The 115,343-nt window shown below is 70.0% G+C and carries 87 protein-coding genes and 3 pseudogenes (2 of these 90 running past the window's edge); 46 read left to right on the forward strand and 44 right to left on the reverse strand.

Annotation, left to right across the window (positions count from 1 at the left end):
* The 4 genes from ACFV1J_RS00830 to ACFV1J_RS00845 form a co-directional block, all read right to left on the reverse strand.
* On the reverse strand, window positions 1–76 hold the start of the coding sequence (locus tag ACFV1J_RS00830; protein ID WP_385855031.1) for a MupA/Atu3671 family FMN-dependent luciferase-like monooxygenase. The gene continues 1,055 nt to the left of window position 1, outside the view; the window shows 76 of its 1,131 coding nt (coding positions 1–76); the start codon lies at window positions 74–76; the stop codon falls past the left edge of the window.
* Window positions 73–3,063 (reverse strand): type I polyketide synthase, encoded by a 2,991-nt coding sequence (locus ACFV1J_RS00835; protein ID WP_385855032.1) that lies wholly within the window; start codon window positions 3,061–3,063, stop codon window positions 73–75. The genes ACFV1J_RS00830 and ACFV1J_RS00835 overlap by 4 nt, the downstream gene beginning before the upstream one ends.
* A 70-nt stretch (window positions 3,064–3,133) precedes the next feature.
* Window positions 3,134–6,235 carry an amino acid adenylation domain-containing protein gene (locus ACFV1J_RS00840; protein WP_385855033.1) on the reverse strand — a complete coding sequence of 1,034 codons (3,102 nt, stop codon included), beginning with the start codon at window positions 6,233–6,235 and terminating at the stop codon, window positions 3,134–3,136.
* Window position 6,236: 1 nt separating this feature from the next.
* Window positions 6,237–6,449 carry a phosphopantetheine-binding protein gene (locus tag ACFV1J_RS00845; RefSeq protein WP_385855034.1) on the reverse strand — a complete coding sequence of 71 codons (213 nt, stop codon included), beginning with the start codon at window positions 6,447–6,449 and terminating at the stop codon, window positions 6,237–6,239.
* Window positions 6,450–6,825: 376 nt separating this feature from the next.
* On the opposite strand from ACFV1J_RS00845, the gene ACFV1J_RS00850 reads away from it, so the two are divergent.
* The 3 genes from ACFV1J_RS00850 (at window position 6,826) to ACFV1J_RS00860 (ending at window position 18,375) form a co-directional block, all read left to right on the forward strand.
* Window positions 6,826–9,978, forward strand: a complete 3,153-nt coding sequence (locus ACFV1J_RS00850; RefSeq protein WP_385855035.1) for an amino acid adenylation domain-containing protein — start codon at window positions 6,826–6,828, stop codon at window positions 9,976–9,978.
* A gap of 29 nt (window positions 9,979–10,007) precedes the next feature.
* Window positions 10,008–17,096: an amino acid adenylation domain-containing protein gene (locus ACFV1J_RS00855; RefSeq protein ID WP_385855036.1), complete on the forward strand. Its 7,089-nt coding sequence runs from the start codon at window positions 10,008–10,010 to the stop codon at window positions 17,094–17,096.
* A 64-nt stretch (window positions 17,097–17,160) separates the two neighbouring features.
* Complete coding sequence (locus tag ACFV1J_RS00860; RefSeq protein WP_385855037.1) at window positions 17,161–18,375, forward strand: cytochrome P450; 1,215 nt, start codon at window positions 17,161–17,163, stop codon at window positions 18,373–18,375.
* 17 nt (window positions 18,376–18,392) lie between these two features.
* Here the strand turns inward: ACFV1J_RS00860 and ACFV1J_RS00865 are convergent, their stop codons facing one another.
* Window positions 18,393–20,867: an amino acid adenylation domain-containing protein gene (locus tag ACFV1J_RS00865; protein ID WP_385855038.1), complete on the reverse strand. Its 2,475-nt coding sequence runs from the start codon at window positions 20,865–20,867 to the stop codon at window positions 18,393–18,395.
* A gap of 357 nt (window positions 20,868–21,224) precedes the next feature.
* On the opposite strand from ACFV1J_RS00865, the gene ACFV1J_RS00870 reads away from it, so the two are divergent.
* The 3 genes from ACFV1J_RS00870 (at window position 21,225) to leuA (ending at window position 26,438) form a co-directional block, all read left to right on the forward strand.
* A complete protein-coding gene (locus ACFV1J_RS00870; RefSeq protein ID WP_385855039.1) occupies window positions 21,225–22,421 on the forward strand; it encodes a MalY/PatB family protein in 1,197 nt (398 codons plus the stop codon).
* A 278-nt stretch (window positions 22,422–22,699) separates the two neighbouring features.
* Complete coding sequence (locus ACFV1J_RS00875; protein WP_385855040.1) at window positions 22,700–24,637, forward strand: B12-binding domain-containing radical SAM protein; 1,938 nt, start codon at window positions 22,700–22,702, stop codon at window positions 24,635–24,637.
* Window positions 24,597–26,438, forward strand: a complete 1,842-nt coding sequence (gene leuA / locus ACFV1J_RS00880) for a 2-isopropylmalate synthase (RefSeq protein WP_385855041.1) — start codon at window positions 24,597–24,599, stop codon at window positions 26,436–26,438. Before ACFV1J_RS00875 ends, leuA begins: the two co-directional genes overlap by 41 nt.
* On the opposite strand, the gene polX is transcribed toward leuA, so the two are convergent.
* Window positions 26,377–28,110, reverse strand: coding sequence for a DNA polymerase/3'-5' exonuclease PolX (polX, locus tag ACFV1J_RS00885; RefSeq protein WP_385855042.1), 1,734 nt, complete (start codon window positions 28,108–28,110; stop codon window positions 26,377–26,379). The two genes, leuA and polX, sit on opposite strands and share 62 nt — an antisense overlap.
* A gap of 292 nt (window positions 28,111–28,402) precedes the next feature.
* On the opposite strand from polX, the gene ACFV1J_RS00890 reads away from it, so the two are divergent.
* The 6 genes from ACFV1J_RS00890 (at window position 28,403) to ACFV1J_RS00915 (ending at window position 34,858) form a co-directional block, all read left to right on the forward strand.
* Window positions 28,403–29,392, forward strand: coding sequence for an ornithine cyclodeaminase family protein (locus ACFV1J_RS00890; RefSeq protein WP_385855043.1), 990 nt, complete (start codon window positions 28,403–28,405; stop codon window positions 29,390–29,392).
* Window positions 29,393–29,457: 65 nt separating this feature from the next.
* Complete coding sequence (locus tag ACFV1J_RS00895; RefSeq protein ID WP_385855044.1) at window positions 29,458–30,330, forward strand: class I SAM-dependent methyltransferase; 873 nt, start codon at window positions 29,458–29,460, stop codon at window positions 30,328–30,330.
* 331 nt (window positions 30,331–30,661) lie between these two features.
* Window positions 30,662–31,372 carry a response regulator transcription factor gene (locus tag ACFV1J_RS00900; RefSeq protein WP_385855045.1) on the forward strand — a complete coding sequence of 237 codons (711 nt, stop codon included), beginning with the start codon at window positions 30,662–30,664 and terminating at the stop codon, window positions 31,370–31,372.
* Window positions 31,369–33,225: a sensor histidine kinase gene (locus tag ACFV1J_RS00905; protein WP_385855046.1), complete on the forward strand. Its 1,857-nt coding sequence runs from the start codon at window positions 31,369–31,371 to the stop codon at window positions 33,223–33,225. Before ACFV1J_RS00900 ends, ACFV1J_RS00905 begins: the two co-directional genes overlap by 4 nt.
* Window positions 33,226–34,094: 869 nt before the next feature.
* Window positions 34,095–34,559, forward strand: a complete 465-nt coding sequence (locus tag ACFV1J_RS00910) for a hypothetical protein (protein WP_385855047.1) — start codon at window positions 34,095–34,097, stop codon at window positions 34,557–34,559.
* Window positions 34,556–34,858, forward strand: coding sequence for a hypothetical protein (locus ACFV1J_RS00915; protein WP_385855048.1), 303 nt, complete (start codon window positions 34,556–34,558; stop codon window positions 34,856–34,858). Before ACFV1J_RS00910 ends, ACFV1J_RS00915 begins: the two co-directional genes overlap by 4 nt.
* 201 nt (window positions 34,859–35,059) lie before the next feature.
* Here ACFV1J_RS00915 and ACFV1J_RS00920 read toward each other — a convergent pair whose 3' ends face one another.
* The 12 genes and pseudogenes from ACFV1J_RS00920 to ACFV1J_RS00975 form a co-directional block, all read right to left on the reverse strand.
* Window positions 35,060–35,560, reverse strand: a complete 501-nt coding sequence (locus ACFV1J_RS00920) for a hypothetical protein (protein WP_385855049.1) — start codon at window positions 35,558–35,560, stop codon at window positions 35,060–35,062.
* A gap of 344 nt (window positions 35,561–35,904) precedes the next feature.
* A complete protein-coding gene (locus ACFV1J_RS00925) occupies window positions 35,905–37,425 on the reverse strand; it encodes an alpha/beta hydrolase (protein WP_385855050.1) in 1,521 nt (506 codons plus the stop codon).
* 194 nt (window positions 37,426–37,619) lie between these two features.
* Entirely contained in the window at window positions 37,620–39,275 is a 1,656-nt protein-coding gene (locus ACFV1J_RS00930; RefSeq protein ID WP_385855051.1) for a PKD domain-containing protein, read from the reverse strand.
* A 413-nt stretch (window positions 39,276–39,688) separates the two neighbouring features.
* Entirely contained in the window at window positions 39,689–40,921 is a 1,233-nt protein-coding gene (locus ACFV1J_RS00935; protein ID WP_385855052.1) for an erythromycin esterase family protein, read from the reverse strand.
* A complete protein-coding gene (locus ACFV1J_RS00940; RefSeq protein ID WP_385855053.1) occupies window positions 40,922–41,047 on the reverse strand; it encodes a hypothetical protein in 126 nt (41 codons plus the stop codon).
* 84 nt (window positions 41,048–41,131) lie between these two features.
* Entirely contained in the window at window positions 41,132–42,982 is a 1,851-nt protein-coding gene (locus ACFV1J_RS00945) for a beta-galactosidase family protein (protein WP_385855054.1), read from the reverse strand.
* Window positions 42,983–43,724: 742 nt separating this feature from the next.
* Entirely contained in the window at window positions 43,725–44,261 is a 537-nt protein-coding gene (locus ACFV1J_RS00950) for a hypothetical protein (protein ID WP_385855055.1), read from the reverse strand.
* 105 nt (window positions 44,262–44,366) lie between these two features.
* Window positions 44,367–46,016, reverse strand: a complete 1,650-nt coding sequence (locus ACFV1J_RS00955) for a glycoside hydrolase family 13 protein (protein WP_385855056.1) — start codon at window positions 46,014–46,016, stop codon at window positions 44,367–44,369.
* 52 nt (window positions 46,017–46,068) lie between these two features.
* Complete coding sequence (locus tag ACFV1J_RS00960; RefSeq protein WP_385855057.1) at window positions 46,069–46,905, reverse strand: carbohydrate ABC transporter permease; 837 nt, start codon at window positions 46,903–46,905, stop codon at window positions 46,069–46,071.
* On the reverse strand, window positions 46,902–47,915 hold the full coding sequence (locus tag ACFV1J_RS00965) for a carbohydrate ABC transporter permease (protein WP_385855058.1): 1,014 nt from the start codon (window positions 47,913–47,915) through the stop codon (window positions 46,902–46,904). The genes ACFV1J_RS00960 and ACFV1J_RS00965 overlap by 4 nt, the downstream gene beginning before the upstream one ends.
* Window positions 47,916–47,925: 10 nt before the next feature.
* On the reverse strand, window positions 47,926–49,230 hold the full coding sequence (locus ACFV1J_RS00970) for an ABC transporter substrate-binding protein (protein WP_385855059.1): 1,305 nt from the start codon (window positions 49,228–49,230) through the stop codon (window positions 47,926–47,928).
* A gap of 100 nt (window positions 49,231–49,330) precedes the next feature.
* Window positions 49,331–49,447 (reverse strand): annotated as a pseudogene (locus ACFV1J_RS00975) (sugar ABC transporter ATP-binding protein); the annotation flags it as partial.
* 344 nt (window positions 49,448–49,791) lie between these two features.
* Here ACFV1J_RS00975 and ACFV1J_RS00980 point away from each other — a divergent pair.
* The 6 genes from ACFV1J_RS00980 (at window position 49,792) to ACFV1J_RS01005 (ending at window position 56,386) form a co-directional block, all read left to right on the forward strand.
* On the forward strand, window positions 49,792–50,886 hold the full coding sequence (locus ACFV1J_RS00980) for a LacI family DNA-binding transcriptional regulator (RefSeq protein ID WP_385855060.1): 1,095 nt from the start codon (window positions 49,792–49,794) through the stop codon (window positions 50,884–50,886).
* Between the two features lie 280 nt (window positions 50,887–51,166).
* Window positions 51,167–51,562, forward strand: a complete 396-nt coding sequence (locus ACFV1J_RS00985) for a hypothetical protein (RefSeq protein ID WP_385855061.1) — start codon at window positions 51,167–51,169, stop codon at window positions 51,560–51,562.
* Between the two features lie 198 nt (window positions 51,563–51,760).
* The gene (locus ACFV1J_RS00990) at window positions 51,761–53,635 is read left to right on the forward strand and encodes a peroxidase family protein (protein WP_385855062.1); all 1,875 of its coding nucleotides are present in this window, start codon (window positions 51,761–51,763) and stop codon (window positions 53,633–53,635) included.
* A gap of 3 nt (window positions 53,636–53,638) precedes the next feature.
* Window positions 53,639–54,745, forward strand: coding sequence for an endonuclease/exonuclease/phosphatase family protein (locus ACFV1J_RS00995; RefSeq protein WP_385855063.1), 1,107 nt, complete (start codon window positions 53,639–53,641; stop codon window positions 54,743–54,745).
* A gap of 162 nt (window positions 54,746–54,907) precedes the next feature.
* Entirely contained in the window at window positions 54,908–55,471 is a 564-nt protein-coding gene (locus tag ACFV1J_RS01000) for a hypothetical protein (RefSeq protein ID WP_385855064.1), read from the forward strand.
* Between the two features lie 114 nt (window positions 55,472–55,585).
* Entirely contained in the window at window positions 55,586–56,386 is an 801-nt protein-coding gene (locus ACFV1J_RS01005; RefSeq protein ID WP_385855065.1) for an alpha/beta hydrolase, read from the forward strand.
* Between the two features lie 90 nt (window positions 56,387–56,476).
* Here ACFV1J_RS01005 and ACFV1J_RS01010 read toward each other — a convergent pair whose 3' ends face one another.
* From ACFV1J_RS01010 to ACFV1J_RS01035, 6 genes are all read right to left on the reverse strand, one after another.
* Window positions 56,477–57,220 (reverse strand): hypothetical protein, encoded by a 744-nt coding sequence (locus ACFV1J_RS01010; protein ID WP_385855066.1) that lies wholly within the window; start codon window positions 57,218–57,220, stop codon window positions 56,477–56,479.
* A gap of 16 nt (window positions 57,221–57,236) precedes the next feature.
* A complete protein-coding gene (locus tag ACFV1J_RS01015; RefSeq protein WP_385855067.1) occupies window positions 57,237–57,983 on the reverse strand; it encodes a hypothetical protein in 747 nt (248 codons plus the stop codon).
* Between the two features lie 290 nt (window positions 57,984–58,273).
* Complete coding sequence (locus ACFV1J_RS01020) at window positions 58,274–58,618, reverse strand: hypothetical protein (protein ID WP_385855068.1); 345 nt, start codon at window positions 58,616–58,618, stop codon at window positions 58,274–58,276.
* A gap of 34 nt (window positions 58,619–58,652) precedes the next feature.
* Window positions 58,653–62,561: a DUF6531 domain-containing protein gene (locus tag ACFV1J_RS01025; protein ID WP_385855069.1), complete on the reverse strand. Its 3,909-nt coding sequence runs from the start codon at window positions 62,559–62,561 to the stop codon at window positions 58,653–58,655.
* Entirely contained in the window at window positions 62,558–63,277 is a 720-nt protein-coding gene (locus ACFV1J_RS01030; RefSeq protein ID WP_385855070.1) for a WXG100 family type VII secretion target, read from the reverse strand. Before ACFV1J_RS01030 ends, ACFV1J_RS01025 begins: the two co-directional genes overlap by 4 nt.
* A 291-nt stretch (window positions 63,278–63,568) precedes the next feature.
* Entirely contained in the window at window positions 63,569–64,126 is a 558-nt protein-coding gene (locus ACFV1J_RS01035; protein ID WP_385855071.1) for a DUF6924 domain-containing protein, read from the reverse strand.
* Between the two features lie 341 nt (window positions 64,127–64,467).
* On the opposite strand from ACFV1J_RS01035, the gene ACFV1J_RS01040 reads away from it, so the two are divergent.
* Window positions 64,468–65,196, forward strand: coding sequence for a dienelactone hydrolase family protein (locus tag ACFV1J_RS01040; RefSeq protein ID WP_385855072.1), 729 nt, complete (start codon window positions 64,468–64,470; stop codon window positions 65,194–65,196).
* A gap of 106 nt (window positions 65,197–65,302) precedes the next feature.
* Here ACFV1J_RS01040 and ACFV1J_RS01045 read toward each other — a convergent pair whose 3' ends face one another.
* Window positions 65,303–65,740, reverse strand: a complete 438-nt coding sequence (locus ACFV1J_RS01045; protein ID WP_385855073.1) for a hypothetical protein — start codon at window positions 65,738–65,740, stop codon at window positions 65,303–65,305.
* Window positions 65,741–66,277: 537 nt separating this feature from the next.
* On the opposite strand from ACFV1J_RS01045, the gene ACFV1J_RS01050 reads away from it, so the two are divergent.
* Window positions 66,278–66,631, forward strand: a complete 354-nt coding sequence (locus tag ACFV1J_RS01050; RefSeq protein WP_385855074.1) for a hypothetical protein — start codon at window positions 66,278–66,280, stop codon at window positions 66,629–66,631.
* Between the two features lie 86 nt (window positions 66,632–66,717).
* A complete protein-coding gene (locus ACFV1J_RS01055) occupies window positions 66,718–67,278 on the forward strand; it encodes a hypothetical protein (RefSeq protein WP_385855075.1) in 561 nt (186 codons plus the stop codon).
* A 327-nt stretch (window positions 67,279–67,605) separates the two neighbouring features.
* Here ACFV1J_RS01055 and ACFV1J_RS01060 read toward each other — a convergent pair whose 3' ends face one another.
* Window positions 67,606–68,715: a WD40 repeat domain-containing protein gene (locus ACFV1J_RS01060; protein WP_385855076.1), complete on the reverse strand. Its 1,110-nt coding sequence runs from the start codon at window positions 68,713–68,715 to the stop codon at window positions 67,606–67,608.
* 452 nt (window positions 68,716–69,167) lie between these two features.
* Here ACFV1J_RS01060 and ACFV1J_RS01065 point away from each other — a divergent pair, with 452 nt between their 5' ends.
* Window positions 69,168–70,934 carry a GAF domain-containing protein gene (locus ACFV1J_RS01065; protein WP_385855420.1) on the forward strand — a complete coding sequence of 589 codons (1,767 nt, stop codon included), beginning with the start codon at window positions 69,168–69,170 and terminating at the stop codon, window positions 70,932–70,934.
* Between the two features lie 192 nt (window positions 70,935–71,126).
* On the opposite strand, the gene ACFV1J_RS01070 is transcribed toward ACFV1J_RS01065, so the two are convergent.
* A complete protein-coding gene (locus ACFV1J_RS01070; protein WP_385855077.1) occupies window positions 71,127–71,903 on the reverse strand; it encodes a response regulator in 777 nt (258 codons plus the stop codon).
* A 240-nt stretch (window positions 71,904–72,143) separates the two neighbouring features.
* Between ACFV1J_RS01070 and ACFV1J_RS01075 the strand changes: the two genes are divergently transcribed.
* Both ACFV1J_RS01075 and ACFV1J_RS01080 read left to right on the forward strand, forming a co-directional pair.
* The gene (locus ACFV1J_RS01075) at window positions 72,144–73,514 is read left to right on the forward strand and encodes a globin domain-containing protein (RefSeq protein WP_385855421.1); all 1,371 of its coding nucleotides are present in this window, start codon (window positions 72,144–72,146) and stop codon (window positions 73,512–73,514) included.
* Between the two features lie 353 nt (window positions 73,515–73,867).
* A pseudogene (locus tag ACFV1J_RS01080) lies at window positions 73,868–74,320 on the forward strand (pyridoxamine 5'-phosphate oxidase family protein); the annotation flags it as partial.
* A gap of 247 nt (window positions 74,321–74,567) precedes the next feature.
* Here ACFV1J_RS01080 and ACFV1J_RS01085 read toward each other — a convergent pair.
* From ACFV1J_RS01085 to ACFV1J_RS01110, 6 genes and pseudogenes are all read right to left on the reverse strand, one after another.
* Window positions 74,568–75,029, reverse strand: coding sequence for a hypothetical protein (locus ACFV1J_RS01085; RefSeq protein ID WP_385855078.1), 462 nt, complete (start codon window positions 75,027–75,029; stop codon window positions 74,568–74,570).
* A gap of 883 nt (window positions 75,030–75,912) precedes the next feature.
* Window positions 75,913–76,038: pseudogene (locus ACFV1J_RS01090) on the reverse strand (aminoglycoside phosphotransferase); the annotation flags it as partial.
* Between the two features lie 325 nt (window positions 76,039–76,363).
* Window positions 76,364–77,173: a (2Fe-2S)-binding protein gene (locus ACFV1J_RS01095; protein ID WP_385855079.1), complete on the reverse strand. Its 810-nt coding sequence runs from the start codon at window positions 77,171–77,173 to the stop codon at window positions 76,364–76,366.
* A gap of 200 nt (window positions 77,174–77,373) precedes the next feature.
* A complete protein-coding gene (locus tag ACFV1J_RS01100; RefSeq protein WP_385855080.1) occupies window positions 77,374–78,666 on the reverse strand; it encodes an ATP-binding protein in 1,293 nt (430 codons plus the stop codon).
* On the reverse strand, window positions 78,663–79,406 hold the full coding sequence (locus ACFV1J_RS01105) for a hypothetical protein (RefSeq protein ID WP_385855081.1): 744 nt from the start codon (window positions 79,404–79,406) through the stop codon (window positions 78,663–78,665). Before ACFV1J_RS01105 ends, ACFV1J_RS01100 begins: the two co-directional genes overlap by 4 nt.
* 268 nt (window positions 79,407–79,674) lie before the next feature.
* Window positions 79,675–80,115, reverse strand: a complete 441-nt coding sequence (locus ACFV1J_RS01110) for a nuclear transport factor 2 family protein (RefSeq protein WP_385855082.1) — start codon at window positions 80,113–80,115, stop codon at window positions 79,675–79,677.
* 513 nt (window positions 80,116–80,628) lie between these two features.
* Here ACFV1J_RS01110 and ACFV1J_RS01115 point away from each other — a divergent pair.
* Window positions 80,629–80,838 (forward strand): hypothetical protein, encoded by a 210-nt coding sequence (locus tag ACFV1J_RS01115; RefSeq protein ID WP_385855083.1) that lies wholly within the window; start codon window positions 80,629–80,631, stop codon window positions 80,836–80,838.
* Between the two features lie 297 nt (window positions 80,839–81,135).
* On the opposite strand, the gene ACFV1J_RS01120 is transcribed toward ACFV1J_RS01115, so the two are convergent.
* Window positions 81,136–81,531 carry a VOC family protein gene (locus tag ACFV1J_RS01120; protein ID WP_385855084.1) on the reverse strand — a complete coding sequence of 132 codons (396 nt, stop codon included), beginning with the start codon at window positions 81,529–81,531 and terminating at the stop codon, window positions 81,136–81,138.
* Window positions 81,532–81,848: 317 nt separating this feature from the next.
* Window positions 81,849–82,553: a TetR/AcrR family transcriptional regulator gene (locus ACFV1J_RS01125; protein ID WP_385855085.1), complete on the reverse strand. Its 705-nt coding sequence runs from the start codon at window positions 82,551–82,553 to the stop codon at window positions 81,849–81,851.
* Window positions 82,554–82,655: 102 nt separating this feature from the next.
* On the opposite strand from ACFV1J_RS01125, the gene ACFV1J_RS01130 reads away from it, so the two are divergent.
* From ACFV1J_RS01130 to ACFV1J_RS01140, 3 genes are all read left to right on the forward strand, one after another.
* On the forward strand, window positions 82,656–84,032 hold the full coding sequence (locus ACFV1J_RS01130) for a serine hydrolase domain-containing protein (RefSeq protein WP_385855086.1): 1,377 nt from the start codon (window positions 82,656–82,658) through the stop codon (window positions 84,030–84,032).
* A gap of 229 nt (window positions 84,033–84,261) precedes the next feature.
* Window positions 84,262–84,864: a hypothetical protein gene (locus ACFV1J_RS01135; RefSeq protein ID WP_385855087.1), complete on the forward strand. Its 603-nt coding sequence runs from the start codon at window positions 84,262–84,264 to the stop codon at window positions 84,862–84,864.
* 336 nt (window positions 84,865–85,200) lie between these two features.
* On the forward strand, window positions 85,201–85,527 hold the full coding sequence (locus ACFV1J_RS01140; RefSeq protein WP_385855088.1) for a hypothetical protein: 327 nt from the start codon (window positions 85,201–85,203) through the stop codon (window positions 85,525–85,527).
* A 787-nt stretch (window positions 85,528–86,314) separates the two neighbouring features.
* Here ACFV1J_RS01140 and ACFV1J_RS01145 read toward each other — a convergent pair.
* A complete protein-coding gene (locus tag ACFV1J_RS01145; protein ID WP_385855089.1) occupies window positions 86,315–86,887 on the reverse strand; it encodes a CGNR zinc finger domain-containing protein in 573 nt (190 codons plus the stop codon).
* An 82-nt stretch (window positions 86,888–86,969) separates the two neighbouring features.
* Between ACFV1J_RS01145 and ACFV1J_RS01150 the strand changes: the two genes are divergently transcribed.
* A complete protein-coding gene (locus ACFV1J_RS01150) occupies window positions 86,970–87,674 on the forward strand; it encodes a haloacid dehalogenase type II (protein ID WP_385855090.1) in 705 nt (234 codons plus the stop codon).
* Between the two features lie 108 nt (window positions 87,675–87,782).
* On the opposite strand, the gene ACFV1J_RS01155 is transcribed toward ACFV1J_RS01150, so the two are convergent.
* The 4 genes from ACFV1J_RS01155 to ACFV1J_RS01170 form a co-directional block, all read right to left on the reverse strand.
* Window positions 87,783–88,835, reverse strand: coding sequence for a BtrH N-terminal domain-containing protein (locus tag ACFV1J_RS01155; protein ID WP_385855091.1), 1,053 nt, complete (start codon window positions 88,833–88,835; stop codon window positions 87,783–87,785).
* Window positions 88,832–89,638, reverse strand: a complete 807-nt coding sequence (locus ACFV1J_RS01160) for a MerR family transcriptional regulator (RefSeq protein WP_385855092.1) — start codon at window positions 89,636–89,638, stop codon at window positions 88,832–88,834. Before ACFV1J_RS01160 ends, ACFV1J_RS01155 begins: the two co-directional genes overlap by 4 nt.
* A gap of 179 nt (window positions 89,639–89,817) precedes the next feature.
* Entirely contained in the window at window positions 89,818–90,312 is a 495-nt protein-coding gene (locus ACFV1J_RS01165; protein ID WP_385855093.1) for a GNAT family N-acetyltransferase, read from the reverse strand.
* Between the two features lie 109 nt (window positions 90,313–90,421).
* Window positions 90,422–91,522, reverse strand: coding sequence for a helix-turn-helix domain-containing protein (locus ACFV1J_RS01170; protein WP_385855094.1), 1,101 nt, complete (start codon window positions 91,520–91,522; stop codon window positions 90,422–90,424).
* A gap of 101 nt (window positions 91,523–91,623) precedes the next feature.
* Between ACFV1J_RS01170 and ACFV1J_RS01175 the strand changes: the two genes are divergently transcribed.
* The 4 genes from ACFV1J_RS01175 (at window position 91,624) to ACFV1J_RS01190 (ending at window position 95,856) form a co-directional block, all read left to right on the forward strand.
* Window positions 91,624–92,667 carry a saccharopine dehydrogenase family protein gene (locus ACFV1J_RS01175; protein WP_385855095.1) on the forward strand — a complete coding sequence of 348 codons (1,044 nt, stop codon included), beginning with the start codon at window positions 91,624–91,626 and terminating at the stop codon, window positions 92,665–92,667.
* A 204-nt stretch (window positions 92,668–92,871) separates the two neighbouring features.
* A complete protein-coding gene (locus ACFV1J_RS01180) occupies window positions 92,872–94,008 on the forward strand; it encodes a DUF4185 domain-containing protein (RefSeq protein WP_385855096.1) in 1,137 nt (378 codons plus the stop codon).
* Between the two features lie 145 nt (window positions 94,009–94,153).
* Window positions 94,154–94,780, forward strand: a complete 627-nt coding sequence (locus tag ACFV1J_RS01185) for a TetR/AcrR family transcriptional regulator (protein WP_385855097.1) — start codon at window positions 94,154–94,156, stop codon at window positions 94,778–94,780.
* Window positions 94,777–95,856: a DMT family transporter gene (locus ACFV1J_RS01190; protein ID WP_385855098.1), complete on the forward strand. Its 1,080-nt coding sequence runs from the start codon at window positions 94,777–94,779 to the stop codon at window positions 95,854–95,856. Before ACFV1J_RS01185 ends, ACFV1J_RS01190 begins: the two co-directional genes overlap by 4 nt.
* On the opposite strand, the gene ACFV1J_RS01195 is transcribed toward ACFV1J_RS01190, so the two are convergent.
* Window positions 95,828–96,730, reverse strand: coding sequence for an alpha/beta fold hydrolase (locus ACFV1J_RS01195; RefSeq protein ID WP_385855099.1), 903 nt, complete (start codon window positions 96,728–96,730; stop codon window positions 95,828–95,830). The two genes, ACFV1J_RS01190 and ACFV1J_RS01195, sit on opposite strands and share 29 nt — an antisense overlap.
* A gap of 122 nt (window positions 96,731–96,852) precedes the next feature.
* On the opposite strand from ACFV1J_RS01195, the gene ACFV1J_RS01200 reads away from it, so the two are divergent.
* The 6 genes from ACFV1J_RS01200 (at window position 96,853) to ACFV1J_RS01225 (ending at window position 101,651) form a co-directional block, all read left to right on the forward strand.
* Window positions 96,853–97,404, forward strand: a complete 552-nt coding sequence (locus tag ACFV1J_RS01200) for a helix-turn-helix domain-containing protein (protein ID WP_385855100.1) — start codon at window positions 96,853–96,855, stop codon at window positions 97,402–97,404.
* A 265-nt stretch (window positions 97,405–97,669) separates the two neighbouring features.
* On the forward strand, window positions 97,670–99,409 hold the full coding sequence (gene ctaD / locus ACFV1J_RS01205) for a cytochrome c oxidase subunit I (protein WP_385855101.1): 1,740 nt from the start codon (window positions 97,670–97,672) through the stop codon (window positions 99,407–99,409).
* Window positions 99,406–99,786 carry a hypothetical protein gene (locus tag ACFV1J_RS01210; RefSeq protein ID WP_385855102.1) on the forward strand — a complete coding sequence of 127 codons (381 nt, stop codon included), beginning with the start codon at window positions 99,406–99,408 and terminating at the stop codon, window positions 99,784–99,786. Before ctaD ends, ACFV1J_RS01210 begins: the two co-directional genes overlap by 4 nt.
* Window positions 99,787–100,025: 239 nt before the next feature.
* Window positions 100,026–100,190, forward strand: coding sequence for a hypothetical protein (locus ACFV1J_RS01215; protein ID WP_385855103.1), 165 nt, complete (start codon window positions 100,026–100,028; stop codon window positions 100,188–100,190).
* 176 nt (window positions 100,191–100,366) lie between these two features.
* Window positions 100,367–100,999, forward strand: coding sequence for a glyoxalase (locus ACFV1J_RS01220; RefSeq protein ID WP_385855104.1), 633 nt, complete (start codon window positions 100,367–100,369; stop codon window positions 100,997–100,999).
* Window positions 101,000–101,147: 148 nt separating this feature from the next.
* Window positions 101,148–101,651, forward strand: coding sequence for an iron chaperone (locus ACFV1J_RS01225; RefSeq protein ID WP_385855105.1), 504 nt, complete (start codon window positions 101,148–101,150; stop codon window positions 101,649–101,651).
* 46 nt (window positions 101,652–101,697) lie between these two features.
* On the opposite strand, the gene ACFV1J_RS01230 is transcribed toward ACFV1J_RS01225, so the two are convergent.
* On the reverse strand, window positions 101,698–102,696 hold the full coding sequence (locus tag ACFV1J_RS01230) for an ArsR/SmtB family transcription factor (RefSeq protein WP_385855106.1): 999 nt from the start codon (window positions 102,694–102,696) through the stop codon (window positions 101,698–101,700).
* Between the two features lie 66 nt (window positions 102,697–102,762).
* On the opposite strand from ACFV1J_RS01230, the gene ACFV1J_RS01235 reads away from it, so the two are divergent.
* The 5 genes from ACFV1J_RS01235 (at window position 102,763) to ACFV1J_RS01255 (ending at window position 107,707) form a co-directional block, all read left to right on the forward strand.
* Window positions 102,763–103,671, forward strand: coding sequence for an oxidoreductase (locus ACFV1J_RS01235; protein ID WP_385855107.1), 909 nt, complete (start codon window positions 102,763–102,765; stop codon window positions 103,669–103,671).
* Window positions 103,672–104,222: 551 nt separating this feature from the next.
* Window positions 104,223–104,729 carry a helix-turn-helix domain-containing protein gene (locus ACFV1J_RS01240; RefSeq protein WP_385855108.1) on the forward strand — a complete coding sequence of 169 codons (507 nt, stop codon included), beginning with the start codon at window positions 104,223–104,225 and terminating at the stop codon, window positions 104,727–104,729.
* 5 nt (window positions 104,730–104,734) lie between these two features.
* Window positions 104,735–105,301: a hypothetical protein gene (locus ACFV1J_RS01245; protein WP_385855109.1), complete on the forward strand. Its 567-nt coding sequence runs from the start codon at window positions 104,735–104,737 to the stop codon at window positions 105,299–105,301.
* Window positions 105,294–106,484, forward strand: a complete 1,191-nt coding sequence (locus tag ACFV1J_RS01250; protein ID WP_385855110.1) for an MAB_1171c family putative transporter — start codon at window positions 105,294–105,296, stop codon at window positions 106,482–106,484. The genes ACFV1J_RS01245 and ACFV1J_RS01250 overlap by 8 nt, the downstream gene beginning before the upstream one ends.
* On the forward strand, window positions 106,481–107,707 hold the full coding sequence (locus ACFV1J_RS01255) for a cytochrome P450 (protein WP_385855111.1): 1,227 nt from the start codon (window positions 106,481–106,483) through the stop codon (window positions 107,705–107,707). Before ACFV1J_RS01250 ends, ACFV1J_RS01255 begins: the two co-directional genes overlap by 4 nt.
* A 144-nt stretch (window positions 107,708–107,851) precedes the next feature.
* Here the strand turns inward: ACFV1J_RS01255 and ACFV1J_RS01260 are convergent, their stop codons facing one another.
* The gene (locus ACFV1J_RS01260) at window positions 107,852–108,796 is read right to left on the reverse strand and encodes a hypothetical protein (protein ID WP_385855112.1); all 945 of its coding nucleotides are present in this window, start codon (window positions 108,794–108,796) and stop codon (window positions 107,852–107,854) included.
* 429 nt (window positions 108,797–109,225) lie between these two features.
* Here ACFV1J_RS01260 and ACFV1J_RS01265 point away from each other — a divergent pair, with 429 nt between their 5' ends.
* Both ACFV1J_RS01265 and ACFV1J_RS01270 read left to right on the forward strand, forming a co-directional pair.
* Window positions 109,226–110,080, forward strand: coding sequence for a DUF4132 domain-containing protein (locus ACFV1J_RS01265; protein ID WP_385855113.1), 855 nt, complete (start codon window positions 109,226–109,228; stop codon window positions 110,078–110,080).
* The gene (locus ACFV1J_RS01270) at window positions 110,070–113,768 is read left to right on the forward strand and encodes a hypothetical protein (RefSeq protein WP_385855114.1); all 3,699 of its coding nucleotides are present in this window, start codon (window positions 110,070–110,072) and stop codon (window positions 113,766–113,768) included. The genes ACFV1J_RS01265 and ACFV1J_RS01270 overlap by 11 nt, the downstream gene beginning before the upstream one ends.
* A 386-nt stretch (window positions 113,769–114,154) precedes the next feature.
* On the opposite strand, the gene ACFV1J_RS01275 is transcribed toward ACFV1J_RS01270, so the two are convergent.
* Window positions 114,155–115,343 carry the 3' portion of an acyltransferase family protein gene (locus ACFV1J_RS01275; RefSeq protein WP_385855115.1) on the reverse strand. It continues 65 nt past the right edge of the window, so only the last 1,189 of its 1,254 coding nucleotides appear in the window; the start codon falls outside the window, past its right edge; its stop codon occupies window positions 114,155–114,157.

The following is a 115,343-nucleotide window of genomic DNA, read 5'->3' on the forward strand; positions in this document are numbered from 1 at the left end:
GGCGCCGCATCTCCTGGCCGAGGACGCGGCGCTGTTCGGGCGTCAGGGCCGCCAGCCGCTGGGAGAGGTCGCTCACTGGACACCCTCGATCTCGTCGAGCAGCCGCAGGAGTTCGGCGTCGTCCCGTGCCGCGGCGAGCTCCTCGGCCCGGCGGATGAAGGAGCCGAGGTCGGAGTGCTCGTAGAGGTCGCCGAGCGCGACACCGAGCAGCAGCGTGTCGTTGACCACCGTGAGCAGCTGCGCGGCCTGCAGCGACGTACCGCCGAGGGTGAAGAAGTTGTCCGACGGGCCGAGCGGTTCGCCGCCGAACGCCTCCTGCCAGATGGCGGTGATCGCGGCGGCGAAGTCGCTGCCGGTCTCCTCGGTGTCGTCCGCCGGGGGCGACGGTTCCTGCGGCGGTGCCGGCTCGCGGAGGACCGCGGCGGCGGTGGCGGGCCGTTCGTGGGGCAGCGCCCCCGGTGTCGCCTCGATCCAGTGCCGGGTGTCCGCGAACGGGTACCGCGGCAGCGGAACGGGGGAGGTGACATGTGGCAGGTCGAAGTCGACCGGGCAGCCGGCCGCCCAGAGACGCGCCAGCGCGTCCTCGTGGGCCTGCGACGCATCCGCCTCGGAAGGGCCGAGCAGCTCGATGATCTGCGGCGGGTGCACCATGCCCAGCAGCCGGGCGGTCTGCCGTACCGGGTTGGTCAGCGCCCGGCCGCCGTGGATGCCGACGACCGCGGCGGGCCGGCCCGCCAGCAGCGTCCGGACCCCGTCGGCCAGCCGCACGGTCCCGCGCAACTGCCCTGCCCAGTAGGCGGGGTCGGTGGCCTGCTCGGCGGTCAGCTCCGCGCCGGTGAGGTTGGAGAGGACGGTCAGCCGGGGCGCCGACAGCGGCACGGTGGCGAGGAACTCCCCGAACCGGGCGGCGGCCTCCTCCATCGCTCGGGAGTGGAAGGCGTGCGCGGTCTCCAGCCGTCGCGCGGTGAGCCCGCGCCCGGCGCAGCGCCGCTCCAGCTCGGTGACCGTGTCCGGGGCGCCGCCGAGCACCGTCGTCTCCGGGCCGTTGACGCCGCAGACGTCGGCGGGCAGCCCGGCGGCGAGGTCGCGGGCGGCCTCCTCGTCCAGCGGAACGGCGAGCATCGCCCCGGCCGGGGCCCGGCCCATCAGCTCCCCGCGCCGCACGACGGCCGCCGCGGCGTCCTCGATGCCGAACACCCCGGCGTACGCGGCCGCGGTCAACTCGCCGACGCTGTGGCCGAGCAGCGTGCCCGGCCGTACGCCCCGGCGTTCCAGCCGCCACAGGTGCGCCAGGCCGACGACGAAGAGCAGCGGCTGCACCACCGAGGTGTCCAGCAGCCGCGGGTCGTCGCCGGGCCATGTGTCGAAGCCGCGCAGATCGGGACCGCCGGCCCGCAGCACGGCCGCGGACAACCGTTCCAGGTCCGCACCGAAGCGGGGATCGTCGGCGGCCGACGCACCGGTACCCGTCAGGCGGATGCCCTGGCCGGGCAGCATCACGGCCACCGGTGCGTCCGCCACGGCCGGTGGCGTGTCGGCCCGTTGGGCGGTCTCCAGCAGCCACTGCCGCAGCCGTTCGCGGGCGGCGGCCGGATCGGTGGGCAGGGCGACGGCGGCCCGGTGGGCGAGTTGTCGCCGGCCGTGCCACAGGGTGCCGAGCACGCCGGGGAGGGCGGCCCGCGCACCGGGGCCGTCGAGCCAGTCGGCCAGGTCCCGGGCCTTGTCGCGCAGGGCCTGCGGGGTCGCGGCCGAGAGCACGGCGACCGGCGTCCGGACGTCCTGGGCGGCGGGTTCCGGGACGGGGTCGGCGGGGGCGAGGATCACATGTGCGTTGGTGCCGCCGAAGCCGAAGGAGCTGACCGCGGCCCGGCGCGGGACCTCGGTGCTCCAGGTCGCGGCCGCTCGCGGCAGGAAGAACCGGGCCGCGCCGAGGTCCGCGTCCGGGCCGTCGCCCGGCTGGGAGGCGACCGGCAGGAGCAGGTCGTGCTGGAGCGCCAGCACGGTCTTGATCAGGCCGAGGACCCCGGCCGCGCTGTCGGTGTGGCCGATGTTCGGTTTCACCGTGCCGATGGCGCAGCGGGGGGCGGCGGTGCCGGTGCCGTAGACCTCGGCCAGCGCCGCCAGTTCGACCTGGTCGCCGAGGACGGTCCCGGTGCCGTGCGCCTCGATGTAGCCGATGTCCGCGGGGGAGAGGCCGGAGACCTCCAGGGCCTCGCGGAGCACCTCGGCCTGGCCGCGCGGACTGGGCGCGGTCATGCCCATCCGGTCGGCGCCGTCGTTGTTGACCGCGCTGCCGAGGATGTGCGCACGGGCCCGGCCGGGGCCGTCGGCGAGGTCGGCCGACCGGCGCAGCACCACGATCCCCGCGCCGCTCGACGGGACCGTCCCCCGGCTGCCCACGGTGAAGCTGCGGCAGCGGCCGTCGGGCGCGTAGATGCCGCCCTCGGGCCCGTCGTGCTCGGGGCGTTCGACCGGGAAGACGGTGATTCCGCCCGCGATCGCCACATCGCATTCGTAGGTGAGCAGGCTGCGCACCGCCTGATGGACGGCGACCAGGGAGGTGGAGCAGGCCGTCTGCACGGTCATGCTCGGGCCGGTGAAGCCGAGCCGGTAGGAGAGCGCGGTGGCGAGGAAGTCCCGCGAGTTGCCGAGCATGATCTGCTCGGTGCCGTGGGCCCGTACGGTCCGCTCGTCCGGCAGGACGTTGCGGTGCAGATAGATGTCGGGGCCGCCGCCGATGAAGACGCCGACCCGGTTGCCGGCGCGCTGGGTGTCGAGGCAGGCGTCCTCCATCGCCTCCCAAACCAGCTCGGCGATCACCCGGTGCTGGGGGTCCGTCAGCGCCGCGTGGGCGGGTGCCATGCCGAACAGCTCGGCGTCGAACTCGGCGAACCGGTCGATCTGCCCGCTGAGCAGTCTGCCGTTGCCGGCCTGTTCCCCCCTGGCCGCCGGCAGCGCGACCTCGCCCCGGGAGAGTCGGGACAGGAAGGTCTCCGGATCCGATGCGCCGGGGGCCCGCAGGGACAGACCCACCACGGCCACGGCATTGTCCAGCTCCGTCATGCCGGTTCTCCTTCCAGTGCGTACGAGCTGTTCGGTTGCGGTCCGCCCGGCGGGGACGGCAGCGGCGGCGTCATGCGTCCGTCCGCGGGGCGAGCGCGGCCGCCAGCCGGCGGGGGGTGGAGTTGCGGAAGATGTCCCGCAACCGGATCGCGGGGTAGTTCTCCTCGCGCAGGGCGGTGGCCAGCAGGACCGCTTGTACGGACGTGCCGCCGAGGTCGAAGAAGTTGTCGTCGGGGGCGACGGGCACCTCCAGGACCCGCTGCCAGAGGGCGGCCATGGCGGCCTCGGCACCCATGGGCGCGGCGGGCTCGGGTGCCGTGGGACGCTCCGCGGGGCGTGGGTCGGGGAGCCGTGCGGTGTCGAGCTTCCCGTTGGCGGTGAGGGGGAGTTCGGGCACCGCGGTCAGGGTGGCGGGCAGCAGATAGCCGGGCAGCCGCTCGGCGAGCCGCTGCCGGATGTCCGCCAGCACCCCGGCGGCGTCGGTGTCGGTGTCGGTGTCGAGGACCACGTAGGCGTCGATCCGCGCGGTCGCCGGACCGTCGGGGGCCCGGACCAGGGAGGCGGCCGCCCGGACCCGGTCGTCCTCCAGGAGGGCGTGCCGGATCTCGCCGAGCTCGATGCGGTGCCCGCGGATCTTGACCTGGTCGTCGCGCCGGCCGAGGTACTCGATCTGCCCGTCGGGCAGGAACCGGCCGAGGTCGCCGCTGCGGTAGAGGCGGGCGCCGGGCGTTCCGGTCAGATGGTCCTCGGTGAAGCGTTCGGCGTTCAGGTCCGGGCGGTCGAGGTAGCCCTGGGTGACCCCGGCGCCGCCGACCCAGATCTCGCCGGGCACGCCGGGTGCCGCCGGCCGCCCCCGGTCGTCGAGGACGTACAGGTCCCAGCCGGGGATCGGCCGCCCGATCGAGCGGCTGCCGCGCAGCGCCTCGGCGCGGTCGACGGGGTGCCAGGTGCAGAACACCGTGGTCTCGGTGATCCCGTACATGTTGACGGGCCGGCAGACGTCCTCGGGGTAGCGGGCGAACCACGGCACCAGGACGCCCCGGTCGAGCGCCTCGCCGCCGAAGATGACCAGGCGCACCGCGAGGCCGCCGGCAGCGAACGCCTCGGCGTTCACCAACTGGGCGAACGCCGAAGGGGTTTGGTTGAGGACCGTCACGCCCTCGGCGCGCAGCAGCTCGTGGAAGGCCTCCGCGTCGCGGGAGACGTCGTAGGGGACGACGACCAGCCGGCCGCCGGTGAGCAGGCACCCCCAGATCTCCCAGACGGAGAAGTCGAAGGCGAGCGAGTGGAAGTACGACCAGACGTCGTCGGGGCCCGGTGCGTACTCCTCGCGGGTCGCCTCGAGCAGGGCGGCCACGTTGCGGTGGCTGACCAGGACCCCCTTCGGGCGGCCGGTCGAGCCGGAGGTGTGGATGACGTACGCGGTGGACTCCGGGTTCACGGCCGGCAGGGGTGCCCCGGGGTCCTCGGGTGCGGCGTCCGGCGCGATCCGGTGCAGCCCGGGGGTGTCCGCGAGCAGTTCGCCCTCGGTGATGACGGTCCGCAGGCCGGTGTCCTCGATGACGAAGGCCAGCCGCTGCGGTGGGTAGTCGGGGTCGAGGGGGACGTAGGCGGCGCCGGCCCGGAGCACCGCGAGCACGGCGGCGATCTGCCCGATGCCCCGGTCCAGGCAGACCCCGACCCGGTCACCGGGGCGGACCCCGGACTCCACCAGTGCGCTCGCCAACTGCCGGGAGCGGTCGTCGAGTTCGCGGTAGCTGGCGTGTTCCCCCTGGCAGACCACGGCGGTGCGGTCGGCTGCCTCGCGTGCCTGGCGGGCGAACAGCTCGGTCAGTGCCACCGGTGGGCCCGTGAGCGGTGTGCCCCGTTCGGTGGCGAGCAGGGCGGTGAGCTCCTCGGCGGGGAGGGTGTCCACCTCGTCCAGGCGCCCATCGGGCCGTTCGGTGAAGTGGGCGAGCACAGCGATCAGTTGGCGGAAGAAGAGGGCGGCGGCCGCCTCGGTGACCAGGGCCCGCTGGTGGCGCAGCAGCATCCGGATCCCGTCCGTGCGCCCGTGCTCCTGGTACAGGCCGAGGGTCAGCGGGAAGTGGGCGGTGCCCAGGCCCTGGTCCTCGTGCGGGACCGCGCGCCGGTCGCCTTCGCGCAGCTCGGGCAGGGTGTCGATGGCCGACACCACCAGCTGGGGCGCGGTGAGGCCGGTCCCCGGCAGTACCGAGGACAGCGGCAGGTCGGCATCGCGGTACGCCTGCACCCCGCGCTGGTGCACCTCGCGCAGGAAGTCCGCCACCGTGGTCCGCCCGTCGAGGAGGACCGGGACGGGTGCGGTGTTGTTGAAGTACCCGACGGTGTCGGCCTGCGCCGGTGAACGTCGCGAGACGGTGGTGCCGATGACCGGGCGGGTGGCGCCGGAGTTGCGGCCGAGGACCAGGGCGGCCGCGGCGAGGACGGCCGAGTAGGGGGTGACCCCCAGGTCGGTGCCGAGGTCGCGGAGGCTCCGGTGCAGCTCGGCGGGGAGGAACGCTTCGGCGACGCCGCCGGTGGTGGGGTGCGCGTCGCCGGAGCCGGGCGCGTCGCCGGCGGGGCCCGCCCACTCCAGGGAGGGGACGACATCGGCCGCGGTCAGCTCGGCCCGGATCTCGGCCGCGCGGCCGGCCCGTTGCGGCAGCCGGTCGCGGGCCGCGGCCGCCCAGTCGGCGTAGGAGGTGGTGGGCTCGGCGGCCCGGTCCGTCAGGAGGGCGCGGGCGAGCAGTTCCATGGACCGGCCGTCGACCACGAGGTGGTGGGCGACGAGGACGAGGTCGGCGGTGTCCGGCGCGTACCGCAGCAGGACGGCGCGGCACAGCGGGCCCTTGGCGAGGTCCAGGGGCCGGGTCAGCTCCTCGCGCACCCGCAGGCGGGCGCCGGCGCCGTCCGGTTCCTCCGTGACGCGTACGGACTGCAGCTGCGGCGGGTTCGGCGCGGTCTCCAGGAGCCACGCTCCGTCGTCCTCCACCACGCGGGAGGCGAGCACCGGGTAGGTCTCGGTCAGCCGCGCGAAGCGCTCGGCGAGCAGCGGTCCGTCGGCCGGCCCGGTGATCCGGTAGACGCAGTTGACGAGATAGGTCGAGGGGTCGTCGGCGGCCTGGTCGGCGGTGTAGAGGTCGATCTGATTCGGGGCCAGTTCCCAGCGCACGTCAGCTCCCGGTGCCGTCGGCCGTGAGCAGGCGGGCGATCGCACCGGCGCCGTCGGCCTCCAGGACGTCGAGGTACTCGACCTCGCGGCCGGTCAGCTCGTAGAGGCGACTGGTCAGCAGGACCGCGCGGAAGGAGTCCCCGCCGTTCTCCAGGAATCCTTTGCCGAGATCAGCGCCAGCCCCGAGGATTTCCCTCCAGAGATTCTCCGCCACATCAGCCGAATTATCGGAAGAGGGCAGGGAGGGGTCAGCATTGAATTCCATTGAACAGCCCCCGAATTCTATGAGTCCGAATTCCCCGCTTCTGCGCCACGTTGCGTCACGGGGCGTGTCACTGGGGGGTGGTCGGCTCCATCCAGTTTTCACGGCCGCAGGGCTCAATTACCCGCCTCAACGGTTTGGTTGACGCTACAGCGCCATCGGGAAGTTGATCAATGTGAGGTAGATCACAATGTCGTCTCAGGCATTCTTGTTGAATTCCCGCGCGCGGTGTGCGGTGGCCCCGAGAATTCTTCTTGACAAGGCCAAACCGCCTCCATAACCTGGCTCGACCAATTTCCGGTACGGATTTCAGTCGGGGGGCTGTTCGGTGACCAGCGATGACGATGCCGGGAATGCGTTCAGGCCGGCCGATGCGGCGCAGACCCGGTTCTTCCTGCTCGACCAGCAGGGCGGCAGAGCGACCACACTCCTGCAGCACATCCGGGTCGACGGCCCCGTGGACCAGGAGCGGATGACCGCGGCCGCGCGGGCGGTCTGCCGGGCCCAGCCGGCGCTGCGGACGTCCCTGCACCCGACGGCCGAGGGACTGCTCCAACGCACCCACCCCGTCTCCGAGGTCGACATCAGGACCGGACGGGCGGACGACGAGAACGCCCTCGACGGATGGATCGCCGAGGCCCGCGCACCGCTCCCGCACGGCGCCGGGCCGTTGTGCCGGATCCGGATCGTCGGTACGCCCTGGCACACGCACCTCCTCGTGGGCGTCCACCACGCCGTGTTCGACGAGGACTCCGCGGCCGTCCTGCTGCGCCAGCTCGCCCGCGCGTACGCCGACGGCCCCGAGGCACTCACCGCCGCCGACCTCCACCGGCCCCCGCCGCGGCCCGCACGCCTCGCGGCCCTCCACACCTTCTGGTCCGGCCACCTCGCCGGCGCGCCCGCGGACACCGCCCTGCCGCACCTCGCGACCACCCCCGGGGCCGGCACCGGACACGACGTGGTGTCCCTGCCGCTGGACGCCGAACTCGCCGCCGCGCTGCGCGAACGGACCCGGGAAACCGGGGCCACCCCCTTCGCGCAGGTCCTGGCGGCCGTCGCGGTGGTCGTCGGCTGGTACGGCGACACCGAGGACATCGTGCTCGCCACCGTCGCCACCACCCGCACCGCGGCGGACACCGAGGTGATCGGCTGTCTGCAGAACACCCTGCCGGTACGCCTGCCGCTGCACGGCGCCGACACCGCCTCCGTGCTCGACCGGACCACCGACGCGCTGCTCGACGCCCTCGACCACTGCGATCTGCCGATCGAGGACATCCTCACCGTCTCGGGGGCCACCCGCCGTCCCGGCCGGACACCGCTCACCAGGATCATCTGCACCCAGGCCACCGCACCGGCCCCGCTTACCACCGGCGACCTGCGGTGGCAGCTCGTCCCGGCCGAGGACGTGCGCAGCGAGTACGGCCTGGCCGTGACGCTCCACCAGGAAACCGGGGGCGGCCTTACCTTGGCGGTCGGTTACGACCGGGCCGCACTGCCCGCCGCGTCGGCGCGCCTCTTCGTCGAGCACCTGGCCGGCGCGCTCGCCGCCTTCGGCACCGCACCGGCGGCCCCGCTCACCGCACTGCGCCTGTTCACCCCCGAGCCGCCACCACCCGCCACCCCGGCCGCCGCGGCCGGCCCGGCGGTGCCCGAGCTGATCGCCGGGCACGCCCGGCGCACACCCGGGGCCACCGCCCTGATCGCCGGCTCCGAGCGCCTCTCCTACGCCGAACTCGACCACCGGATACGGGAATTCGCCGCCGCGCTGATCGAGGCCGGCGTACGGCCCGGCGACCGGGTCGGCGTATGCCTGCCGAGGACGGCGGACCTGCTCGTCGCCCTGGTCGCCACATGGCGGGCGGGTGCGGCCTACCTGCCGCTCGACCCCGGGTACCCGGCGGGCCGGCTCCGGATGATGGTGGAGGACGCCCGGCCGGCCGTGGTCGTCGGCGACGCGGCGGCCGCGCGGGCCCTGGCGTCCACCGGCGTCGCACTGGTCGGCCCCGACGCGGTCGCCGGTCGCGCGCCGGAGCAGTGGCCGGTGCTCGCGCCGCAGGACCCCGCCTACGTCATCCACACCTCCGGCTCGACCGGCCGGCCCAAGGGCGTGATCGTCCGGCACGACAACCTGGCCGCGCTGTTCTCGGCCTTCGCGCAGATCCTTCCCGACCCGCCCCAGGTGTCGGTCGCCGGCGCCAGTGTCTCCTTCGACATCAGTGTGCTGGAACTGTTCTGGCCGCTCGCCACCGGGCGCACGGTGCTGCTGACCAGTCACCAGCAGGTGGCCGACGCCGAGGTGCCGCGCGGCGCGCTCTACCAGTGCACCCCCACCATGGCCCGGATCCTCGCCGACGACCCGGCCGGCCGACGACTGCTCGGCGGTCTCGCGGTCCTCTTCGTCGGCGGCGAACCACTCGCCCGCGACCTGGCCGACCGGCTGACCGACCTCGTGCCGGGCCCGGTGTTCAACTGCTACGGCCCGACCGAGACCACCGTCTGGTCGACGGTGTGGCGGGTCGAGCCGCAGGTGCCCGTGCACATCGGCCGTCCGCTGGCGGGGGAGGAGTGCCGGGTGGTCGACGCCCACGGTCGCCCGCTGCCGCCCGGAGTCCCGGGACGACTGCTGATCCTCGGGGCGGGCGTGGGATCGGGCTACTGGGAGCGGCCGGAGCTGACCGCCGAGCGCTTCGCCGAGTACGACGGGCGCCGCGGCTACGACACCGGGGACCTGGCCGTCCTCGACCCCGCGCACGGGCTGCGCTTCCTCGGTCGGGCCGACACCCAGGTCAAGGTCCTCGGGCAGCGGATCGAACTCGCCGAGATCGAGAGCGTGTTGCGCGCCCACCCCGCCGTCCAGGAGGCCGTCGCCACCGTCAGCGGCGACGGCGCCGCGGTCACCGCCTGCCTGCTCCCCACCGACCCGTCGAACCCGGCCGGCGACGGACACCCGCGTCCCGCGCCCGCCGAACTCGTCGACGAGCTCCGGCGGCACGCGGCCGTCTCGCTCGTGCCCGCGATGGTTCCGGCCGCCTGGCTGCTCGTCGAGGCGCTGCCCCAACTGCCCAACGGCAAACTGGACCGCGCCGCGGTGGCCGACTGGGCTGCCGGGGCGCCCACGGCGGCCCCCGCACCGGAGGAGCCGTCGACGGGGCCCCTCCCCGGGCAGGCCACCGAGGTGGTCCGGAGCGCCTGGGAGCACGTACTCGGCGCCCCCGTCCGGGGCCTGGACACCCACTTCTTCGACCTCGGCGGCACCTCCGGACAGATCGTGCGGGTGCTCGCCCTCCTGCAGCGCCCGTACCCGAACCTCACCACGGCCGACCTCTTCCGCTACACCACCGTCCGCGCCATCGCCCGCCATGTCGACGCGGCCGGCGGCGAGGGCGGGGGAGCCCCGGAACGGTCCCGGCCCGCGGTGCGCGCTGCCGCCCGGACCCAGGCCCTGCACGGCTGGCGCCGGCGAACCGAACGATCCCGATAGCACACCGGTGACAGAAGGGCCGATGACCAGTGACCACGCATCAGGCGGACCGGGCGGCCGCACCGGAAGAAGCGCGTCCGGCCCGTACGGTCGCGGCGACGCCACAGCAGCAGGAGCGCTACCTCGCGCACGCCCTGACCGAGGACCACGCCCGCCACCACCTGGTGATCGACCTCGGCCTCGACGGCGTGCCCGACACCGCGGCACTCCGCGCCGCACTGGAGGACGTGGTCCGCCACCACGAAGCCCTGCGCACCCGCTTCGTCTTCGAGGGCACGACCCTGATGCAGTCGGTCGCCGACCATCTGCCGCCCCAGTGGGAGACCCTGACCGAGGACGCCGAAGCCCCCGGGCCGGAGCGCCCGTTCGACCTCGAAGCCGGCCCACTGCTGCGGGCCCGGGCACAGCGCATCGCCGACACCGGACTCCGGCTGCGCCTCACCCTCCACCGCATCATCGCCGACGACCGGTCCGCCACCCTCCTGGTGGACGACCTCCTCGCCGCCTACCGCGCGCGGCTGGACCCGGACGGCCCACAATTCCGGTTTCCTGACGGCCAGTTCGCCGACTTGGCCGTGCTACCGGCCGGTGAGCCGACCCGGATCCCCGCTCCGGACCGGGAGCTCTCCACCGGCGAACTGCCCCTGAGCACCGGCCGCACCACCGGCCGGACCCACCGGACGGCACTGCCCGACGGCACCCTCTCCGCGCTGGAAACCCTCTGCGCCACCGCCGGCGTCACACTCACCGACGGACTGCTCGCGGCCCTCGCCGTCCTGCTGAACCGCTACACCGACGCCGACGACATCCTGATCGCCGCCGACGGCCCCGACCCGCGCGGGCCCGAACACGCCCGTACCCTCGGCCCGTTCACCGCCCGGACGACCGTGCACGCCGCGCTCTCGGCGAACCCCGGATTCCGCGCACTGGCCGGGCAGCTGCGGCGACTGGCCGAGCCTGACCCGCTGGCCGACTGGACCGCACAGGAACAGCCCCCGCTCCCGGTGGGCTTCGCCCTGCACACCCCGCACCCCACCCACTGGGACCTCCCCGGCGGCATCACCGTCACCCGGCACCCGGCCCCCGCAGCGCACGGCCACGCCCTGCGCCTGGTCGTGACCACCGACGGCACGGTGCACATCGAAGGCGCCTGGCCGGACTGGCTGACCGAGCAATTCGCCGCGCACTACGGGCAGTTGGTCACCGAGATCGTCCGCCACCCGGACCGGCCGGTGCACGAGCTGGCACCGGACCTCGCCGAGGACCCGGACCGCCGCACCACGCCCCTCGACACCACCGGCACCCTGCCCGAGGCCACCACCGTCCTGGAGCGCTTCGCCCGGCACGCCGCGCAGCGGCCCGACGCCATCGCCGTCAGCCACGGCGGCCGGCACCTCACCTACGGCGAGCTCGACCGCCGCGCCAACCAGCTCGCCCGCCACCTCCAGGCCCACGGCGTCGGCCCCGAAACCCTCGTCGGCCTCGCCGCCGACCGCTCGCCGGACCTCGTCGTCGCCCTCCTCGGCATCCAGAAGGCCGGCGGCGCCTACGTACCGCTGGACCCGGCGTACCCCGACGCCCGGCTCGGCTACATCCTGCGGGACGCCGCGCTGGCCCACGTCGTCGTCCAGGGCCGGCCCGGTGGCTGGCTGGACGGCTTCACCGGCGCCCTGGTCTCCCTCGACGACGACGCCGCGGCGATCGCCGCCCACCCGGACGGGCCGCTCGCCTCCCTCGTCGCCCCCGACGACCTCGCCTACGTCATCTACACCTCGGGCTCCACGGGAGAACCCAAGGGCACCCTCGTCCCGCACCGCAACGTCGCCCGGCTGTTCACCGCCACCGAGCCCTGGTTCGGCTTCGGCCAGGACGACGTCTGGACGCTGTTCCACTCGTACGCCTTCGACTTCTCCGTCTGGGAGTTGTGGGGCGCACTGGCCCACGGCGGGCGCCTCGTCATCGTTCCGCACGAGGTCAGCCGGGCCCCCGAGGACTTCCTGGCACTGCTGCGCACCGAAGGCGTCACCGTCCTCAACCAGACCCCCTCCGCGTTCGCGCTGCTCCAACGGGAGGCCCTGCGGGCCGTGGACGCACCGCCCGGCGCCGACGCGCGACTCGCCCTGCGCTATGTGATCTTCGGTGGCGAGGCCCTGGACCCGCGCGCGCTCCGCCCGTGGCTGGAGCGGCACCCCGACGGGCCGCAGCTGGTGAACATGTACGGCATCACCGAAACCACCGTCCACGTCACCTACCGGCCGATCCGCAAGGAGGACACCGACGGCGACGGCAGCCTGATCGGCGTGCCGATCCCGGACCTGAGCCTGGACCTGCTCGACCGCAGGGGCCGGCCGGTCCCGCAGGGCGTCACCGGCGAACTGTACGTACGGGGCGCCGGGCTCGCGCGCGGCTACCTGGGGCGCCCCGAACTCGACGCGGCCCGTTTCGTCACGCTCCCCGGCGGACGCGCCTACCGCACCGGCGACCTGGCCCGCCGACTGCCGGGCGGCGAGTGGGAGTACCGCGGCCGGATCGACGACCAGGTGAAGATCCGCGGCTTCCGGATCGAACCCGGCGAGATCGAGGCCGCGCTGGCCGGCCACCCGGACGTCACCGAGGCCCTGGTGACCGCCGAACCCGACCGGACGGGGGAGCGGCGCCTGGTGGGCTACGCGGTCTCCGGCCGCACCGATCTGGGCGCCGCCGACCTACGCGCCCACCTGGCCGACCTGCTGCCCGCCCATATGATCCCCGCCGCCTTCGTCGTGCTGGACCGCTTCCCGCTGACCGTCAACGGCAAGGTCGACCGGCGGCGGCTGCCCGCCCCGGAACGCCCCGCCGGCGCCCCGGCCACCGCCTCCGCCAACCGCGCCGAGGAGATCCTCGTCCAGGTCTGGAGCGAGGTGCTCGGCCAGGACAACGTGGGCACCGACGAGAACTACTTCCTGCTCGGCGGCGACTCGATCCGTACCATCGCCCTCCTCGGCCGGGCCCGCGAACTCGGCCTGGAATTCCAGCTCCAGGACCTGCTGCGGCACCAGACCATCCAGGAACTGGCCCCGCACACCACGCCCGTCACCCCCGGCACCGCCCGGCCGCCCTACCGGCCGCTGTCCCTGCTCGGCGACGCGGACCGGGCCCTGCTGCCGGCCGACGTCGAGGACGCCTATCCGCTCTCCCGCCTCCAGGCCGGGATGCTGTACCACAGCGGCCTCAACGCGGCCGAGCGGATCTACCACAACGTCGCCGGCTACCACCTCAGGGCCGGCTGGTCCGAGGCCGCCTGGCGGTTGGCCCTTACGTCGCTGCTCGCCGACCACCCGGTCCTGCGGACCTCCTTCGACCTGGAGACCTACGGCGAACCGCTCCAACTGGTGCACCGCCGGGTCGACGCGCCGATCACCTTCGAGGACCTGCGGCAGCTCTCCGCCGCCGAGCAGCGGACCGCCATGGACCGGCGGTTCGAGGACGAGAAGCGCCGCGAGTTCGCCTGGGACCGCGCCCCGCTGATCCGCTTCCACCTCCAGCGGCTCACCGACGACACCTTCGAGATGTGGGTCACCGAACACCACGTCATCCTGGACGGCTGGAGCGAACGCTCCCTGATCACCGAGCTGTTCGAGCGCTACCTCAGCCTGCTCGACGGCACCGGCACTCCGTTCCGGGAGCCGCCCCGCGCCCACTTCGGTGCCTTCATCGCCGAGGAACGGGCGGCCATCGCCGCCGAGGAACACCGCACCTTCTGGGCCGGCGAACTGGCCGGCAGCGACCTCGGCACCCTGCCCCGCCTGGTCCCGCCCGCCGAGCGGCCCGACATGCGCCTCACCCCCGTACCGCTGCCGGCCGAGGTCTCCGAGGGCGTGGCCCGCTGCGCCCGCCGGGTCGGCGTCCCCGTACGCACCGTGCTGCTCGCCGCCCACGCCCACGTCGTCGGCATGCTGACCGGCACCACCGACGTCGTCACCGGCGTGGTCCACAACGGCCGCACCGAGGACCGGGACGGCGACCGGGTCCTCGGCATGTTCCTCAACACCCTGCCGTTCCGCGCCCGGCTGACCGGCGGAAGCTGGGACGACCTGGTCGCGGCGGTGGGCCGCACCGACATCGACATCCAGCGCCACCGCCGCTACCCGATGCCCGAGATCCGCCGCCTCCTCGGCGGCCGGGAGCTGTTCGAGACCTTCTTCAACTTCACCCGCTTCCGCGTCTACCAATCCGTCCTGGAACGCTCCGACGAACTGGAGGTGCTCGACGAGCGGCGGATCACCAACACCAGCATCCCGTTCGGTGCCGAGTTCGCCCAGGACCTCACCTCGTCCGAGGTCAACCTCCATCTGCGGTACGACGCCGCCCAGTTCACCGAGGAACAGCTGCGGCTGATCGGCGGCTACTACCGCCGCGCACTGACCGCCCTGGCCACCACCCCGCACCGGCGCCACGACCGGACCGTCCTGCTCTCCACCGAGGAGCTGCGCCAACTCGACCGCTGGCACGGCGAGTCCCGGCCCCGCAGCGCCGACCGCCTCTTCCCGCTGCAGCTGGAGGAACGGGCCGCGGCACAGCCGGCCGCCCCCGCCGTCATCAGCGGCCGCACCGTCCTGGACTACGCCGAGCTCAACGCCCGGGCCAACCGCCTGGCCCGGGAACTCCTCGCGCACGGCGTGGAAACCGGCCGGATCGTGGCCCTCTCCGCACCCCGCTCCGCCGACCTGCTGGTCGCCATGGTCGCCGTCCTCAAGGCCGGCGCCGCCTACCTGCCCATCGACCCCAACTACCCCGCGGAACGGATCGCCCTGCTGCTCGGCGACGCCGCGCCCGCCCTGCTGCTGACCACCCGCGACACGGCCGGCGCCCTGCCCGCCGACGACACCCCGCGACTGGTCCTCGACGACCCGGCGACCGTGCGGCGGGTCGCCGACCGGTCCGGCGCCGACCTCACCGACGACGAGCGCACCCGTCCGCTGCACCCCGAGGACCCGGCCTACCTCATCTACACCTCCGGCTCCACCGGCCGCCCCAAGGGCGTGATCGTCTCGCACGCCAACATGGCCGATCTGATGGCCTGGATCGCCGGATTCCTCGGCCCGGACGGACTGGCCCAGGTGCAGGCCACCACCTCGGTCAGCTTCGACGTCTCCGTCTTCGAGCTCTTCGGACCGCTCGCCGCCGGCGGCACCGTACGGATCCACCGCGATCTGCTGGCGCTGGGCGAACCGGAAGCCCTGGCAGCCGGCCCGATCACCGCACCCGCCCTGGTCAGCGGCGTCCCGTCGGTCTTCGCCGGACTCCTGCCGCGGCTCGACCCACAGCTGACCGCCGGCACCGTCGTGCTCGCGGGCGAAGCGCTCAGCGCCCCGATGGCCAACGAGATCGCGGCGGCCTTCCCCGGCGCCCGGATCGCCAACATCTACGGCCCCAGCGAGGCACCGGTGTACGCCACCGCCTGGCTCGGCACCGGCCCCTTCGACACCGCCCCGCCCATCGGCCGGCCCTCCTGGAACACCCGCGGCTACGTCCTCGACCACGCCCTGCGCCCGGTGCCGCCCGGTGTCCCCGGTGAGCTCTACCTCGGCGGCCCCGGCCTGGCCACCGGCTATCTGGGCCGCCCGGCGCTGACCGCCGCACGCTTCGTCGCCGACCCGTTCGGCGCGCCCGGCGCGCGGATGTACCGCACCGGAGACCTGGTGCGCCGACGCCCCGACGGCGACCTGGAGTTCCTCGGCCGCCTCGACGACCAGGTCAAGCTCCGCGGCTTCCGGATCGAGCTGGGCGAGGTGGAGGCCGCGCTCCGCGACCACCCGCAGGTCGACCGGGCCGCCGTCGTCGTACGGGAGGACCGCCCCGACGACCAGCGGCTGGTCGGCTACGCCGTCCGCACCCCCGGCGGCACCGCCGACGCCCTCGACCTGCGCCGCCACGTCGAACGCCGGCTGCCCCGCCACATGGTGCCGGTGGTGGTCGTGCTGGACGCCCTCCCGCTCACCCCCAACGGCAAACTCGACCGGCGGGCCCTGCCCGCACCGGAACCCGAGGCCGCCGCCCCCGGACGCACGAGCCGCGCCCCGCGCACGCCCCTGGAAGCCCAGCTGCTCGCCCTGTTCGCCGAGGTCCTGGGCATCGACGACCGAGGTCCCGATGCCGGCGCGCTGGGCATCGACGACAGCTTCTTCGAACGCGGCGGGCACTCCCTGCTCGCCTTCCGCCTGGCCGGCCGGGTGCGCGCCACCCTCGGCGCCGACCTGGGCATCGCCACGCTCTTCCGCACGCCCACCGTCGCCGGCATCGCCGAACTGCTCGCGGACCCGGACCGGCCCACCGGGCCGAACGACGCGCTGGACGTCCTCGTACCGCTGCGCCCGCAGGGCACCCGCGAGCCGCTGTTCTGCGTCCACCCCGGCGTCGGCATCGGCTGGGTCTACTCCGGGCTGCTGCGGCACCTGGACCCCGACCGCCCGGTGTACGCCCTGCAGTCCCGCGGCATCGACGGCACCCGGCCGCCGGCCGAAGACCTGTCGGAGATGGCCCGCGACTACGTGGCACGGCTGCGCACCGTGCAGCCGCACGGCCCCTACCACCTCCTCGGCTGGTCCATGGGCGGGATCGTCGCCCACGAAATGGCCCGGCTGCTGCGCGCGGACGGCGAACGGGTCGCGCTGCTGGCCCTGCTCGACGCCTACCCCCGGCTGCCCGACGCCCGCCCGGTGGACTACGACGAACCGCGGGCGCTGGCCGAGGTCCTGCACTCGCTCGGCCTGCCACAGCCCGAAGGGACCTCCCTCACCCCGGCATCGGCACTGCGGCTCCTCAAGGAACACGGCAGCGCACTGGCCACCCTCGGGCCCGGCCGGCTGTCCGCGGTCGCCACCGTCTTCACCCACAACGTCAACGCCCAACGCCGCCACCACTCCCGGCCGCTCGACGCGGACCTGCTGTTCTTCGAGGCGACCGAGGACAAGGGCCCGGACCCCGAACGGCCGGCCAACTGGGCGCCGTACATCAGCGGGCGGATCGAGAACCACCACGTCGCCTGCCGGCACGGCGACATGCTCGCCCCCGAGCCGCTGGCCGAGATCGGTGCCGTCCTCGCCGCACGCCTGCGGACGCTGCCCCGCCCCGAGTGACGGGCCGTGCCGCCGACCACCCCACAGGAGCCCATGTGACCAGCAACCCGGACGGGGAACCCGCATGACCGCACCGCGCCACACCATCCCGTTCGCCCTCATCGACCCCGCGGTCCACCCCGACCCCGACGCCTGCGACGCCTGGCGCACCCTGCGGGACGCCCACCCGGTCGCCTGGTGCGAGGCCGACGGCGACCGCCCCGGCTTCTGGGTGATCACCCGCTACCAGGACCTCGCCGCGGTCTACCGCGACACCGTCCGGCTCAGCTCCGAACAGGGCAACATGCTCGGCACCCTGCTCACCGGGGGCGACTCGGCCGGCGGCCGGATGCTGGTGGTCACCGACCCGCCCCGGCACTCCGCGGTGCGCAAGGTGCTGCAGGGCGCGTTCTCCGCCCGGGCCATGGCCCGGATCGCCGACAGCGTCCGGGCGGCCACGAAGGGCCTGGTGGCGGCCCTCGTGGACGCGGGCGGCGGCGACTTCGTCGCCGATGTCGCCGCGCAGATCCCGCTGATGGCCATCTGCGAACTGCTCGACGTACCGCCCGCCGACCGCACCCTGATGCTCGATCTGACGATGGCGGCGATGGGCGACGACGGCACCCCCGAGGCCGCCGAGGCCGCGGCCGACGCGCAGGAGGACATCCTGCTCTACTACGCCGGACTGCTGCCCGCCCGGCGGGAGTTCCCGGGCGAGGACGTGGTCAGCCTGCTGGCCAACGGCGAGGCCGGCGGCAAGCCGCTGAGCGACGCCGAAGTACTGCTGAACTGCTACAACATCATCATCGGCGGCGACGAGACCACCCGGCTGTCCTCCGCCGGCGCGGTGCTGGCCCTGATCGAGCACCCCGAGCAGTGGCAGCGTCTGCGCCAGGACGAGGGCCTGCTCGACTCCGCCGTCGAGGAGGTGCTGCGCTGGACCACACCGGTCACCCACCTCGGCCGGACCGCCACCACGGACCTCACGCTGCGCGGCTGCGCCATCGAGGCGGGCGACATCGTCACCCTCTGGAACACCTCCGCCAACCGCGACGAGGACGTCTTCCCGGACCCCTACCGCTTCGACGTGGCCCGCACCCCCAACCGGCACCTCACCCTCGGCCACGGCCCGCACTTCTGCCTCGGCGGCCCGCTGGCCAGGGTCGAACTCCGGGTCATGCTGGAGGAGTTGCGCCACCAGGTGGGCGAACTGGAGCTGTCCGGTCCGGTCGAACGGCTCCGGTCCAGCTTCCTGACCGGGGTCAGCCGGCTGCCGGTGCGCTGCACGGCCGCCGGCTGACCCACGAAGGACTCCCGCTACTCCGCGGCGTCGGGCCCGGGTGACCGCTCCGCGGCCCCGGGCGCACCGGCCGTGGCCTGGAGATGGGCGGCCAGCAGCCGCAGCGTCGAATGGCGGTAGAGGTCCACCAAGGTGATCTCGGGGACCTGCGTCATGCTGCGCAAGGCCTTCATCGAGTCGCCGCCCAGCCGGAAGAAGTCGTCGTCCCGCCCGATCGCCTCGACCCCCAGCACCTCGCGCCAGGCCGCGGCGATGCGCTCCTCCCAGGGGCCGCGCGGGGCCGCGTCCGCCGGTACGGCGCCGTCCCGGCCCCCGTCGTGCGGTGCCGGTGCCGCCGGCAGCGCCTTGCGGTCCAGCTTGCCGTTCGGGCTCAGCGGCATGGCGGGCAGCACCAGGACCGTGCCGGGGACCATATGGGCCGGCAGCCGGGCCGCCAGACGGTCCCGTATCTCCTCCGGATCGAGGACCTCGCCCTCGCGCGGGACGACGTAGCCGACCAGGACCGGTGCGCCGGTGGCGTCGGGCTGCGCCGCCACCGCCGCTTCCTTGACCCCGGGATGGTCGCGCAGCACGGACTCGATCTCCGTCAGCTCCACCCGCAGTCCGTGGATCTTGACCTGGAGGTCGGTGCGGCCGAGCAGCTCGATCAGCCCGTCGGCGTCGCACCGGGCCAGGTCGCCGGTGCGGTACAGCCGCTCGCCGGACACCGGACCGTAGGACCAGTGCAGGAACCGTTCGGCGGTGAGCTCCGGCAGGTCCAGATAGCCCACGGCCAGACCGTCGCCCGCCAGGTACAACTCACCGGTCACCCCCGGCGGAACGGGCTGCAGCGCCTCGTCCAGGACGTAGGTCCGCTGATTCGCCATCGGCCGCCCGTACGGAATGCTGGTCCAGCCGGGGTCGGTGGCCTCGACCTCGTAGAGCGTCGAATAGATCGAGGCCTCGGTGGCCCCGCCGAGCGAGACGAACCGGGCGTCCGGCGCGAACTCCCGTGTGCGGTCGGGCATCTTCACCGGGATCCAGTCCCCGGCGAGCATGATCAGCCGCAGCGAGCCCAGCGGTGCCGGGCGGTCCGTAGCGGTCGCGTCGAGGTGGTCCAGGACCAGTTCCAGCAGGGCCGGGGCGGTGTTCCAGACGGTCACGCCGTGCTCCGCGGCCAGTTCGGCCCAGTGCGCGGGCTCCTTGGCGCGGCCCGGCGCCGGGAGCACGAGGGTGCCGCCGGCCGCGGTCATGCCGAGGAACTCGTAGACCGACATGTCGAAGCTCGGCGAGGACAGCCCCAGCACGCTGTCACCGGGCCCCACACCGAAGCGGGTGTTGAGGTCCGCGATGTTGTTGAGCACACCGCGGTGGCGCAGCGCGATCGGCTTGGGCCGCCCCGTGGAGCCCGAGGTGTGGATGACGTAGCAGAGGTTGTCCGGGCCGGCCACGGGCTCCAGGTCGTCCGCCGGCCGGCCGGACAGGGCCGCCCCGTCGCGGTCCAGCAGGATCAAGTGACCCTGCGCCACGGGGACTTGGTCGTCGCCCAGCGCGTCGGCGAGCGCGGTCCGGCTGATCAGGGCCACGCACGACGCACCGGAGACCATGGTGCGGACCCTGGCCCGCGGATACCCCGGATCCAGCGGCACATAGGCCCCACCGGCCTTGAGCACCCCCAGCATGGCCACGAGCAGATCGGGCGAGTGGTCGAGATAGAGGCCGACGCGGTCGTCCGGGCCGACACCCAGCTCCCGCAGATGGCGGGCCAGCTGATTGGCCGCGGCATCGATCTCCCGGAACGTCCGGCGGACCGTGCCCTGGACCACGGCGACGGCCTCGGGCGCCTGCCGGGCCCGCTCCTCGAACACCTCGTGCAGACAGGCACCCGCATGGGGCAGCGACACGGCGGTGTCGTTCCACTCCAGCAGGACGCGCCGCTGCTCGGCCTCGGTGAGCAGGGTGAGCCGCTCCAGCGGCCGGTCCGGGTGGTGCACGCCGTCGGTGAGCAGCTGCCCGTAGTGGTGGAGCATCCGCTGTGCCGTCGCGGGGGCGAAGAGCCGGTCGTCGAAGTGGAGGGCGGCCCACCGGGACCCCGCGTCCGCCGTCGGCAGGGCGAGTTCGGCCTCGTACGGCCGGGGGGCGCCGTCCGCCGGGGGTGCGCCGATGCGTACGGCGATAGCGGCCGGCTCCGCCCCGGGGTGCGCCACCGCGCCGGCCTCACCCGCCAGCCCGCGCAGGGTGCTCCCGCCGGTGACGGAGAAGCGCAGCAACGCCTCCTTGCCGCCTTCCCGGCCGACCCGGAACTCGACCTGGTTCTGCCCGGAATAGCGGTGGACCAGGGCGGCGAATCCGGCGAGGAGCACATTCTCCGGGGTGGTCGCGCACGAGGCGGCCAGCGCGCCGACCGCGTCGTCGTACAGCCCGGGAATCTCCTGGCGCACCACTGCCGTACCCGCCGGCGCATCGACGCCACGAGGCCGGTCCGTGGGGAGTTGGGCGGCATGGAAGGACAATTACCGTCTCCTGTCTCGGAGTTTCTCGACTTCGCAGGTAAATTTCGGCGGCGGGCAATCGGTGGGGCGCAGCTGCGCACCGATGCCGGGTCGGGAACCTCCGAGTCCGGGAACTGTCCCCGCTCAGTGGCCAATCCGGGCTGCGCGCCCGGCTGTTGGCGACATTAACCGGCCACGCTGACCGCCACAATGTGGCGGGCGTCACATACCCCGGTCCGTGCCTGCTGCATAATCATGTACTCCCCAAGGGGGCCTCGACGAGGACGTACTCGGGGAAATCCGTCGCCGTCTCCCTGTCGCGCGGCAACCGACCGGCCGCACGACGCCGTGTCGTCCGACCGCAGGGGGATCAGCCGTATGAGCACCGACATTTCGCCGGCCGCGCTCGACGCCGTCGAGCTGCACCACCTCGCCCAACGGGACGGCGAGAAATGGGCCACCGCCGGCGAGGGCATGCTGTCCTCCTGGGTCGCCGACATGGACTTCCCCGTAGCGCCCGCCATCCGCGAGGCACTGATCCGCCGCGCGGACGGCGATCTCGGCTACCCGACGTGGTTCGACGAGAGCCACGGCGGCCCGCTCGGGGAGGTGTTCGCCGCCCGGACGCACCGCAGGTACGGCCACCGGCCCGAACCGACCCACGCACGGATGTTCACCGACATCAACCAGGCCATGCTGGCGACACTGCAGGTCGCCACCGATCCGGGCGACGCCGTGCTGCTGCACACCCCGGCCTGTCCGCCGTTCGTCGACGTCATCGAGAAGATCGGCCGCCGACCGCTGACCGTGCCCGTCGAAGAGGGCCCGGACGGCTGGGCGTTCGACCAGGCACGCATGGAACACGCCGCCGCGGACGGGGACTTGGGGCGCTGCCGGGTGCTCTTCCTGGTGAACCCGCACAACCCCACCGGCCGGGTCTTCCGCCGGGACGAACTGGAGGCGCTCGCCGAGCTGGTCCTCCGGCGCGATCTGCTGGTCATCTCCGACGAGGTGCACGCGGACCTGACCCACGCCCCGCACCGGCACCTCCCCTTCGCTTCGCTCGGGCCGGAGATCGCCGCCCGCACCGTCACCCTCACCTCGGGCAGCAAGGCGTTCAACCTCGCCGGGATCCGCTGCGCACTGGCCCACATCGGGCCGCGGGCCGTGCGCGAGGCCGTCGACGCCCGGCGCGGGCTGCTCTTCGGTCAGGTGGGGGTGCTGGCGGTCGAGGCGCTGAAGGCCGCCTGGACGGCGGGTGACGACTGGCTGGACGACGTGCTGGCCGTCCTGGACCGCAACCGCCGGCGGCTGGCCGAGCGGCTGCCCCACGGGGTCCGCTGCCGCACCCCGGAGGCCACCTTCCTGGCCTGGCTCGACTGCCGGCAACTCGGGCTCGGCGCCGACCCGATGCCGTTCTTCCGCGACCGGGCCAAGGTGCTGCTCTTCTCCGGGCCGGCCTTCGGATCCGACGGCGAGGGATTCGTCCGGCTCAATTTCGGCACGTCAGCGCAGATCCTCGAAGAGACCCTGGAGCGCATGGACACCGCGCTGCGCCGGCATCACCGGGAATGAAACTCCGGACCGGGGCGCCCGGGCCGAAAACGACAATGTGGACAGTTTTTCTTTGTCGTTGACGCGCGCCGGGCCGGGACTAGTAGAGTTCGGAAAGATCACGGGGGACAAAGTCGGGGGACTTTCCCGGGAGTTCGAGCGGTCCACGCGAAGAACGTCCCGGCCACCATCGCCATAATGCCACCTGCTCTTTCTGTGGCGTCCCACCGGATCCCTTGCGTCACCGATGTCCGCGTTCCGGGCCGAGACCCGGAAGAAATCGGCAATCCGGAGGGCTGATGGCCACGCACGCCATGGAAAAGGTGTATTCCGGGAACGGCACCGTACGGCTGCACCGGGCCGGGGACGTGACCGACCCCGATGCCTTCCAGGAACGACGGCGCACCCGCAGAAAACGCCTGGCCGAGTATCTGGCCGACGGCCGGGCGGAAACCCGCTATTTCCCGGTGCTGTCCGTACTCGCACCCGTCATGACCCAGTCCGAAGGTGAAATCACCTACCCGGGCGACCCGATGTGCCTCTATACGGCACTGAGCCTCGCGGTGCACCGGGCGGTGGCCGATGCCGGCCCGCTGGCGGACGCCGTGCACTACACCGATCTCGCACCCGAGTGGACCCGGTTCCCCTCCAGGAAATACCGGCTCTCCGCCGGCGACGACGGATACCGCGCCTACGGGACGGCCCCGAACACCGACCGGACCGTGTTCGACCCCCGGGTGTGGGACGACACGGCCCGCGCCCTCTGGGTGCGGCTGCTGCGCGAGGTCCGGCCCCGGGTCGTCCTCATCAGCGCCGTGTCACCCGCCCACCGCTACGCGCTGCAGATCGCGGAACTGGCCAAGCGCGAGGTCCCGGACACCTTCGTGATCCTCGGCGGCCGGCACGTCGACGAGACCACCACCGCCACCCCCGACGGCCAGGCGCTGCTGCTCAAACCCAGTAGCCCGCTGGCCGTCATGCAGGAGGGGAAGGTGCCCCGGGTGGTCGACGCGGTGATCAGCGGCGAGGCGTACCACGCCGTTGACCTGCTGATGCGGGCCCTCGCGCTGGCCACCGACCTCGACCGGCGCCGGGTCGACCGCGACCAGGTGCTGCCCTGTCTGCAGGGACTGCTCGCCGAGGAGGGGCCCGGAGCCGGCAGCTCCCTCGTCGTCCTGGCCGAGGGCGACACCCTCGACGCGGTACCCCTGCGCGGCGGGGCGCTCGACCTGGCCACCCTCCCGTCGCCGTACGAGGCCTTCGCCATCCGCTCCCGCTTCCCGATCTTCACCCACCCGGACACCGGTGAAGTGCTGCGCACCGCCCACTTCATGGTGTCCAACGCCTGCCCCTACCGCTGCAACTTCTGCTCCGAATCGGCCCAGTTGAGCAACGGCCTGAAACGCTTCAAGGCGGATGCGGTCGGCACGGCGGTCCAGCGGGTCTGCGAATACGTCGGCTACGGCGCCGAATCGCTCTTCTTCGACGACTCGGTCTTCTGGAGCGGCCGCTACCGCGACATCGGCGATTTCTGCGAAGAGCTCAGCCGGATACGCCGCACCCCGCCCACCGAACTCGACGCCCGTTACCGACACTTCCTCACCCACGACGACGACGTCGAGCGGCTGCAGGGCCTCCAATGGGGCGCACAGCTGACCGTCGACACCCTCGTCGCCCTCCATTCCGCGGAGGAATCCCACACCATCCTGCGGAAGATGAAGGAAGCCGGCTGCAGTTACGTCTACATCGGCATCGAAAGCATGTCGACACAGGTCATGACCCATATCCACAAGAACCTCCGCCGGGACGAGCGCAAACCCTGGCGGGAAAAGGTCAGGGAGGCCGCCGCGCTGGTCAAGGCGCACGGCCTGCAATTGGGCACCTCCGTCCTCTTCGGCCTGGACGGCGAAACCCGGTCGAGCATCGACGAGACCATCCACGAGGTCGGCCGGCTCATCGACGACAAGCTGATCGACCTGGCCAGCCCCAACATCCTCACCTATCACCCCGCGACACCCGTCACCCGGGCCCACGGCATGCAGGACCGGCTCGACTACCACTCCCCGCGCATCGACAACCGAAAGCCCTACATCTATTTCGAGGAAGCCTTTCCCGACGTCGTCTCCGTCCTGCTGACCGAGGACGACATCTGGCACATCCACCACGAGACCGGGCACCGCTGGGGCGGCGCCCGTAATGACGCGGCCCCGGTCCCCGTCGAGGCCGGCTCGGAATGAGGAGAATCTGATGCCTGCTTCCCTCCCTGTCTCCGGTCAGCCCCGGCAACAGCCCTCGGGCATGCCCACGGAGAGATACACCGCATATCCGCGGGTCGACCTCCCGGACCGGACCTGGCCCGCCGCGTCCCTCACCCGGGCCCCGCAATGGTGTGCGGTGGACCTACGGGACGGCAATCAGGCGCTGGCCGTCCCCATGGACCTCGCCCGCAAGCGGAAACTCTTCGAACTTCAAGTACGTATGGGATTCAAGGAGATCGAGGTCGGATTCCCGGCGGCCAGCAAGACCGACTTCGACTTCATCCGGCTGCTGATCGAAGAGGACCTGATACCGGACGATGTCGCGATCCAGGTCATCATGCCGGCCCGCGAGGAACTCATCCACCGCACCTTCGCGTCCCTGGCCGGCGCCCGCCACGCGATAGCCCATCTCTACAACTCCACTTCCTGCCTGCAGCGGGAGGTGGTGTTCGGGATGGACCGCGCCCAGATCAAGGACCTGGCGGTACGCAGCACCCGGCTCTGCAAGAAGCTCACCGAGGACCTGGGAAACCCCGGCATCCGCTACGAATACACACCGGAGTCCTTCACCGGCACCGAGCTGGACTTCGCACTGGAGATCAGCCACGCGGTCGCCGACGTATGGGACCCGAGCCCGGATCACCCGATGATCCTCAACCTCCCCGCCACCGTCGAGATGTCGACCCCGAACATCTACGCCGACCAGATCGAATGGATGCACCGGCACCTCGACCGGCGGGATTCCCTCATCCTCTCCATCCACCCGCACAATGACCGCGGCACCGCCGTCGCCGCCGCCGAACTCGCCTGTATGGCCGGTGCGGAACGCATCGAGGGCTGCCTCTTCGGCAATGGCGAGCGCACCGGAAACGTCGATCTCGTCACCCTCGGACTCAACCTCTTCACCCAAGGCGTCGACCCGATGATCGACTACTCGGACCTCGCCGAGATCGCCGCCACGGTCGAATACTGCAACCGGCTGCCGGTGCACCCCCGCCACCCGTACGGCGGTGAACTCGTCCACACCGCCTTCTCCGGCTCCCACCAGGACGCCATCAAGAAGGGCTTCGAGGCCCTGGAACGCCGGGCCGCCACCACCGGCACCCCCCTCGACCGGCTGTCCTGGGCCGTGCCGTACCTCCCGATCGACCCCAAGGACATCGGCCGTGATTACGAAGCGGTGATCCGGGTCAATTCCCAGTCCGGAAAGGCCGGTTCGGCCTACCTGCTGAAAACCGCGTACCACCTGGACCTGCCGCGCCCGCTCCAGGCGGAATTCGCCCACATCATCCAGGAGCACACCGACGGAACGGAGGGGGAGCTGTCCGCCGACGAAGTCTGGTCGGCGTTCCGCCGCACCTACCTGGAAGCCACCCGACCCCTCGCACTCCTGGACCACTCCGCGCAGCGCTCCGACGACGGCGCGACCCGGTCGCTCACCTGCACCCTGCTGACCGACACCGACGACACATGGACGCTGCACGGCACCGGCACGGCACTGGCCGACGCACTCCTCCACGGCCTCACCACCGTCCCGCACCCGGCGGCCCTCGACCCCACCGCCCTCGTACTCGGGGACCTCGCCCAGCACCCCCTCCCACCGGACGGCGACCAGGCCCCACGGTTCGCCGCCTACGCCCGCCTCGACCACCACCAGCGCTCCGCCTGGGGCGCCGCGGTCGCTCCCGATTCCGCCACCGCCACCCTGCAGGCCGTCCTCAGCGCGGTGAACCGCCTTTCCGCAGAAAGCGCCGGAGCTTCGTCAGCGGCCAGGTGTTGATGACGTCGTCCTTCGTGAGCCAGCCGCGCTGCGCCGTGCCCACCCCGTACCGCAGATACGGCAGATGCGTGGTGGAGTGCGCATCCGAATTCACCGCGAACTTCACGCCGTGGCGTTTGGCGCGCAGGATGTCCTCGTCGCACAGGTCGAGGCGTTCGGGATGGGCATTGATCTCCAGTGCGGTGCCCGTCCTGGCGCAGGCCGCGAAGACCGCGTCGAAATCGGCGTCGATTCCCGGGCGTTTACCGATCCGACGCGTCGTGGGGTGACCGATCACCGCCACATACGGATTCTCACAGGCCCGGATCAGACGCCGGGTGAGGGCCTGCCGGCTCTGGTTGAAGTGCGAGTGGACGGAGGCCACACAGAGGTCGAAACCGGCCAGGAATTCGTCCGGCCAGTCGACCTCGCCCTCCGGGCCGATATTGAGTTCGGTGCCGTGCAGCAGTCGCATACCGTGGTACCGGCGGTCCAGCGCACGCACCTCCTCCCGCTGCGCAAGCATCTTCTCGTCCGTCATGCGCTGCATATAGAGATTCGGGGCGTGATCGGTGATGGCGTAATAGGCATAACCGCGTTCGGCGGCCGCTTCGACCATGTCGTCCAGGGAAGAGAGCCCGTCGGTGAGGTCGGTATGGGTGTGCAGATCGCCCCGGATGTCCCGCTCGGTGACGAGGTCGGGCAGCTCTCCCCGCAGTCCGGCCGCGACCTCGCCGCGGTCCTCCCGCAGCGTCGGCGGGATCCACGGCAGCCCCAGCCGGTCGTAGATCCCCTCCTCCGTCTCCGAGGTGATCATCTCGCCGCTCTTGGCGTGGAACAGCCCGTACTCGGACAACTTGAGCTTGTGGCGCACCGCGATCGCCCGGGTGCGGATGTTGTGCGCCTTGGACCCGGTGAAGTACTGCAGCCCCGCACCCCAGGACACCGGCGGCAAGACCCGCAGGTCCACCTGCAGCCCCTTGGTGGTGCGGATGGACGTCTTCTTCTCCCCGTGGGCGATCACCTCGGCCGTGTACGGAAGCTCGGTGAGCGCCGCCATGAACGGCGCGGAGCGCTCCGCCGCCACCAGGATGTCGATGTCCCCGATCGTCTCCCTCATCCGGCGCAGCGACCCCGCGTACGTGCACCGCTTGCACCCACGGATCCCTGACAGCTCGGCGACGATCTGCTCCGCCAGCTCCATGGCGGCGCCCAGCAGGATCCGGCCCTCCCCGGCCTTCTGCATCAGCGAGATGCCGTGCAGGATGTTCTCCTCGGTCTTCTCACCGAACCCCTTCAGCTCCCGCAGCCGCTCCTCATGGACGGCGTCGAGCAGCTGGTCCACCGAGGTGATGCCCAGCACCTCGTAGAGGACCATCGCCTTCCGCGGCCCCAGGGTGGGGATACTGATCAACTCCCGCACACCGGCCGGGACCGACGCCCGGGTCTCCTCGATGGTCGCCACCCGCCCGGACCGCAGATACTCGACGATCTTCTCGGCGATCGAGGCGCCGACGTGCGGAATCTCCCGCAGCCCCGGCACATCGAGCTGGGTGACGTCGACGGGGTAGCCGCCGACGGCGCGGGCCGCCTTCTCGTAGGCACGGGCCTTGAAGGCGTCGCCACCACTGATCGCGATGAGGTCGGCGTACTCCTGCAGCAGCGCCTCGACCTCCTCATTGGCGCGGACCATATCTCCAGGGTGCGCCCGTCTGCGCGCCTCGGCACGGCCGGCCGTCACCGTCCGCGCACGAACGTCACCGACCGTCCTCCGCCGCCCGTGAGCAACGTCCCCTGCCGCCTGTCACCGACCGCCCCGCTCCACCGGTCACACCACGGCGGACTGCGCGGCCCTGCGCACTGGGGATGGCGGGGCGCGCGGCCCGCCCTCCCGCAGCCGGCGCTACGGTCGAACTCCGCGACCGGTGCCGTGCCGGCCGACGGGGTGATACCTGCTCATACGTCGTGATCGGAGGTCGAACCGGATGCTGGTGGTGGGGCGTACGGACGTGGAGACGCTGCTCGACATGGAGGCGCTGATCGAGGCGCTGGCGTCGGCGATGACCGACCTCAGCGCCGGCCGGGCCTCCGCACCGGACCGGGTGGCGGTGACGGTTCCGGAGCGCGCGGGCTTCGTCGCCGCGATGCCGGGCTATGTGCCCTCCGCCGGGGCGCTGACCAGCAAACTGGTCTCCGTCTTCCCACGCAACGCCGGTACGCCGTTGCCGACCCACCAGGCGCTCATCGTCGCCTTCGACCCGGACACCGGCGAGCCCACTGCCCTGCTGGACGGTACGGCGATCACCGCCGCGCGGACCGCCGCCTGCTCGGCACTCTCGGCGCGACTGCTCGCCCGTGAGGACGCATCGGTGCTCGCCGTATTGGGCACCGGAGCCCAGGCCCGGTCCCACGCCCGGGCGATGTGCCGGGTCCGCCCCATCCGCCGCATCCGGGTGGCCGGCCGTAGCCAGGCCCACGCCACCGCCCTCGCCGCCGCACTGTCGGCCGAACTCGGCATCCCCGCCGAGGCGGTGGCCACCTACGCGCAGGCGCTCGACGGTGCGGACATCGCCGCGGCCACCACCCACGCCGGCGACCCCGTCGTCCGCCGCCCCTGGCTGACCCCGGGCGTGCACATCACCTCGGTCGGCTTCAACCCCGCAGGCCGCGAGGTCGACGACGCCACCATCGCCGAAGCCCTGGTCTGCGTCGAATCGCGGCAGGCGGCCCTGGCCCCGTTCCCCGCCGGCAGCAACGACCTGCTCCACCCGATCCGCGACGGCGTCATCACCGCAGACCATGTGCACGCCGAACTCGGCGAACTCCTCACCGGAAGCCGACCCGGCCGCACCGCCCCCGACCAGATCACGCTCTACAAGTCCGTCGGCGTGGCCGTCCAGGACGCCGCAGCCGCGGCCCTCGTCGTCCAAGCCGCCCGGGAACGGTCCGTCGGGACGCACATCGACCTGGGGTGATATGCACCGCCGCACCGCGATTCCCCCGTAAAAGCGCAACCGTTCACCCATGGCATGATCGGCCCATGGACCAGGAGCAGGACCAGGACCAGGACCAGGCGCAGGGGCAGGGGCAGGACCAAGTGCAGGCTCAGGCTCAGGATCAGGGCAAGGGGTACCTCCTGGACAACCGTCAGGCCGAGGCGGGTACCCGATTCGACGCACTGGCGGCCCTCTTCGACGCCTCGACGTTCCGGCACTTCGAGACGGTCGGGATCGACGAGGGGTGGCGGTGCTGGGAGGTCGGCGCCGGTGGGCCGACCGTCTCCGCCTGGCTCGCCGAGCGCGTCGGACCCCGGGGTCGCGTACTGGCCACCGACATCGACGTCTCCTGGACCAAGACGGCCGCCGAGGGCGTCGCGGGCGTCGAGGTGCTCCGTCACGATGTCGCCCGCGACGAACCCCCGGCCGGTCCCTTCGACCTGATCCACGCCCGCCTCGTCCTCGTCCATGTCCCCGACCGCGATGCCGCGCTGCGCGCCATGTTCCGGGCCCTGCGTCCCGGCGGATGGCTGCTGATCGAGGACGCCGATCCCACGCTGCAGCCGCTGATCTGCCCCGACGCATACGGCCCCGAGCAGGAGCTGGCCAACCGGCTGCGCCGCGGCTTCCGTGAGCTCCTGCAGCAGCGCGGCGCCGACCTCGCCTACGGACGCAAGCTGCCGCGGCTGCTCCGCGAGGCCGGCCTCGTCGATGTCGAGGCCGATGCCTACTTCCCGATCGCCTCGCCCGCGTGCGACGTCCTTGAGGCGGCCACCGTCCACCAGGTGCGGGACAAGCTCATCGCCGCCGGCCTCGCCACGGACGAGGAGATCGAGCGCCACCTCGCCAACATCGCCGCGGGTCGCCTCGATCTCGCCACCTCCCCGATGATCTCCGCCTGGGGTCGCCGGCCCTAGACCCCGTGGTGCTTCGGACGACTCCGTGGCACTTCAAGCGGGCGACGGCAATCCTCGTGGCCCCGCCGCCGTTGAGTGGGTTCCACAGGAAACCCACAAGTTTGCGCCCTACCTTCTCCCTTCGCGATGCGGCTACCTTGCACGGATGCCGCCGCTGGTGGGAGCGGGGAACCGGAACGGCGTGGACAGTGAACTGCACACGATGCGGCGGCGCGGTGGTCCAGGGGCCGGACGGCCAATGGTGCTGCGGCAATTGCGGCGCGAGCGGATGAGCCGAGCCGCCCGACGATGCCCGATGAGATGAGCCCGATGAGATGAGAGTGGAGCCTGCATGTGCGCGGCCAAGCGCCTCGACCGAGTCCTGGTCGTCGACGACGACGCGATGATCCTGCGGTCCCTCGGGCGCGGCCTGCGGCTGAACGGCTTCGCCGTCGCGCTGGCCGAGGACGGTCCCGGCGCGCTCGCCGAACTGGCGGAGACACCACCGGACGTGATCGTCCTCGATGTGTCCCTGCCGGGGACCAGCGGCATCGAGGTGTGCCGGACGCTGCGGGCCGACGGGGACGAGGTGCCGGTGCTGATGCTGTCCGCACTGGACGAGGTGGCCGACCGGGTAGCCGGCCTCCAGGCCGGGGCCGATGACTACCTCGTCAAACCCTTCGCCCTGAAGGAACTGGTCCTGCGGCTGCAGGCCCTGCTCCGTCGCCGCCCGTCCGCAGACAGGGACGTCGTACGAGTCGGTGACCTGGTCCTCGACACGGCCGCACGCGAGGTGACGTACGGGGGAGTGGCGGTCGGGCTCACCCGGCGGGAGTTCGAGCTGCTGGAGGTGCTCGCCCGCAACGCGGGCGTCGTGCTCACCCGCGACCAGCTCCTGGACCGGGTCTGGGGCTATGACTTCGACGTGCGCACCGACGCCGTCGACACGTTCGTCAGCTACCTCCGGCGCAAGACGGAAGCTGGCGGCCGACCGCGCCTCGTCCACACGGTCCGCGGAGTCGGTTTCGTCCTGCGGGCATCCGGAACGGACACCGCGCGATGAGGCTCACCACCCGGATCGCCCTGGTCATGGGCCTCGCCATGCCCCTGCTGGTGCTGGGCTCCGGGGCACTGTTGCTGCGCCTGGTGGCCCGCGACGTGCATGCCGAGCAGGACGCCCATCTACGCGAACGGGCCGCCGTGATGCTCCCGTTGGCCAGGGGACTGCTGCGGATCGAGGACAGCGGACAGCCACGGAAGGCGGCGAACCGGGAACGACAGCTGCTCGACGCGGGCCTCGATGTCGGGGTACGTCTCCTCGCGGCAGGAGGCGGGTCGACGGCGGCCGGGGGCGGGTCGACGGCGGCCGGGAGCGGATCGGCGCCGACCGGGAGCGGATCGGCAACGGGCGAGAGCGGATCGGCAATAGGCGGGAGCGGCGGGGGCGATGCGACCGTGCCCGGCCGCAACGAGATCACGGACGGCCGGCAGGAGTACCGGGTGGTGGCCGAGGCCGGTCCCCGTCCGACCGCCTTCGCGTCGTTGCCGGCCGCCGCACCCGACCCGGTGACCGTACGGGCCCGCGGCCACGCCTGGCGGGCGCTGTCGGTGGAGGTGGGCGGCGCGAACGCCCGAAAGGGCCCGTACGGCACCCTGTGGGTGTTCTCCCGCGGATCGGCCGCCACCGCGGAGGTCGCCGCCGTACAGCGCCGCATCCTGGTGGTGGCGCTGATCGCCGCCCCGCTGGCCGGGTTGCTCTCCTGGGCCATCGCCGAACGCGCCACTCGCCCGCTGCGCCGGCTGCAGCGCCGGGCCGGCGGCCTGGATCCCGGCACCAGCGCGGCGCGCCTGGACCACGCCCCGTCGCGGATCGCCGAGGTGGACGACCTGGCGCGCACCCTGCAGACCGTGCTGTCCCGGTACGACGAGCAGGCGGCGCGGACCCAGGAGGCACTGGCGACCGCCCGGGCCTTCGCCGCGACCGCGTCCCATGAACTGCGCACCCCGCTGATGGGCATGCAGACCAATCTGGACGTCCTCACCGACCACCCCGACCTCGATCCGGTGGACCGCGCCGAGGTCCTGGACGATCTGCGCTCCGGACAGCAGCGGCTGATGGACACGCTGATCGCGCTGAGGGCACTGGCCCGGGGCGACCTGGTCGAGGCCGACGCCTTCGCCGTCGTGGATCTCTCGGAGCTGGTGGCCGCGGCGGTGGCCGATCTGGAACGGCACCACCCCGGCGTCCGACTGACCTTCCGCCTCACGCCCGGACTGGTACTGAGCGCCTGGGAACCAGGGCTGCGGATGGCGGTCGACAACCTGCTCCGCAACGCGGTGGTGCACGGAAGCCGGGCGGGTCGGCCGGCACGGATCGAGGTGGCACTACGGCCGGGCGGTCGGCCGGCGGACCCGGTGGCCGTGCTCACCGTGGACGACGACGGTCCGGGCATCGCACCCGAAGAGCGTCAGCAGGTCTTCCAACGGTTCCACCGGCGGGCCGACAGCCCCGGCTCGGGCCTGGGGCTGACCCTCGTGGCCCAACAGATCGCCCTGCATCGCGGCACCGTACGCATCCTGGATCGCCCGCCGCGGGCTGACCGTCCACTGGGCGCTGACCATCCACCGGAAGCCGACCGACCGACGGAAGCCGACCGACCGACGGAAGCCGACCGACCGACGGAAGCCGACCGCCCGATGGGAACCGACCGACCGATGGGAACCGGCGTCCGCTTCGAGATCCACCTGCCACGGCACGGCGACGCGGCGGCCGACACCCGCACCCTCCAACTGCCGTTGCGCAGGGCGTGGTTGAGCGAAGTCCAGGCCGAGGGCCGACCCGAGGCCGATGCCCCTCACGAGGCCGTGATGTCTCGCCAGGCCATGACGTCTCACGAGCTGGAGACCGGAGCCTGACCCGTCACCCCGCACGAGGCGGGGTCTCCTTGACCACCCGCGTGGTCGCCCGGAGCGCCCCAGCGGAGCACCTCACCGACCGGAACCGGCCACCGACCTCGGCCACCCAGAAGGCATCGGCCACCGTAAGCGCCTGAACGCACCGGCTGCGCCGCCACCCCCGGAACTGTGCCTCGACGACATCGGCACCGGGTGGCAACTGCCCCCACGCCAGTGTCCAGTGCGTCCCCGCCCGTCCGCCGTACCGGCCACCCCGGAGCAGGGAGACACAGAGCCTGCTCACGACGGACACATCGATCAGTCCGGCCCCGCTGTGCACCTCCAGTGCCGGCCGCCCCTCGGAGCCGCGCCCGACGCGCAACAGCCAGCCGCTCAGCGGCAGTCGCACGTCACGGGGCCCAAGGGGCGTAAGGAGGGAGGTGCTGCCCGGAGGGGAGGGCTCGTCCGGCACGAGGAAACCACCGCAGTCCACTGTCTCTCCCGGGTTCGAGGTTCGGTGCACAGTTCGAGGTCGGTGGACATGGCCGTCGCTGACGTCCATGTCCACCCTCACTGAGCTCAACTGACCCCGACCGTAAGGACAATCCTTGTGGATTCCCTGTGCCCACGACGTCCCGTCCCCTCTCCGTACGGACGGAGAACGTCCAACGCACCGTGCGGCGGCGGCTCACAAGCTCCCCACAAAAAACGCTTCTACGTTCTGCGACACGGCCACCCGCCTCCTACGAGGCCGGAGCGGCCAGGTCCATCCACACCAGACATTCCGAGGCGTTCCGAAGCATTCCGAGACGCGCCCAGGCACGCCCAGGCAGGCCCAGGCACGCCGAGACACATCCAGAAACCCCTTCCATCCCTGGAGGAGCACCACCATGCACCGTCCCAAGCTCGCCCGCCCCAAGACCGCCCTGGCAGCAACCCTGTCCACCCTCGCGCTCACCGGTTGTCTGCTGAGCGCAACAGCGTCGGCCAACGCTGCGGACTCCGGCAGCCCGTCGTCCTCCGAGGCCTCGGTAACCGCCCCGCACAACGACGACAAGGGCACCGGCCACGGCAAGGGCATCTGCCACCGAGTGCCCAAGCTGGAGCAGCGCATCGACAAGGCACTCGACCGACTCAACGGCGATGCCCACACCCGTGGTTCGATCGCGCGCCTGGAGCAGCGGGTGAAGAACGCCCGCGCCAAGCACCACGACGCGGTCGCCACGTTCCTTCAGGACCGGCTCACCCACCGCAAGGAACTCAAGCCTTACCTCACGCGCGAGCGCACCGACCTCAAGGCCGTCGCTGCCTGGTGCGCGAAGAAGGACGGTGACAAGGCGGGCACCGCCTCATGAGGCCAGGTCCCCGGCGCGTCGCGCTGCTGCTGACCGCGGCGGTCGCGGTACCGATCCTGACGGCCACCGGCTGTTCGCAAGCCTCCGGCCAGCAGGCATCTCCAGGAGGCACGGCGGGAAGCGGCACACCCTCGCCGTCCCACACACCACCCGCCGGCACCTCATCCGGTGCATCCGCGGGTTCATCCGCCGGTTCATCCACGGCCGAGGAACAGGAGATGGCGAAGAAGGTCCAACAAGCCGAGAAGGCAGCGGACGAGGCCGACGCCGACGCCAACGTGCCCGAGGACCCGCAGTAATCGGCCGGTCATAGAGGGGGCAGGGGCCCGGTGACTGGCTCCTTCCCCAGCGGGGGACTTGCGCCCCGGACGGATCCACGCAGCCAGAAGCCGCGTGGATCCGTCAGCTGTTCGGCCACAGCTCTTCGGCCGCCGCTGATGGGCTACAGCCGATCGACCGTTGCTGATCGACCGTTGCTGATCGGCTGCTGATCGACCGCGTCAGTCGAGGTCCTTCGAGTAGTCGGTGGTGGAGCAGCCGTCCACCTCAGCGTCGTCGGCGGTCTTGCCCTCGGGCGCGTGGAAGCCGGGGGTGCAGTTGAGGAACAGCAGCCCGGCATCGAGCAGCTTCCGCCGCTGGTCGTCGCTGCCGGGGTCGACGGCGAAGTCGTCCCCGACCATCAGGTCGTCCTGTTCGTCCTCGTCCCCCTTGACGGCGGTCTGGAACGCCTCCATGTCCTCGATGGTGAGGAAGTCGGCGTCACCGCCGCCGTCCGCCGGCTCATCACACTCGCCGCCGCCGTTGATGCCCTTCATGCCCATGGCCTCGACCCGCGCCACCTCCGGGGGCGTGGCGATGTCGACCTTCTCGCAGTGCAGGGTCGACCTGAGGAGTTCCCCGGTCTCCTGGGGCGACCCACCGGAGGGCAGGCTGCTACAAGCGGAAACCGATGCCAGGGCGACGACGACTCCGGCCGTGGCAAGTACTCGATGGAAACGCATGACGTCCTTTTGCAGTGGTGGCTTCGAGACGAGCACCGAACGGCTGTGACGGGGCATCAGCCGCCACAAGGCACGGCAAGCCATCCGCACTTCCCCCGTTCCCCCGCTCTGATCATTTGACCGGAACATGGTAAACCCAAGCCACACCAGAGACGTCGCGGCGGCCGAGTGGGGAGAACGCGGGAAGTCGACTCCGGGCAGATGTTCCCCATGGGCCGAAGGTTCGCTCGGCGGCGATGGCGAGGGTCTCCCAGAACGTGAGCGGAAGCGGATGGAAGGCAAGCTCCCGGCCGGAATCGTCCGGCCGGGAGTTCCAGGTGGTGGGTCGCCCGGGGGCGGCAGTACTACCTCGCCTGTGCTCCGGCCGGGACGGGTAGCGGGTCGGCGGCACAGGTGGTGTCGTGCTTCGGTGCCTCGCCGGTCAGCAGGTAGTGGGTGACGATGCCGTCCACGCATGCGTTCCCGTTGCGGTACTGACCGTGGTCACCGCCGCCGCTGACGGTGACCAGACGGGAGCCGCGCAGGGCCCGGTGGTCCCGGAGGGCGGCCTCGTAGTAGGTCGCAGGGTCGTGCACCGAGTTGAGCATCAGTGTCGTGGGCAGTCCGGCCCCGGTGACCTTCACCTTCGGCGCGGTCGCCGTGGGCCAGTACGCACACACGGAAGAGAAGGCCAACTCGCGCGCGCCTGCCAGTGGTTGTTTCGCGGCGTCCTTCGCGCTGCGCCTGGTCCAGTAGCCGACACCGCGGTTCCAGGCGGTGTCGTTGCAGGTGACCGAGAAGAACTCGGCCAGGAAGGCCGGGCTCAGGTACGAGCCGAAGACCTTTTCCATGAGCTGCCGCTCCGTGGCCCCCGCGCCGTCCCCGTGGTCGAGCGCGACGAGCGCCGACGCCAGTGCGGGGAAGCCCTCCTTGGCGTTGTAGACGGCTTGGATCGTGCCGTTGTCCAGTTGGTTCGGGCCGATGACGGCCCGGCCGACGGTCAGCGGGTGGGCCGCGAGCGCCCGTCGGCGCGCCTCCCACCTGGCCTTGGCCGCCTGAACCGTCCGCCCGTAGTGGTAGACGGTGTCGTACTTCGCCAGCCAGGGCAGGAAGTCCTGCTCGAAGCGGCGCTGGAAGCTCTTCGGCTGGCCCGTCTCGAACTCCTCCCACGAGCCCGCCCAGCCCACATTGCTGTCCAGCACTGCCCGCTCGACGCGCCGCGGGTACAGCGTCGCGTAGTAGGCGCCGAGCATCGTGGCGTAGGAGGGCCCGTAGTACGAGATCTTCCGCGCTCCGAGCAGTGAGCGGAACAGGTCCATATCGCGGACGGTCTGCTCGGTGGTCAGGTACGGCAGTAGCCCACCGCTGCGTGCCTGGCAGTCCTGCGCCAGCTTGCGTGACCGCGCCAGCACGCCCTGGATGGCGGCGGGGGAGCGGTCCCGGAAGTCGTGTGCGAAGAACTCCCGGAACTCGGCGTCCGTCTGGCACACCGGATGGGTGCTGCGGCCGACGCCGCGCTGGTCGAAGCTGACCACGTCGTACGCGGCGCCCACCGCCGGCTCGTCCTCGACGAAGCCCGCCGGCCGGTTCAGCCCCGAGGCCCCCGGCCCGCCCGCGGCCATCATCAGCACCCCGCGCCGTCCGGCGGGGCTGCTCGCACGGTGCCGGGAAACCGCCACGGTGAGGTCCGCACCGGCATCCGGACGGTGCCAATCGCGCGGCACCGTCATGCTCGCGCACTCCAGCGACGAACTCCCCTCGCAGGGCCGCCAGTTCAGCCGCTGCTGCGCATACCGCGCGGGCACCCGCACTCCCGCGGGGCCGGCCTGCGCCCCGTCCGCCGGCAGCACCGCCGCGGCCACGACCGCCGCGCCCACGCCCGCCACGGCGTACGCGCCCCACCGTCGCCTACGCGGCCCCCGCCACAAAACCCGCAACCCCGCCATCGAACCCTCCCGAACGTGTCCTTGATCTGCGGTAACCGATCCTTCCGCCGGACACGCGCCCCCTCGATCCCACCAGCATCCGTCTTGGGGGTGGCACTGGCACCACTACCGAACCCGCACCTGCACCCGCACCGTTAGTCCGCGGTGATGGTGAGGCCCCGGGTGGCGTCCACCAGGGCTTTTCCTCCGTCAGGGCCGGTGATCACGAGCCGTGGCAGCCAGGGGCCCGTGCGGTCGTAGGCGTGGCTGACTGTGGGCTCGTCGGTCTCCTGCTGGGTGCCGTCGCCGAAGTACCAGTGGTAGCGGTACCCGGCGGCGGGTGGCTTTCCAGTCAGCGTCACCGACAGGTGCACCTCGCTGCCGACATGCCCGTGCTTCGGGACGTTCAGCCGTGCGTGGGGACCCTGTTGGGGGAGGTGGAACCACATGCGGAGGCGTGGGTTGAGGAGGAAGGCATCGGCGTACTGCCGCGCGCCCTCGATGTCGGGGTGGCCGACGGCCGCACTCAGGCACTGCAGAGGAGTCCCGCTCAGTTCGGGGCAGGCCCTCGTACGCAGCGGGAACGCCGGGTCGGTCACCGGAGTGTTCCACACCTTGGAGTCCGGGCTGAGCAGGGCATTGTCCACGGTGAACAGTCCATCGGCCGCGACCGCGTACGGGCCGTCCGCGGACGCCTTGTTGGCGGCGGCCGCTGCCTGGTGGTAGGCGGCATTGGCCAGCTGTGTGTACTGCTCATAGCGATCGGACACCCCGCCGAGGGCGCCCTTGCAGAAGGCCAGCCGTGCCCCGGACACTCCGGGGACCGAACAGGTCTTCACCGGGATCGGCGAACTGCTGCGACTCAGCGCGTAGTAGAAGTCGACGACGAGCACCTTCGGACGGCCCGGCAGGGAATGGGCCTTCTCGATCGCCGCCTGCATCCCACGTCCGCCGTAACCGACCTTCGCGCCGCTGAAGTAGGGCACGTCCTTGGCCGGGTTCTCGGCTGCCGCGCCGATGCCGGAACACTCCCGCTTCACCGCCTTGGGCAGGTTCTCCGATCCGGGGGTGATGCCGACGCCGATGCCGAAGAAGGGATCGAGGTCGTTGATGCACCCGTTGATCACGACCAGATCGAGACCATAGCCACCCGACCGTGCCTGTGCGCCGGCCCTCTCCAACTGGCAGAAGACATCCGGCATTTGCTGGGTGACCTCACCGAACTCCATCTCCCCGTCGCCGTCCGGATCCTGCTTCTCCGTCGTGCGCAGACAGGCCGCGTCGTTGTTGCCCGCGGGCAGCTCGGGTGCGTCGAGCACCGCGCCGGATATCGAATAGTCCTTGAGCTGAAAACCCCGGCCGGTCCCGCGGCCGAGCAACTGCCCGGTCAGATAAGGGAACTTCTGGTCATGGTCCAGTCCCTGGCCCCAGACCACCGAGTCCCCCACGGACGCCACCCGCACCGGGTGGCACCCGCGGCGCAGCGTGTCCCGCCAGACCTTTCCGTAGCGACCGGGTGCCTGGCCGTCGGACGAGGCGGCGATGCGGGCGTCGACCTGTACGGCGGTCTCGGTCGAGGGCACCCGGGCGAAGGGGATGTGGAAGTTGGCCGTCCCGACATTCCCGGCGCTCATGTCGAGGCGCCCGCCGGCCAGTTGCTTCTCACCGGCGCGTACCCGCCACTCCACGGTGGCTCCGGCCTTCGCCGCGGCGGGGTCATAGATCTCCACCCGGCCGCGTACGGGTCCACTGCAGACCGGATTCGGCGTCAGGTCCACGTCGAGGACGAGGGGGAACGCCGATCCCGGCAAGACTCCGGTCTGCGCGGCAGCGGGAAGCCCGCCGAGGAGCTGGCCCAAGAACACGGTGACCGCGCCGACCGCCGCGAAAAGCCTCGCCGCCGATGAACGACGGGGCACCTCAGGTCCGCTCGGCACGGAACCTAAGGGGCTGCTGCCCGACCCCGACCCCGACCCTGATGCCGACCGCGGCCCCGACCTCGACCGCCTCCGTTCAACCCACCGCGACCATGACCACGTCCACGACCCCGACCACGACCACACCACTCTCACACCAACACCCCTGTCTCTGCCGCCATTTGGGTTGGTGCGGATCCCACTGAGTGCCGCATTGCCGGCACCGAATCCGCACCGGTAGGGATCATGGCAGTCAGGGCATCGGTGTGGGCTGCGCGCGGCGTCCCGTACGGAGTGAAACTGATCACTTACCTGTAGTTACCTGCGCCTGCGCCTGCATCTGCCCCCTCGCCCGAGCCCGGTGTCACGTCCAGGTCGGCGAGGTCGGCGGTGAGCGTGGTGCTCGGCACGCTGATCACCGCGTCGTAGGCATCGAGGGCCGGTACGGGGAGGAAACCGTTGTCCATGCGGATGCGGGCCGGTTCGGGCAGGTCGTGCTGCCGGGCATGGGCCCGCAGCGCGCGGGTGTCCACCAGGGCCGGCGCTTCCGGCACGCCGGCGAACAGCGCCTCCACGCTGTCGGGCGTCGCCGGGGGCGCCTGGGTTGCGGACTGGCGCATCCCGGCGGGGTGCGTCGGGTCGGGCACGTTCGCCACGGTCCGGCCGCCGCCGCTGGTGAGCGCCATGGACACATAGTCCGTCCCGAGTTCCTGGGCGAGCGCATGACCCATGGGCGTGCGGGCGAGCGGGCTGCCTGGGGGGTTGGCGGTGCGCTGGATGTGGGCGTTGTGCGCGACGAGCACCATGCGGGTGCCGGGTGCCGACCGGTCGAGGAGTCCCAACAAGCTGTCGGCCAGGTAGCGGTCACGGGCGGCGAGGTCGGCGGCATCCGGTGTGCCGCCGAGGAGTTCGGACATCGCGCGCTGCATCTGGTCGGTGCGCCAGGCCGCCCAGACATCCGCGAGGGCATTCTCGTATGCCTGGCGGCCGCCGTGCTCCAGGTAGATCTCGCGCATGACGGTGACACGGTTGAGGAGTCGGCCGAGCGTGGCGGAGAGCCGGTCCTGGACGGCGGGGTCCAGGCTGAGACGGGCGTGGGCAGGGACCAGGCCCGAGCCGCCTGCCAGCGGCTCCGCCAGGTCCAGGGCAGTACGGACATAGCGCACCGCGCCGGGATCGACATCGGCCAGATAGGCGGCGACCGGCTCCAGTGCGGGGGCCAGTGAGCCGCCGGCGGCGGGGACGTCGAGCCCGGCGAAGTGGACCGGAGGGGACGCGGTGGCGTTGTGGGCGCGCAGCCATCGGAGCGTGTCGCGGCCCTCGGCGGACTGCCCCGGGTACCCGTCGGCGCGGGGCGTCAGCAGCGCGTCGAGGTCGCCTTCGCCGCCCCGTATCCAGGCATCGACGGCACGGCCGGAGGCGGCCCCGAACTCCGCGGCGTACACGGTGAATCCACATTCCACGACGAGAAAGCGCACCATCCGGTCGCGCAGCAGCCCGAACTCGCGTACCTGGTGGGAGTTTTCGCCGAGCGCGACCACTCACGCATCGCCGACAAGGCGGCCCAGCGGCTCCAGGTCACCAAGCGCGACGTGAGGGTCGGCCGCGAGACGGACGGCGTTGCGGACGGTCCACTCGGCAAGGGTGAGCGGGTGCGACAGACTCATACGCGCGACCCTAACAACGGGTCCAAGACAACGGGTCCGAACAAGGGGTCCGAAACACGGGGTCCGAAACAAGGCCTCGGATGCCTAACCGATGTCGGGCTCGGAGCGTAGGTCGATCCGGTCTCCCCTCCGTTCCATCTCCAGTACGACGAGCTCGTTGCGGCCCTTCCGCCACAGGTGACTGGGCGCGTACAGGGTGACCTGCGGTCCGAGGGACCAGTACCGGCCGAGTGCGAATCCGTTGAGCCAGACCATGCCCTTGTCCCAGCCCGGGAAGGCGAGGAAGCCGTCCGCCGGGGTGTCGACATGGACCCGGGCCCGGTGGAACGCGGGGCCGGTCGGGGCGTTTTCGCTGCCGAATTTCAGGGCCGAGAGGTTGTCCAGGGGGAGTCGGCGGATTTCCCAGTCGCGGAGTTCTTCGTCGCCGAGGAGGACCTTGCCGCTGATTCCCTTGGGGTCGTTGAGGCCCTGGCCGAAGTTGACCCGCCCGGTGGGATCCACCAGGAGGTCGAGGGTGCTGGAGGTGTCGGTCACGGGGACGTCGACGGTGTGGAGCGGCTGGTTGCGGTCGAAGGTGCCGATCCGCCTGCCGTCGCAGAACACCAGCGCACGGTCGCCCAGCCCGGTGATCCGCAGGCCCTTGGTGCCCTGCGGCCCGCGCACCCGAGTGCGGTAGTGGACCAGTCCGTACGACTGTCCCAGGGCCTCCATATGGACGGGGGTGGTACGCCGCACGCGACTGCTCAGCACGTCCAGGGCGTCCAACAGCTGTACCGACTCGCGGACGGCGACCTTCTGGGCCGGCATCCGGCGCGGTGTGGCCGGCAGGGGTGTGTGCGGCAGCGTGGTGTATCGCGCGAGCACGTCGCGCACCTTGTGGAACTTCTCGGTGAGTTCACCGGATTCGCTGATGGGTGCGTCGTAGTCGTAGCTGGTGACCGTGGGTTGATAGGCGCTGCCGCTCAGATTGGCTCCCGCGTACCAGCCGAAGTTCGTTCCGCCCACCGCCATATAGAAATTGATCGACGCTCCGGCTGCGAGGATCTTCTCCACGTCGGCGGCGGTCTGCGCGGGGTCGGAGGTGTGGTGCCGTTCTCCCCAGTGGTCGAACCAGCCGTCCCAGAACTCCGTGCAGAAGAGGGGCTTGTCCGGCTGGAACGCGCGGAGTTCGGCGAAGGGTCCGGTGGGGTCCCCGGCGAAGTTGACGGTGGAGAGGAGATCGGGAAGGCTGCCGGCCTTCAACGCTTCCTGAGTGGCGCCGTTGGAGCAGAACAGCAGGCTGTCGATGCCCTGCGCCCGCATGGTGTCCCGCAGATGTTCCAGGTAGGCGTGGTCGTCGCCGTAACTGCCGTATTCGTTCTCGACCTGCATGGCGATGATGGGGCCACCGCGCGTGGCCTGCAGATCGACGAACCGGGGCAGCAGTTCGGCGAACCAGGTGTCCACCGCTTTCTCGTACGCGGGGTCGGAACGGCGCAGGGGGGCGTCCTTGTCCTTCAGGAGCCAGGCGGGCAGGCCGCCGAAATCCCATTCCGCGCAGATGTACGGTCCGGGGCGCACGATCACCTTCAGCCCCACCTCGTCCGCGGTGCGGACAAAGGCGGCGACGTCGCGCCAACCGGTGAAGTCGGCTTTCCGCTCGGAGGGTTGGTGGAAATTCCAGGCGACGTAGGTCTCCACCGTGTTCAGGCCCATGGCCCGCATCCGGGTCAACCGGTCACGCCAGTCCTTGGGGTGCGTTCTGAAGTAGTGGAAGGCGCCCGAGAGGATCCGGAACGGCTTGCCGTCCAGCAGGAATTCCTTCCCGCGGATGGTCAGTCCCCTCGGGCTCTCGGCCTGCGCGAGGGTCGTACGGCTGCCGCCCAGGGCGAAGCCCATGGCCGCGGTACCCACCATGGCTGTGCTCAGGAATCTACGTCGGCTGAACTGCGTCATGTCTGTTCTCCTCGACTCGACCGATCGTCGTCCAGGGCCCGAACATGTTCAGTAGTGCGCGGTTCTGTGTGTCCAGAGTGTTGTATAGAACAGAAACAAGCACAAGGGTTCGTGGCGGGACACTGTGAACCGGGTGGGGTCGCGCATCCGAACTGGCCGTTGAGGCAAGGGAGTTGGATGCATTGACGTACGAGTCTGCTGCTGAGCCTGCGGTAGCGCCGGGCCGCGAGGCCCCAGCACGTGCCGAAGAGCAGCCAGTACGGCGACCACAGCACCAGGTCCCAGTGTGCCTGGAAGCGCGCAAGGTCGGCGTGCACGGGCGGAACGGCAACCCAGCCGGCCAGCACCCGCAGGTCACCGGCGAATCCATAGCCCAGGAGGCCGACGGCCCGGGTCACCATGAACGCGCACCCTGCCCAGGAGCCGGCGAGCAGCATTCCACGGCGGAACCTCCCGTGGGGTCCGAACCGGCCGGACAGATGGAGCGCGGCCGCCATGCCGACCAACGCCAGCGCGACGGACGCCCAGCTCCCGGCAACCGCTCCCGGAGCGGCGTTCAACAAAGCGTCCCGGGCGCCCGCCGGCAGCGGAGTCTGACGCATCAACAAGTGCCCGCCCAGCGCCCAGTCGAGCTTCATCGCCCCATAGGCGAAGGCACACCAGAACGCGATCCGGGCGGAGGCCGCGGTCGGGTCACGTCCAGGAGGGTTGGTGGAAGAACCGGTCCGAGCATTCCGAACGGTCACGGGTGCGCCTCCGCCACGGCAGCGGAGCGAGGGCGGCTGCGCAGGAAGTACGACACCGTCACCACGATCCAGGCGGCGATCCCGACGCTGCCCGTGACGGCCTCGTAAACGGGGCCCCAGCCGAGGTGCGCCAGGTCGAAGTCCGCGCGCTGGAGGGTGATCACCGCTCCCAGCGACTGCAGCACCGCGGTGAGTGCCAGGGCGCACAGCAGCACCCAGCGCGGGATGCGCTCACCCCAGCGCGCGATGGTCGCCCAGGCCACCCACACCGCGAGGAGACCGAGCGAGGCGTTGCCTGCTTGGGCCCATCCCGGGTGTGCGAACTGTGCCTGGACATGGGCGGGCGCGGGGTGACCGGGCATTCCGACCTCCCCGCGCGCCGCCATGTACGCCTTCTGTCCCACGTACACCAGGGAGCCGGCCACCGTCAGCCATACCGCGACCCGGACGCGGCCCCCAGCGGGCGCCGGCCGGGCCGGGCGGAGCAGTATGCGGCGGATCGCGGCCATGCGGGCGACTGCGTCAACTCTCATGGATTCCAGGGTGGTCCGGGGCCCGCGCCGCCCACTTCATGCCCGGGAACCACCCGCTCCGCCGGGCGGGCGAACGGCGCGTCCCTCCGGAGGACGAGCGGGCCGCTACCGCTCCATCGCCAGCCACACCGCCTGGTCCGGGCCCAGACGACCACCCTCGACCGGGCCGCTCGCCAGGAGCACCGCCTCGTGTGCGGGCAGCTCGTACGGCTCGGAGGAGAGGTTGACGAGGCAGAGGAAGCCCGGTTCGCGCCGGTACGCGAGGACGCCGGCCGGGGCGTCGAGCCAGGTCAGGTCGCCCTCGCCGAGGGCCGGGTGGTCCCGGCGCAGGTGCAGGGCGCGTCGGTAGAGCTCCAGCATGGAGGCCGGGTCGTCGGTCTGGGCCGCGACGCTGAGGTCCTTCCAGTGCGCGGGCTGCGGCAGCCAGGGCCGGCCGGTGGCGTCCTCCGGGCTGAAGCCGTACGGGGCGCTCTGCCCGGACCACGGGATCGGTACCCGGCAGCCGTCGCGTCCGGGATCGGTGTGGCCGGAGCGCTCCCAGATGGGGTCCTGCAGTACGTCCTCGGGGAGGTCCTCGACCTCCGCGAGGCCCAGCTCCTCGCCCTGGTAGACGTACGCGCCGCCCGGGAGCGAGAGCATCAGCAGGGCGGCCGCGCGCGCCCGCCGGACACCGAGTTCCAGGTCGAGGGGGCCTTCGGGCCGGTAGGGCGCGTTGGCGACCCACTTCTTCGCCACCCTGCGGCCGAAGCGGCTGGGGTGGCGTACCACGTCGTGGTTGGAGAGCACCCAGGTGGCCGGGGCACCCACCGAGCCGAGCGTGCTCAGCGAGCGGTCGATGACCTCGCGCAGCGCGGTGGCGTCCCAACTCGTCATCAGGAAATCGAAGTTGAAGGCGGTGTGCAGCGCGTCCGGCCGCACGTAGGCGGCGAGCCGCTCGGGAGTGTCGGCCCAGGCCTCGGCGACGAACGACCGGTCGCCGGGGAACTCATCGGCGACCCGGCGCCATGACTGGTAGATCGCATGGACCTCGTCGCGGTTCCAGTACGGGTGGTCGGTGTGCTCCCCGGGCGCCGGTGCGTCCGCTGCGCCGGGCGTCGGCAGGTCGGGCAGTTCCGGGTCCTTGACCAGGCCGTGTGCCACGTCGATGCGGAAACCGTCGACGCCGCGGCGGAACCAGAACCGCAGGACGTCCTCGAACTCCGCCCGGACGTCGCGGTGTTGCCAGTTGAGGTCCGGCTGTTCGGGGGCGAAGAGGTGGAGGTACCACTGCCCGTCGGGAAGCCGGGTCCAGGCCGGGCCGCCGAACACGGACCGCCAGTTGTTGGGCGGCTCGGACCCGTCGGGCCCACGGCCGTCGCGGAAGTGGTAACGCTCCCGCTCCGGGCTGCCGGGTCCCGCGGCCAGCGCCGCCCGGAACCAGGCGTGCTGGTCGGAGGTGTGGTTGGGCACGATGTCGGGGATGACGCGGATGCCGTGCCGGTGGGCGTCCTCGATCAGCGCCTCGGCGTCGGCCAGGGTGCCGAAGAGCGGGTCGATCGCGCGGTAGTCCGCCACGTCATAACCGTGGTCGGCCATCGGTGACTTGTACCACGGATTGATCCAGATGGCATCGATCCCCAGGGACTTCAGGTACGGCAACCGGGAGCGGATGCCGGCGATGTCGCCGACTCCGTCACCGTTCCCGTCGGCGAAGCTGCGGACGTAGACCTGGTAGATGACGGCGCTGCGCCACCAGGGTGCGGGGTTGCTGGGCATGCTGCGGCGTGCTCCTCGGGGATCTCGGGGCATCGGTGTGCGGTGGGTGGGACTACTTCGCCGCACCGGCGGTGAGGCCGGCGACGATCCGGCGCTGGAAGATCAGCACCATGATCACGAGCGGGATGGTGACCAGTACGCCCGCCGCCATCTGACTGCCGAACGGGGTCTCGAACTGGCTCGCTCCGGAGAACTTGGAGATGGCCACGGGGGCCGTCTGCATCTCCGGCTTGTTCGTCATCGACAGGGCGATGAGGAATTCGTTCCAGGCGGCGATGAAGGTGATGATCGCGGTGGTGAACATGCCCGGCGCGGCGAGCGGAATGATGATCCTGCGGAACGCCTGGCCGCGGGTACAGCCGTCGACCATGGCGGCGTGCTCCAGCTCCTGCGGCATCTGCCGGAAGAAGGCGGTCAGATTCCACACCGCGAGCGGCAGCGTGAAGGACATGCTGGGCACGATCATCGCCTGGTAGCTGTTGATCCAGCCGAAGTCGACGAACATCTTCAGCAGCGGGACCACGATCGACACCACGGGGAACATGGAGGTGGCGATGATCAGGGTGAGCACCACCCGCTTGAGCCGGAACTCCAGCCGCGCCATCGCGTAGGCGGTGAAGGTGGCCAGGACCAGCGCCACGGCGGTGGTGATGCCGGCCACCACGACGCTGTTGAGCAGCGCCCGGGTGAAGGACTCGGACGGGTCGAGGACCGCGAGGTAGTTCTCGAACGAAAGCCGGGTCGGAAAGGGGGAGTTGGCGAAGATGTCGGAGGTCCGCCGCAGACTGGAGACCAGCATCCAGTAGAACGGTGCCAGGCAGTAGGCGACGACCGCGGCGACCCCCGCGTACAGCAGTCCCTTGCGCAGTCTCGGGGAGAGGGTGTTCATGCCGCCACCTCCGTGCGTCGGCGCGAGCGCCACCGGCGGCGCAGGGGGGACGGGCCCTCGTCACCGACGACATCGGCGCCCAGCAGCCGGACGAAGGCCAGCGCGATCAGGAAGACATAGACGAAGAGGATCACCGCATAGGCCGCGGCGGGACCGAACCGCACGTTCGCCGCCTGGTCCTGGGCGAGCATGGACAGCGTCTCCACCGAGGTCTTCTGCGCGCCGATGAGGATGTACGGCAGGTCGAACATCCGCAGCGCGTCCAGCGTCCGGAACAGGACGGCCACCAGGAGTGCGGGCTTCACCAGCGGCAGGGTGATGTTCCAGAACTGGCGCAGCGCGCCCGCCCCGTCGATCTTGGCGGCCTCGTAGACCTCTTTGTCGATCACCTGCAATCCCGCCAGGACGAGCAGGCCGATGAAGGGTGCGGTCTTCCAGACATCGGCGATGATGACCGCGAGCTTGGCGTGGAACCCCTCGGTGGTCCACAGGATGTGCTGTCCGGTAAGGGCGTTGGCCACCCCGTCGCTGTTGAAGATCCAACGCCAGAGCAGACCGCTCACCGCGGTGGGGATGGCCCACGGCACCAGGATGCTGGCGCGGACCAGGGCGCGTCCCTGGAACGCACGGTGCATGATCAGCGCCATGGCGATGCCGATGACCGTTTCCAGCGCGACCGTGGTGACGGTCAGGAACGTGGTGTTCCAGAACGCGTTCCAGAAGCGTGCGCCGGCCGCGCCGAAGATCGCGCCGTAGTTCTGCAGCCCGACGAACGGGTCGGTCTCGTTGACGAATCCGGTCTTCGGGTTGAGGCCGGGAGTGCCGTACAGCGAGTCCTTGAGCGCCACGATCGTCGGGTAGAGCACCACGATCGTCAGCACCAGCAGCGTGGGGGAGACCAGCAGGGCCGCGAGCCGGCCGGAACCGGAGGTGGCCCGGGGCCGCCGCCGCGGGGGCCTGGCCGGTACGGACAGCGCGCGTGGCGCCGCCGGGTTCTGCGTTGTCACCATGGTGTGCTCCTCACTCCCCCGCAGACTGCTGCCGAAGGGTCTGCTGAAGGTCCTTCAGCGCCTGCGCGCTGCTCGTGCTGCCGGTCAGGGCCGCGTACGCCTGCTGCTGGATCGCCGCCGTGACATCGCCGTACCGGAAGACCCGGGGCCGCGGGACGGCGTGCAGGATCGACTGCTTGAGGGTGGGGAGGTACGGATACTGTTTGACCAGCTTCGGGTCCTTGTAGAGCGCGTCGTAGGTCGGCGCGCCCGGTGCGCGGGAGAGCGTGAACCGCTGGATCTCCTGGCTGGCGAAGAACTTCATGAAGTCGATCGCGGTCGCCTTGTTCTCCGCCGAGGCCGACAGGGCGACGTTGTGGCCGCCCAGGCTGGAGGCGCCGGGGCCGTTCAGACCGGGCAGCGGTGCGGCACGGAAGTGGCCGGCGACCTTGCTGGCGCCGTCCTTCTGCGCCATCAGGGGATACGCGTAGGGCCAGTTGCGCAGGAAGATCAGTTTTCCGGCCTGGAAGTCGCGGCGGCCGTCCTCCTCCTGGTAGGTGACGGCGTCCTTCGGGATCGTGCCGTCCCTGAACGAGTTGACCAGGAAATCCAGGCCCCGCTTCGCCTGCGGGGTGTCCACGTGCGGGGTGCCCTTGGCGTCGGTGACGACACCGCCCGCGGAGTTCACGGCCTCGGCGAAGTTGACCGTCAGGCCCTCGTACTTCTGGAACTGCCCCGCGTAACAGGACATCCCGCGCGCCTGGGGCAGTCGTTTCACCTTGGCGCAGTCCGCCTTCATCTCCGCCCAGGTGGCCGGCGGCCCGGCGATCCCGGCCTTCTTGAGGAGGTCGGTGCGGTAGTAGAGCATGCCGCCGTCCGAGCTCATCGGCAGCGCGTACAGACCGCCGCGGTACTTCCCGGTCTCGACGATCGGCTTGAGCATCTGCCGCAGCGGGAACCGCTCCTCCGGCAGCCGGTCGACCCAGCGGTGCGCGGCGAACTCCGAGGTCCACACGGCGTCGAGCGCCAGTACCGTATAGGCGTCGGACTTCGTCTGGGCGTTCTGGATCATCTGCTGGCGCTGGGCGTCGGGGTCCGTGGGCAGCTGGATGAAGGTGACCTTCTCCTTGGGGTGCCGCTTGTTCCAGCGGTCGATCACCGCCTGGACGGACCCGGAGGCGTCCTTGCCGGCGACGTAGGTGATGGGGCCGCGCCCCTCGAACGTGGGCCGTCCGCCGGCCTCGACGGTCCCGTTCGCGCCGCAGGCGGCGAGGGCGGCGAGCCCCACGAAGGCCGCGCCCGCGCTCCGCAGCGCTCTGGTGGTCCTGATCTTCACTGTCTCTCCTGGGGGTGCGAACCGGGGCGGTGGCCGGTCACTCGCTGAGAAGCCGCTCGCCGGGCCCGCCCGGCGCGACGGTCTCCAGCGCCTCGGGCAAAGGGCCGACCAGGACCAGGAACTCGCCGTCGGCGAGGTCCCGATGGAGCGCGTCGACCGCGGGCCGGTCGGCACCCGGATGGCACCGGGTGACCTCTTCGAAACTCACTGTGGTCATGCGGAAGCTCGTCCCTTCCCGGCAGCGGCAGCCGGATGGCATGGAGAGGCCTGCAGAGCGTTACTGATTACGCTGTCTCCGTCATCAAGTGGATGAACGGGCAGGTCAAGGAGGATGGAGGGTCGCTCCGAGCGGATATCGGTGACACCGCCGAGACAGCGCTTTCAAGCTAAGAGCGCCCTCAGGGGAAGTCAATGCGTTACGCCCAGGTAATGCGCTGGTCATTCGGCTGTACCGTGCAGCTTCCCGCAGGGAAAAACCGCCGAAATCCACCGTCTACGGTGGCCGTGACAGCGCTGTCATGAATACCCGGGGACTCGTGCTCACCGTGCTACCTTCCGTGCATGTCACCAGCTCAACGGCACCCCACGATGGCGGACGTGGCCGAACGCGCCGGCGTCTCCGCCTCCACCGTCTCGCGCGCCCTGCGTGGCTACGCCTCCGTCTCGGCCGAGGTCCGCGAGCGGGTCGAGCGCGCGGCCCGAGAGCTGAACTTCGCCATCTCCCGGCAGGCGGCCAGCCTGGTCACCGGCAAGACCGGGGTGGTGGCCGTGCTCGTACCGATACTGAAGTCCTGGTTCGTCGGCTCGGCGCTGGAAGGACTCGGGCCGGTGCTGCGCGCGGCCGGCCTGGAGCTGGTGGTCTACTACGTGCCCGACATGGCCGCGCGGGCCGACTTCTTCGAGCGCCTGCCCGCCCGCCGGAACGCCGACGCCCTGCTGGTGTTCTCCTTCGACCTCACCGAGGAGGAGAGCGCCCGCCTGGACGACCTGCAGATGCCGGTCATATACGTCAGCCAGCACGCCGAGGGCCGGGCGAGCGTGTACGTCGACGATGTGGCCGGGGCGCTCGCCGGAACCCGGCACCTGCTCAATCTGGGACACCGCCGGATCGCCTTCCTACGGGCGATCGGCGTCAGCGGCTTCACCTTCAGTTCCAACGAACGGCTGACCGGCTACCGCCAGGCACTCACCGAGGCGGGCATCCCGCCGGACGACGATCTGGTGGTCGGCGCCGTCCTGGGGCAGGACCGCACCGTCGTCGAGGCGGTCGGCCGGCTGCTCAGCCTGCAGCACCCGCCGACCGCCCTCTTCGTCGAGCAGGACGAGCTCGCCGTCGCGGTCCTGTCGACCCTGCGCAACAGCGGCTTCGACGTCCCCGAACGACTGTCCGTGCTCGGCTTCGACGACCACGACATCGCCCGCTGGGCGGGGCTCTCCACCATCGCCCAGTCACCCACGGACATCGGCCGCGCCGCCGGCGAGCTGGCCTGTGCGCTCATCGAAACCCCCGACGCCGACCGCACACGGCACATCGTCCTGCCCACGCATCTGATCCCCCGGGCGAGCACGGCCCCGCTCATGCCACCGTCCGCGGGGGACGAAGGGGCGCGAGGAGAAGCGCCTGCGGACGGGTCCGGTACCGCACCGGGGGCGTGAGCGACGAGGCCCTGGTCAACCGCTGCCGCTCGGGGAGGCGCACTCAGGTGGCGGCCCTACCGACGTCGTTCGAACCGGAATCAACTTCCTTGCCCAGCCTTCGAGGTGCGCGCAAATGACCGCCCCCATACGCTGGCATTAACGGCACATCGAGGCGCATGTCGCTGTCGTTTCATGTCGCTGTCGTTTCGATGTGTATGACCGGATGCTGAGTGTGGCTCCGTTGCCGACTCGTGCAAGGCAGTCGTCGAAGCCACGGCGTCCCCCAGGGAGATCGACCATGGCCAAGCGACCGGCCAACCGTCCGGCTTCGGTGTACGCACTGGCCGGAATCCGGCTCTTCAACGGCGTCACCGGCTTGCTGGCGCCGTCCTTGCTCATCCGACGCCTCGACCCTGACCACGAGCCCAGTCCGGCGGCCGTCTACGCCTTCCGGCTCTTCGGGATCCGGACGATCCTGCTCGGGATCGCCCTGCTGACCCACGACGGCGCCCGGCTGCGCCAGGACCTGCGCGAGGGCGTCCTCATCCACGGCAGTGACACCGCGACGGCCGCGATGCTCGGGATCCGCGGCCAGGTACCTCCGCGCACCGCCGCCCTGACCACCCTCATCTCGGCCACCAACACGGTACTGGCCGCCACCGGCCAGGACGCCGGGAACAGGCAGCGGAAGTGACCCGGGAGCCTGGTGCCCGCCCGGCCGAGCGGACCGCCGATGCCTTGATCTTCCCCCGTAATTCCGGCCTCTCGGTTGCCACAACGATCCACCGGAGCAACGCGCGGGCGAGCGAAGTGACCCTCCGCGATGCGGCGCGCAACCGGGACGAGACGCGACGAAAGCCACCCGACCAGGACTGAGCTAAGGAGCACCGCGATGGGCACGCAACGACGCACCACCCCCCGGCGGCCGCCCGCCGGCTACCGTACGTCCCTCCCGTGGCGGATCGTCACCGGCATATCCACCGCCGTCGACCGGCGCATCGGCTGGGACAAACTCCCGGTACTTCCGGGCCTGTTGACCCTCTTCGGCCTGCGCGTCAGGCTCCGGCAGAAGAACCTCCACGACACCACCGCACTGCCGTCCGTCAACCGTCCCGATCCCGCTCCGCCCTCACCGAGCCACCGGGTCAACCGCACCGCCGACGGCAGTCACAACGACCTCGGCGCACCCCGCATGGGCATGGCGGGAAGCCGCTTCGGCCGCAACATCCCACTGGACCGCATCGTTCCGGGCACCGCCGAGTCCATCCTGTCCCGGCCGAACCCGCGAGAGGTCAGCCGGGCGCTCCTCACCCGCAACGAGATGATCGCCGCCGAGTCGGTCAACTCCCTGGTCTCCGCCTGGCTCCAGTTCATGATCCGTGACTGGTTCAGCCACGGTACGAGCCCGACCGAACGCCCCTGGGAAGTCCCGCTCGTCGTCGACGACCCCTGGCCGGAGCGCCCGATGCGGATCATGCGGACACCCGACGACCCGACCCGGGACCCGCAGGCCCCCGCCGGGACACCCGACACCCGCGTCAACGTCAACTCCCACTGGTGGGACGCCTCGCAGATCTACGGGTCCACCGAGGAGGAGCAACGCCGGCTCAGGACGGGCGAGTTGGGCAAGCTCCACCTCTGGAACAACGGGAAGTCCCCGGCTTCCCAGGACCCGGCCACCGACCCGTCGCTCGTGCCGGGCTTCTGGCTGGGCCTCGCGATGATGCAGAACCTGTTCTCCCACGAGCACAACGCGATCTGCGACCATCTGCACGCCGCCTATCCGTCGTGGGGTGACGAGGAACTCTTCCAGCGCGCGCGGCTCGTCAATGCCGCACTGCTCGCCAAGATCCACACCGTGGAATGGACACCTGCCGTCATCAGCCACCCCACCACCGTCAAGGCACTGCGGGCGAACTGGTGGGGCATCGCGGGCGAGCGGGTCCACGACCTCTTCGGCCGGATCAGCGAGAGCGAGGTCATCAGCGGCATCCCCGGCGGCCGGGCCGACCACTACGGCATCCCGTACGCGCTCACCGAGGAGTTCGTGGCCGTCTACCGTATGCACCCCCTCGTCCGGGACGACTGGCATCTGCGGTCCGCCGCGGACGACGCCACACTGGGCGAGCGGACCTTCCGGGAGATCGCCGGCCCGGAGGCGCTGAAGGTCCTGGAAACCGTGCCCATGGCCGATCTCCTCTACAGCTTCGGAACCCTCCACCCAGGCCTCGTGACCCTGCACAATTTCCCGAAGTTCCTGCAGGAATACGAGCGTCCCGACGGCCATCTGCAGGACCTGGCCGCCACCGACATCCTGCGCAGCCGCGAACTCGGCGTCCCCCGCTACAACGAATTCCGCCGACTGCTGAGGCTGAAGCCCGCGCAGAGCTTCGAGGAACTGACGGACAATCCGGCATGGGCACGGGAGATCCAACAGCTCTACGGTGACGACATCGAAAAGGTCGACCTGACGGTCGGCATGTACGCGGAGAAGCTCCCCAAGGGATTCGCCTTCAGCGACACGGCATTCCGCATCTTCATCCTGATGGCCTCCCGCCGGCTGAACAGCGACCGCTTCTTCAACGAGTACTACACGCCCGAGGTGTACTCCAAGGCCGGTATGGCCTGGATCGACGACAACTCCATGGTCACCGTCCTGCTGCGCCACCACCCCGAGCTGCGTACCGCCCTCGCAGGCCTGAACAACGCGTTCGTGCCCTGGCACACCGCCCAGGCGACACGACGGGAGGAAGGACGGGAGGAATAGCCCATGACCATCCGCATCGCCACGTTCAACACCGAAAACCTCTTCCAACGACCCCGGGCCCTCGCCCTCGCCGACGAAGAAGAACGACGCAAGACCCTGGAGGACTTCGCCGCGCTGGTCGCCCTCCTCGATCACCCGACGTACTCGTCCGAGGACAAGCAGGCCATCGTCGAAATCCTCGAGAAATACGATGTCGCCGATTCCCAGTCGAAGACCCGGCCGTTCCTGGTGAACGAGACCCGCGGCGGCGCCAAGCTCTTCGTGGTGAGACAGGGCGGGGCACTCGACATCGTCGCCGACGGCCGGGCTGAATGGGTAGGTTGGGCCGAGCTCATTCGCGATGACATCCAACGCGAGACCGTCGAGAACACCGGCCGGGTGATCGCCGAGGTCGACCCCGACGTCCTGCTCACGGTCGAGGTCGAGGACCGGCTCACCCTCCAGCGTTTCAACGAGCAGGTGCTGGCCGATCTGATGGGCAACAAACGGTATCCGTTCAACATGTTGATCGACGGCAACGACAGCCGCGGTATCGACGTCGGACTGTTCAGCCGATTCCCCATCGTCTCCCTCCGGTCGCACCTGTTCGACACCACCCCCGACGGCCGGCCCGTCTTCAGCCGGGACTGCCCGGAGTTCGAGATCGAATTCAAGGACGGCAAGACGCTGTGGATCCTGGGCAACCACTTCAAGAGCAAGGGATTCGGCAATCCCACCGACACCGCCAACAAGCGCAAGGCCCAGGCCGAGCGGGTCACCCAGCTCTACGATGCGGCGCTCCAGCGCTCCCCACGCGTCGTGGTCGCCGGAGACCTCAATGACTCCCCGGACAGTGCACCGCTCCAGTCACTCCTGGCCACGAACCTGAAGGACGCGATGTCCCACAGCAGCTACGCGGGCGCACCAGGCACCTTCGGAACCGGCCAGTCCCCCAAGCAGAAGATCGACTACCTGATGTTCTCGCCCGAACTGTGGGACCAGGTCCAGGCAGTGGACGTGGAACGCCGCGGAATCTTCGCGCCCCACACCTTCAAGTCGTTCCCCACCGTGACCTCCAAGGAGACCGAGGCCTCCGACCACGGTGCGCTCTACGCGGACCTCGACATATGAGGAGCCGGACGGCGCCTGCTTGAACTGCGGGCGACCCGCGGACCGCATGGTGTGTGTCCGTACCGGGCGTTGCCCACGTCCGGTACGGACAGCACTGTCAGACCCCGTCGATACGCTCATGGCGTCGCATCCACCCATCGGACCGCCGCCCGCGGAGACGTCATGAGCAGCAGCGCCTATTCCCCCATACCGGAACTCAACCGCCTCAAGGAGTTCGAGGAGCGTGTGGAAGGCGAGCCCTTCTCCGACGGATTTGAGCTCTTCCCCTACGGCAGGGTCGCCAGCCTGGGCCCGAACCCACCCGCCGAAATGCGGGCCCGTCTCATCCCGTTCGCCCAGGCCACCCACTCCGGCTCCTTCTACGCCCTGTGGACGTGCGACGACCGGGCGGACCTCGCCACCCTGCCGGTGATCTTCTGCGGGGACGAGGGCGACCTGTTCATCGCCGCGCGCAATGTGCGGGAACTCTTCCGTCTGCTCGCCGCCGACGATGCCGATGACCCGGACGACGTGCCCGCCCGGGACGCCTATGTCAGCTGGCTCAAGGACACCTTCGACTTGACGCCTGCCGAGGACCCCGGCGCTGTGTACGACGCAGCCCTCTCGGAGTACGGCCGCGCCTTCTGTGACTGGTGGCTGACGTTCGACGACGAGGACGGCATCATCGCCGACCTGCTGGAGGAAGTGGCGGAAGGGGAGGACTCCCACCAGGACACCGCGCTGTGAGACCCATGAACGAGGTATCCGAATGGGTGCTCCTCCTCTTCGTCACGGCCGGGCGATGGACATAGGTGTCGCCGGGAGCGCCCCGACAACAAGGCACTCCCGAATGGCAACACCATGCACTCACTGCACTCACTGCACTCCCCGCACCCTCCGCACACTCTTCGGTTCACCGCCGAGTCGTCCTCCAACGGCATGATCGAACGCGACTTCACCATGGGTGACGTGCCCGGCGTTCTCTGGTCGCCGGCTTCCGGTGCCGTTGGCGCACCGCTGGTCCTCATGGGCCATGGCGGCGGCAACCACAAGAAGCATCCGGCGATGGCCGGCCGCGCCCACCTCCTCGTGACCGGCTGCGGCTTCCATGTCGCCGTCATCGACGCGCCCGGTCACGGCGACCGGCCGCGCACAGCACACGACGAGCAGGAGATCGCCGCGCTGTTCCAGGCGAGGGCGGCGGGCGAGCCGGAAGGCCCGATCGTCGTGCGCTACAACGCCCACCTGGCGGAGCGCGCCGTGCCCGAGTGGCAGGCAACCCTGGACGCCCTCCAGGCACTTCCGGAGATCGGCGCCGACGAGCCGGTCGGCTACTTCGGCATCAACATGGGCACCGTGATCGGAGTACCGCTTGTGGCAAGCGAACCCAGGATCACCGCCGCGGTCCTCGGCCAGCACTGGCCCGATGCCCTGGCCGAGAAGGCGAGGCAGATCACCATCCCGATCGAGTTCGACCTGCAGTGGGACGACGAGTACATCCCCCGCGAGGCCGGTCTTGCGCTGTTCGACGCCTTCGCCTCGAAGGAGAAGACGCTGCACGCCAACGCGGGCAGGCACAAGGAACTGCCCAGGTTCGAGGCCGACAGCGCGGTCCGCTTCTTCGCCCGGCACCTCGGCCGGACCGTCACCTCGTCGGACTGAAGCCGAACTGAGCTGACGTGACGTGAGGGGTATCGGCGTCCGGTTTGCCGGTCGGGCGCCGATACCGCTGCACCGGGTGCGCAGAGTGGCTCATCGGCGTGCCGCTCCATGCACCCAGCGCGGAGAGAACACCACATGGAACTCATCCTGCGACTGCGGATGCAGTCCCTGCCGCGCGGAGAAGTCCCGGCAGACGTGGTAGTTGCAACCGGGCCCCGGAAGGTACAGCTCGGTCGCCGCAGCGGGCGGGCCCTCCTTCGTCACGGCGAAGAAGGGTGGAGCCGATTCCCGGAACGCCCTGGTCGTGCCGGTCAGGAACAGCGTCTCGGCGTGGAGGTGCCAGCGCAGCAGGTTCCCGTTCCGCTGGTCGCCCGCGGCGCCCGGGGTCGCGTGACCGGTCTTCCGGTCGGGCAGCACATCACTCTCCGGGACGCCGGCGGTCCGTAGTTCGCGGGGAGCGTTTCCCGCGCTGATGCACTGGCGCAGCCGCTTCCAGCGGGACGGCCGGAACTGCAACGACCGGTGGGCCAGTACGAGATCGAGTGGCCTCTCATCCCGCCAGCCGGTTCCGGGCGCGGTCGGGGTGGCGCGCATCGGCAGATGGACCAACGACCGCGGGGACCGCGCCGCGAGCAGCCACAACGTGCCGATGCGTCGACCATCCGTCCGGTCCACATATATCTCGTACCGGTGACCGGTCTCGTACAGGGCCGCATTGTTCAGGGGTGCCACTGGGCGGATCACCCGGAATTCCTCGCCACCCAGCCGCACCCGCTGCACAGCGATCTTGACCCGCAGGCCGTCCCGTCCGATTGCGGCCCTCGACGCAGTCACCCTGCTGTGCCTGGAGTCAGACTGCCGCGTACGTGCCCCGCCCGGGACGGGTCACCAGCTTCTGCTGCTTCGCCACACGGTCGAGGGTGTTGCGCACGGACTCGATCTGCCCCGGCGTGGCCTCCCGGCCCAGGGCCGCGTTGATTTCACGGGCGCGCATCGGCGCGCCGGCGTTCCTGAGCACGGTGAGCGCAGCATCGATGAGCTTGCCCGCGCCCTCGTCGGCCGGCCGGTCGGCAGCGGCCCGCTTCGAAGCAGCCTTCTTCGCCTTCGGCCGCACAGTCGCAGCAGTCTTCTTGGTCGCCTTCGCCGCCACCTTCTTCGCCGCCGCCTTCTTGGCATTGCGCTTCTTGGCGGTGCTGGACGTCGCGGTGCCGGACTTGGCGCGCGAAGACGACGCGGCACGTGGCTGGGGCACGGCAGAGGCTGCACGCACCGGCTCTTCGGCCGCCTCCGGCGTGACAGTTGCGAGGGGCTCTGCGGCGTCCTGGCCGGCGCCGTCTGCCGGTTCGCTCGCGCCGTCTTCCTCGGGTGCCGCGTCCGGTACGGCAGGGGCGGGCGAAGACTGGCCGGCAGGAGCAGCGGCGCCGGTCAGAACGCGCAGGTGCTCCAGGGCCTCGCGGGTGGACCGCACCCGTTGGACCACCCCTTCGAGCTGCTCCCGCAACCGCCTTTCCCGCTCCTCAAGTTCCGGCAGCGTGCTGGTGAGACTTTCGATGGTCTGGAGGAGAACCGAGTCAGTCATGCGAACGGAGTCAGTCATGCGCTTCCTAACCTCACAGCGATGAGCGTGATCGCAAGTCACCGTACCGTCCCAACAGCCACAAAGCACGTGGTGAGGTGGTGCCCCTTTCGAGTGGGCGGTGCGGCGAGCGGTGTCGTCAACTGATCCGCAGCACATGCGTACGTAATCGATGACTGCGCACGGAGGCGATGCCTGTCCCCGGGGGCGATGCCTGCGCCGCGACCGAAGCGCACCCTCCGCCCGCCAGTCATGCCGGGCGGAGAACGTCTGGTCCGGGGGCGGCGCGGGCAAGCGATGGGTCCGCCCCGCTACTGTTCCTCCCAGGTGTATTCGTGCATCAGGGAATCAATATCGGGGGCCCGCAACAGGACTTCCAGGCCCAACTCCCGGGGGAGGATATGGCCCTCCGGCCACAGGGAAGTGTCACCGGAAACCTGGATTTCCCGCAATTCGTCACTGGTGGAGACCGCGAGGTTGTAGAAGGTATCGTCCTTCATCAGGGTCGCCGTGGAATAATCCGCACCGACCGTGACGATCAGGACTTCGTCGCCGAGGTCGTTCCAAGTGAAGGTCGGGGAGGCGAGTTCCTTGGCCTCTCGATAGACGCGTGGCAGGTCTTCCCGCTCGACGATGCGCGTCTCGTGCGTGGGCACCCAGGTCTCGTATTTTACGTGCATGTGGATCCACCTATGCCAAGACGTATTTGCCGCCCCTAGTATAGGTCCCGTGTAGTCCGTTCGGGCCGTATACGTGCAAGGCGTCAAGGTCCAGCCAGCGCCCGTACCCCGCCATGCTGTTGCGGCAGAAGTTGCATGGGTCGCGGTCGAGGTAGAGCCGTGCCGTCCCTCCGGTTTGCCCCCGGGCCATGGCCTGCGAGAACACGTCTCCTTCGGCATGGTCCTCGAACGACAGACGGGAAATTCCGTTTCCCGCACCGGGATAGGGAACAGGGCGCGGTATTCGGCCATTTTGGCCATACAGGGGATCGTGCCCATCCATGTCCAGCCGGCCCAGAGTACTCATCGGTTTCTGGGTGTCGTTGGCGATGGCCGGCATGTTCATATCGGCTCGCAGCTTCGCCAGGTCCGCCTGTGCGGCCGTGTTGCAGGGACTGAGGCCCAACGGGTCGACGGCGGTGTGCGGGTTCGCCACATACGTGGAAGGGTTCGGGGCGGGTTCGAGTCCGAGTGGATCGGTGGACAGATAACGCCCGGTCTCCGGATCGTAATGCCGGAAGTAGTTGTAGTGCAGGGCGGTTTCGGCATCGAAGTACTGACCGGGGAACCGTAAGGGCGTGTAGGCGGAGGCGTGGCGATTCCACGTGGTGGTGCCCCAGAGGGTGGTACGGGTGTGCCAGGCGATCTCGCCCGATTCCGATACGAGTTCCGTGGGAGCGCCCACCAGATCGGTGACGATGGCGAAGAAGCGCTCGTCGATCACGGATTGCGGAGCGGCCGCCAGCGAGGAGTGCCCGGTCGGACCGACAGCCGGGTCTTCGCCCGGAGCGGGGACCTTGCGTTCTGTCTGTGCCACAGGTACGAGACCGTTGTGGTCCCATGTGAGGGCGGTAGCGGTGGGCGTTTCGGAGGTGCGCGTGACCTGCTCGACGAGAACCGAACCGTCCCAGGTGAATTCGGTGCGCTCGACCGGCGTCGCGTTGTCCTGGGCCAGTCGCTCCTTGGCGATGCGCCGGCCCAGCGGATCGTAGACATAGCGCCACTGCGTACCGTCCGGGGTGGTGACGGACGCGAGACGGTCTTCCACGTCCCAGGAGTAGCGCCAGGTAGCGGGCTTGCGGGACAGCCGGGTGCGCTGGCGGAGGGTGACGCGGCCGAGGGCGTCGTGCTCGTAGCGCACCGATCCGGCACGGGCGAGGCGGGTGCCGTCGTAGGTCCGTTCGCCGCGCGCCGCGGAGCCTGGATGCCGGTCGGGCCATTCGGCGTGTGTCTGGTTGCCGGCTTCGTCGTAGGCGTAGGACTCCGACCAGTCGACCGCCCGAACGGTGACCACGCGGCCGGCCGCGTCATGTGTGAACCGCCGTGTGCTGTCGGCCAGTTGGTCGTGGCAGGTGTGGAGGGTGCCGTCGGCCTGGTAGGCGTAGGCGCGTCGTTGCAGTGGTGTGGTGTGGCGGGCCCCGGTCAGTGTCTGGCTGGTGAGCCGGCCGGCGGGATCCCAGTCGCTGGCCAGTGTGACGATGTCGTCCAGTTGCCGGAGGCTCTCCCGCCCGGACGGGTCGTGGGTGAAGGTGAGGGAGTGGCCGGCGGCGTCGAGGACGGTGCGGTTGCCTGCGGCGTCGTAGCGGTAGGTCGTGGTGGCGCCGATGGGAGTGGTGCGGCGGACCGGACGTCCCAGGAGGTCGTAGGCGGTCGACACCGTGCGGCCGTTGACGGTCTCCGAGGTGACGAGGCCCAGGGCATCGCGCTCGTACGTGACGGTGGCATCGGGCCCTGCGGCCAGGAGCAGGGCACCGGCCGCATCGTAGGTGTACGTGGTGCTGCGCCCGGCGGTGTCCTTACGGGTGATACGGCCACAGGCATCACGGTGGTAGGCGGTGGTGACACCCAAGGCGTTGGTGCGGGTCGCGAGAAGGCCGTTGTGGTCGTGGGTGTACGTCACGACACGGCCGTCGAAGTCGCTCTCGGAGACCAGACGTCCGGCCGCGTCGTATGTGTAGTCCCAGGTCAGGCCCTGAGGGTTGGTCACCTGGGTAAGTCGGAGACGAGCGTCGTGGGTGAAGGTGTACCGAGCGCCGTCGGGATCCGTGCGGACGGCCAAGAGGTCGAAGTGGGTGTAGGCGAAGCGGGTGAGGCGACCTGAGGCGTCGGTGTGGGTGAGGCAGTTGCCTTCGCCGTCGTAGGTCCACTCCTGGGTGGCGCCCGTGGGATCCGTGCAGGTGGCGAGGTGGCCGGTAGCGGTCCAGGTGTAGTGGGTGGTGGCCCCCAGCGGGTCGGTGACGGCGATGACGCGGCCGAAGCCGTCACGGCGGTACCGGCTGACCGCACCGAGAGGATCGGTGACGGCCTGCGGCAGGCCGGTCGGATCGCAGCTGACGTGGATGGTCCGGCCGAGGGCGTCGGTGACGGCGCTGAGCCCGCCGCGCTCGTCGTAGGCATAGCGAGTGGCGGCGCCGGCAGGGTCGATACGGGCGGTGCGGTTGCCACGGGCGTCATACTCCTGACGCCAGACGCTCCCGTCCGGCCCGGTCAGCGTGACGGGCAGACCGAGGTCGTTGTAGGACGCGGTGGTGTGCGTGCCATCGGGATGGGTGACCGAGACGAGGTGGCCGTAGTCGTCGTAGGCGTACCGTGTGGTGTTCCCGAGCGGGTCGATGACCGCCGTCGCACGGTCCGCGGCGTCGCGTTCGGTCCGGGTGGTGTTGCCGAGCGGGTCGGTGATCGCGATGACTTGGAGCCGCTCATTGACGACGTACCGGGTGACGGCGCCCTGGACATCGGTGAGCGTGGTGGTGCGGTGGCCGCGCTCCGCATCGGGCTCGCTGTAGGTGAACCGGTTGGCCAGGTGGCCGTCCGCCCCGGACTGGGTGAGGCAGCGGTGGTGGCGGTCGTAGGTGTACTCGTAGCGTGAGGCGTGGGAGTCGACCCAGGCGGTCATCCGGTGCTCGGTGTCGTACTCGAAATGTGTCACCGCACCGGCGGAGTTGGTGACGGTGGTGAGGTCGCCGGACTCGTCGTAGCCGTAGGACTTCACGAGCTGGTCCGCGCCGTCCTCGGCCGCGCCCACCAGGTGAAGTGCGGTGAGGCGCCCCTCCTCGTCGCAGGTCAGTTTCAGCTCGTAGCCGGCACTGTGCCGGATCGCGTACGGGATTCCGGTCTCATCGGCGTAGTCGAAGGTGATCCGGTTGCCGTTGCGGTCCGTGATCTCGTCGGGCAGGGCGATTCCGGGGGCATGCGAGGCGTCGCTGAAGTAGCGGGTGTGCCCCGTTTCCGGATCGTTGACCGCCCAGTCACCCTGGGGTGTGCGCATCAGCGGCCATCGCGGACCGTCCTTCGGCCACACCCGCTCACCGGTCTCCGGAAGCGGATACTGCAGCAGCATCCCGGTCTCGGTGACGAAGACGACGCCGGCGTCGTCCACCTCCAGCCGTTGGTCGACGCTGGAGGACCACGACGGGCCGAAGTGCCGGCCGATCCGGGTCGAGGACTCGTATTTCCGGGTGAAGTTCAGCGGGAGAACACCAGGCAGGGCGATATCGGTCTGGGACAGGAAGACCTTCCCCGAAGCCAGGTCGACCGGATCGGTGCCGTCGGTGCATTTGCCGGCGTCGCTCCGGGTTTTGTCCTGGGGATGGCCGGCTTCGGCTTCGCTCCGGGCGCCGCCTGAGCCGGCGCCCCTGCCGGCACGGCCGCCGCCTGTCGAATGCGGGGCGTGCGGCATGTCTTCCTTGCCGCCCTTGAGGATCTTCTCGAGTTCCGCGGCGTGCTTGGCGTCGTTCTCGGCATGGTTGGTGGCGACCTTCTTCAGCCGGTCACCCGCGCCGTGGTACAGGTCCTGCACGGCCTTGCTGGCGTCCTTGGCCAGAGTCTTGCCGAGCTTTTCGGCGCCGTCTTCGAGCGCCTTGACGATCCGGTTGCTCATTCGAAGCTCACCCCCGCGGCCTTGGCCTCGAAATCGGCGGCATGCGACGCGACCGTGCGTGCATGGCCGCGGAGCAATTCGGCGCGCGAGTGCAACTCCTCGGGATGAATGGAAAAGCTCTCCCCGGCGCCACCGCCACCGCCACCGCCCCCTTCCCCGGCGGAGACACCGAGTGCCGACTCCGCGGCCTGGAAGACCATCCCGCCCACCGCTTTGCCTACCACCTCCACCAAGGGGTCGATGGCAGCCTCGATGACCTGGCCGATGATGTACTGCTCGAGTTGCTGCTCCAGGAAATTCACGAGTTTCCTGGCCGCCGCCACGACCAGCGCCTCGGCTGCCTCCGCGGCCCCGAGGGTGACCGCTGCGGCCGCCTGGTCGGCGATGAAAGTGATCGCCAGCGCGATGAGTTCGCCGATCGCCGCCACCTTCATCGCCACGATGGTGTCCGCCGCGAGGTCCAATGCGGTCGCCACTGTGTGACAGGCGGTGACCAGCTCCGACATGTGGCTGTCGGACAATTGCCCCCACTTGGCCAGCAGCGCCTCGTACGACCTGCCCTGGTACACCTCGCCCAGCTGGTTGATCGTCGTGGTCGAGTCCTTGTGGGTGTCGTCCACCTTCTGCGCGAAGTCCCGTACATGAGACGCGAACTCGCGGACCTTGTCCTCATTGACGTTCGGCCAGTTCACCCCGATGAACTGCAGGAACGACACCACCGCATCAGGTAGCTCAATAGCCATACCGACCCCCCGCAGCAGTATCCGGACCAGCGCGCCGGAGGACTCTCAAGGTGACGCAAGAGAGCGGCAAAGGCTCGATCTGGTGAGCGTCAGGAACAGGTCTGGGCCGGGGGATGCGGGTGCTGGCGCCGGGACGTACGACGGGTGGACCGCCCGCGGTGATCGTGCGCCCGCCAACCGCCGCTGGGGGCCGGCGGTCAGCCCGGCGGTCACCCCCTCGTTCCATCCCATACAGCCGTCATTCAGCCGTCAGGCAGTCGTCATTCAGTCGTCATCCTCCGCCTCCTCCCGATCCATCCGACGGAACTCCTCGTACACAGCCGTCCCCGGCTTCGCCACGTATATGTCGAAGTCCGACCAGTCGGAGTCGTGGTACTCGCGAAAGAACAGGTTGGCGATGCTGTCGTTGATCTCGATGCCGACCACATGGAGGGCCGGTATCCGGAACGGCTTTTCACGAGGCCAAGGCTCATCGCCCTCGTCGTCCAGATGGATGTCGATGCCGAGCAGCGGAAGGTCGTCGGAGGCGAAGGTTTCGGCGTCGGCCAGATAGAGGTGGTCATAGGGCAGGTCATGGCCGGTGTAGGGAGCCGCCGCTAGCACCATGTCGGCGATCAGGCCCCGGTACTTTTCCTTACTGACTGGGGCGACGTACGAGATGGCACGGTCATAGTCGAAGAAGTCCTCCGAGCCTTCCTCATGGGCGACGGGCGTCTCCAGCGCCTGCACCAGCCGATCCCAGCCGGCCGGGTCGGTGAAGTCGGTCCGGAGGACGGGAGCGGCGTCCATGCGGGGCAGCTTCGGCCTTTGATCACGGTTCATGTCTCGGACCATAGCGGTGGGCACTGACAACACAGTTGGCGCGCGAGGAGGCCCGGCACGACGGCGGGAACGGCGCAGGAACCCGCCCGTGCGAGTGCGAAAGCTCTCCCCGAGACGAGACGAGTCGGGATGAGGCGAGTCGGGATGAGGCGAGACGAGACCAGACGAAGACCAGACGAGGCGAGGCGCGAGCGATGATCTTCGTGATACCTTCTGCGTCGCCGTGCACCACTGCACATTCAAGGAGGTGAGACCCATCAACACTGTCACAGGTCGGGACTCCCTCCGTTGCATGGCCTAGGGAGCGCCCGCACAGGCATCCCGAAAGGCTTGCATCGCTGATGCGCTTCACCTCCCAGACGTCCTCCGACGGCGTCACCGAACAGTTCTTCACCCTCGACGAGATCCCCGGCGTGCTCTGGACGCCGGAAGCCGCCCGCGGCACTCGTCCCCTGATTCTGCTGGGCCACGGGGGAAGGCAGCACAAGACCGCCCCCAACATCCTCTCCCGCGCACGCCGTTACGCCGCCAAGGGTTTCGCGGTCGTCGCCATCGACGCGCCCTACCACGGCGACCGCCCCCAGGACGAGGAGTTCGGCCGGTGCGCCGCCCGGATGCGGGCCGGTATGGCCGCCGGCGAGAATCCGGGTGCCCTGGTCGCCGGCATGCACAGCTATCTGGCCGGTCAGGCCGTCGCGGACTGGCGGGCGGTCCTGACCGCCGTCCAGCGCCTCGACCATGTCGGCGCCGGCCCGGTGGGCTACTGCGGCATGTCGATGGGCTGCGGACTCGGCATTCCCCTCATCGCCGCAGAACCCCGGATACGCGCCGCGGTCCTCGGCCTGCTCGGCGTCCACGGTCTGGCGCAGGACGCCGCGCGGGTCACCGTACCCGTGCAGTTCCTGGTGCAGTGGGACGACCACATGGTTCCGCGGGAGCAGAGCCTGGCGCTGTTCGACGCCCTGGCCTCGACGGAGAAGACACTGCACGCCAACCCCGGCAAGCACGGGGAGGTTCCGGCGTTCGAAGTGGACAGCTCGCTGCGGTTCTTCACCCGGCACCTGAGCTGACCTCCGCTCGTAGATCACCGTGGTCGACGCGCTGGCCGGAGCTCCTCCCGGCCGGCCGGCGCGTTCGGTCCTAAGGCCTGTTCGATGGGTCCGGGTCGGAAAGGAACTAGTAGGCGCCGCCCCGAAAGTACGCGCTCCCGCGCAGACGCGGCCGGTCGTCTCTACGATGTGCGGCGTCGGAGCGGTCATCCGGTGCTGAGTGCTCGGCGAGATCCCGCAACTTGCCCAGGCCGGCCAGGACTTCGGCGCGGTCGTCGGCCCGCTTCATCCACACGGGAAGCCGCGGGAACATCGCCATCGTCGGTGAAGCGACATGGTGCCGCAGCACGGCGCCGACATAGGCGGCCAGCTCATCGATGTGCTTCTCGTTGTACGCCCACAGGACGCGCCCGACGCAACGGGTCTGCAGCCACAGCGGTTGCCGGAAGAACGGATCCTCGGTGCCGCCCGGCGCCGCGCCCACAAGCGCGGCGCCCTGCACCTCGGCTTCCCATGCGTCGGTGGCCCCGCACCCCGCGCACACGAGACGTCGCGGCATGAACATCAGCTCACTGAAGAACCGGGGTGCCTCAAGGTCTGGCCTGAGCACGACGAGAGCGCGGCCCCCACACCGCGGGCACACCACAAGAACGCGGTCCGTGAACTGCACCAGCCACCGTCCCGTGTCGAGGTGACGTGCAGGACCGCTCGACTCGGACTTCATGGGAAGCACCATGGCACAGACGCAGCGCGGCCGTGAGTTCCGGGGCGTCCGCTGCACGCATGCGCCGCTGCACGCATGCGCCGCCAGACGTTATGCCTGGCGGCGGATTCTGCGCGCGCCCGGTCTCGTACTTCCCGCAATCCTTCCGACTCCCCATTTCCGTGCTGGTCGGCCGGTGTGCCTGCCTCAGTACCCGGAGCCCTGCGCGGCAGAAGCTCGCCCTGTAGTGGGAACGGGGACAAGGGGAACCGTGAGGACCTCCGGGACCTTGAGCACATGGGGGACCTCAACCACATGGGGGGCCTTGAGTACATGGTCCCCTCGCCTTGAGTATGCGCCCTGATACCCGGGTGGTGCGGGCGGGCCAGAATGGGGGCCATGACCGCACCCGATCCGCATGCCACCGACGACGCCCCCGTAGCGGCGACCGACCCGTTCGCGCCGTCCACGCGGGCGGTGCGGGTGTTCGCCGCCATCGGCCTCTTGGTGCTCGCCGTTGCCTTCGTGGTGTTCTGCATCGTCGTCCTCCATCAGGCATACAGCGGCGACGGGGCAAGCGGGCCCCTGCTGGAGGTGGCCGAGGCGTCGATGTGGCTGTCCGCGATCGTGGGACTGTTCGCGCTGTGCCTGCCCAGCGACGCGGTGAGCCACACAGCGCGACGAGGAGCCGTACGACTGCAGTACGCGCTCGCGTTCGCCGGTCCCTTGCTGGCCGCCGTCGACTTCGACTAGGGGCTGTCCGGCCGACCGTGCCGGCCAGCACAGCCGATAGGGTCGCCAACTCATCCAGCAGGCGGAGTTCGAAGGGATAGCTGAACGTGTGGCCCGACCCGTGGGCGGTGGTTGACGAATCCGACCGGGCGCAGTGGGACTACGCGCCGCTCGAGCGCGTCGGCCCGCTGCGCTTCGGTATGAGTTCGCAGGAGGCGACCGCCGCGATGGAGGCCTGCGGATACACCTCCAACGCTCCCTCGAAGGTCGGCGAGTTCGGCCCCTTCGAGCAGCTGTGCACACGATTCCGCGCCGCGAGCGCTCCGCCGTACCGCGTGGCCGTTGCGGCCTACTACGTCGGCACTATGGGGCTGACCTGCATCACCGTCGACGCTCTGGCCGGCCCCCAGGTCACCTTTGACGGGATCCGACTGATCGGGCGGCCGCCTTCGGAGCTCTCTGCTGAGCTCACTGCTTACCTGGAGAAGACCGACAGGGACATCGAGATCACCACTGAAGGAGACGTCGGCTCGCAGCAGTTGGGGATGAACCCGCGTGCGCAGCGAGCCGGCGACGTTCTGCTCACCCGGCTGGTCTTCGGCAGGCCCAACGACTGGGCCAACACCATGTACGACTGCATTCCGGCCGACGAATGGCGCGTGCACTGAGACCGCCCACGCTTTCCCCGACAGGAAAGCCCGTCGTTGCCGGTCACCGCTTGAGTCACAGGCGGATCGACGCGACGGTCACGGTGCGGGTGAAGCCGTAGGACCGGCCCTCTTGCCCTACCGCGTCGCCATGGCCCGGAACGGCTTCAGGCGGTCAACCGCCGTCGATCACTGTTCGGTCACTGTTTCGGTGGTCGATCCGGCTCGGCGCCGGCGTCAGCGCCCGCCTCGGCTATCGACTGTGCCTGGGGCTGTCGTCACACTGTGGGCCGTCACATTGTGGGCCGCCACATTGTGGGCCGTCACATTGTGGGGTGGCACGCGCGCTCAGCGGACGGCACGCGTGAGGTCCCATACCCGGATGCCCGCATCGCGTGCATGGGTGACGGCGACCGGGGCGCCTGACAGTTCGGTGACAGTCTGCAGGTGGCCGGGGAGCGGGTCACCGAGTTGTTCGCCGCGTGCCAGGTCCCATATCCGACTGGTGCCGTCGTTGCTGCCGGTCACCGCGATCGCGCGGCCGGCGATCCGGGCCGTTCCCATCGTGGCTATGCACTGGGTGTGACCGGTCAGCGGCGCTCCGAGCGGCTCACCGCTCTTGAGGTCCCACAGGTGGAGGACGTGGTCGTCGCCCCCGGCCGCCACCACCGTACGACCCTCGACCTCCACCGTCGCGAGGGCTCTGACGGCCGGCTTGATACCGGTCAGCGACTGCCCCAACTGCTCGCCGCTGAGCAGATCCCAGACCTGTACGAAATCGTCGTGGCCGCCGGTGACTGCGATGGGCCGACCGGCGATGAGGCCGGCTCCCATCCCGCCGTTGTAGCTGGCCTGGAGAGCCGCCACGCGCTCACCGCTCGTCACGTTCCAGGCCCTCAGCTCTCCTTCCTCGGAGCTGCTGACGGCGAGCAATCCCAGGTCGGTCGCCACCGTGGTGAGCGACGTGACACCGAGGCCGTGACCGGTCAGCGTCTTGCCGATCTTCCGGCCGGTGCGCAGGTCCCAGACCCGTACCGCGCCACCCATCGTTTCCAGCTCGGGCCCGGAGAGATCGAACCGCCCGCCACCGGTGACGACCACGGGCCGTCCGTCGAGGTGCGCCACGGTCAGCTGTGAGGCGATCTCGTACGCGTCCACCTCACACCGGGGCCTGATCGCGTCCTCGTCGCCCTCCTCGGCCTCCGCTTCGACATCCTCCTCGTCGTCTTCCTCGTCCCACTCGCCGACTTCGTAGTACCACTCGTCCTCGGGACCGGCAGCGTCGAGGTCCAAGCGACGGCTGACACAAGCCCCGCCGAGCAGGTCGCAGACCCACAACGTGGCGTCGCTGTCCACGCTGATCGTGACCGGAACGCCGTCCACCTCCATGACGGGCGTGGTGTCGTGCCCGGCATGGGTGTGGCCGGCGAAGCGGGTCATCATGCGGTCGTCAGTCATACGCGGACCTTAACGCTCCCTACTGACAGCGAGCCCAACCGTCCCTACTGCCAAGGGCGTTGGGGGAGGGCGTCCCAAAGGCCAGAGCCGGCCAGAGCCGGGAAGAGCCGGGAAGAGCCATGGGACGCGGGGGAGACCGGCCCTTCCCGGCAGACACATTGTCAGCCGGTGACCACTGTGGTCTTCAGGGCCGAACGGCCCCTCTTCCGCACCGCAACCGGCCCTCGGCGGTGGGACGGTCGGCCCCCGTTGCGGTTCCCTCCGGATGGCCGGTCGGCGCCGGTGTCCGCAGGCGTCGGCGCGCTGATCACGTACGCTGCCGATCAGACGTACGGGATCTTTGGAGCAGCACGGTCATGTCGGAATCGCAGCAGTACGCACCGGTCGCCAGCGGTCCGAACGGGCCTCAGCTCCATGAGCCGGACCGGATCCGCAGCCTGCTCGACGCGGTGATGAGCCTGGGGCGGGGGCTCGAACTCCCGCAGGTGCTCAGGGGCATCGTGGAGGCGGCGGTGACGCTGACCGACGCGGAGTACGGGGCGCTCGGCGTGGTCGGGGACGGGCAGCTGTCGCAGTTCCTTCCCGTCGGGATGTCCGACGAGCTCATCGGGCAGATCGGCCGGACGCCGTGCGGGCGCGGCATCCTCGGAGAGTTGATCCGCAATCCGGTGCCGCTGCGGCTCACCGACCTGACCAGGCATCCGCACAGCTATGGGTTTCCGGCCAACCATCCGCCGATGCGGACCTTCCTCGGGGTGCCGGTACGGGTCCGTGACGAGGTGTTCGGCAACCTCTATCTCACCGAGAAGCGGGGCGGCGGCTCGTTCGACGCGGACGACGAGGCCGTGTTGACCACACTGTCCACCGCCGCGGGAGTGGCGATCGACAACGCCCGCATGTACCACGAAAGCCGCCACCGCGAACGGTGGCTGGAGGCGCTGGGCGAGATCACCCGCAGCCTGCTGTCCGGGACCGACGCCGACGAGGTGCTGCGGCTGATCGCGGAGCGCGCGCGGGAGGTCGCCGGCGCGGACAGTGCGGCCGTCCTGCTGCCGGCTTCCTCGTCCGCGGACCAGCTGACGGTGGCGGTGGCGTGCGGTACGGGCGCGAGCCGGATCCTGGGGCTGCGCGTGCCGGCCGACGGTTCCTTGCCCGGGATGGCCGTCCGCAGCGGCCGGCCGGTGGTCAGCACCGACCTACGGGCCGACCCACGGGCGTACCCGCTCGGAGCGGGAACCTCCGGGAACGGGACCGGGACCGGGAACGGGAGCGGGACCGGGACCGGGATTGGGACCGGTATCGGCACCGGGAATCCGTGCCAGAGGGAGGCGCCCATGGGGAGGGAGTCGTCCGTGGGCGAGGAGATCAACGGCGGCGCGCTGCACCGACAGCCCGCGGAGGTGGACGGGCCGACGGTCGCCGTTCCGCTCCAGGTGGACACCGGCTGCGGTGCACTGCGCCTGAGTCGCCTGGCGGGGCGGCCCGCGTTCGACGACGCCGAGGTCACGCTGATATCGGGCTTTGCCGACCAGGCGGTGATCGCGCTGGAACTCGCCCGCCGGCGCGCCGAGTCGGAGGAACTCACGGTCCTCCACGACCGTGACCGGATCGCCCGCGACCTGCACGATCTCGCCATTCAGCGGCTGTTCGCCACTGGCATCACCCTGCAGAGTGCGACCCGGCTGATCGATCGTCCGGAGGCCGCCGAACGGGTCGGCCGCGCGGTCAACGACCTGGACACCACCATCAAGATCATCCGCTCCACCATCTTCGGACTGCGTACCACCGGGGACGCCAAGGAGGGCCGTGGTCTGCGCCGGGACATGACCGAGACCGTTCAGCGAGCGGCCGGCCCCCTCGGCTTCGCCCCGGCGCTGCGGATCGACGGACCGGTGGACGCAGCGGTCCCCGACGACCTGACCGGCCACCTCGTGGCAGTGACCGCCGAAGCTCTCAGCAACGCCGCGCGCCACGCCCAGGCGCACCACCTTGACGTGACGCTGTCCGTGACCGCGGACACGGTGACACTCACGGTGACGGACGACGGCGTGGGTGTCGGTCACGCACCGCACACCGGGGGCCTGGCCAACATGCGGGCACGGGCCGAGATGCACGGCGGCCGACTGGCCGTCGAGCGGCCGGAGAGCGGCGGCACCCGGATCGTATGGCGGGTGCCGCTGCCCGACGGACGCTTGCCCGACGGACGCTTGCCCGACTGACGCCATCCCTCAATTATCGGTCCTGGTCGGTCGGTTCGTTCGTCTCGGACATCATCTGCCGGAGCTCGTCGCGGTCCCTCGGGCCCTGATCGGCGACCATGAGGGCGAAGCGGCCAACGGCCTGTGTCAGGTCGCCCGCGGCGTTGGCCACCTCCGGTGCGGCGACCAGACTGAGCGAGGCCAGTGCCGCGCTTACGGCCGTTGGCCCCTCAGTCGTTCGACGACCATCGCCGCCTGGACCCGGCGGCCCACCCCCAGTTTGGACAGGATCGCGGACACCCGGTTCTTGACCGTCTTCTCCGAGAGGTAGAGCCGGTCGGCAATCTGACGGTTGGTCAATCCTTCCCCGATCAGATCCAATACCTCCCGCTCGCGCGGGGAGAGCCGGTCGAGTTCGGACGTTTGCGCATCCCCATCCCCATCCCCATCCCCATCCCCATCCGCATCCGCCTCGGCTGCCTGGCCCCGGCCCGGGGTACGCAGTCGCTCCATCACCCGCCTGGCGGTCCGCGGATCCAGCATCGACTGCCCGGCCGCGACCGTACGCACCGCGTGCACCAGCGCAGGGCCGTCGATCTGCTTGAGCACATAGCCGGCCGCCCCGGCCATGATGGCATCGAAGAGTGCCTCGTCGTCATCGAAGGACGTCAGCATCAGGCAGGCAAGCTCCGGGGCGCGGGCCCGTAACTCCCGGCAGACCCCGATTCCTTCGTGGTCGCTCTCGGGCCCGTCGGTGCCGCCCAGCCGGACGTCGAGGACAGCCACCTGCGGCCGGACCGCCGGTACCCGGGCAAGGGCCTGCCGGGCGTCCCCCGCCTCCCCGACGACCACGATGTCCTCCTCCGCCTCCAGAAGGTCCCGCACCCCACGGCGGACCACCTCGTGGTCGTCGAGGATGAAGACGCGCAGCGGTGTGTCCGGGGCGGCGACGGGCGCGTCGGGGGCAGGGGCAACGGGCTGCTGGTTCATGCACTCTCGCTCTGTGGTTCTCGCGGATCGGCGGGGCACAACGGTCCCGACCACGAGGTTCGTCGAGCCTGGTGACCGGCGCAAGGGCCGAACGGCCCTGGGGGAGCGGGGCCCTTCGGGCACGGCACCGCGTTGCGATACTGGCGCCCCCGTTCAGGAGGTCGATCCATGCAGCAGTTGCCCCTCTGCCAGTCCACGTCTTCCACGTCTTCCACGCTTTCCGCTCCATCCGTGCTGTCCGTGCCGTCCGGACGGCACGCCGTGGGGACCGTCGGCAGCGAGTACCACGCCCTGCTGGCCCGGCACGACGCCATGCGGCTGCGGCAGCGCATCCTCGGCCAGGGCCGAGGACCCGTGCCGGACTTAACGGCTGCCTCCCACGACTCCCACGACTCCCACGACTCCTACGACTCCCACGACGGCGCTGCGGACCAGCGGCTGATCACCCAGTACCTCGACCTGGTCACACCGTTCGGCGACCTGATCGCCCGCCTCTACGACGAGATGTTCGCCCGCTGGCCGTACCTGCGGTCGCTGTTCCCCGCATCCATGGATTTCCAACGTGCGCATCTGGCCCGTGCCTTCTGGTACCTGATCGAGAATCTGCACCGTCCCGCCGAGGTGGCCGCGTACTTCCGGCAGCTCGGCCATGACCACCGCAAGCTCGGGGTACGTCCGGCGCACTACGAGGCGTTCGAGGCGGCACTGTGCGCGGCGCTACGGCGCACCGCCGGGCCCCGTTGGGTCGAGGCGGTGGAGGAGGCGTGGGTGCGGATGTTGCGGTTCGCCGTCGCGTCGATGGTGGAGGGCGCCGACGCCGCACTCGCCGAACCCCCGTGTTGGCAGGGCACGGTGACCGCCCACGAGCGGCGGCGCCCGGACCTCGCGGTGCTACGGGTCCGGCTGCACGAGCCGTATCCGTACCGGGCCGGACAGTTCGCGGCGGTCGAGTCCCCGCTGTTGCCCCAGGCGTGGCGACACTACTCCCTCGCGTCGACGCCGGGAACCGACGGCGAGGTGGCCTTCCACATCCGGCGGACCGGCCCCGGCGGAGTCAGCGAGGCCCTGGTCAACGGCACCCGGGTCGGCGACATCCTGCGGCTGGGCCCGCCGCACGGCACGATGACGCTCCAGGACGAGGACCGCTCGCGCGATCTGCTGATGGTGGCGGGCGGCACGGGTTGGGCGCCGATCAAGGCACTGCTGGAGGACTGGTCGGGCCGCCGCCGCGGAACCGACGGTCTTCCGCCGCGCCCGGCCGGCCGGGTCCACCTCTTCGTCGGCGCCCGCAGTCGCGCCGACCTGTATGACGCCACGGCGCTGGACCGGCTCGCGGCTCGGCATGATCGGCTACGGGTGGTGCGGGTGCTGGACGAGGCCGTGGTCCCGGGGAGCGACGACCCGGCGGCCGGGTACGGTCCGCTGGCCGAGGCGGTGGCGCGACACGGGCGGTGGTCGCATCACCTCGCCTTCGTCAGTGGCCCGGCGGCGATGGTCGGCGCCACCGTCGCACGCCTGACCGCGGCCGGTCTGCCGGCCGACCAGATCCGCCACGACCCGGCGCCGGACGGCCCACTGACCCCGGCGGCCGACCGCTGCGACGACCGTTAGCAGCCAAGGCGTACCGGGTGGAGGGGCGGTGAACGGGCCGAACGGCCCCTGGCAGGCAGCCGCCAGGGAGTTTCTACTGGCCGACAGCTCAGTGCGTCAGCCTTAGCAGTGTCCACCAGCTCATCAGTCTCCATCAGCCTCAGCAGCGTCAAAGGGAGAGGGAACACGCCGTGAACGACATCCTGGCCCGGCACACCGCGGGGGCTGCCACCGACTCTGTGGGGACCGCTACCAAGGCATCGGATTCTGCCGGGCCGGCCACGGACTCCGCGGGAACCGCTTCCGGCTCCGCCGGGACCGCTACCGATTCCGTGGTGACCGCAACCCACTCCCTGGTGACCGCTACCCACTCCGTGGGCGCCGCCGCCGACTCCGCGTTGGTGGCCTGGGCCGACCGGGAGGCATCCCGCTGCAGCACGGAACTGGACCGTGCCGAGGCCCTCCGCCTGTTGGGCAGCGTGTCGTTGGGCCGGATCGTCTTCACCCAGGACGCGCTGCCGGCCATCCGCCCCGTCAACCACCTCCTCCACCACGGCGAGGTGATCATCCGAACTCACGAGGGTGCGGCGCTGACCAACCTGACCGAGCATGCGGAGGGCGAGGGGGTGGTCGTCGCCTACGAGGCCGACGCCATCGACCCGGCCACGCACTGCGGCTGGAGTGTGGTGGTGACTGGCTACTGCCACCTTGTGACCGATCCCGACGATCTGGCGCACTACCAGGCGTTGCTGCACCCCTGGACCGACCACCGGATGTCCCACGCGCTGCGGATCCGCCCGGACTTGGTCACGGGGTTGCGACTGTCCCCGAGGGCTTGCCCAGACGATGCCATGACGGCTGGCGAGCCCGCCGTACTACCGACCGGACACGACGCCCACCCCTTGGGACGTACGAGTGCCCCAACGCGCTGAAGCCGTCACGCGCTCGATCTCCGCGTCACCCCGGCCAGGCGGATGGCCGGGTCGCGAGGCTGCTTTTGGTCGACTCGCCTGCCCGGACATTGCCCAGACATTGCCCAGGCATCGCCCGGGCAGGCGATTGCGTCCGGACCGGTCAGCCGATGTGGTTGACGGGCCAGCTGGTCAGGGACTCCTGCTCGCCGCAGTCCTTGGTGTCCTTGTCACCGCGGCATATGAAGACCGAGCCCGTAGTGGTGAGGCTGTAGTTGTCCAGGCTCAAGTCCACCGACTTGGTGCCCTTGCCACACAGGGTTGCCCGCTTGACGGGCGGCCCGGGTACCAGGTCATGCGTCCACTGGGTCCACACCGAATAGCAGCCCTCACCGGTGTTCTTGAAGTCGCCCTTGACGACGAGCTTGGAGAACATGGAGCCGGCCTTGGACTCCAACGACCGGGTGCCGGACGCCGTGGCCGTGCCATGCGTGGCCTTCCACGGTACGGCCGCAGCCGCCGACTCGACACCGACTGCCGTCGCGGAGGTCTGCCCGAGGGCAAGGAGGGCAGCGGTGGACGCCAGAACGGCGGCTCCCGACGTTAAAATGCGGTTGGATTTCACTGCATTTTCCTTTCCAGAGTTGTGCAGAGTTGTTCAGAGCGGTGATCAGTGGACCGGATTGTTCAGCCGCACATGGCCCTTTGCCCGATCCGGTTTCCTGCTCCATCCGGCAGCGCTTCCCGCCCGTGCCCGTGGTGCTGGGTGGTTGACGTTGCAGGATGAACTCGCGGCGCGGCGTGGTAAGTCCGGCCGGATCGCCCGACAGTCAGTGGACGCCCGGCCTTGGTGGCGTGGGGGGCCGAGCAGGTTCAGCCGGTGACCGCGCCCTCACTGCGCGAAGGTGCCGTCACCCTCGTACCAGAAGTGGCCGTCCTGCCTGCAAGCAGCCGTGGGAAGGGAGAAGCCGATCCCCGCCAACCCTCGCCGATCCCTCTGTCGATGCCTATCGAGACCGAATTCGGCCACTCGCTCTTCGACTGAAGTGAAGGGCGTCAATTCCCTGGTACGGGAGGCCAGCTACCCGGCTTTCCGTCAGGGCTGGCCGAATCGATCACCGTCGAAGCAGCAACGGTGGCCGCCCGTGCCCCTGGCTGAGCTACCCATCGTGAATTCCCCCTGCCGTGACGTTCCACGCCGCCGCCCCGTCGAACAAGTGTCGAACGAGTGCAGTCGTTTCTAGCACGGGAAGCGCTTGCTAAAGAAAGGCGTTATTTGGGTGGTTGAAGGTTCGCCGACGGGCTTGCTGCCATGGACGGTGAGGCACCCGGTCCATCCGAGCCACTCGGGTTGGACCTACCGCCGCACGGTATGGGGCGGGTCGAATGTGCGCCTCACAAGATTCATGCCTCACCAGACTTGTACCTCACCAACGGGACTTTGCGGCAGTGTCACGGAAGATTGAGGCGCGATCAGCGGCGGGCGCTGGCGATAAGGCGCTTCAGCGCCGTGCTAACTGGTTGTCCCAACCACGCGCGCCGAGCCGCAGAGGGCGATCGGCCAGGTCGGGGTGCTGTTCGCGCAGCAGCTCCCGGACCAACTCCGCGGTGATCTTGATCTCGGTATGGGTCATGCCCAGCAACGGTAGCGGGAGGGGAGAGGACCGCCGTTTGTGACGCCTGACGCCCGACGCTTCTGCAGGCGAGGCAACGATGGGTCCGGCCTTCAGCCTCGCCGGCGAGACGGCAGCCAAGGTCTACGGCCGGCCGGCCGACGCGGGGTTCGCCGATGTATCGCGTCGCTCGTACCGGAGTTGGGTTGACGGGGACCTGAATTCGGTGATTGGCGGGCACGACCCGGAACCACTTCCAGGAGACCTGTGCCGGAGGATACCCGCGAAGTACCCGCAGGGGGTGGGACGTTCAGGCCGCCAGTACGACGAGCTCGCGCGGTCTCCCTCAGCTCGTCCGCCGCAGTACGCAGTCTCCGCACAGCCCACCGCCCGGCACGCGGTAATACAGACAGCAGCTACGTCGTGAGAAGGCAGGGACGGTGGGCTCCAGGGTTCCGCAGTCGCGCAGCGGTGCGGTGTCGAGGAGGGAAGCGGTCAGTGCCACGGCTCGTTCCGCGGCTTCCCCATGGCCGGTGCTGCGGCACCAGCCGTGCAGCACACGGAGGGTGCCGGCCAGTGCGGAGGCGGCGTTGCCCCACAGCACCCGGGGAGAGATCGGGGAGGCGGCGCTGATGGCGTGGTGCAGCGGCACCAGGTGATCGCGCAGGACCGCTGCCCGTAGCCGGCCTGTGAGGTCTTCCTCGGAAGTCGACGGCAGGGGCGAGGGGGAGGGGGAGGGGGAGGGGGAGGGAAGCCAGAGTTCGTCGGGTGTGCTGCGGTCCGGATGCCACCACAGGGCGTCGCCGCTGAGGTCGGGGACGCGTCCGGCCAGTACGGCCGGTCCAAGGGCGATCGACCACAGGCGCCCTGCGAGTCCCTGGTAGACGAGGGAGGCGGCGACTCGCCGCTCTGCTGTGCCGAGCCGCGTGGCCACTGTCTCCAGGCGGTGGCGCAGTGCCGGTGAGATGCGTCCACCGACGCCCTCACCGACGCCCTCACCGACGCCCTCACAGGCGCCGGCACAGACGCCTTCGCAGCGGCTCTCGCCGTACACCTCCGCCAAGGGGAGGAAGCCCTGGTCGCGAGGTGCTCCGGCGTCGGTCCGCACGGCGAAGAACGGCCCTACGGCGGCGGTGCGGACGAGCGCAGCGGTCATTGGAACCGCGCGATCGTGCTCCTCTGGCATGCAGCACCTATCCTCTTCGCTTCGGGAGGGTTGCCCGGCCGGATCGTAACGACCGGGCCGGCCGGCTCGCGTGCGGAGCCAGGTGGCGCACCGCTCATGGCAGGGCTCCAGGCCGGCAACGGACCGTTGCCCCACGTTGGACATACCCACACTCCCTGCCCGGCCAGTGGTCAGTCGTGCGGTCGTTGCTGCCCGTCCGCCAGGTGGAGGGTGGCGATCGCGCCGCCGTCGGGGGCGTTGCTGAAGTGCAGGGTGGCGCCGAGGACCTGGGTCTGGCCGGCGGCGATGGTCAGGCCCAGGCCGTGGCCGCTCTTCCGGCCCCCACCGGAGCGGGTCTTGAACCGCTGGGGGCCGTGGTGGAGGAGGCCGGCCGGGTAGCCGTCGCCGTGGTCCCGCACGGTGACGACCGGGCCGTCGACGGTCAGTACCACCGGCGGACGCCCGTGTTTGTGGGCATTGGTGATCAGGTTGCCCAGAACGCGTTCGAGTCGGCGCCGGTCGGTCTCCACCCGGGCGTCCCGTACGACGTCGACGTCGGCTTCCAGCCCCGTGGCCTGCACCGCGCGCTCGGCGAGCGGCCCAAGCTGGTGGAGGGCGAGGTCGGCCTGCTCGACCCGGGCGTCCAGTCGGGAGATCTCCAACAGGTCCTCGGTCAGCCGGCGCATGGTCTGGATGCGTTCTTGGACCATTTCCGTCGGACGGCCGGGCGGCAGCAGTTCGGCCGCGGCGTGCAGTCCGGTGAGCGGGGTGCGCAGTTCGTGGGAGACATCGGCGGTGAACCGTTGTTCGCTGTGGAGCTTGGTTTGGAGGGTGGCAGCCATGGTGTCGAGCGCGGAGGCCACCGCTGCTGCCTCGTCCTGTGCCAGGTCGGGCCGCAGGGCGCGGGGGTCGCGCACGCGGGCGTCGAGGTCGCCGGTGCTGATCCGGCGGGCGACGCGTGCCGTGTGGTGCAGCCGACGGGTGATACGGGAGACCGCGAGGAGGCCGATGAGCAGGGTGACGCCGATCGCGGCGGCGGAGGAGCCGATGATGGCCCGGTCCAGTCCGTGGAGGGCGGCGGCCCGGTCGGTGTAGTCCAGGCGTACGGCCAGCACCCGCCCGCCGTCGGCGGGGGCGACGGCCCACATCGTCGGCCGACCCCGGTGGTCCGCGAGCTGAGTGGCGCGCTCCTTGTGGTGCACTGCCATTTCACGGAGGTGGTAGGGCAGGTCCCGGGGGTCCACCGAGGCGTTACGGCCCAGCGGTTCGCCGGCGACGTAGGTGGCCACCGCGCTGTCGAGTGCGTCCAGGGCGGCGCCGCGCGCCTGATCCTCGGTCTGCTTGCCGACCAGGGTGTGCACCAGGATGCCGAGCAGCGCGGCGAGGGTGCAGCACATGACGGTGATGAAGACGGCGAACTTCCAGTACAGGGACGCCGTCCAGGAGGGCAGCCGCAGTGCGGCCCGCTGCCGGGCGCCGCTCATGACGTGTGGCCCGGAGAAGGGGTGCGCTCCGGTGCCGGGGAGGAGACCTTCTGGTCGAACTCCATGGTTCGGATCTCCATGGTCTGCCGCCGCTCGTCCCACGCGTGTACGGTGCGCATCTCGTAGCCCGGCGAGCCGGTGGGTTCCCGCATGATCACGTCACCGTCGGACACCTCCACGGACAGGGGGGTGCCGGCGGTGTCCAGGATTCGGTTCACCACCCCACCGCGGAGCATGTACGCCCAGACGGCCAGTGTGTGCTCGGCCCCCTCGATGCCGACGATCAGCTCGTCCTTCCCGTCATGCGTCAGGTCCTGGTACTCGGGGGCCCGGACGGGACAGTGCCGCGGCTCGTCGCCGCACTGGTTGATCTTCCGCTCGGTGGCTTTGTCGAAGGCCGGCGCATGGTGCCGGGCGTCCTCGGCGATCTGCGCCTTGACCACCGCCAGCGCGTCCAGTGTGCGGATATTGCCGGAGGGAACCCGGGGCAGCCCGGGGAGGGGTGAGGGTCCGTCCTGGCCGGTCTTGTCCGGGGGCGGCTGCGGAGCGGGCGCCCGGTCGGGCCAGAGGCGGGCGGGCGCCGACGCCACAGGGGTGGCTCCGGCGCTGCGGGGTTCCCCGGTCGTGCCTGTGCACCCCGCCGCCACCAGCATGACCGCGCCCACCACGCCCGCCGTCGAAGGGGCGAACGCGACGGTCCGTGCCCGGCGGGGGAGCGGCAGGGAACGGCGGAGGGGCACAGGACTTCCAGACAGTGCGGGACGGCAGCGTATGGGGGCCATGATGTTCGCTGACCCGCATGACGGCAATCCCACGATTGTGTAACGGTGGTCCATAGATGGGCCCACAGTGACCAGTTTTCCGCTGGGGGCGGTGGTGCACGCCCCACACGCTCTCGCTCTTCGCCGTCGGCCGTGCCGCCGCCGAGGCCCCCCGGCCCCGGCCGCCCAGGCCGACGCCCCCGGTTCCCCCGCCTGGCTGGCCGAGCGGGACGCAGCCCGCTATCCCCTACCCCTTCGTATCGAACGCCTGGACCACGGCAAGGCTGTCCTCGTAGACATGGTGCCGGGTGACGAGGCCGTCCTCGATCGTGAGGTGCAGAGCGAACCGGGCGCGATAGGCACGTCCGGTGGAACGGGCGGTCTGACGGATCTCACCGAGCACGACCGCGTCATCGCCGTCGACGAGGATGCGCTCGATCTCGGTCGCCGCCTGCCCAGGCACATGGTGCTCGCCGAGCTCGCGATAGTGGGCGGCGGCATCGGCGCGGGTGGAACGGTGGCGGATCCACGGGGTGGCGGTACGACCGTGCTCGGCCTCCGGCCAGTCGAGCTTCCAGTCACTCTGCTCGGCATACATCTCCGCGATCTGCTCGGGGTCGCCCTTGCCGATCCGGCGCAAGAGCTCTTCCACCACTGCTCGGGTGGTCGTGGGTGTGGCTGTCGACACGACATCTCTCCGATCCGACTTCCGCGTCTGATGACCAACGCGGCGAGATCACCATTTTCGACAGCTCCGAGAGGGCGGCACCATTACCTCCCAAGTAACGCAGGGAGCAAGGGGGTTCGCCCTGCTGCTGCGGCGACGGCACATCGTGCAAAGTCGTGCAGCGTCGTGCCGCCTCGTGAAGCAGACGACGGCGTCGAAGCGGCCGTCCGGCGATGGCATCGCCGACAGCCGTAGCGCGTGTGACGACAGCGACCCGGTCGCCGCATGTCGGGCAGTCGCCGCATGCCGCGCGGCAGTCGCTCCGTCGCCCCCCGTTGTTGGGACATCGCTTTCTGACGAAGGCCTTCCGTTTCAAGACTTGGTGTGTGCAGCGAGTGAAGGGTGAGGGTTTTGATCCACCACGTCCGACGTGAGCGGGCAATGTGGCACATGGCGGGAGTCATTCAAGGGGCTCCCGTTGCAGTGCGCCTTGCATTGCGACCTAATCACTAGAGAAAAAGGACGCTCATCATCATGAGCAACACCTCCCGCATTGAGACCCGTGAGATTGCTGACGACGAGCTCGACAGCGTCGCGGGTGGTCTGTCCGTCAGTGGCTCCCTGGACGGCCTGACCGCCACGTTCGCCCCGGGTCCCAACGGCGTGCCCGTCCTGACCGGCGGCTCCATCAAGTCCCTCAGCGTCACCGTGTCGGACATCCCTCTGGGCCCGATCCACAGCTGAGACGCACGTTCGGCGCGGTGCTGAGCCACCGAGCGCCGGAACCGTCCCGGGCCGTTGCCGAGTAACTCGGGACCCTGGGTGAGGTCGGCCTTCAAGACCCGGCGGTGGTCTTGAAGGCCGACTGACCTGTTTCTGCCGCGGAATGGTGGAGTGTCGGTGCACCACATCCTCAAGTGCGCCCCGTTTTGCGCGAGTTAGTGCGGTCGGCCGGGTGCCGCACGTTCAGGAGGTATCGGCTCCGGTTCGCGTCGGGATGACTCCCGCCCGTTTGTCACCGCCGTGCCGCCCGCCGCGCCCTCAGGCAGCCCCGTGCCCCTCAAGGGCGGCCAGGACGAAGGGGTGTCCCGCAGGATCCGCATAACGCCGGATGTCGAACGGCCCGCCGTTGTCCCGGGTCTCCAGAGGGCGCGCACCGAGGTCGATCGCCTCACGCTCCGCCTCGTCCATGGTGTCCTCGGGGACCACGAAGTGCAGGTGTGCCTGCTGTGAGGTGTCCGGCCGGGGCCAGCTCGGCGGCGCGGCGCCGTGGTCCCGCCGGACGGCAATGCGGACGCCCGCGGACTCGACGATTTCTATGTAGTCCGGGTGGCTGCCGACGCGTGACGTGCCGCCGAGAAAACGGGCGTAGAACTCGGCCAGTTCCTCAGGTTCGGCAGCATCCAGCACCAGGACGCTGCTTTTGGCGACGGCCATCTGGATCCCTCCTTCCGGGGCAGGCCTGTGCCCGCCGGTACACGTCGGATACCCGGGGACCGCCCCGTCACGCAGCCACGGGCGACGGCGGCGCGTACGTCCCTTCGAATGAGCCAGGCAAGCAGGGCGTGACCGGGATCGGTGACGGTGGGCCCGGTCGGCGAGACGTTCCAGGTTCGGTTGAGGTCTTCGGCCTCGACGCGGGTGACGGGGAGGTGTTGGGCCTTTGGCTGCGGCGAGGGCAGGCACTTGCCGAGTTCCCAAGTGACGTACTCAGAAGACCAGTTGGCGGGGTATATGTGTTGTCTGGGTGCGGGTCACTCGCGCCGGTTGGTGCCGTTGGTGCCTTTGGCGGTGAGGCGGGCCTCGAAGCCGTCGAGGAGGGACTGGAGGCCGAACGCGAAGGTGTCGTCGGGCGCGGCGGCGTACTCCGTGGCCGCGGTGGTGGTGAGACGTTCGCGCAGGCGCGGGAATTGCCTGGCCGTCTCGGCGGCGCGGGCCATGGCGTCGGCCATCAGTTGCTCGGCGTCAGCACCGTCCTTGCTCAGCCGGTGTTTCAGCGAGAGCTCTATGGCAGGGCCGAGCGCGCTGCCGATCACGAAGACGAGCACGGCGCCGGCCGCCCGGTCCGCATCGTCGGTGGCGAAGCCCGCCTTTTCGTAGATGGCCAGGCCGAGGTCGTCGTGCCGGGCCTTTCCGGGGCCGTGCAGAAGGTGACTGCTGAATGCCTGGACGAGCCAGGGGTGCCGGGTCAGCATCGCGTGCATGCCGGTGGCGTGGGCGGTGGCGGCCGAGCGCCAGTCGGTGGTGTCGATGTCGGGTGGTTCGACCTCGCCCCAGACCGCGTCGCTGGCACGTCGGACCAGCTCGTCCTTGGTCTTGATGTGCCAGTAGACCGCCGTGGCGGCCGAGCCGAGGCGCTTCGCCAGGCTCCGCATGTTGAGGCCGTCCAGCCCCTCGTCGTCGAGCAACTCGATGGCCTCACGGACGATCCGGTCTGCGGTCAGTGTGTCTCGCGGCATGGGCAGCATCCTACTTGAACTTAGTTCACGGGGACTTGCACTTTGTTCAAGTGGTGCCTACGCTCCTACTCGTACTTAGTTCAAGTGTCCCAAGGGGGAGCCATGTTGCAGGACAAGCTGTCGGAGTTCGTCACCACGCAGGCCACGGAGTTCGGTGTTCCTGGCGTTGCCGTCGGGGTACTCATGGACGGCCAGGAGATCTACGCCTCGCACGGCGTGACGAGCCTCGCCAACCCGGTGCCGGTCGACGAGAAGACGCTGTTCCACCTGGCGTCGGTGTCCAAGACCTTCACGGCGACCGCGCTGATGCGCCTGGTCGCCGAGGGCAAGGTGGACCTGGACGCGCCGGTGCGGCGCTACGTGCCCGAGTTGAAGTTGGCCGACGAACAGGCCGCGGCGCAGATCACCGTGTGGAATCTGCTCAACCACACCTCGGGCCTGGACTGGAACCTGATCGACGACGGCGAGGGCGACCGCTCCCTGTCCGGGCTCGTGGCCAAGCTGCCGGGGCTGGCGCTGATCGCACCGCCCGGGGCCCGCGCCTCGTACAGCCAGGCCGGATACAACCTGGCCGGGCGGGTCGTCGAGAAGGTCACGGGCCTGCCTTTCGAGCAGGCCATGGCCTCGCTCGTGCTGGAACCGGTGGGGCTGTCCGACACCGTGTACGGACTGCCGGAGGTGATGGTCCGCAAGTTCGCCGTGGGCTACAACCGGGGCGACAACGGGGAACTGCGCGCCGCCCGGCCCTGGGGAGCGTTCAGGGAGGGTGCGCGCGGCGACAACCCCGGCGGCGGCCTCGCCTCCTCGGTGAGCGATCTGCTCCGCTGGGCGCGCTTCCAACTCGGCGACGGCGAGGGTGTGTTGCCCGCCGCGGAGCTGCACCGCATGCGGGAGCAGACGGTCGCGCTGCGCGCCAGTACACTCGGCGAGGGCTTCGGTATCTGCTGGTTCCTGCACGACCTGGACGGCCTCCACGGCATCGGCCACGGCGGCTCGGGCAACGGCCAGTTCGCCGAGCTGCTCATCGTGCCGGAGCGCAACTTCGCGGTGGTCTCCCTGGCCAACGTCGGTCCGAACGGCTACCCCTTCAACCAGTCCGTCGTGCGGTGGGCGCTCGAGCACTACCTCGGCGTCGTCGAGAAGACGGCGGAGCCGCTCCCGTACGACGAAGAAAAGGCCCAACAGGTCGTCGGCCGCTACGAGATCGACGCCATGAACGTCCACATCGCCACCGACGGCACCCAACTCACCCTGGCGGTCGGGATCAAGCCGGAGATCCGGGAGGCATCGGACGCGGAGATGCCCCCGGACTACCCGGCCGCGGCCATCGGCTTCCTTCCTGGCGACGGCGATGAGTACATCGTCACGGAAGGCGGCCTCTCAGGCCAGCGCGGCTACTTCTCCCGCAACGCCAACGGCACCATCACAGGCATCGACCTCGCCGGCCGCCTCTTCAGCCGCGTCACGTCAGCATCCTGATCCCACGCAACCGGGGGCGGCCCCAGACCGAGCGGAATGCCCATCGCAGCCGTCGACTTCGCGTACGGGCGAGTAGATTGTCGACGGACGGGAAGCCAGGTGGCTGGGTGGCCGGGTGGCCGGTTGGCCAGGCGGCCTGGCGGCCCGGCGGGCGGCGCCTCAGACATGATTCAGCCCTCCGTCCGTCCTTGTGGGTCCTGGTAGTCCCCATCTCCGAGGAGAGCGCCCGATGACGTTCCGGGAGCACATGGCGCAGATGACGGCGCGTGCCTTGACGGAGTTCCGCGAGGAATCGGCCGACGGGATCTATGCCGTCACCTTCCGGATCGACAGCGTCGACCAGGACCCACGCTTCCCCTATCTGGCGATCGGCTACAACACCGATGCCGAGGTGGCGCGGCTGCTGGCGGCGCCGAACCCACCGGATGCCTGGGAGGCACGCTGGAACTACGCCTACTTCCCCCCATCGGGGCTGGAGGGCATCCGTATCGCCGGTCACCATCGCGAACACGACCCGGCCGGCGCCGAGTTGCACCGGCGCGAGGCGATGGCGCAGGGCCTGTGGTACGAGGACGGGCCCGAACTCCCCGACGCGGAACGAGACGCGCGGGACGAATGCCTGGCCACAGAGTTCCACGACCTCTGCGTGGACCTGGCACGCCAACTGCACACCGGCGGCCGGATCGCCGCACGGTTGGGACGGCCGGTGCCGGTGATCCTCTACGACATGTTCGAGCCCGACGAGATGTTCGCCCTGACCAGAGCCGCCAACCCGGCGGAACTGGTCGCGGAGTTCCTGACGCAGGACCCGGAGGGTCAGGTGCCGTGGTAGGGGCGGTGACGGGCGCGGCCGCGCTGACGGGCGGGGCCGCGCTGACGGGCGGGCAGCCGCGGGGTCTCATCGGACACCTGCAGCCAGAGGGCGGCCCGGAGGATCGGGGTGCGGTCCTCCGGCCCCACCCAACCGGGAGGTGGGTCCAAGTGGGTCAGTGCGCACCCGTCACCCCATGGGGCGCCCTCCACATGGGGGTAGTCGTCAGGATGCGCTAGGCCTGGCTGCTGAATCCCGACCTGGATGGAGTATCACCGCGTGATCTTCAGACGGCATGGTCGTTACCGCGGCGAGCCCGATACAAGATCGGGACGAGCACAGGAGGGAAACACGGTCGTGAGAAAGATTGGCCGGATGGTTTCGGCGGCTCTTGGCGCGGGCGCGCTGGTGCTGTCGGTGGTCGGCACGGCGAGCGCTCAGGGCGGGAGGGGAGCGTACGACCCGTTCGGGCTGGGACATCGGCAGTGCGGTGCCCCGTCGTTCAGTCTGCTCTTCCCCGCCCGCAACGACTGTCGCACGTTCCTTTTCATCGACAACGAAAGGTTCACCGACGCCCACAGGCACTTCTTCCGCTTCGACCAGCGCTTCAGGGACAGCACCGTCAGCGGCGACGTGCTGAACGACCTGGGTGGTCGAGGAAGAGGAGGAAGAGGGGGCCGTTAGGCACTACCCGAACTGGTCCGTGACTGGGCCGTGTGAAGCATCGTCCCCGATCGTGTGGGGATGAGCGTTGGGCATATCACCGCATGGTGATCGGCGGAATTCCCTCCCGTCAACGGATTCCCATCCACTGGCGGACGGGACCGGCATCACCGATCCCGGAATGACATGGCCAGCGCCATCGCTCGCGGCGGGGTGCAGCCCGAAGGCTCGGATGACGGCTGGGGCTCCGAAAGTGGCGCCCGCAGATCGGGGCATCACCCGATTTCGTGCGGGTGTACGCAGGCCGGAGTCCCGTCGTGAGCTTACCGGTAGCCCTCAGCGCGGTGAAAACGATGCCTCATGGTTGGGTCGGTCGTAGTTCACGAATTGGTTTGCCGGGCAGCCGTTTTGGCGGGCAGATCCCGTGCCCCGGGCGTTCGTCGCCCGTCAGGAACGGGTGGTCTGTCTGGTTTGGAGCCTAGCGCTCAGCTGCCCAACGCCCGTCGTTCTCTGTACGGCAGGCAACGCTCCGCCCCTGCGGTTCCAGGCCGAACAAGGCCAGCCAGCCGCAGGGGCGGAGCCATGCCGGGCCACGCCCACCCCCCCTGAGGCCACCCCAACCTCCTCCCCAGGCCACCCCAAAGAGGCAGAAGGGGAGGAACAGGTTGTTGACCCTCACGTAGGACGCCGCCGACGACGGCGGCTTCCCCGCCGGTCCCCACCGGTCCACAAGTCCATGGGATTTGGATGACGGACGGGCGTGCCAGCGCATGGCAGGCACGAGGGTGGCGCGCGCTGCAGAGTGACGTCAGGGAGATGGCTGGGGACCGTGACCGTCGGCTGTGGTCCCAGCTCGTCTGCGAGCCCGATAAGCCGCGGCCTTGACGCGGTTGCCGCACTCGTCCATCCCGCACCACGTGCGTCGGGTGCCGCGCGAGCGGTCCAGGTAGATGCGAGTGCAGCCGGTACGGCCACACTCCTTGAGGCAGGCGTGGGGATCGCCGAGCACGGCGATACCGCTTCTGGCCAGATGAGAGAGGACTGCGAGGAGGTCTCCCGACATGTGCAGTCCTGCGTCACCGAGCCGAACGGAGGGGACGGGCCCGGCGGCCATGTCGTTGACGATGTCGAGGCTGTCCGGATCGAAGGGCCGGTCCAGCACGCGATCGAGCGCGAGTTGGTAGAGCGCCTCTCGCAGCGCCAGGGCCGACTCGAAGGTTGCGGTGTCGGCGGTCACACGGTCGGGGAGCTCGTCACATGCGGCCACCCACCGCTCCAGGTCCGCGGGCCCGGCAAGGAGGTCGATGGGCCGGTCCCGACGAGATCCCACGGTGCCGGCCAGGTCGAGGGCTGGGTTGCCGCTCACGAACGCGAAATTCACGTCACCATCTTGACCGGTGACGCGGCCTTCGGCAAGATCCGTCACCTGCTGAAGTGGTGACGTAAGGCGAACGGGAGCACGCATGGTGGAGATGTGCGACATCGAGGTCGTGGTCTTCGATGTCCTCGGGACTCTGGTCGACGAACCCAGCGGTCTCCGTGCCGCGATTCGCGAGGCGGTGTCCACGCCCGACGATGCGCCCGACGATGAGTCGATCGACGGGCTGGTCACCGTGTGGCAGGAGCACATTGAGCTCGAGCAGCGACGCATCGGTCAGGGGCATCGCGCCTACGTCAACAGCGGGATCATCGATGGAGAGGCTGCGGGGCGGGTGGCCGCCCACGCCGGACTCACCGATCCAACGACCATCGCCCGGCTGGCCACGGCGGGCCAACGCTTGCCCTCGTGGGGCGACTCCGCCGCCAGTCTTGAGCGACTCGCGCAGCGGCTTCCCGTGCTGGGGCTCTCCAACGCCAGCCGCACCGCTCTCCTGCGACTCAACGCCCATGCCGGCCTGCGCTGGCACCAAGCCCTGTCCGCGGAAGCCGCCCTTGCCTACAAGCCGGCGCCGGAGGTCTACCAGCTCGCCATCGACACCGCCGGATGTCCACCAGAACGCATCCTGATGGTGGCCGCCCACGCCTGGGACCTCCGCGGGGCCCAGTCGAGGGGCATGCGAACCGCGTACGTCCCACGACCGGTCGGGGACCCGCCGACGAACTCCGACGTCTTCGACTGGCGGTTCAACGGACTGGACGAACTGGTCACCATGCTGACGGCCAGGTAACCGCGAAGCCCCTCCAAGACAGGCACTGGGAGAACAGGCGCTGGGAGAACAGGCACCGGGAGAACAGGAACTGACCCGTCACGGCTTCCCCCCGGGGTTCGCCAGTGGTCACGGCAAGCTCGTTTCAGAGGTGAGCGAGTCGTGGCCCACTCGGCGCGGTGTGTTGGGGGTTTTGCTCCCCAGACAACTCAGCGCCTGCATGGCCTCGCGCTCGATGCGTGAAAGAGCGTCGAGGAGGTTACCTGCCTGGACGAGGCACTGCGTAGTGCCTGTTTCACCGGCTCTCGCGATCAGTGCGGCGACTTCCGTCCACAGGGTGGCTGCCTCGGCGTACAGCCCGTGGCCGGTGCGCAGGTGGCTGCTGTCGAGCAGCTGGGTGCATTCGGCGAGGAAGTCGCGGTAGAGGTGACGGAACAGGGCGCCGCCGGTGCCGGCCTTCTCCATCAAGAGGGCGGCCTGCGGCAGGTCTCGCTGCGGGTTGTCGGTGCGCTGGAGCCATGTGCGTACCAGCTTGCCGGCCTTCTCGATGCCTCGGTGGCCGAGGTTGGCGATGGGCGGGTTGAGGAAGGCGTCGGCGCAGGCGGTGATGGCGGGAACGATCCGGCTCTGCGGCGAGGGCAGGTTCCTCGGAGCGGTGAGGGTGAAGGAGCGGTGCTTGGCGGTCATCGGGCCGCGCGCGGCCCTGGCCCGGGCGAGGCTGGTCAGGCTGGTGGATACCGCTCCGCCTTGTTGGTCGGTGTCCACCAGGTAGGCGTCGTGGTCGTCGTAGCCGTACATGGCGACGACATGACCGCCGAAGTGCACCTTGGAGGCGAAGTAGTCCAGGTGGTAGCTGTCGAGCTGCAGTCCGACGGGGTGGCCGGCGTCGATGGGGGCCACCACGTTTTCCCAAGCTCTGCGGGGTGAGGTGGTCTCCTGCACCAGGAGCTCCAGCCCCAGTCTGGCGGCCAGGCTTCTGGTGAGGTCGAACGGCTTGACCCGTCCCCCGAGGAAGGGGAAGTCCAGGTTCTTGCTGTCCCAGTAGAGGAAGGACAGGCCGGAGCCGAGCCCGAAGAGCATGGGCTCGGACAGATCGAGCCCTTGGTGCCGCAGCAGCACCCCCAGAGCTGTCGTCTCGCAGTGCTGCGTACCGCGGGCATCGATGTCGTTCACCATGGTCATACCGTGCGCTCCTGGACGGGGATGATCAGCCGGGTCATCAGCTCTGCTTGCGGTGCCTCTGCCGGCCCGACGAGATAGGCCTCACGTACGGGCTCTTGCGGGCGCAGCCCGCGTTCGTGGATGGCGGCGAAGAGAGCGTGATAGGCCAACGGCAGCTGGGCGTAAGGCCCGATGTGCACGGTCTCGGCAATGGGCCCGCCGGGCAGCGCCTCACACTCCAGGCCGGGCGTCCCTTCCCCTTGCGGCGTCTGCACCCCGACGGCGATCTCCATCCGCTCCGCCAGGTCCAGCGGGTACAGCGCCCACAGCGGCGGCTCCCAGGCGATTCCCGCCGCGCCGAGCACGGGCAGCAGCCGGCCCACGCACTCCTCGACCTGCTCCCCGATCTCCGCAGGTGTGCAGACCGCTCGCGCCACTGCCAGTCGTCGCTCCGGCTCCCTGCCCATCGTCACCTCATAGCCGGGCAGGCCGCCCTCCGCCAGTCGCTCCAGCATCTCCAGCCGTGCCTGGTCCCTGCTGATCCGTTCGGCCAGCCGGTCCCGCTCAGCGCGCAGGATCTGTGCCCTGGTGCCGGGCTCGGCAACGAGCGCCTGGGCGATCACCGCCAGGGGAAGGTCCATCTCGCGCAGCAGGGCGATGGTCAGGGCATCACGTGCCTGTCCGGGTGCGTAATAGCGGTAGCCGGAACTGGCGTCCACGCGGACCGGAGCCAACAGGCCCAACTCGTCGTAGTGCCGTAGCCGCTTGACGCTGAGCCGGCACAGGCGGGCGAAGCGCCCGATGGTGAGAAGTTCGTCTGCCACGCCATCATGGTGGACCCTCCCACGGTGGGAGAGTCCAACCAACCCTGAACCCGTTGGCTCCTCTTGGCCCCCAGGCTGCCTTGCTCCTCAGGCCGCCCGGCTCCTCTTCGCCGTCGCCATTGTTTGGGGCGTCCGGCTCGCGCAGTGGCGGGCGTGGGCACCGCTGCCCGGGAGACGCATCAATGGGAGGACAGTTCCTTCACCATGAGGTGCTCTCTGCGTCCGTCCGGCAGCACCTCACCCCTCGGTCCGACGTCCTGGAACCCGTGGCGCTGGTACAGCGCGATGGCGTGCTCGTTGCCCGGCATGACCGCGAGTTCCAAGCTTGCGGCGCGGGTCTGCCGGGCCCACTGTTCCACCGCCCGTAGGAGATGGTCTCCCACACCGCGGCCTCGCGCGTCCGTGCTGACCCACATCGAGATCAGCTTGACTACGCCACTGCTCGGACCCGGGACACCACTGATCATCCCGACCGGCTTCCCCTCGAGTACGGCGGCAAGATGATGGGAACCGGGAATGCTGAGGCGACCCCGCCACCGCTCCTCCCGGTCCCCTTCGCCCTGCCAGTCCTCGAGCCGGGACCCGAAGGCATACGGCGCTTCCGTGAGCGCGGCGATCCGCAACGCTCGCCAAACGGTCCAGTCATCTGCTGTCAGCACCTGCAACTCGATCATGCGAGGAGACTGTCGCCCGGATACGGTCGATGGCAACTCCATTCCCTGCAGGCTCGGCACGAAGGCGAAGAAGAACCGGGGACTACTCGTCCGTGAGACCGGCCAATGCTCAGGCGACGACAGTCGCATCCTCGTCCCTGGATGTCGTGAGGATCCGGGAGGTCGGAAGGCTGTCTGGCGGGTCCTGGCGTTGGCGGAACGTACGTCGGTAGGTGTCCGGCGGCACGCCGAGCGTCCGGTTGAAGTGGCGGCGCAGTGAGGCGGCGGTGCCCATGCCGGTGGCCGTGGCGATGGCGTCGATGCTGTCGTCGGTGCTTTCCAGGAGTTCTTGGGCGCGGTGGATGCGTTGGGTGTGCAGCCACCGCAGTGGTGTCGTGCCGGTGACGGCGTGGAAGTGACGGGTCAGATTGCGTGGGCTCATGTTCGCCTGGCGCGCGAGGTCCTGGACCGTCAATGACTGGTCGAGGCGTGCCATGACCCAGGGGAACAGTACGGCGAGCGAGTGGGGACGGGGGTCGGGGAGCGGGGTGGTGACGAACTGCGCCTGGCCGCCGGGGCGATGGGGTGGCACGACCAGGTTGCGGGCCACTGCGTTGGCGATCGCCGCGCCGTGGTCGAGCCGGACGAGATGCAGGCACAGATCCATGGCGGCGGCCTTGCCCGCGGAGGTGAGCACGCTGCCGTCGTCGACGTAGAGCACATCCGGATCGACGCGCACCGCGGGGTATCGGGTGGCCAGCGCCCTGGCGTGCGCCCAGTGTGTGGTGGCGCGCCGCCCGTCCAGCAGGCCCGCGGCGGCCAGGACGAACGCCCCGGTGCACAGGGAGACGACCCGGGCACCGGCCTGGTGGGCCGCACGGACCGCGTCGATCAGTTCGCCGGGCGGTGGCGCGTCGATGTCGGCGTAGGCGGGGATGATCACGGTCCGGGCGTCCGGCAGCCGGTCCAGTCCTCGGTCGGGTTCGAGTCGGAAGTGACCACCGACGCGGGCGCCGGCCGGCCCACAGACGGTGAACTCGTACCAGGGGTCGGCTATTTCGGACCAGTCGAGGCCGAACACCTCGTAGGGCGCGGCGAGTTCGAAGTGGCGTACCCCGTCCGTGACGGCGAGCGCGACCGTGTTCCTGGCCGGAGCAGCGGTAGTCACTTCGGGAGTGACCGTAGCGGTGTCCGGAGCGGCGGTAGTCACGTCGGGAGTGGCGGTAGTCATGTCCGGAACTGTACGAGGGATGGCATTCCTGCCGCTCGTCGTCCCGCGCCGCCACCGGCACGCTGTCCGCGAGAGATCACTCGGTGATGACAGGAGGACGTATGGGATCCCCTCTCCAGGTGGCGGTCTTCGGGGCCTATGGACACACGGGACGCTTCGTGGTGGCGGAGCTCCTCGCACGCGGGTTGCGGCCGGTCCTGAGCGGCCGGGACACCGAACGACTGCACGAACTTGCTCGTGCCCACCCCGGCCTCGACGTACGGCCCGCGTCCACCGAGGACCCGGCATCCCTCGACCGCGCGCTGGCCGGCACGGCGGCCGTGATCAACTGTGCCGGCCCCTTCGCCACCACGGCCGCCCCCGTGATCGAGGCGGCACTGGCCGCCCGGATTCCTTACGCGGACATCGCGGGCGAAGTGGAGGCCGTCGCCGACACCTTCGCGCGCTTCGCGGAGCCGGCGCGCGCCGCCGGCCTTCCCGTCATCCCCGCGATGGCGTTCTTCGGGGCCCTCGGCGACCTGCTGACCACCGCGGTACTGGGTGACTGGCCGTCGGCCGACGAGGTGTCCCTCGCGTACGCACTGAGCAGTTGGCACCCCACCGCCGGGACCCGCGCGTCGAGCCAGGTCTCCCGACAGCGCCGCGACGGCCGCCGCCTCGTCCGAACCCACGCCGGCCTTGAACTGCGGACCGACCAGGCACCGACCGCCCGATGGGTCTTTCCCCCGCCCCTCGGCGAGCAGACCGTGGTCGCCGAGTTCACCACGGCCGACAGCGTCACCCTCTCCCGCCACATCCCGATCCCGCACCTCCACACCTACATGACGGCCGCGGCGGTCAAGGACGTGTTGGCCCCCGCGGCCAAGCCCCCGATCCCCGTCGACGGCCGAGGGCGCTCCGACCAGACCTTCCTGGTCGAGGTGGTCGCACGCACCGGCGATACCGAACGACGTGCCACCGCCCGCGGACAGGACATCTACGCCGTCAGCGCGCCCCTGGTGGTCGAGGCGATCTGCCGCCTTCTCGACGGGCGCACCAAAACAGTCGGGGCGGCAGCCCCCGGCGAGATGTTCGACGCCCCTGACTTCCTCCGCGCGCTGTCTGACCACTTCGTGGTCGAGTTCGTTCCGTCCACGGATCTGTAGTGGCTAGTGGTGAAGCGCTCGGACACGCACGGGCACGACCGCAGCCTGCACCTTCTTCCCGGAAGTTACGTGCCCGTTCGCAAAGGACGGGATGCTGTTGCGCAACAACCCTCGCCCAGGACAGCAACACCGAGGCCAGCTCGCGTAATTGAGTCTGCATCCAGTCAACAGCGAGCCAATTCAACTCTGAAGGGTATCGACAGCATGACGCGTTTATCGGACGAGAAGGACGCGACGACCGGCGGATACTCCCGCCGTAAGCTCCTCAAGATCGGCATCGGTGTCGCCGTGGGGGCAGGGGTAGTCGGTCCAGGTACCGGGGTCGCGGTGGCCGGCGGGCCGGACGATCCGTCCAGCCCGACCTTCGCGACCAAGGTGAAGAACCTGAGCGGCCCGGTCGAGACCGGCCCGTTCGCCTCGCCGTGGACCGACCTCGGCATCCCCGCGCTGTGTCCGGACGGCACCATGCTGTTCGTCGGTGGCGACACCTTCAACGGCGACCATGTCCCGCAGCCGGGCGAGGGCGCCGACGACTGGCGCGCCCCGGTCGGCCTGCGCTCCAGCAGCGCGGATCTGAACAACCTGCGTATCGACGGCAGCGTCGGCGGCGATCACGCGATCAGCCTGGTCGACGAGCCGCACAACCCGGTCGGCGACAAGGCCACGACGGCAATTCCGTCCGATGTGTTCGTCGTCGACGGCGTGATGTACATGCATCTCCTGCGCGGCGTCATCTACGACACCCACCACACGGACTTCTGGCGCTCCACCGACAACGGCGAGACCTGGGAGTACCTGTGCCAGTGGCCGGCTGACCTGCACGGCGGCCAGTTCCAGCAGAAGACCTACGCGGTGGCCGAGGGCGACTACTGCTATGTCCTGTCCACGGTCTTCAACCGCGAGGTTGAGTCGGGCATGCTGCTGCACCGCGTTCGCAAGGACAGCCTCGGCAATCCGGACGCCTACGAGCCGTGGGGCTACGCGGACGGTGACTGGCGGTGGGGTGCGCCCCCGACGACGGTTTTCGGCACCCGCAAGTGGGGCGAGATCTGCTTTCGCGCCATGGCCGGCAAGTACGTCCTGACCTGGCTGAACATGAACCCGCTGTCGATCAGGGCGATGGTCTTCCCGCTCCCGACCTCGGACCTGACCAGGACGCTGGAGCAGACGATGATCCTGCCTGGCATCCCGGGACAGGAGGCGGCCAACCTCGTCGCCAGTCCCTACGGTGGATTCGTGATCCCCGGCTCGACGTTCGGCAACTTCCACATCGTCGTCAGTCAGTGGTACGACCCGCAGAACTACCGGTTCATGCAGTACAAGGTCAACATGCTGTCTTGAGGCACCGCATCCTGTCGGGCGTTGTCCTTGGGCGGCGCCCGACCCCTCCTCACCGGCCTTGAGAGGGTCAGGTGGCTGCTGGAGGCCCAGCACCTCTTGACGTCATTAGGTAGACTGGTCTACCTAATACCTGAGAGGGAACACGATGAGTGGCACCAGCAAGGGCACCGGCACGGGCACCGAGGAAGCCCAACCCAGGAGACGGCGGGGGACTGCCCGCGAGCGCCTGCTCAGCGCCGCATCGCGCCGCTTCTACGCGGACGGCGTGGCGGCGACCGGGATCGACACGATCACCGCCGAGGCGGGCGTGGCGAAGATGAGCCTCTACAACAACTTCTCCTCCAAGGCCGACCTGGTGAGGGCCTACCTCGATGCACGGCATGAGGAGTGGATGGACCTGTACCGGCGGCGACTGGAAGCGGCCCGGGACGCGCGCGGTGGCGTGCTGGCCGTCTTCGACGCGTACGCCGATCACGCGGCTTTCGCGTACGAGCACGGCTTTCGTGGGTGCGGTCTGCTCAATGCCGCTGCCGAGCTGCCTGCCGGGGACGAGGGGCGGGCCGTCGTGCGCCGGCACAAGGAGGAAGTTGAATCCCTGCTCACCGGGCATGTTGAGGAGTTGCTGCCCGGGCGGCCCGAGGAGGCGCGTGCGGTGGCCGAGCACCTGGCGTTCCTGTTGGAAGGCGCGATGGCGCGCGCCGGACTGGAGGGCGCGGGTACACGTCTGGAGCATGCGCGGGCGATGGCGGCGGACCTGTTGGACCGGCTGTGAGGCGGCCCACCGGACATGCGGCCGGCTCGGCGGGCGTGGGCTCGCTGTGCGTGCTCGTCGCGTCGCTGCTGTGGGGCACTACAGGCACCGCGGCGACCTTCGCCCCGGGAGTGGGCCCGCTCGCGATCGGGGCCGTCGCCATGGGCCTGGGGGGATTGCTCCAGGCCCTCATAGCCGCTCCCCGGATCCGCCGGGAAGTGCCTGCGCTACGGGCCCAGCGCGGCGTGGTGCTGCTCGGCGCGGTGGCAGTGGGGGCCTACCCTCTCGCGTTCTACACCTCCATGAGCCTGGCCGGAGTCGCCGCCGGAACGGTGGTGTCGATCGGCTCGGCCCCACTCGCCTCGGCCGTGATCGAGCGTGCCGTGGACGGACACCGCCTGACGCGCCGCTGGGCGGCCGGTGCCGCCCTGGGCCTGTCCGGGACGGTGCTGCTGTGCATGGCCGAAGCGGCCAAGGCACACTCCGGCGCTGGCGGCCATTCCGTGGGATCGACCCTGCTCGGCGTGGGACTGGGCCTGGTGGCTGGTTGCACCTACGCCCTGTACTCCTGGGCGGCTCACCGCTTGATCAGCCGCGGTGCCACCTCCGGCGCGGCGATGGGAACCGTCTTCGGGCTGGGCGGTCTGCTGCTTCTGCCCGTACTCCTGGCCACCGGCGCCCCGCTCCTCGCCTCCTGGTCCAACGCGGCAGTCGGCGCGTACATGGCCCTGGTGCCCATGTTCATCGGCTATCTGCTGTTCGGCTGGGGTCTGGCGCGCGTCCCGGCGAGTACCGCGACCACACTGTCGCTGCTGGAACCCGCCGTCGCGGCGGTACTGGCCGTCCTGATCGTCGGTGAACGTCTGCCTCTGCTGGGGTGGGCCGGCATCGCCCTGGTCGTCGGCTGCCTCGCCGTGCTCACCACACCGACCCGCATGCCTCCTGAGTCCCGAGCGACCACCCCGAGCCCGGACGCCGGCATCCAGTGCAACCCAACGCCTCAGCCGGTCGCTGACGAGCCGCAGCGGTTCGAACTCGGCGGCAAGTCTGGGCCCGGCCGTGCTGTCGTCAATGCGGCCTGGAGATCAGGTGGTTGACGGCCTGGATCACTGCGTCCGCGCGCTCCTCGTGCAGCCAGCCGTGCCCTGCGTCGTCGAGAATCCGCTGCTCGCCGCGAGGGGACTCGGCGGCCAACTCGGCGTGCAGGGCGCGCTTGGCCTCGTTGATTTCGCGCAGCAGCTCCGCGGGCCATAGGTGGGCCTGGGTGGCGTCGTGTCCCATGGCCGTGAGCACGATCAGCGGCACGTCGGGGGTGGCCGGGGCGTGCCGGAACTCGGCGGCGACCTTGTCGTAGAGGTTCTGGTTCTCCCGGGAGGCGGTCCGCCAGGTGGCGAGGTGACGGGCGGCCAAAGGCTCGCGCACCGGCTCCGGCCAGGCGGTGAAGTGCTGGAGCAGCTGGGCGCGGGACTGCTCAAGCTGTTCCGGTGTGGGCTCGGCCGACTCCTGGCTCTGCATCTGGTCCAGCATCTCGTCGAGCTTCTCCCGTACTTGCCGGGGTGCGCGGGTCGCCAAGTCCTCGTGGAAGGGATCGAGCAGGAGGAGGCCGGCCACTTCGTCGGGGAAACGCCTGGCGTAGTGGCGCGCGTAGGCCCCGCCCAGGGAGTGGCCGATCAGCAGGTAGGGGCCGGGAAGGTGGGCGGCGTGGAGCAGTTCGTGCAGTTCGTCGGTGACTTCGGCCGCGGTGCGCGGCAGTTTGGCGGGGTAGCTCCAGCCGTTGCCGCCGCGGTCGTAGAGGACGCTCGTGGTCAGCTCCGCGACGCGGTGGTGGATGTTGAGGTAGTCCAGGCTCATCAATCCCACCCCCGCCAGGAATATCGCCGTGGGGCCGCCGGTGCCGGAGCGGTGCAGCATCAGATGGCGACCGCCGCCGATGTCGTGCAGACGTCCGAGGGGAGGTGGCGTGCGGGTCATGGGCTGCTCCTCTGCGATGCAAAGCAATGCGATGCGAATGTGAGTGGGCGTGTGGGTGTGGAGTTGCGGTGGCACTCTATTCGCAACTTTGAGAACGGTATCACTCGTGAGATCGTGGGCGCATGGACACAGTCGACTTGCTCCTGCATCCGGTGCGGCTGCGCATCGTGCACGCCATGTCCGGCGGCCGGACGCTGACCACCTCGCAGTTGTGCGCGCTGCTGCCCGACGTGTCGAAGGCCACCGTGTACCGGCATGTGGGTGTGCTGGCCGATGGTGGCCTGCTGGAGGTCGAAGGCGAACAACGGGTGCGCGGCGCCGTCGAGCGCCGCTACCGGCTTCCGCGTGAGCGGGCAGTGATCGACGCTGACACCGCTGCTTCGGTTCCGCCCGAGGAGCACCGGCAGGTATTCGCCGTGGCGATGGCGACCCTGCTGGCCGAGTTCAACGCCTACCTCGACCGGCCCGGCGCCGCCCCGGCCACCGACTTGGTGGGCTACCGCCAGCACGCCATGTGGCTCAGCCGGGAAGAACTCACCGCGCTGATCAGCGAGATGCGCGACGTTCTGATGCGTCGGATCGCCAACGAGCCCTCGCCCGAGCGCACCCGCTACCTGATCAGCCCCATCTTGTTCCCCGCCGAGCAATCACCCGCAGCCAGCGACCAGACTTAGCGGCTTCTTCTTCGGTCGCGAGGGCCACGAGGGCCACGGGGCCACGAGGGTCGCGAGGGCCTCGTCCGGCGCGGCGTCCGGCGGTCGGCTTCCGGAATCCGGCGGCCGGGGACGACGCCGACATGCCCGACCACTACTCCAGTCGGGTATGACCGCATCCTATTGGCGGCGTTTCGGCCGCTGAAAAATGGCTGTCCGGCCCCTGCCGCGGCAAGGATGGCGGCTGACTGGCGAGCCAACCGCGAGCATCGGGAGACCCCCACCAGTGAGCATCCGCAATGAACCCTACGGTGCCGCGGCAGCCGAGGACTCGTACGAGAACGAAGTCCCCCTCAAGGGCAGGCAGCCCGGCAATGTCGTGGTCAGGTGGCTGACGACCACCGACCACAAGACCATCGGCACCCTGTACCTGGCGACGTCGTTCGCGTTCTTCCTCATCGGCGGTTTGATGGCGCTGGTGATGCGTGCCGAGCTGGCCCGGCCGGGCCTGCAGATCGTGTCGAACGAGCAGTTCAACCAGGCGTTCACGATGCACGGCACGATCATGCTGCTGATGTTCGCGACGCCGCTGTTCGCCGGCTTCACCAACTGGATCATGCCGCTGCAGATCGGTGCCCCCGATGTGGCCTTCCCGCGGCTGAACATGTTCGCCTACTGGCTGTACCTGTTCGGCTCGATGATCGCGGTCGGCAGCTTCCTCACCCCGCAGGGCGCGGCCGACTTCGGCTGGTTCGCGTACGCGCCACTGTCGGACGCGACCCACAGCCCGGGAATCGGCGGCGACATGTGGATCATGGGTCTGGCCTTCTCCGGCTTCGGCACCATCCTCGGCGCGGTCAACTTCATCACCACGATCATCTGCATGCGCGCCCCGGGCCTGACCATGTTCCGCCTGCCGATCTTCACCTGGAACGTACTGCTGACCGGTGTCCTGGTCCTGCTCGCCTTCCCGGTCCTGGCAGCAGCGCTGTTGGCGCTTGAGGCGGACCGCAAATTCGGCGCCCATGTCTACGACCCGGCCAACGGGGGCCCGCTGCTGTGGCAGCACCTCTTCTGGTTCTTCGGACATCCCGAGGTGTACATCATCGCGCTGCCGTTCTTCGGCATCGTCACCGAGGTCATCCCGGTATTCGCCCGCAAGCCGATCTTCGGCTACATCGGTCTGGTCGCCGCGACGATCTCGATCGCCGGCCTGTCGGTCACAGTGTGGGCACACCACATGTTCGTCACCGGCGCCGTCCTTCTGCCGTTCTTCTCCTTCGTGACGTTCCTGATCGCCGTTCCGACCGGTGTGAAGTTCTTCAACTGGATCGGCACGATGTGGAAGGGCTCGCTGTCCTTCGAGACGCCGATGCTCTGGGCGATCGGCTTTCTCGTCACGTTCCTCTTCGGTGGTCTGACCGGTGTCATCCTGGCCTCGCCGCCGATGGACTTCCATGTGTCCGACTCCTACTTCGTGGTGGCGCACTTCCACTACGTGGTCTTCGGAACGGTCGTCTTCGCGATGTTCTCCGGCTTCCACTTCTGGTGGCCGAAGTTCACCGGCAAGATGCTCGACGAGCGCCTGGGCAAGATCACGTTCTGGACGCTGTTCGTGGGCTTCCACGGCACCTTCCTCGTCCAGCACTGGCTCGGTGCCGAAGGGATGCCGCGCCGTTACGCGGACTACCTCGCGGCCGACGGCTTCACCACCCTGAACACCGTCTCGACGATCAGCTCGTTCCTGCTGGGCCTGTCGATGCTGCCGTTCCTCTACAACGTCTGGAAGACCGCCAAGTACGGCAGGCCGGTCGGCGTCGACGACCCATGGGGCTACGGCAGGTCGTTGGAATGGGCCACCTCCTGCCCGCCGCCGCGGCACAACTTCCTCACCCTGCCGCGCGTCCGCAGCGAATCCCCGGCATTCGACCTGCACCACCCCGAGATCGCCGAACAAGACCACGCGGCGCACCTCGGCAAGCGTGACGTGGTGGAAGCGCCCAGACATGAAGGTGGCCGGTCGTGACCTCACCGAGCCGTCACCGAGACGCACCGCTGGACCGGCAGAGCGCCGCACTCGCCAACGAGGTCGAGGGCTACCTGCTCGTACAAGCGGAGCGAGAGCAGGCACGGCGCGAGGCCGAAGCTCTCTGCGCGCGTCTGACCTGGCTCACCACGGGGCAGGCCCAAGACCTCGCCCGCCACTACACCGACCAGCGCCTCGGCCTCACACGCCAGGCACTCCAAGTCACCGCTGACCGGGCCAAGCGCCTGCGCGGCGAATACGAGGCCCGCTACGCCACATTGCGTCGCACCTTGCTCAGACGGCATGCCGCTTGCGCTTGCCTGCTGTTCGTCTGCGCCATCGCGACCGGTGCGGGGGCCGGCCTGCTGGTCCGCTGACCTGACCTGACCTGACCTTGCCTGGGCGGGAGGTGAAGCGTGTTGCAGCGCGCTACCAGCGCCTCACGGCAGGCTCTCCGATCCGGCTGTGGGGTGTTGCAGGAGCCATTGAGCCATTCGGGTGCGCTGCCTGGCGTGCGCCGCTGACTCGTTGTGTCGTTGATGCGGGCGCGCTTCGAGATCCGGGCCGTTGGTGGCCTCGGGTGCTCAGCTGCGGAGAGACGGACGGAGATATGCGCATGCCCCTCATACGTGGTGTGACAGCGGGCCGCCGACGTCGTGCCGCGCTCCTGGCCGCATGGGTGATCGGTTCGAGCGACACCCCGCCCTTCTCCGCCTCCGGGCCCAAGCCGACCGGCGGGGTGGCGACCGGCGGCGGTGGGATGGCCGGCACCGTCTCCTGAGCCGTCCTTCGCTTCCTCCGCTTCCTCCGCTTCCTTCGCTTCCTTCGACTCTGAGATCCTCCGTAGTCGCTGTCGCTGTCGCTGTCGCTGTCGCCGTGGCCGTCGAAACGAAGCAGTGACAGAGCGGTCAGGAATCAAGAAGCGCCGGTCGTCGCACCACACCTAGCGTGATGGCCATGGCAATCATCGAATCCGTCACTCTCGAGGTGGCCGACCCCACGGCCGCCCGCCGCTTCTACACCGCCGCCTTCGGACTGGACTCGCAGATACGTCTGCGGGCATCTACGGCACCCACGACCGGCTTCCGCGGGTTCACGCTGGCGCTCACGGTGTCCGGGCCGGCCACCGTCGACGGCTTCCTGGACGCCGCCGTCGACGCGGGCGGCATGTTGCTGAAGCCGTCCGCGAAGTCACTGTGGGGCTATGGCGGTGTCGTACAGGCACCGGACGGGACGATCTGGAAGGTCGCGACGTCGGCGAAGAAGGACACCGGCCCGGCCACCCGGGAGATCGACGAGATCGTGCTCCTGATGGGAGTCGAGGACGTCAAGGCGAGCAAGCAGTTCTACGTCGGCCGAGGCCTGGCCGTGGCGAAGAGCTTCGGCGGCAAGTACGTCGAATTCGTTGCTGATGAGTCCAGTCCCGTAAAGCTGGCCCTGTACAAGCGGCGCGGCCTGGCCAAGGACGTCGGCGTGCCCGCCGACGGCGCAGGATCGCACCGGATCGTGCTCGGGGGCACCGCCGGACCGTTCACCGACCCGGACGGGTTCGCCTGGGAAGCCACATCACTCACCTCGACGTCGGCCTGAGGCCTGAGGCCTGAGGCCTCAGGCCTGACGCCCGGCGCCTGGCTCTTGACTCTTGGCTCCTGACACCCGACCCGCCCCCATCCGACCGGACCGGATCCGTCCCGTCCCGACCCCATCCACTCATCCCTTGCAAGAGAGGAAGGCCGCCATGAAGGGCACGCCATCATCCGCCGGTTCAACATCCGTCACGTCACCATCCGCCAAGACCTCCGGCACGCTCGCGGAGCCGCACGACGGGTTCACGGCCGAAGAACGAAGCGCGATGAAGGAACGAGCCAAGGAACTGAAGGCCGCGCGCCGCGCCCCGCGCGGGGCAAAGGCAGACACGGAAAGTGAGGTGCTGGCGAAGATCGCCGAGATGCCGGAAGCGGATCGGGTCCTCGCCGAGCGGATCCACGACATCGTCAAAAGCGCTGCTCCCCACCTCACGCCGAAGCTCTGGTACGGGATGCCCGCGTACGCGATGAACGGCAAGGTCGTCTGTCACTTCCAGAGCGCGCAGAAGTTCAAGTCGAGGTACGCCACGCTTGGTTTCAGCGACCAGGCGGTACTCGATGACGGAGCCATGTGGGCAACTGCCTACGCCTTGAAAGAGCTGACGGCTGCCGCAGAGGACCGCATCAGGGCGCTCGTCATGAGGGCGGTGGGCTGAAGCTGAGTGGTCGGCTCCGGGAATTCCTAGGGGGTTGACCGGAGCCTCATGTGGAGGAGGCGGCTTCGAGGAGTGTTTCGGCGGCGGCGGTGCGGGCGTAGAGGACGGAGCGGCCGGCGCGGTGGGCGCTGACCAGGCCCGCGTTTCGTAGCGCGGTGAGGTATTGGGACACCCCGGGCGCGGACAGGCCGGTGCGACGGGCCAGTTCGGTGGTGGAGGCCGGGGTCTCCAGTTCGGTCAGCAGCAGGGTTCGCGAGCGGCCGAGTACGGCGGTGAGGGTATCGGCCCCCGTGGTGGTCCGCGCCTTCCACAGTGAGCCGACGCCGCGCGCCGGATAGACGAGCTGCGGCGGATCCGGCAGCGTCACCCGGGTGCGCAGCCCCGGTCCGGTGAAGGCCGAGGGAATCAGCAGCAGCCCTGTACCCGCCGTCTTGCGGGTCAGCGGCTGCTTTCGGCGGGCCATCCGCAGCGCGTTGTCGTCCCAGCTCACGGAGGTGTGCAGGTCGTTGAAGAGGTGGCCCGCGCCGTGCTCGGCGGCCATGCGGGCCCGGTAGAAGATGTCCGCGTCCAGCACTGCCCGGATCCGTGCCCAGTAGGGGGCGAGTGCCAGCTCCCAGTACGTTTCGATCTCTTCTGCGACCTTGGTCAGGCGGGTCTGCGGGTCGGCGTGCAGGGTCCGCAGCCGGGGGCCGAGATTCCCCTGGTGGCGGGCCAGGTGGTCGAGGTCCTGGCGTACCCGGTCGGCGGGCGAGGCCCGGATCGCGTCCCGCTCTGCCGCCGGCGTCGGGGCCGATCCGGCAGGGGCTGGGTTGAGGAAGTCGGGAACGTAGCCGGTGGGCGGGATCAGCTCGGAGAGCCAGCCCCGGTCCAGCCCGGCGGCCACCACGCGCGGCCGCACCTGCTCGACCCAGGACCGGTGGACCGGATGCGCGGTGCTCGACGTCAGCAGCCGGAAGCTGGGGGCAACCTCCCACATCGGCGAGACGGCGAACCGCACCTGCGCCAGATCGTGCGCCGAGAACGCCAGCTGTGCCAGGACAACCACTCCTCAATGGATTCAGGTATGTCTTAATCAATGGCGATCAGCCTATCGGGCGGCGATCATCCCGCCATGACCTCACAGACGATCACCGCGGCGGAATCGGGCACTTGGACACTTGGCGACCGCACGGTCAACCGGGTCGGTTTCGGCGCGATGCGCCTCACCCAGCACGGCGAGGCGTTCGCGCCCGACGCCGTCCCGAGCGACCGCGACCAGGCGGTCCGTGTCCTGCGCCACGCGGTCGAACTCGGCGTGAACCACATCGACACCGCCGCGTTCTACTTCTCACCGTTGCGCTCCGCCAACGAACTGATCAACCGGGCACTAGCCCCCTACTCGGACGACCTCGTCATCACCACCAAGGTCGGACCGGGACGAGACCCCTCGGGCCAGTGGCTGCCGCATGCCACCGCCAAGCAACTGCGCGGCCAGGTCGAGGAGAATCTGCGCCAGCTCGGCCGCGACCACCTCGACGTGGTGAACCTGCGCATCGTCGGCACCGACTCGATCGCCGAACGCTTCGGCGCACTCGCCGAACTGCGCAACGCCGGACTCATCCGTCACCTGGGCCTGTCCAACATCCAGCCCCACCACCTCGCCGAGGCCCAAGCCATCGCGCCCGTGGCCTGCGTGCAGAACCAGTACGGCATCGGCGCCCGGCCCGAGCAGGAGGCGTTCCTGCGCAGGTGCGGCGAGCAGGGCATCGCGTTCGTGCCCTTTTACGCGATCGCCGGTGCGGGGCGTGAGGCAGGGGCCAACGGCACGGACAGCGATGAGGTGCTCGCTGTCGCACGGGCCCGGGGGGTGAGCCCGGCACAAGTCCGGCTGGCATGGACGCTGCACCGCGGGCCGCATGTACTGGCCATCCCCGGGACCGGCAATCCAGATCACCTCACCCAGAACGTGGCCGCCGGCGCACTGCGCCTCACCAAGGACGAACTCACCGTCCTGGACTCCCTCCAGCCCGGAACAGCATGAACAAGACACCCCGATGACGCTGTGATCCGATCCTGCCGATCGGCTCGTCTGCCTTGCCTGATCCGGCCGCCCGCCCGGTAGCCCTGACCGCGGCTGCCCGTGCCCTTGACCTGTACGCCCGTGGCTGGGACGGGCGCCGCTTGGTGCGGACGAGCACGCGATCAGCACGGGTACGGTCGGCTGGGACACCTGCGGTGGCGTCAAAACGACCTATGCCTGACCCGTGGTGGTTCGCGTGGTCGTCGTGGACGTCTTGCTTCGAGAGACCGGTGGCCTGCCGCTCCGCTCGGGGGTAGGCGCGGCAGGTTGTCAAAAGCGGCACGGCAGTACGAGCCTCCATGGATTCGGCCACTCGACACATGCCTTTTCGCCAAACCGTAGGCGGGGCACGCTCCGACGTGCTCCACCAGCGCCCACGCTCGCGCAGCAGCCAGCGTCGGTTTGTGTGCGATCTTCCGTCGTCACCGCCTTCGCGGCCCGGCGCCCGCTGTGTAGGGCATCGTCGGTACGTGTCACTCTGTAGCGCAGGTTTTGTCGGAGGGGGATGAGGGTTGGATCGCCAAGAGTTCGCCAATTCAGCAGGTGCGTCGGCCGGTCTCGACGAGGCCGCGCATGCCGCGAAGACCGCCATTGCCCGCAGGCTTCGGTACATCCGCCAGCAGCACCCTGAAGGCCCCTTCACCCTGGCGCGGTTGGCGGAACGCGCCGGCGTCTCCAAGCGGACGCTGGCGTCGGCCGAGTCCGTGGACGGGACGAACCTGACCGTCGAGACCCTGGTCAAGGTGGCGCACAGTCTTGGGATTTCCCGAGTGGGCTACTTCTTGGACGATCAGGTCTTCGATCAGGTCAACTCGGAACTGGAGTGGCTGAAGAAGATGCGCAGCCAACGGGTGGAGAGCGTGGCGTTGCGGCAGTCGGCGGCTGCCGCGCCGCCGGCGGCCTCCTCGCTGAACGAGCTGAGCCACCTCATCACGCATCTGGTCAGCACTGCCGAGGCAGCCCGCGCAACCCTTGAGGACCTGCCCGGGCAAGACCTCCATGACGACACTCAGCCGTGATAGTGATGCGCTGGCGACGCAAGGGCGGTGATTTACAGGCGGTATGGCTGCGTGAGCAGTGCGAGCGACGGGTCGATGCGTTGGCGCTGCCCAGTCGCACGAAGCTGTCGATCGATGCGTTGTGCGATCACCTCAGCCAGCTCTCCGGGCGCCCCATCCAGCTCATGCCCTGCCCGCTGCCTCTGGGCAGCCCGGACGGCCTGTGGGTCTCCGCGGCAGGCGCGGAGTACGTCATCTACGAGCAGCGGCTCGCCCCGGTCCACCAGCAGCAGGTCGTCCTCCATGAACTGGGGCACCTCATCTGCGACCACGAAGCCACCCCCGTGCTCACCCCCGAGGCATCCCGGCTCCTCCTCCCCTCGCTGGACCCCGACCTGATCCGGCGGACGCTCGGACGGGAGCACTCACAGTCATCGGCCGAAGTGGAGGCCGAGTACATCGGCACCCTGATCGGCCGCCGCATCGGCACCTGGACAACGGAGCAGGTCCGGCCGGTCCCCCCTGAAATGCAAGAACTCGCAGCCCGGCTCAGTGCGTTGGACAACCCCGCCTTCCGAGGGAGCAATGAATAGCGTTCTCTACCCCCTGTGCGCCGCGATAGCTTGCCTGGCGCTGCTCTACAAGCTTCGAGTGTTGCGCACGGACCGCTCCGTCACCCAGGTCGCCCTCGTCGGCAACTTCTTCTTCCTGTTCATCACCTATACCGTCTCCACCCCCGTTGTCTGGGCAGCCACCAGCAGGGCCGTGGGCGTCGTCAACTTCTCCGGTCTGCTCACACAGAGCTGCGTCATCCTGCTGACCGCCTGCCAGCAGGTCGTCCTGCTGCACCTGAGTCACGAGGCCCCCACCGCCTGGCGCAAGGCACGGCCGCGCCTGATCGCGCTCGCACTGGTCCTGGCCGGCATGGTGGGACTGTTCGTCGCGGCCACCAGTCGGGGCGAGAAGCCCGACGACTTCGCCATCGACAGCGCCCAGTACTACCCGGCCTACCTCGCCATCTATCTGCTGGCCTACGCGGCGAACCAAGTGGACGTCGGCGTGCTGGGCTGGCGCTACGCGAAGATCGCCCCGCATCCCTGGATGCGCCGCGGACTGTATCTCATCGCCGCGACCCTGCCTTTCGCGCTCCTCTACACCGGCTGCCGTACGGCGGACATCGTTGCCGCACAGTTCGGCGTGAGTGGGCACGCCTGGGAGCCGGTCGCCCAGATCGCCGTGACGATCGCCACCCTCACCAAGACACTGGGCTGGGTGCTCCCCGACTGGGGCCGCCACCTCAGTGATGTCTGGCAGCGCATCGACGACCGCCGGGCCTTCGCCGAATTGGCGCCCCTGCACCGGGCCGTCACCGGACAGGTACCGGAACCGGTTCTGCACCTGGAGCCGGACACGGATCTGCGCACCCGGCTCTACCGCCGACTGGTCGAAATCCGCGACGCCCAGTGGGCCCTTCGTACCTGGACTCCCGCGGCCGTCGCGGAGGCCGCGGAACAACGCGGCCGCGCAGCCGGCCTGGCCGGTACCGACCTGGCGGCCACCATCGAGGCCGCACAGCTCAAGGCCGCCCTCCAGTCCCGGGTCGCGCAACGGCCGCCGGTCCCGCACACCCTCTCGCCGCGGGTGGCGGAACCCGAAGACCTGGCCGCGGAGCTGTCCTTCCAACGCAAAATGGCCCGGGCGTTCACCGCGTCCCCGATCGTCGCCGGCGTGGCCGCAGAGTCGGTGACCAGCCCGTCCGCCCAGGAGAACATGTGACACAACAGGCACCGACGCCGGCGCTCAGTCAGCCGTTCGACCAGGACTTCTTCCACGATCCGTATCCCGTCTACGCACGGCTGCGGACAGCCGGCCCCGTGCACCGGATCGCGCTCCCCGACGGCTCCTCCGCCTGGCTCGTCACCCGTGACCGCGAGGTGCGGGCGGCCCTCACCGATCCACGGCTGTCGGTGAACAAGGCCCACTCCACCACCGGCTACCAGGGCTTCTCCCTGCCCGACGCCCTGGACCGCAATCTCCTCAACATCGACCCGGACGACCACCTGCGCCTGCGCCGCCTGGTCTCCAAGGGCTTCACCGCACGTCACGTCGAACGGCTGCGGGACCGGGTGACCGCCGCCGCGGAAGACCTCGCCGACCACCTCGCCGCGTTGGGGGAGGCCGATCTGGTCAGCGAGTTGGCCAACCCACTGCCCCTCGTCGTCATCGGCGACCTGCTCGACGTGCCCAACGACGACCGCCGCCCGTTCTCCGCCTGGGTCAGCGCCATGTTCGCCCCCCAACACCCCGGCCACACCGCCGAATCCATCGCCCGCATCCACCACTTCCTGCTCGACCTCATCGCCACCCGACGCGCACATCCCGGCGACGATCTGCTCTCCGCCCTGATCGAAGCCCGCGACGACGGCGACCGGCTCAGCGAGGACGAGCTGGTGTCGTTGGCCTTCCTCATCCTCATGGCCGGCAGCGAGAACGCCCAACACCTCATCAGCAGTGGCCTGTTGGCCCTGCTGCGCCACCCCGACCAGCTGGAACTGCTGCGTGCCCGGCCGGACCTGATGCCCGGGGCGGTCGAGGAGATCCTCCGCTTCGCCCACCCCAACCAGATGGCCATCCGCCGTTTCCCCATCGAGCCGATCGAGATCGGCGGCGTGCCCATTCCTCGCGGCGACACCGTGCTGCTCTGTCTCGCCTCCGCCAACCGCGACCCGGACCGCTATCCGGCACCGGACCGCTTCGACATCCGCCGCGCGGACGTGGCGCACCTCGCCCTCGGGCACGGGCTCCACTACTGTCTGGGAGCCGCGCTGGCGCGGCTGGAGATCGGCACCGCCCTGGCCACCCTCCTGCGACGCTTCCCCGACCTGCATCTCGCCGTGCCCGCGGAGACCTTGCAGTGGCGGGCCTCGTTCAGGTCACATGCGCTCAGGCAACTGCCCGTCCGGACCGGACGAAACGACAGCGTCCCCGCGCGGCGCTGAGCGGGCTCCCGGTGGCGGGCGCCCTCCCTCCGCTGTGCAGCCCGGAGCTGCCCAGCGGCAGGCGGTCGCCCGCCACGCATCGCGTGCCGCAACGGGCCCGCATCCCCAAGGCCGCGCTGCGCGACGGGCCGAGGGAACATGTCGTCAGAAGCCCGGCGACTCGTCGTACACGGAGCGGAACCCCGCACAGGCCACCACGGTCGAGGACAGGCCGAGGTTCTCGTACGACAGGTACTGCATGGAGCGGCGAATGATCCGTTCGGCTTCCCTGCGGGCCTGGCCCAGCCGGCTGCGCCAGACCAACTCCTCAGCGATCCCGTACGCCCAGGCGCCGAACCACGCGGTCTGTTGTGGGCAGTGCAGCGCCAGCGCACTGTTGAAGGTGTCGTAGGCCCGCAGAAGCTGGGAGGACAGGGCGGCGTCCGGGTGCTGGGCGTGCGGACGTTCGTGTAACGGAGGGACATGCTGACCGTCGAGGAAGCGAGCGATGCGCGAGTACAGCAACTCGACTCCCTGAGCCACCTGTTCGACGCTGCTGCCACTGGGTGCCGACTCCTCCCAGAGGTCTTCGAGGGGATCCGGGGCCCCGGTCGAAGGCCGCACGAGGAGGGGAAGATCCGCGCAACCGTAGGCGGGCGGCAGGGAGAACTCTTCGTCCGCCGGGTGCCCGCAGGTCTCCGCCTCATCGTCCGCGAGCTCTTCCATCGCCGCGGCGTGGTGGATGGCGTGCTCGAAACGCAGCTGGGACCAGGTGTCGCGCGGGGCGCTCGACCCGGTGAGCTGTCGCCAGACGGGGGTGATGTCCCAGGAGTAGCCGGTCACCCGCTCCACATGGCCTGAGGCGCGGGTGGCGAACACTGCGAAACGGCCGGTGAAGTCGTCCTGCACCTGGGTGTAGAGGACCTCTCCGACCTGCCAGGCCCCTCCCAGGCGGAACGGAACGGGCTCCAAGCCGGCTGCCGTTCTGCCGCTGGCAGGGGGAAGGATCAGGTGGAGCGTCTCGCCGACCAGCCGGTGTGCCGGGGCCACGAGGAATGGGAGCCGCTGGCGTGAGCTCCTGGAGAGCGAACTGTTCCGATCAGTGCCCATGCCGGCCCCTTGGCGCGGGGCGGCACGGTGTCTCACCGGTGGATGGCGTAGCGGCACGAGCGATGACGATCAATGGTCAACCCCCTCTGGCCCACTTACGAAGGCCTCTGCGGCGAGACGATAGGCACACACGCACCGCGGTGCAACTTGCTGCCGGACAGGTGCAATTAAATGCAACGTCATGGCGGGGGATCGCCCCGCTCGGAGAGGGGGACGGGGACTGCCACGCCGGGCAAGCTCTGGTCGCTGAGCGGTGCCCCGCTGGCGCATGGAGTGAAGGCGATCAGCCGGCGGGCCGCCACCCGGCCAGCTCGCAGCCGCCTGGTTCGCGGAAGTGAAACCGCCGCCCTTTGGGGAAAGAGGCACCGGAATTGACCTGGCGTCAGGCCTCGCGGTCGATTGTCAGTGGGGCCTGTCATAGTCGACGGCATGACGACTCCGCTCGTGTGGGTGGCCGCCTCGCGTGGCTATGAACTGGCGCTGGAGGGCACGACTTTGAGGTGCCGCAGGACCGATGGACGGGAGCTGAAATCGATACCGAAGGGCGTGCTGGCCGACCCGGTCGGTGAGCAGTTCGCCGCGCTACGGGACCGGCTGGTGCGGCATGAGGAGGAGTGCCGGAACACCGTGGAGTCGTGGCTGCTGAGCGGGGTGCCGGTGCCCGCGGGACTGCTTGCCCGGATATGGCCGGACCCGGGCTGGCGGGCCTGCCTGGAGCACCTGGTGGTGCACGCCGGCGGGCGCACGGGGCTGTTGGTGGACGTGGCCGAGGACGGGCGCGTTTCCGTACGGGACGAGAACGGTGCCCTGCACGGGCCGCCGGCCGGGACGCCCGTCACGCTGCTGCATCCTGTCCTGCTCGGCGATCTGGAGCCGTGGCGCCGGCTCCTCCAGGCGCAGGGCGTCGCACCGGCATCGGCGCAGCTGGACCGGCGGGTGTACCGGCGGCCGGAGGGAACGGATCCGCAGGCGACCGGTATCGATGCGTATGAGGGCGAGCCCTTCACTGCGCATGGGGGCGCCCGGGTGAACGCTCTTCGGAACGGCTTCGTGGTGCGGGGCGGGTTCGCCGCTGCCGAGATCGCCGAGCGGTCTGTCCGGATGGAGGCGCGCTGCTGGGTGGGGGAGGCCGGCTCCGGGGCGCTTGAGGAGGCCGGGCGGCTCCTCTGGGTCGATGCGGCCGAACGTCCGGTGGCCGTCGGCAAGTTGGGGCCGGTTGCCTGGTCCGAGGGGTTGCGGATGGCGGAACTGATCTACGGGGGAGCGAAGAACGATGACGCGTGAGGCCCAGGTGAGGAACGGCGGGGGCGTTACGGCGGCCGCGGACGATCCGGCAGCGGTGCCGGTGCGGGAGGCGGGGCTGGCGGAGGGGCTGGTGATGGGGCTGGCGCCCGTAGGGACGCCGGGCGGGGAGCCGCTCACCGCCCGGCGCTACGACCATCCCCATCTCGGCACCCGGCCGGTGGTCCGGCTGACGGGGGAGGCGATGGCGCCCGTCGAGGACCGGCTGTTGGCCGACCTCGGTTTCTCCGCCCCGGAGGCCGGGGACCCGGTGGCATCGGGACAGCGCCCGGAGCCGCGCTACCCGGCGTGGGCACTGGTCCACGACTCCGCGAACGCCGAGGTCGCGCTGGCCGCGGGAGTGGAGATGGCGCGGGCCGGGCGGCTGGCCGTCCGCAGGCCGGGGCCCGCGGTGCAGAGGTTCCAGGAGATCGCCGCGACGCTTCCCGATGACCATCTGCCCGTGTACTGGGAGGAGGTGGGCCGGACCTTCCTCGCCGCCGGGCGGGACAAACAGGCCGCGCTGATGTTCGGCCGGGCGCGGGCGGCGGACCGGCGTGCCACGGGGCCCGTTGCCGACCCGGCCCGGCGGCGTGCGGTGTTCGTGGAGTTCGCGCTGGCCGGTGCGCTGTCGGCCAAGGACATCAAGGCGTACGTCGCCGAGCTGGGCGGGCGGCCCGACCCCGTCGAGGCGTACCGCGAGCTGTGGGAGCTGGCGGTACGGCGGACGACGGGCGGGCTCGCGCCCTGGCCCGAGATGCTCAAGCAGATCGCCAAACTGGCCAAGGCCGCGGGGCGCGATGTGGTCACCGAGCAGCGGCTGCTCCTGGAGCGACTGGTGGACGCGCCGGCATTGTGGCGGGTGGCGGACGGGTTCTGGACGGCGCAGCACAAGGCGCTGCTGCCCGTGGTCGCCGGTTCCCTCGTGTTGAAGCGGCGGTTGCTGTGGCGGCTGACGGCGGTGCCGCGGTCGGGGACGGATGCCTGGTGGTGCGGTCTGCTGGAGGAGACCGGCGCGCTGGACGAGCTGGCCGGTGATGCGGGGGAGTGGCTGTCCGCGATGCTCGGCCGCTACGGCGACGGCCGTGCTGCCGCCCCCGAAGAGCTGCTGCGGCTGATTCCGGCGCTGGCGGACCGTATCAGGGAAGCGGGCACGCCGGTACGCTTCGACGCCGGCAAGCCGGACGAGTACCACAGCATCGACGCCGTCGCCCTGGGCCGCTGCCTGGACGCGGGCGTCCCCGTGGCGGATCCCGGCCCGAAGACCTCGCTGACCAACTGGCAAGGGCCCACCCGTGTCGATCTGCGGGCCCTCCTCGACGACCCCCGCTTTGGACCGGTGCTGGCCCGTTCCGCCCCCACCGATGGACGGGAATTCCGCTCCCAGTGGGGCACGAAGGCCCTACGACCCCTTCTGTGCCAGACCGTCGGCGCACGGCTCGAACAAGCCCGGACGGGCGGCCTGGAGGACGCGAAGACGGCCCTGCGCTGGCTGGGCGAAAACGTCCGAGCCGACATGTTGCGGGAGATGCCGGACCTGGCCGCCCGGATGGCGGACCTGGACCTGGTGACGCCGCTGACCCGTACGCTGCGCGCGGGGATCCTGGACGAGCTGGGTTGGGCGGCCCTGGACGAGGCCGCGGCCGAGCTCAAGGGCGACAGCTGGTGCCGGCCGAGCTGGCCCGTCCTGGTGGTGCACGACCGCAGCAAGGCCATCGCGATAGGGCCCGGCGGCCGCCTCGCCGAACACCGGCTGCGAGTGCCCCGCGGAGCCAACAGGTTCCACTACGACATCAAGGTCTTCTTCTCCGACGGGCAGTTCCTGGTCTGCCACTTCGTCAACGGCCGCCAGACGCATTACTGGTCGGACGCACCGGACGAGCTCTTCTCCGTACGGCCCAGGATGTGGGAGTCGCTCTACTACGAGCGGGAGCAGCTCGGCTACACCTTCATGGCGCCGAGCGGGCGAAGGTTCATGGGCCACCAGGTCCTCGGCCCCCGCGAGAAGCGGGTCGGTCCGAACGGCCACATGTTCCACGACGGCCGGGACTTCTGGTGGCACGCAACCGACGGGCTGGAGTCGCAGGTGCACCACGTCGACCTGGAAACCGGTGAACTGAGCGGCGCTGATCTCCCCGAATTCTTCAATCCCTCGCTGCTCGGCAAGGACGAGCGTTGGCGCTTCGATTCCTCGTGGCTGGCACCGCTGCCGTACGGCGTCACGGAGTCGCCGCTCGGCAGCGACGGCACGCATGTGGGGCTGCGGGTCGCCGAGGACCGGGCCACCGGACGGGTCCGCTATCACCGCATCGACGGCGTCCAGGGCGCGTTCGACGGAGCCGGCATCACCGCGGTGTGGGGGCTGCTCGACATCCCGGGTGCCGGGAAGCCGCTGGTGCTCAGCGGGGGCGTCCGACGGTACGACCCGGTGGTGGCCCGCGACGCCGATACGGGCGAGCGGTACTGGGCGGCGGAACGGACGAACCACGGCTACACGCGGCACGATCCGTCCCCGGTGGCCGCCGGAACGCGACTCATGCCGCCGGCCGCCTTCTGGCATTTCCTCCAGCCCCGCGATCCCGCCGGGTCGGCGGCGCTGCGGGAGATCTCCGAGGCCACGGTGCGACGTCTGGTGAAGGCCGCAGCCACCTCCGAAGGGGCCCTGCGGACCGCCGTCACGAAGCTGTTGCCCGAGGTCGGTCATCCGCTGCTCGTCCAGGGCGTCATCGGATGCGTCCAGGAGGCCGCCGCGACGGCCCGTTCCGGTATCGCGTTCCTGCGTCGCCTGAAGCGGGTCACCTACCCGCGCTTCAAGGTACGGGAGCGGGATCTGGGCGGGGCGCTGGAGGGCCTGCTCAGCAGATACACCACCGGGAACGAGGGCGGGGTGGCGCAGATCGAACTCGCGTCGGCGTTCCTCGCCGGCACGATCGGCGGCGAGAGTACGGCGGAGCAATGGCGGGAGCACCCGAGCGCGGTCGACTGGACCGAGCTTCCCGGCCGGATCGGTGGTCTCGCGGTGCGTGCGGTCAGCGCCGTCACCAGCCCCGCGCACAGCCGGGCGCTCCTGCACCTGCTCAGGTTCTGGGCCGCCTCGTCCCTTGCCCAACCCGGCCTGCAGCGTGGTCTGTTGAAGGGCGAGGAGCAGGACGCGGTGTCCGGGGAGGACGGCAGGCTGCTGCCGCTGCACAGCGCCATCCGCAACGGCTCCTGGGCCCGTTCGCTCGCCGTTGCCGACGAGGAGATCTGCGTGTTCCTGCAACGGGGGACCGTGCCGCACCCCGACGGTGTCGTCGCCATCCATCCGGTGCCCGACGGCTGGGCCACGCCCGAGCGGCTCCAGCGGCTGGTGGACGAAGCGGAGCGCGGCGGCCCGGTCCCCTACGCGCCCGAAGCGGCCGACCGACTCGCCGACGCCACCGGTCTCGACCGCGGCGCTGCGGCCCTCCTGCTGGCCGGTCTGCCGCATATCGAGGGCGAAGGCCGCGACTTCCTCCCCACGGCGGTCCGCAAGGCCCTGGACCTGACGGTGACAGAGGCCCAGACCGGTCGCGACCGTCTCCTGCGAATACGCGAGGTGGCCAGGTTGGAGCTCTACGACGCCGCCATGCCCGACGACCCCGCCGACCTGTGGGACCAGTCCACGATGACCGACCGACTGGCGCAGGCGTGGAAAGAGGTGGGCGTCTAGAACTGCCTCTTCAATGCCGCGACACGCATCATTGAGGGGGAGATGTGGGGGTGTGCCCGCTCCGGGGGCATCGTCGACAGTTCTCGATACCCTCTCGGCGGAACGCATCGAGTAGAGGGGGGACTCATGCGGTGGCATTGGGACGACGACTACGAGTACACCGCGCTACGGCAGGCGGCAACGAAACTGTGCCTCACGCTGCGCAACAACCGACTGACCATGAAACCCTGTTCCGCCGCTGACCGGGCGGCACTGTGGCAAATCGACGATGGGAAGTCCCAACGCTGGAAGATCCGGTAGATCTCCCGGAAGAGAAGAGAAGAGAAGAGGGGAGCGGGAGTTGGCATGGTGTGTTGACTTCCGCTCATAGCTCGTGATTCTCCGCTTCAGGAGAGTGTCCCTACCCGGTCACTCTCCTTTTCCGTACGGTCGACCCGCTCCGCGCGGGCGAGGCTCGTTTTGCTGTCCCCCTCCTCGGTGGGCGTGACGGGTTGCTGCCTGGGGCGCCATGTCCCGGGTCGTTCCGCCGTTGGATTCTCCCGGGAGCCGCGGCGCATTTCCTGCAAACCCCTGTCGATACCGGTGCGCAGCCAGGCACCCAGATAACGCTCCACCCACCTGTTGACGGCGTACGAGAGCACCAGCATGAGGGTGATGATCGACATGAGCAGCAGGGGAGCAGGCAGATGGCTCCGCAGTAGGGCGATGAGCGTGAAGCCGATGTACATGTGCAGCAGGTACAGCGGATACGTCAACGAGCCGGCCCGGCTCAGCCAGCGCCACCGCACTCCGTCGAACAATCCCAGTGCGATGGCCGCCATGAGGAGGAAAGCCAGCAGAACTCCGATGCGTGCCGGCCAATCGTGTGCCGTTGCGGCCTTGTCCCCGAGGTTCATCACCACGCGGCCCTTTACGTAATGCTGGGCCAGCAGGAATTCGACCGCGACGATCGCCCACAGCAACATGGTGGGCCGGAATCGGTGCATCAGGTAAAAAGCGATCCCCGCGATGAAATAGGGGGAGTACGGCGCGATGGCCCATACCGAGAGAAAGCTGGTATCGGCCTTGTAAGCGACCACGCCGGCGACCGTCCACAGACCGCAGAACAGTACGCACCTGCGGTAGGTGACGCCCTTGTGGACGACGAGAGCGAAGAGCAAGTAGAACTTCAGCTCGACGAACAGTGACCAGTAGACGTCGTCGAGATCGGACACCCCCACACCTTGTTGCAGCATGGTGAGGTTGGTCAGCACCGTCTCCAGGCTGTCCGCACTGCGCACGCGGGGCCACAGCGTCAGGACGGACGCCGTCAGCAGAACGGCGACCCAGTACGCGGGATAGAGGCGCGAGACCCGGGACTTCACGAAATCGCCGAGTGTGCGTCCCCACGCGCTCATGCAGATGACGAATCCACTGATCAGGAAGAAGACTTCAACGCCCAGCCAGCCGAATTGAGAGATGCGGTAGAGCTCCGGTGAGAATGCCTGGGGGTCGTTGCCCCATCCGTCGCGAAGCGTGAGGTAGTGGTAGCCGAGGACCATCAGTGCTGCCATGAACCGTAGCCCGTCGAGCACA

Origin of the sequence: Streptomyces sp. NPDC059649, from assembly GCF_042734445.1 — a bacterium.
Lineage (GTDB): Bacteria > Actinomycetota > Actinomycetes > Streptomycetales > Streptomycetaceae > Streptomyces.

Excerpts from the sequence above, each read along its gene's own strand:
- ACFV1J_RS00835 (WP_385855032.1), bottom strand. The coding sequence starts at position 3,063 with ATGACGGAGCTGGACAATGCCGTGGCCGTGGTGGGTCTGTCCCTGCGG.
- ACFV1J_RS00860 (WP_385855037.1), top strand. The coding sequence starts at position 17,161 with ATGACCGCACCGCGCCACACCATCCCGTTCGCCCTCATCGACCCCGCG.
- ACFV1J_RS00870 (WP_385855039.1), top strand. The coding sequence starts at position 21,225 with ATGAGCACCGACATTTCGCCGGCCGCGCTCGACGCCGTCGAGCTGCAC.
- ACFV1J_RS00875 (WP_385855040.1), top strand. The coding sequence starts at position 22,700 with ATGGCCACGCACGCCATGGAAAAGGTGTATTCCGGGAACGGCACCGTA.
- leuA (WP_385855041.1), top strand. The coding sequence starts at position 24,597 with ATGACGCGGCCCCGGTCCCCGTCGAGGCCGGCTCGGAATGAGGAGAAT.
- polX (WP_385855042.1), bottom strand. The coding sequence starts at position 28,110 with ATGGTCCGCGCCAATGAGGAGGTCGAGGCGCTGCTGCAGGAGTACGCC.
- ACFV1J_RS00890 (WP_385855043.1), top strand. The coding sequence starts at position 28,403 with ATGCTGGTGGTGGGGCGTACGGACGTGGAGACGCTGCTCGACATGGAG.
- ACFV1J_RS00895 (WP_385855044.1), top strand. The coding sequence starts at position 29,458 with ATGGACCAGGAGCAGGACCAGGACCAGGACCAGGCGCAGGGGCAGGGG.
- ACFV1J_RS00900 (WP_385855045.1), top strand. The coding sequence starts at position 30,662 with ATGTGCGCGGCCAAGCGCCTCGACCGAGTCCTGGTCGTCGACGACGAC.
- ACFV1J_RS00905 (WP_385855046.1), top strand. The coding sequence starts at position 31,369 with ATGAGGCTCACCACCCGGATCGCCCTGGTCATGGGCCTCGCCATGCCC.
- ACFV1J_RS00910 (WP_385855047.1), top strand. The coding sequence starts at position 34,095 with ATGCACCGTCCCAAGCTCGCCCGCCCCAAGACCGCCCTGGCAGCAACC.
- ACFV1J_RS00915 (WP_385855048.1), top strand. The coding sequence starts at position 34,556 with ATGAGGCCAGGTCCCCGGCGCGTCGCGCTGCTGCTGACCGCGGCGGTC.
- ACFV1J_RS00920 (WP_385855049.1), bottom strand. The coding sequence starts at position 35,560 with ATGCGTTTCCATCGAGTACTTGCCACGGCCGGAGTCGTCGTCGCCCTG.
- ACFV1J_RS00940 (WP_385855053.1), bottom strand. The coding sequence starts at position 41,047 with ATGAGTCTGTCGCACCCGCTCACCCTTGCCGAGTGGACCGTCCGCAAC.
- ACFV1J_RS00945 (WP_385855054.1), bottom strand. The coding sequence starts at position 42,982 with ATGACGCAGTTCAGCCGACGTAGATTCCTGAGCACAGCCATGGTGGGT.
- ACFV1J_RS00950 (WP_385855055.1), bottom strand. The coding sequence starts at position 44,261 with ATGAGAGTTGACGCAGTCGCCCGCATGGCCGCGATCCGCCGCATACTG.
- ACFV1J_RS00955 (WP_385855056.1), bottom strand. The coding sequence starts at position 46,016 with ATGCCCAGCAACCCCGCACCCTGGTGGCGCAGCGCCGTCATCTACCAG.
- ACFV1J_RS00960 (WP_385855057.1), bottom strand. The coding sequence starts at position 46,905 with ATGAACACCCTCTCCCCGAGACTGCGCAAGGGACTGCTGTACGCGGGG.
- ACFV1J_RS00965 (WP_385855058.1), bottom strand. The coding sequence starts at position 47,915 with ATGGTGACAACGCAGAACCCGGCGGCGCCACGCGCGCTGTCCGTACCG.
- ACFV1J_RS00980 (WP_385855060.1), top strand. The coding sequence starts at position 49,792 with ATGTCACCAGCTCAACGGCACCCCACGATGGCGGACGTGGCCGAACGC.
- ACFV1J_RS00985 (WP_385855061.1), top strand. The coding sequence starts at position 51,167 with ATGGCCAAGCGACCGGCCAACCGTCCGGCTTCGGTGTACGCACTGGCC.
- ACFV1J_RS00990 (WP_385855062.1), top strand. The coding sequence starts at position 51,761 with ATGGGCACGCAACGACGCACCACCCCCCGGCGGCCGCCCGCCGGCTAC.
- ACFV1J_RS00995 (WP_385855063.1), top strand. The coding sequence starts at position 53,639 with ATGACCATCCGCATCGCCACGTTCAACACCGAAAACCTCTTCCAACGA.
- ACFV1J_RS01000 (WP_385855064.1), top strand. The coding sequence starts at position 54,908 with ATGAGCAGCAGCGCCTATTCCCCCATACCGGAACTCAACCGCCTCAAG.
- ACFV1J_RS01005 (WP_385855065.1), top strand. The coding sequence starts at position 55,586 with ATGCACTCACTGCACTCACTGCACTCCCCGCACCCTCCGCACACTCTT.
- ACFV1J_RS01015 (WP_385855067.1), bottom strand. The coding sequence starts at position 57,983 with ATGACTGACTCCGTTCGCATGACTGACTCGGTTCTCCTCCAGACCATC.
- ACFV1J_RS01025 (WP_385855069.1), bottom strand. The coding sequence starts at position 62,561 with ATGAGCAACCGGATCGTCAAGGCGCTCGAAGACGGCGCCGAAAAGCTC.
- ACFV1J_RS01035 (WP_385855071.1), bottom strand. The coding sequence starts at position 64,126 with ATGAACCGTGATCAAAGGCCGAAGCTGCCCCGCATGGACGCCGCTCCC.
- ACFV1J_RS01040 (WP_385855072.1), top strand. The coding sequence starts at position 64,468 with ATGCGCTTCACCTCCCAGACGTCCTCCGACGGCGTCACCGAACAGTTC.
- ACFV1J_RS01045 (WP_385855073.1), bottom strand. The coding sequence starts at position 65,740 with ATGTTCATGCCGCGACGTCTCGTGTGCGCGGGGTGCGGGGCCACCGAC.
- ACFV1J_RS01050 (WP_385855074.1), top strand. The coding sequence starts at position 66,278 with ATGACCGCACCCGATCCGCATGCCACCGACGACGCCCCCGTAGCGGCG.
- ACFV1J_RS01060 (WP_385855076.1), bottom strand. The coding sequence starts at position 68,715 with ATGACTGACGACCGCATGATGACCCGCTTCGCCGGCCACACCCATGCC.
- ACFV1J_RS01065 (WP_385855420.1), top strand. The coding sequence starts at position 69,168 with ATGAGCCTGGGGCGGGGGCTCGAACTCCCGCAGGTGCTCAGGGGCATC.
- ACFV1J_RS01070 (WP_385855077.1), bottom strand. The coding sequence starts at position 71,903 with ATGAACCAGCAGCCCGTTGCCCCTGCCCCCGACGCGCCCGTCGCCGCC.
- ACFV1J_RS01095 (WP_385855079.1), bottom strand. The coding sequence starts at position 77,173 with ATGACCGCTGCGCTCGTCCGCACCGCCGCCGTAGGGCCGTTCTTCGCC.
- ACFV1J_RS01100 (WP_385855080.1), bottom strand. The coding sequence starts at position 78,666 with ATGAGCGGCGCCCGGCAGCGGGCCGCACTGCGGCTGCCCTCCTGGACG.
- ACFV1J_RS01115 (WP_385855083.1), top strand. The coding sequence starts at position 80,629 with ATGAGCAACACCTCCCGCATTGAGACCCGTGAGATTGCTGACGACGAG.
- ACFV1J_RS01120 (WP_385855084.1), bottom strand. The coding sequence starts at position 81,531 with ATGGCCGTCGCCAAAAGCAGCGTCCTGGTGCTGGATGCTGCCGAACCT.
- ACFV1J_RS01125 (WP_385855085.1), bottom strand. The coding sequence starts at position 82,553 with ATGCCGCGAGACACACTGACCGCAGACCGGATCGTCCGTGAGGCCATC.
- ACFV1J_RS01130 (WP_385855086.1), top strand. The coding sequence starts at position 82,656 with ATGTTGCAGGACAAGCTGTCGGAGTTCGTCACCACGCAGGCCACGGAG.
- ACFV1J_RS01135 (WP_385855087.1), top strand. The coding sequence starts at position 84,262 with ATGACGTTCCGGGAGCACATGGCGCAGATGACGGCGCGTGCCTTGACG.
- ACFV1J_RS01150 (WP_385855090.1), top strand. The coding sequence starts at position 86,970 with ATGGTGGAGATGTGCGACATCGAGGTCGTGGTCTTCGATGTCCTCGGG.
- ACFV1J_RS01155 (WP_385855091.1), bottom strand. The coding sequence starts at position 88,835 with ATGACCATGGTGAACGACATCGATGCCCGCGGTACGCAGCACTGCGAG.
- ACFV1J_RS01165 (WP_385855093.1), bottom strand. The coding sequence starts at position 90,312 with ATGATCGAGTTGCAGGTGCTGACAGCAGATGACTGGACCGTTTGGCGA.
- ACFV1J_RS01170 (WP_385855094.1), bottom strand. The coding sequence starts at position 91,522 with ATGACTACCGCCACTCCCGACGTGACTACCGCCGCTCCGGACACCGCT.
- ACFV1J_RS01175 (WP_385855095.1), top strand. The coding sequence starts at position 91,624 with ATGGGATCCCCTCTCCAGGTGGCGGTCTTCGGGGCCTATGGACACACG.
- ACFV1J_RS01180 (WP_385855096.1), top strand. The coding sequence starts at position 92,872 with ATGACGCGTTTATCGGACGAGAAGGACGCGACGACCGGCGGATACTCC.
- ACFV1J_RS01185 (WP_385855097.1), top strand. The coding sequence starts at position 94,154 with ATGAGTGGCACCAGCAAGGGCACCGGCACGGGCACCGAGGAAGCCCAA.
- ACFV1J_RS01195 (WP_385855099.1), bottom strand. The coding sequence starts at position 96,730 with ATGACCCGCACGCCACCTCCCCTCGGACGTCTGCACGACATCGGCGGC.
- ACFV1J_RS01200 (WP_385855100.1), top strand. The coding sequence starts at position 96,853 with ATGGACACAGTCGACTTGCTCCTGCATCCGGTGCGGCTGCGCATCGTG.
- ACFV1J_RS01215 (WP_385855103.1), top strand. The coding sequence starts at position 100,026 with ATGCCCCTCATACGTGGTGTGACAGCGGGCCGCCGACGTCGTGCCGCG.
- ACFV1J_RS01220 (WP_385855104.1), top strand. The coding sequence starts at position 100,367 with ATGGCAATCATCGAATCCGTCACTCTCGAGGTGGCCGACCCCACGGCC.
- ACFV1J_RS01225 (WP_385855105.1), top strand. The coding sequence starts at position 101,148 with ATGAAGGGCACGCCATCATCCGCCGGTTCAACATCCGTCACGTCACCA.
- ACFV1J_RS01235 (WP_385855107.1), top strand. The coding sequence starts at position 102,763 with ATGACCTCACAGACGATCACCGCGGCGGAATCGGGCACTTGGACACTT.
- ACFV1J_RS01245 (WP_385855109.1), top strand. The coding sequence starts at position 104,735 with ATGCGCTGGCGACGCAAGGGCGGTGATTTACAGGCGGTATGGCTGCGT.
- ACFV1J_RS01250 (WP_385855110.1), top strand. The coding sequence starts at position 105,294 with ATGAATAGCGTTCTCTACCCCCTGTGCGCCGCGATAGCTTGCCTGGCG.
- ACFV1J_RS01260 (WP_385855112.1), bottom strand. The coding sequence starts at position 108,796 with ATGGGCACTGATCGGAACAGTTCGCTCTCCAGGAGCTCACGCCAGCGG.
- ACFV1J_RS01265 (WP_385855113.1), top strand. The coding sequence starts at position 109,226 with ATGACGACTCCGCTCGTGTGGGTGGCCGCCTCGCGTGGCTATGAACTG.
- ACFV1J_RS01270 (WP_385855114.1), top strand. The coding sequence starts at position 110,070 with ATGACGCGTGAGGCCCAGGTGAGGAACGGCGGGGGCGTTACGGCGGCC.